The sequence below is a fragment of the Vibrio sp. 10N.261.55.F4 genome (assembly GCF_041470465.1).
Classification (GTDB): Bacteria; Pseudomonadota; Gammaproteobacteria; order Enterobacterales; family Vibrionaceae; genus Vibrio; species Vibrio crassostreae_C.
This window is the reverse complement of record NZ_JBFRMM010000020.1, coordinates 57,672-173,014: the sequence shown is the minus strand read 5'-3', so window position 1 is coordinate 173,014 and position 115,343 is coordinate 57,672. Positions and strand designations below refer to the sequence as shown.

Below are 115,343 nucleotides of genomic sequence, written 5' to 3'. Positions count from 1 at the left end.
CAGCAGCTGCAACAAACCCTTTTTCAATACCAAGAGTCGCAGTCGAAGTTGAAACAGACAGAACAAGAGCTGACACAAACCGCGAAACTAGCGGTACTCGGTGAGCTGTCAGCCAGCATTAACCACGAAATCAACCAACCGCTTGCAGCACTGCGAACCTACAGTGAAAACAGCTTAAAGCTACTGGAAATGGAACGAACCGATTTAGTGAAAAGCAATCTTGAGAAAATGATTGGCCTCAACAACACCATTACCGACATCATCGCGCGACTCAAAGTCTTTACTCGCAAGGTCACCAAACAAGAACATCATGTGGCGAACCTGCATCAAGCGGTCAATAACGCCACTAGCATTCTCAGTGCGCTGATGATCAAGCAAGGCATTACGCTAAGGCTAAGCACGGTGCCAGATGACATCAATATTGCGATTCATCCAACCGAACTCGAGCAAGTACTAGTGAACCTGATTCACAACGCGACTCAAGCGCTGCAACAACAAGTTCTTGAACACAAAATCTTGCAGGAGCAACAAAACCTGGAAAGCGTTGACCAACAGGCTAGCCCACAGATAGGCATCGAATGGCAACTGCATCATGACTCTTGTCAGCTGATCATTTGGGATAACGGAATTGGCATGCCGAACGATAAGCTAGAACAGCTGTTCGACCCGTTTTTTACCACCAAACCGGAAGGTTTAGGGCTAGGGCTTTCAATATCGAAACGGATTATTGAAGCGTATCACGGCACGATCAGCGCGAACCGGTTAGAGCCTTCAGGCATGGTATTCTCGCTAAACATCCCGTTATATAACGATAAGCGCTAACACGCCGTTGTTATTGTTAACGGAAAACGAATTTCACATTACTGCTAATCTCACCTACAGCTAAGGAATCGGCTTTTGCACTCTATGCCTAAACTCTATTTTGTCGACGATGAACCCGCCATTCGAGACTCGGTAGAACAAGCCATGCTCATTGAAGGTATCGATATCGTCGGCTTTCCCAATGCTATTGAGGCATTAAAGAAAATAGATACCACGCAAGCCGGAATTGTCATCACCGATATTCACATGCCGGTAATGGATGGCATTCAATTAACGCAAAAGTTGCTGAGCCAAAATCCTCATTTTCAGGTCATCGTACTTACCGGACATGGTGACGTGCAAACCGCGGTATCAGCGATGAAAGCCGGTGCTTACGATTTTCTGGAAAAGCCATTTGTGGTCGATGCCCTACTCACTGCCGTTAAAAAAGCCGCAGATAAGCTCGCACTGGTTGAAGAGAACAACCTATTGCGTAAAGAGTTGGCAATGCAAAATCAGGTTGGCCCGAAACTGATTGGTCAATCGCCATCGATGCAGGCATTACGCCGAGAATTGATCACCCTAGATACCAAAACCAACCCACTTCTATTGTTTGTTGGTGATTTAGGGACGGGGAAAAGGGTCACTGCACAATACACCCATGATTTACACAGTCATCAAACCGCAGAGCTTTGCCCTGTCGCGGCGTTTAATTTGCCACGCAGTGACGAAGCGACATTCCATCAGTTTATTTTGCAACTGTTCTTGAAGCATCAAGGTGGAACACTCTATATCCATGAAACAGAAGCGTTAACTTCGCAGCAATGGCTATGGTTAGCCGCTCTAAAACCCACTCTACTTCGTGAAAACTCATGCAAGACCAATGCAACTTGTATCATTATCGCAACTACAGTAGTTCCTACTACAATTACAGGTGAACTGCGCCGATTTAATTTACTACCCTTGGCGCAAAGAACGGAAGATATTGGCTCTTTGTTCAAACACTTTGCTCGTGGTGCAGCCAGTCGCTATCAACTGCCGCCACCCGTCATTACAGAAAAAGAGATTCAGCGACTCATTGCAACGCATTGGACGGAGAACATTCGTCAGCTTCGCCAACATGCTGAACTCAGAGTGCTGACTCAAATTAAGCAGCCGTCGCTCGACAGCGATACTGATGAGCAAAATGAACTCGATATGAGCATTGAAGAGCAACAACAGTCGTTAAACCAACGCACCGATAGCTTTGAACAAATTATCTTGATTGAGGCACTACATCGCCATCAAGGTCGTTTAAAAGAGGTACAACAAGAGCTGCAGGTATCGAGAAAAACACTGTATGACAAACTAAGAAAGCACCAACTCGATAAAACGGATTTCAAGAACCGATAGGTCTTAAAAAATATATAAATTCAAAGATTTAAATGAGCAAAATCTTAACATTTATCAAAAGTAAGAATACACTCAATAGGCTTGCACTTTTATTTAGCGAACAAGGACTGTTATGAGTCAGAAAAATTTCAGCAAATTGAACGAAACCGAGCTTGAGTATGTCGATGATAAAACAGCGGCACTACTCCTCAATACGCCCACCAGTGCGCGAATTATGTTGTGGGTGATCGTTCTGTTTTTTATTGCTGCTATTGGGTGGTCTGCATGGGCAGAGATCGACAAAGTTACCGTTGGCCAAGGCAAAGTGATCCCCTCCTCTCAGATCCAAGTGGTACAAAACCTTGAAGGTGGCTTGGTTAAAGAAATCTTAGTTAAAGAAGGCCAACGCGTTCAAAAAGGTCAACAACTGCTGTTAATCGATGACACACGATTCCGTTCTGACTTCCGCGAACGTGAACAACAAGTCGCGAACTTGACCGCCAACGTGTTAATGCTTTCCGCTTCCCTGACCAGTGTTGTCATCAATGAAGAATTCTCTGAAAAAGAATGGAAGAAAAGTGTCACTCTCGATTATGGCAAGCTTGCGTTCCCACCTAAATTCTATGAACTTCAACCTCAACTGGTTAATCGTCAAAAAGCAGAATACCGTCAAGATCTCAATAATCTGAGAAACCAGCTTTCCGTTTTTGATCAACAAGTTGAACAGAAACAGCAAGACCTAGTTGAGATTAAAGCGCGTGTTCGAAACCTAAAACAGAGCTACCAGTTTGCTCGCCAAGAACTGGATATCACCAAACCTCTCGCCGATGAAGGGGTGGTACCACGAATTGAATTACTTAAACTGCAAAGACAAGTGAACGACACTCGCCGAGAAATGACTTCGAGCGAGCTAAAAATTCCTCTTTTACGCTCAGCAATCAAAGAATCCATGCTCAGCCGTATTGACGCCGCACTGAACTTCCGCTCCGAACAACAAGAAAAACTCAATCAAGCCCAAGACAAGCTCTCTGCAATGACCGAATCTGCCGTTGGCCTAGAAGACAGAGTAAACCGTACCGTGGTGGTTTCTCCTGTAACAGGCACCGTTAAAACATTAGGTATTAATACTGTCGGCGGGGTTATCCAACCGGGTATGGACATCGTTGAGATTGTACCAACAGAAGACTCTCTATTGGTTGAAGCGAAAATCGCCCCGCAAGATATCGCGTTCCTACGCCCAGAATTGACTGCCATCGTTAAATTCAGTGCTTATGACTTCACTAAGTACGGTGGTCTAGAAGGCGTGTTAGAGCACATCAGTGCCGATACCACTCAAGATGAAGAAGGCAATAGCTTCTATATCGTGCGCGTGCGCACCGAAAAACACAATTTTGGACAGAACGAAGAGTTGCCAATCATTCCAGGTATGACCGCCTCTGTCGATATCATCACGGGTAAAAGAACCGTGCTTGAGTACATGTTGAAGCCACTATTAAGCGCTCAAAACAATGCACTAAAAGAGTAATGACGTTTGATGTTTGATAACGCCTTTCAATACACAGCAAATAGACAAGAGCAGAGGCTATGAAGTCTCGGATTTCGCTATTGCTGCTGGTCCTCACCTCTTTCACCTCTGTGGCGCTCAACAAGAGCGACCAACGGTGGATAGATGCAGTGACCAAAACCTACGGCGATAGAGCCGGAAAGCGAGTGGCAACATGGCGCTCAAATATGACGTCATACGACGGATTAAGTGAAAAAGAGAAGCTCAGGTCGGTGAACCAGTTCTTCAACCAGATGTACTTTGTCGATGACAACATACTGTGGGGAAAGAATGATTACTGGGCAACACCACTGGAATTTTTAGGCAGCAACGCCGGTGATTGTGAAGACTTCACAATCGCAAAATACTTCTCTTTGCTTGAACTGGGCGTCCCAGATAAGAAATTACGATTAGTGTACGTAAAAGCACTGGAACTAAACCAGTTCCACATGGTGTTAGCTTACTACTCAACACCGAGTGCAGAGCCATTAATTTTGGACAACTTAAACCCTGAAATTAAACGCGGTTCCAAACGCCCAGATCTACGACCAATTTACAGTTTTAACGGTAAAAACCTTTGGTTGATCAAGTCGGCAGCAGGCAGCGGCAAATTGGCAGGGAAATCTTCAAGATTGAGCTTATGGAACGACTTACGTTCACGTGAGCGCTCTCTAAAATTAAACAAACCCATTATCAATTACGATGAGTAGGTACAATGACTTTATATAAACAGCTTGTGGTCGGGATGGTTGCAGTGTTCATACTGCTGATGACGTCAGTTTTTATGATCGAATTCAATACCACCCGTGGATACTTAGAGGAGCAGCAACGCTCTGAGGTAAGTAATACCATTAATACTGTTGGACTGGCTCTCGCCCCTTACCTAGAAGAAAAGGACAAGGTGGCAGTGGAGTCTGTTATCAACGCCCTGTTTGATGGCAGTTCTTACTCAGTCGTTCGATTGATCTTTCTCGATAGCGGTGAAGACATTCTCCGCTCATACCCTGTAAAGCCAACTGGCGTACCAGAGTGGTTTACCAACCTAAACCTGTTCGAGCCTGTTCATGACCGCCGCGTGATCACCAGTGGCTGGATGCAATTGGCCGAGGTCGAGATCGTAAGTCACCCAGGCCCTGCCTACGATCAACTTTGGCAAGCATTCATCCGCTTACTGAGCATATTTGGCACGATCTTCTTGCTCGGTTTGGTGTCTATCTCTTGGATCCTTAAGCGCGCTTTACGCCCGCTCTCGTTGATCATTACCAAGATGGATCAGATCGCCAAGAATCAGTTTGGCGAACCTCTGGCTCGTCCAAAGACAAAAGATCTCACCTTGGTTGTCGATGGTATCAACCACATGTCGACTCAAGTTGAACTGGCATTTAAAAACCAAGCGAAAGAAGCTCAGAAGTTACGTGAAAGAGCATATATCGACCCTGTATCTCAGCTAGGTAACCGTGCTTACTACATGTCTCAGTTAACTCAATGGTTAGAGGAGTCGAGCTTAGGTGGTTTAGCGGTACTTAAAGCGGAGTTTATCAGTGAAGAGTACGATGAAAAAGGCTATCAAGAAGGTGATGCCTTGGTTCATCAACTGGCTGAACAGCTGCAAGCTTCAATTTCATCTCCAGATATCACCATCGCTCGTATTTCTAGTGACGAGTTCGGTTTCATCATGCCAAACATTGATGAGAGCGAACTGAAACTTGTCGCGAGCAGCATCGTAAACTGTATCCAGAGCCTAGGTTCAGACCCAACAGGCACTGCGAATCCACATATTGCTCTTGGTGTGACCTACAGCAACAAGCGTAAAACCAGTACTGAAATCATGTCGCTGGTGGATAACGCACTCTCAAGTGCCAAGGCGAATCGAGAACTTGCTTACGGCTACGTAACCGCAGACGATCACGGCGCAGTGATGGGCAAACAACAATGGCGTATGTTGGTTGAAGAAGCGATCATCAACGACCTCATTACCTTCCGTTTGCAGGCTGCAAACAATGCCTTTGGTAAAACGTATCACCAAGAGGTGTTCTCTGCGATTGAAAAAGATGGCGTGCGTTACGGTGCTAACCAGTATCTATACGCGCTAGAACAGCTTGAAATGAGCCACATTCTCGACCAATACGTTATTGAGAAGATGGTTGAAAAGCTCAATGCAAAAGAAGTAACCAGCCCAGTCGCTATTAATCTCTCGCCAAGCAGTATATCTCAACCAAGCTTCATCCGTTGGATCGGTAAGACGCTTGAACAGAATGCTTCAATCGCTCACCTGTTGCACTTTGAGATTCCAGAAAACTGCTTCATCAACGTTCCGCACTACACGGCACTTTTGTGTAACACCATTCGCAACGCTGAAGCGGTGTTTGGTGTCGATAACTACGGACGTAACTTCCAATCACTGGATTACATCAACGAATACCGTCCAAGCTATGTGAAGCTAGATTACCTGTTCACACATAACCTTGATGACGAAAAACAGAAGTTTACCTTAACGTCGATCTCTAGAACCGCTCACAACCTAGGCGTCACCACCATCGCGTCTCGAATAGAAACTCAGACTCAGCTAGATATTCTGTCTGATAACTACGTAGAAGTGTTCCAAGGCTTCATTGTTGATAAATAGTTGTAAGGGTTATATCACATGCAAGATCCACTATTGAACTCACTGATCTACGTTAGCCGGTATTACGGGTTAGCTAACTCGCCCGAAGCGTTGATCAATGGGCTACCACTATCCGATGGAAAGCTAACCCCTTTCCTATTCCCACGCTCTGCTGAACGAGCAGGATTAGTGGCAAAAGAAAACCGTTCCGACTTAGAAAAGATTCCTCACCTGATACTGCCTGCGGTCTTACTACTTAAACAAGGTGAGGCGTGCGTTCTCAACAGTATCGATTTAGAGAAGCAAGAAGCGGAAATCATTACTGCGGAAAGCGGAATGGTGCCAATCATCATTCCTGTCGAAGAGCTGAAAGAACAATTCATCGGCCGCTACTTCTTGGTAAAGAAACAGTTCCGTTATGATGAACGTTCACCAGAAGTTCTAAAAACACGTAAAGGGCATTGGTTTTGGAGCACGATTTGGGAATCTAAAAACATCTACCGAGATGTGTTGATTGCCTCCATTCTTATCAACATCTTCGCGATTGCCGCGCCGATGTTTACACGCTTGGTGTACGACAAGGTAGTTCCCAACCTCGCCTTTGAAACTTTGTGGGTGCTGGCAAGTGGTATCTTTGTCGTGTTCCTATTCGATTTGCTGCTCAAATTGATGCGCAGCTACTTCATTGACGTTGCCGGTAAGAAATCCGATATTCTCATTTCCTCCAAACTGTTCAGTAAAGTACTGGGGATTCGTATGGAAGCGAAGCCTGCTTCTGTCGGTGCTTTCGCTAAAAACTTGCAAGAGTTCGAATCCATTCGTGAATTCTTTACCTCTGCAACCATTGGCTCGTTAATCGACCTCCCCTTCGCACTGATGTTCTTAGCGCTAATTTGGTTAATGGCTGGAAACCTTGTGTTTGTTCCCGTTGCTGGCGTGGTCATTTTGATCGTCTATGCATTGCTAATCCAAGGTCCACTGCGCCGTACCATTGAGGAAGGCTCTCGTCTTGCTTCGCAGAAGTACGCGAACTTAATCGAGAGTTTGGCAGGGTTAGAGACGGTTAAGCTGTTCAGTGCGCAAAGCCAATTCCAATTCCGTTGGGAAGAAGCCGTTGCTCACATGGCGAATTGGAATATCAAAAGTCGACGCATCACTGACAGCATCCAAAACACCGCCGGCTTTGTTCAGCAAAGTACTAACGTTGGTATGATCATCTTTGGCGTGTATCTAATTGCAGAAGGTGAACTTACGATGGGTGGCTTGATCGCTGCAACCATGTTGAGCGGCCGAGCGATTGGCCCGCTTGTTCAGCTGTCTTTGCTTTCGACTCGTTACAACCAAGCAAAGTCATCAATGACTCTGATTGAGCAAGTGATGTCGATGCCTGATGAACAAGAAGAAGGTAAACGCTACATTCACCGTCCGATTATTCAGGGCCATATCGCGCTAGATAAAGTGACGTTCCACTACCCAGATTCACCAGTGGCTTCAATTAGAGACTTAACCCTCAATATTAGTCCTGGTGAGAAAGTAGCAATCATTGGTCGTATTGGTTCAGGTAAAACCACACTAGAACGTCTGATTATGGGCCTGTACAAGCCCACAGAAGGCCATGTACGTATTGATGACACGGATATGGAGCAACTGCATCATGTCGACGTACGACGCAATATAGGTTGTGTTCCGCAAGACAGTAACCTGTTCTACGGTTCAGTAAGAGACAACATTACTTTAGGTCGTCCTTTGGTGGATGACCGTGACGTGATGGATGCAGCAAACCGTGCAGGGGTAACCGCGTTTACTCAACAAGATCCTGCAGGTTTGGAACGCCAAGTGGGTGAAGGTGGTGCCTTGCTGTCTGGTGGACAACGTCAGTCAATTGCCATTGCTAGAGCCTTCCTTGGCCGTCCGCCAGTGTTGTTGATGGATGAGCCGACCAGTGCTATGGATAACCGTTCAGAGATGCACATCAAACACCAACTTAACCAATTGCTACCAAGCGAGACGTTAATTCTGATTACACACAAAACGTCGATGTTGGACATTGTCGATCGAGTGATCGTAATGGAGAAAGGCTGCATCATTGCAGATGGTCCTAAAGCACAGGTTCTTTCAGACCTTAAACAAGGCCGAGTGAGAGCCGTTAGTTAGAGCGCTCAAGCCACCTAAATAATTATCAGTAGAAACCAAAAGGGGAGCATCAGCTCCCCTTTTTCTATTTGTCAGTATCATCACCTAAGCCAAGCATCACTTATGTTCAACACAAAGCCTACAAAGCAATATCCTCTTGCTCCATCTTGAATGAACATTGGATCTCGTATTGGTTGAATGAGAAAACACTTCCGCCGTGAGTTCGCTTGGTTGTGACTGTCTCATCACCAAATTGAATCGTCACTCGGGTATACACTTTTTCGTGTACCTCTACAGTACATTCAGCAAGGTTGGTTTCAAACTCTGCTTCGAGTGTATCTAACTGCGACTTTGTGTTTTCAATTGCGAGATTATTCTTCTCACGTTGCTGCTCAATTTCTAGGGCTTGCTCTTCGCTTCTCTCGGTTTTAGGGCGCTTCTTAAATTCTAACTCTTGGCGAATCACACCCATGGTTTGCTCTTGAGTGTGTTTATAAGCTTCCTTCAGCTCGGCTAGCTTTTGTCGGTAACCATCGTAGCGCGCAAAGCCATGTACTTTAGTTGCGGTGTCTCCCTCAACACCTAAGAAGACACATTCTACTTTCCCGCCGACTTTGGCTTCACCACCGCTGAGCGTGCCGTGTTTTTTCAAACTGTCCATCACGATAAGGTTGTTACCACAGCGAATGTCATTACTCATACTGTGCACACCAAGTCTAAGGTCGTTGGCCGTTTGTAGCTCAGCATTCTGTGCGTAGCTTGCTGTGATAGAGCCTTTACTGAATACCTTACAACTTTTTGGCTCCCCCTCTTTAGTCGTATGGCCGATAATGCCTTTGGCGACTTTGATATCCCCCTGGGCTTGAACTTCGGCCGATTCGATAAAGCCACCAACCGTAACACTTCCGGTCGCCTTGACGATCATCCCCGGCTCGATGTTGCCAGAGACGAAGACATTACCTTTAAATTTAACATGCCCAGTTGAGACATCGACGTTGCTGACACATAAGGCGTCATCCACTTCGATGGTTCGATCTTTAATGATGGGCAATCCAGGGTGTGAGGCGAGTAGTAAATTGGGATCTTCAGGGGAGATGTAGGTGCCCTTTCCTGGCTTGATTAAACTGTCTTGCCCAGGAAGCGGTGGGATAATTCGGCCTTGAACGGTAAAGCCAGCGATACCTTTGGTAGCGGGGGTACGTTTCATTAAGTGATCATTTTGACCAACGGTAATGGTTTGTCCCAAGTCTCGCATATCAATCTTGCCTTCGTCTTTGCTGCGAGGCTTCAAGACTTGGCGAGTAATATCTTCAACCAAAGCGGCAAACTTAGCATCCTTACCTTTTACTGGTTGTGTCCCTTTAGCGACGGGCTGAGTAAACTTTTCCCCGGGCTTAAGTTTGCTACTCATCATCAGAACTTTTCTGAGCGCTAACTTATTTATTCCTTTTGTTATTTGAGCTAGAGATAAGCACTGAATGATGTCGCTACCACGCAGTGGGTGTCCATTGTAGGGACCAGTGACCACGAGACTCGCCAACATCTCATCATCAGACAGTTCGACCGCAACAGTGGCATTTCGAACTTCAGCAATCAAGATTCCTTCATAAGCTTCACCCTTACCTTCTTTAGCAAGAGTAACGAAACGCAACACCTCTTCTTCGAAAAGAAAATAGTTTGATGCATTCAAAGCTTCCAAGGTTGGTGGCAGCGTCTTGTTATCAAAGCTTGCGTCAACCACAATCCCGGTTGGCAGACATGCCATTACTTGTTGCTTGTCTTCCGACAATGTAACGATGTTATCCCACATTCGAATTGAGTATCCCTAATGACTCAGTTGTTATTCAGTCTATATAATTCATTCTGCGCTGAGTATCACATTATTAGAATAATCAGCGTCACATCACTTACTTTCGATTCTGCAAACATGACTCATAAATAAGACTTACACATTTTATGATCTGCTTCGCCTTTACAAATACATAGGAAGATTTTTTCAGAATATTTCGTGTGATTGAATGTCGATTCGATATTGGTGCAAGATAGTAAAGGCGAATAGCTTTAGAAGATTAAAGGCTGTCATGGAGAGATGAAACAGAAGTGATGTAACAGATAGTCAGGGTAAAAACGGATTTCAATATGGAGCTTCAGTTTACAGTGTAAATCCAAGATTCTAATTTACACTGTAAATCTAATTTGTAGCGGTCAGTCTATTTAAATGATGGCTAGCCTATTTACACTGTAAATTTGCTAACAGAGCATCGACATCTTTACGAAACTGAATCTCTGCTTGTTTACGACCAACCAGATTAAACTGTTCGACACAAGCCTCCCACTCTTTCTGCTGAACAACCTTTGCGATGAGTAAGTCAGAAATACCTATGTTTCGATCGTTACTGAGTAGAATCAAGTTCAGTACGCTGAAGCTGATCGCATCATAACTGTTGCCACCGTTCACGTAATTTCTAACTAACTGAGTTTCAAACTCACTAACGGTGTGAACACTCTTTGGCAGCAGTGCTCGCACCATATCGGTTTCAAGTGAAACCAAAGAACCTGAAACAAGAAAACAGTAGCTACGCTCGAAGTGATTTTGAACTTGGTTTATCCAGCCTTGAGAGTTTGAGTTAAGCGCCTTAACCATCAGAACCGAGTGACAGCCACTGGCCTGATCTCGCTGGTGGCCGATGTGCACAGCTTCAAATTCACTACCACGCCAAAAAGAAATCAATTCGCTGGTCGCGCCAAAGCTTGTCGCCAGATAATCTGCTTGGCTGGTTTGCTGTGATAACTGAGCCAACATCCAACGGCCAATACCCAAACCTTGATGACGTGCTGAAACAGCAATGCGCATAACTCGAAGGCACCGACTGGTCGCCGCCTGAGTACAGCCAAATTGGTTTGCCAGTAATACAGGGGCAAGGTGACCTTGAGGCCTGCGTTTTCCAAGTTGAACTTGAGCAATCAACTCGCTGTCCAAACCACCCTCTTCCGTCACTAACATACAACCTAAACATTTATCTTGCTGCCAAGCGGCGTATAAACGGATTGCTGGATTGTTGAGAAATTGCATTAAGTCATTTGGCGAGGTCTGATAGTGCGCATCCACGAGAAGAGAAAAACATTGTTGTAGCTGCTCAGGATTAGACAAGCATTCTGATTTTGATAACTCGCCCAAGTTTAATTGGTTGATTGCGTCAGCAGAAAAGCCTTCGATTTCATCAACCGCCGATTCAGTGACTGATGCGTCATTACCAAGTAGGAAGCAATCAAACAACCAAGCTTCTAGCGGATCGTTGCTATTCCAACGAATCGGTTGTTCGAGCTTAAAGCCTTTCCACCCCGGACGATGCTCAGAAAGCCAAGACTCAAACTTAATACCGAACCCTCGCCCACTGCCTTCGTAACCATGTACCGTGGTTGAAAAGACCATACGGTGATAGATGTCGACCATGGATTTAAGCATCGGAATTGGAATTGCAGCTGCTTCGTCAACCAATAACAGATCGCAATCAGGCTTAGATTTAAGTAATTCATCTGCTGCGACGAATCTTAAACTGCCACCTTGATGACGAATGTGAGTAGCGTTAACCACTTCGCAAGATTCTAACCCTTGGCTAGCATGAGAAAATACCGGCATTACCGCTTTCACTGAAGGCGCGGTAACAATAATATTAAACCCGTGACGCTCAACTAACAGCTGCGCTGCGGCAATACCCAATGTCGAGCTTTTACCACGCCCTCTATCCGCAGTGAGAATCAAAGGACGTTTACGATGTCCAGACACAACTTTTTTAACTAATTCAACAGCCGTATTTTGCTGTTCAAATTTATCCAATCCGTTTTGGGCACTTTGCATCTGAGGAAGAGCGTGAGTCGCTTGAACTACATCGCCGGCTTCATTGTGTTGTGAAACAGAAATCAGTTTATCGAAATGACATTTTAACCAACGTTGACCAAAGCTTTCGCTATCTTCAGAGGCATCAACTTTTGGCGGCAACACCAACAACAGCCCACCACCGACTAACGAACCCAGCGCAGCACTAAAACCATTCGCATCAAACTGCTCTCTAAAGTCACAAACAAGAACTTGGCACTCACGACCAAGCAGTTGTTGGCCTTTTTTTACTGGAGCATGAATCACACCTTCAAATGACGTACCGCCAATCTGGAAGATGCTCGGAGTGTGTGAGTCTTGAAGGAAGGTAAAAACAGCTGAGTTTTGCCAATCAAAATCGCCATCAAAGACCACACCGTAACGGTGATCGTTATGTTGAGCAATATTAGAAAGTGTCTGCAGAAAAGTGTTGGTTGGGTTTGTCATAGTTAGCGTCCAGATTCATCTAAACACAGTTTATCACAGCCAAATAAAAAGCCGCATTAAGCGGCTTTAGAGGAGTAATGAAAAGTCGTCGACTTAGTCGAGCTTCGATTGAACGAAGGCGAGGATTTCTTCCATTGTTGCATCATCAACTTTCTTAAGGTTCAACGCCAAGTTTGAACCCTTGCGGCTGTATGATGCGCGGCCCTTAATAAGCTCAACTTTTGGAGAAGCTTTTTTCGCTGGCGCTGGCGACAATTCAAGAATCCAACCTTCCAAAGTTTCTGTCACGTCTTTGGTTAGACGAGTTACGCCTTGAGCTTCACTACGCTGCCATACGAAACCTTCAGAAGCATCACACTTAGTCAGCAGTGTTTGCTGCTGTTCACTCGTCAATCCACCAAACTGCTTGTGTAGCTTAACAATAGTTGGACGACCAAGGTCGCTCACATTTGGGTAAGCTTGTAGCAATTCAAGTGGTAAAGCGGCTGCTTTCAATGCACCACTCACCAAAGCTTCACTGCACTGGAACATTTTCGCCAGTGCTTTCTGGTCTTCAGCTTCGCCTTTATCTAGCTTCGCTTGCATCTCTTTGCCCTTCTCATAAAGAGAAAGCGGTTTATGAGCGTTAGCTACGTCTGATAGGAACTTAGCGTGTTCGCCGTTAATGTTTTCAGCAACATAGATTAGGAACTCTTTGTCAGCCAAAATACATGACATACGACGACGGCTACCATCAAGAACTTCAATCTTACCGTCTTTGTTCTTACGACCAACCGCTGGGTATTGCTGACCACGTTCTTTCAATGTTGTAAGAACATCAGAAAGCGCGTGCTCGTTTAAGAAAGATTGCTCACGAGCGTTCTCTTCAAAAACAACCGTTCGAGTAGCCACTTCAGCCGCAGGAATTCGAACCAATTCAAATGAAACCAAATCTTCGCCAGCAACAGAAAGCTCAATCACTTGAGCCTGCTCTTTTGCCGCTGTTTGCGCTTCTTGTGGTGTTGCTACGCGACGTTTGTTTGCTTTACCAAATAGCTTTGCATTTAAGTCAGATGTTTTAATTGCCATTGTTGTTATCCCTGATTAAGTGAAGGCCAGTTGCTATGTAATACGCGCTCTAATTCTAGAGCACTTTTTTGTACTGCGTCTTGAGCAACAGCTAGAGTTTTCTTACCGCCCTCAAAGTCGCTCACCGTTAGATCGAAAACCGTGCTGTAAGTGTCGGCACAGGTTTCAAAAGCACGGCTTCTTGGAATGGTTGCCATCATTACTTGGTCATTCAACAGGTAGTTCATTTCAGTCAGAACTGACACCTGTTTCTTGTTGTCGTCTTCAAACATGGTTGGCATTAGACGAACAAATTCGAGCCCTTTCCAGTCATCCGGGAACATTTCGTAAACCGTTGGTAAGTGCTGGAAGAAGTTAACCGTTGAAGCCCAATCCAAACGCTTAGCTGCACATGGAATCAGAAGTGCGTTCGACGCGTACATTGCATTCCATACTAGAGGGTCAACGTGCGGGCCGGTATCAATCATAATCACATCGAAGTCATCGGCGATTTTGTCGATAAGCTTCTCTTTTAACAGACGAACAATATCAAGTGACTGATCTTGTGAAAGGCTTTGCCACGCTTCAGCGTTAAACATCGCATCTTCTGGGAAAGCAGAAATTGTCTTCAGGTTTGGATACTGAGTTGGCAATAGTACGTTCTTACGAAGAAACTCTAGATCGACATCTTGGCCTTCAGGCACGTTGTCCAACATGATATCGACGGCAGAATAGATGCTGTCGTGCTCTGCCCCACTAATTTGTGGATTTAGGAACAGACGCAAAGAGCCCTGTGGGTCCAAGTCAATCAGACAGATACGGTAGCGCTTATCCAAATTCAGAGACAAACAAGCGGCTAAGTGAACTGCTGTCATTGATTTACCCGTACCACCCTTCTGGTTTTGTACGTTGATAATCCATGGCTTATTATCAGCGTGCTGCTTACGTTCATGGAACTTCGGCACTTCTGCCGCGTCCATCAACATGTGAGCTTCTGTCAATGAAATCGAGTAATGATTAGCGTTGTTCTTTGTGAACTGATGGCCATCAGCTTCAAGTTTAGTGATCGCTTCATCGAGCTTACGACGCGTTAAACCAGAACGAGTCTCCATCATAGCTTTAGACATTGGAGGGAAATGTTCATCACTTCGCTCTTCCAAAATAATCTCAATTCGGTCAGCCTGAACTTGTTGAGTTTGTTCGGCTAGCTGATAGAGCTTATCAATCGTTTGTTCTCTTTTCATTGCCAGTTTCCGTAATGATTAACTAAGTACAAATTGTACAGCGATCAACAACAAACACAACAAAAACATGAACATACATTTATGAGTAAAATCACATAAAATAGACCGCGTTTTTACAATTTGATGAAACATCGCCTTAGACAAACACAAAAATGACTGTTTCTATCATGTATAACCATGCTATTTCTAGACTACATTTTAAATGTTACAGCATCACTTATTTACAATGTAAATGGAATTTCAACGAAAAACCTTCGGAACGATTGAAATACAACCGTAGATTACGGTTGGTGTGATTTGCATTCGAATTTATAGATTTTCAATACAATAAAAATTAAAAAACGCTCAATGAACAATAAGATTCAAAACAGAAGAGAAGACGGGGTGTCAAAAAACAGCAGAGGATTGGAGCCTAACCGGAAGAATGATCATGGACCACATCCAGTGTAAGATAATTGATAACGCCAAATTATGAAGCATGATCAAGGCGTAAACTGAGCAATATTGATCCGAGCAACTGTACATTGAAAATGATCAACCTCCGGAAAAATGATCAAGTAAACATAGTTCCGGAAGCATGTAATTTATGAACTAAGTTACGGACAAATGCTTTTGGAATGGGGATTCAACGCCTATAAGGGCTCAATGATTGAAAATTCAATCGACACAGACCAAGAATACACAAACATGACAATTTCATGATCATGCTTCCTAGTTAAGACCCACCCGCTCTAAATACATCAAAGCAATCCATTTCCAGCGGATACAGACTAAATTTTGCACTCAATAGGGTAGGAACGATAAAAAAGTATGCTCTCTTGATCATTGTTCCGATAGATTGCCACCACAAGTGTCCACTTAGACAACTCAAAAGCGACTTAGAAACCGATGTTGAATTCCGATCTGTGGATAAGCTGTATAAGTATAATGATCATGCTTTCGAACCAATAATGATCATGCTTACAATGACTTAATGATCATCGTTCTGATGTTCTGTGATCATGCTTTCTTAAGTTTAATGATCATAGTTTCGGAACCTTTATGATCATGCTTTCCAAGGCGATTTATTTTAATGCTTTAAATTCAGCCACTTATAAGCAAGGTTACGTCCAGATCATTAGATCACTTAATCATTTAAGATCATATTAATCAAAAAGATCAGTTATTTAAAAGCCAATAAATTCTCTTTATTTATGATCATTCTTTCTTTATCATTCAGGAACTATAGTGTAATTACGGTTAGTGTGATACGGATCAAAAATGAAACCAGAAGAGAAATTGTTAATTAAGGCACGAAGCCACAAAGATGGTCATTTATTTGAGGTATCTGAAACAGCCGTTGAATGGATAGAACAATATCAACACTTCAAAGGTGTCACTAAAAGCATAGTTGAGCTTCTTAACCTAATTTCACTTCGTGGGTTTAGCAGTAAAGACGGGTACGTTTCCACCACTGAGATTATTGAATCAACCGATGGTCAAGTCACTCGCGCAGCCTTACAGCAAAGGCTGAGAGCTGCAGTTAATATCGGATTGTTCAAACAAATCCCCGTTCGCTTTGAAGAAGGCCTTGCTGGTAAAACCATGTTGCATCGCTTTGTGAACCCAAACCAATTGATATCGGTGCTGGGTGCCACCAGCTTAGTGACAGAAAGCGTGAAGCAAAATGAAAAGCAAAAGCGCTCTAAAGCCCTAGCTCAAACCAAAGTAAACAAGCGCTTACTGAATGAACATGGGTTGAATACCCCACCAACGATGAAAGATGAAGCGGATCAATTCATTGTTTCGCCAACCAATTGGGCGGGGATTATTGATCAAGCGTTAGCGCCACCTAGAACTCGTAAGAGCTACCAGAAATCCATGGTTTCGATCTCTGGCACTCGCGCTGTGATCGAGACACGATCTTCTAAAAATATCATGACCGTTGACGATCTGATGACGCTATTCGCGTTATTCACTCTCACCGTTCAATATCATGATCATCACCAAGATGATTACCATCTAGACGCGAAACACACGCCAAACAAAACACCACTCTACATCACTGATATTTTGTCTTTACGTGGCAAGAAAGACAGCGGCCCTGCACGTGATTCTATCCGCGACAGTATTGATCGTATCGAATTCACGGATTTCCAACTGCACGAGCTTACAGGTCGTTGGCTTAGTGAGAACATGCCAGAAGGCTTTAAGAGTGATCGTTTCCGATTCTTAGCTAGAACCATTACCGCATCGGAAGAAGCGCCTACAGAAGGCTCTGACGGCGAAATTCGCATTAAACCGAACCTATACATCCTGGTTTGGGAACCTTCGTTCTACGAAGAGCTGCTGACGCGTGACTATTTCTTCCTATTTCCGCCAGAAATCCTGAAGCAACATACCTTGGTTTTCCAAGTGTATTCGTACTTTAGAAGCCGCATGGCACGTCGCCATTCAGATAGCATGTTGCTCAGTGAGCTCAACCAGAAATTGGCGCGTAACATCGATTGGCGTCGTTTCTCGATGGATCTGATCCGCGAGCTCAGAAAATTGGGTGAAGCCGGGGATCAAGAAGATACCTTCCTGGTTAATCTATGGGGTTATCACTTGACGATCACCGCGTTGATCGAAAAAGGGAAAACGACCGATTATCAGGTAGATATCAAATGTAATGTGGAAGAAGTATTACGTTACTCAAGAGCGCGTACCACTAACGCAGGTAAGCGTAATATGGCACCAACGCTGCCGAACCCACTTCGTAACGAAATGGTGTCTAAGCAGAAACTGGAAGAGCTGTCTGAGATTATCGACGGTGAGTTTGAACCCATTCAGCGTAAAGCACCGTCGCCAAGAGGCAAATTGGGACGTCGAGTTAAGCAGCGTAAACACTCTGTTGAGATCAACGCTGACGAGATCATGATTACTCTCTCTAAATATACCTCTGCAGAGGCTCTAGAACGCAGCATAACGGCTTTATCTGCTATGACAGGGCACTCACATGCCTCAATCAAAGAAGAGTGCTCAGAGCTCATTGAGAAGCTTGATTGGTTGAGAGTAGGGGAGGACGTTATCCCATACGAAACACTGAGTCGCTTGATTGAGCTATATAACGACCGAGATAGCACCAGCAATCGACATCTGTCCATTGAACGTTTGATCTCTGGTTTAGCGGTGCGTCGTAAAGTGTGTAAACAAGTTCATGAAGGTCATTTAGACGAAAACGTGTTCCTTGCGCTCGATGAAATGGCGATTGGCCACTAGTCATTATCCTATCGCGATAAGCCTGTTTTACCGTCGCTGAATGGATAGTTTTGAACACATTAGGTGCTGATTAAAATCGCACCTAACGCTGACAAAGTGATGACAAAGTAGCGCATTTAGTTGATTATTATTTATCCCGAATAGACAACCTTTGTCCTTTCTTGTGATTAATAGATTGGCTCATATTTTGTTACATCATACTGAATAGATTTTTGCGAGTTCCCAAGGGACTCGCTTTTTTTTGCCTAAAATTCAGTCAATCATTAAAATTCAATAGCTTACAGAGTTAAACGCCGAAGCATGATCAAGGCTCGATCATGCTTTCTACGGATCTAGCTCTGGTGAGATTCTGATTTGATGCTTGATCGAGAAGGGCTTGATCAGTGGAGATGGCGTTGAATAATTCCTTGATCATCGTTTCGGGGATGGGTTGCCATAAAGCGTACATGCGACTCGATCAATTTTTCAGACTCTGCTTTCCAACGTGGTTCTTGCTGTTGGTTCGTAAACTCCAAAGCCAATACACACAAGTGTTGTAGCCGCTGTGTACACCACTCTTGCAATCTTGCTTCTGATTTTGGGTCACATGACACCGCTTGCAGCTTACTGTAGGCAAACATTAGGTATTGGTAGGCTTTATCTTGATGGCTTGAGCTGTTGGCCTCCTGCGAAGCCAAGTCCGGATTCGATGAATCCGCGAGGTGGCGATAGAAAGTAAAGATTCTCAGGCATCCGTCTAGCCAACATGCGATGCCTTTGCTCTGCTCATCCGTGATCAATGGCCCCCAGAGCGCATCTGGAGGCGTTAAGATCAAAGGTTCTAACCGGTCCACTTGATCATGCTTTCGGTCTTTGTACCAATCTCCGATCCGCTCTAACCAAGTGTCTAGTTCATTCATGCAACGTTATCCCACTGTTTTACAAAGTGATTATCAGAAACTTGTTTGATTTCATGCTGTATTTCACTGCTCTGCTCTCGAATACGATCAGCGTCTATTGAATAGTTTGGCTCATTTTTGACGAGTTTGCCAAATGGCAGATCGGGATCTGGTACCGCAGAGATCAACAACTTAGTGTACGGGTGTTGTGGATTGGTCAAGATCGACTGGGTTGATCCCCACTCGACGATCTGCCCTTTGTACATCACCGCCGTCTCTTCAGCGATGTAATGTGCCGTGGCAAGGTCGTGGGTTATGTACAAAAAGCCTATGCCTAACTCTTGCTTCATTTTTTGCATCAAGTTCAACACGCCAAGTCGAATCGAAACGTCCAACATCGAGGTGGGTTCGTCAGCAAGAATAACCTCAGCGCCAACGGCCAGTGCTCTGGCTAGGTTAACCCTCTGTCTTTGGCCCCCACTGAGCTCGTGCGGGTATTTGGCTAGCGTTTCGATGGATAACTCCACCAGCGTTAATAACTCTTTGAGGCGCTCTGTGAGAGCCTGTTTAGTGGCTACCTGTTTATGGAGCTTAAGTGGGCGCGTTAAATGGTGATCAATAGTGTGAGTGGGATTGAGTGAACCAAAGGGGTCTTGAAAAACCATTTGCACACGGCTGCGATAATCCAAGATATCTTTACGGCTTTTCAGAGTAGAGATGTCTCTGCCTTTGAACAGTATCTCTCCCTCTGTCGCAGGGTAAACCTTGGTCATCAATCGTGCGCAGGTGCTTTTCCCGCAGCCTTATTCTCCGGCTAAGCCGAAAATCTCGCCTTAGCCTATGTGAAAGCTAACGGATTTGATTGCATTGAAAGAGGGGAAAATGAGAGTTGGATCAAACCACATTTCTTATGGGGAATCTTTTAAATATAATTGCAGAAAATGGCTTTGGCAAAGTTTAAATGAGGCATTTATTAATTAGCTTTGTGAAGCGTCGGAATCATCACACTTCAGTACAGAATTTCTTAACAAGCGAAAAAGCATTTGCTACAGATTACCTGTCCATTACATGGTGCTTTTCGGAGGAAAACATGTCCATTAATTCTATCAACCATGATGAAATGACAAATATTGCAAACAAGTGGGATGCTGAAGAAGAAGTATCTTTCAAACCAGAAAAGAAAATGAAGTCTGCTGAAGCTCGTCGTCGTATCGAGACTCTAAGAGAAATTAGAGAAAGCGGTTTGAGTCTGGAAGAAGCGAGGGAGCTAGGTCTTATTCACTAATAATCCCCATTGCATTTAGAAGGGTGGCACAACGCCACCCTTTGATTTATAAGTGTTTCCTATCCAGATTTAATCAACTCCTTGATTCTTTGGCTCACTGTTCCGTTTAGCCTATCCCTTGTGATATTACGCTTTTCAGATGAAAAACACGCACATGGCATACTCTTGAACTAAGTTGTTTGACAGTCATATTCAACGCCACTAATTTTAAAGTTAAAGCAAAAATATGCGATGTCGTTGGTAAGGAGAAGGCTATGTCTAATTCTGTGGCTCAAGTTAAAGAAGTGCTGTTTTACGAACCCGAAGATCCGAACGGATACCTGTCAAATTTTGCCGCTTGTCCTATCAAGGTAGGTGATCAAGTTTGGGCAACCAGCGAACATTATTATCAAGCGATGAAGTTTGCCTCCGAAGCGCTACGTAATACCATTTTGGAAGCCAGTACACCTGCTGAAGCGTTCTCTTTAAGTCGTGACTACGAAGACCAAGTTCGCGAAGATTGGTATGACATTCGTGTTGAAGTGATGCAGTTTATTGTGACGGAGAAGTTCAGACAGAATCCACAGTTTGCGCTGTTTCTTACCAATACCGGAGATTCGGTGATCAAAGAACATTCGCACAAAGACCACTTCTGGGGCGATGGCGGCGATGGAACCGGCGAGAACCATTTGGGTAAGATTCTGATGGCAGTGCGTCACCAGCTTCGCACTCAGCAACTGCATTTGATTGCTTCGCACTGATTCGTCGATTCAGATAGCGGCATGCTTATGATTACCCCTTAGACGCATTTAAAAGGCCGCCCTGCTATCTAGTATGAAGCAGGGCGGCCTTTTCGGTTTTAGAGAGTCAGGCATCAACGAGAGTTAACGTACGTGACTAAGCTATCCGTTGCTAAGTTCTAAGTTACGCTGGTGCTATAAGTAACTCTGTACGATGTCGTCAAGCTGTCCATCGTCTTTCATTTGGTCTAGGCGTTGGTTGATGAAGCTTTGCAGCTTAGGATCCATCTCAGGGTCAAACGCCAAATGGATAGGGTAGTTATTGATGACAGAACCAAACTCATGCATCTGGTAATCATCAATACTCAGTTTTTGCTCGTTTAGGTTGTATTTGATTCGTGATTCCATTTCCACAAACACGGTGTCGCCAGGTGCTCGGTTCAGGACACGAAACGCAGCAGTGTAATCTTTTACTCGAATCTCGTTGAGCTTGCCCTGTTGGATATAAGATTCCAAGTTCGGATACTCAAATCCTTTCAGCAATACCACGGCTTTCCCATCGAGATCATCGATTGTATTGAACTCAAATGGCTTTTTACCGCTGCTGAGTAATACGTGTTTTACATTGTAAATCGGGTCTTCAGATAGGTTCGCAGATTGAATATTCCCCCAACTAGGGCTGCCATAGGTAACCCAGTTTGGATTCTCTCTCGCATCGAGCTTGTCGATCATTCGATTAAAAGGGTAGGTGTGGTAGTTGATCTCATATTGGCTGTCATCAAACACGGCTTCCACAATATCTGAAACAATTCCTCTGTGAGATGACCCGTCAGTTTCGATTTGAAAAGGTTGCGCTTGGCTCGCAATAATGTAGTAGTGAAGAGGTTCGTTTGCAGAAGCATAACTGCTTGAAAACAAACTGACTATGGATGCAACGATAAGATGTTTTTTCATAACCTTCCCTAGTTATTTGATGAATGACTACTATTATACTAGTTGAGTAATTGTAGTTTGCTAGGATAACAATAATGGTAATTTGTGTATGGTGACAAAAGGAAAACGCTACGTTGGACTCTCCCGACAGTTGATCGGGATGATAATAGCGATCAGTACCTTATTCACAGTTATAGTGACAGGTCTCGGGTTGTATGTAGAGTACCAAAGTCGAGTTTCTTTTATCAGCTCTCAGATCGAGCAGGTCAAGGCTGGCTACCTTTCTGGTTTAACGGCAAGTTTGTGGGTTGAAGATCGAGAGCAATTGTTTGTGCAAGCCGAAGGCATCTCTCGCCTCCCTTCGGTCAGTTACCTTCTTATCGAAAGTCCCGATGAAAAAATTCTAGAGTTAGGTCAAAAGACCGAAGGCCAATCTTATTCTCAGTCTTGGGAAATGGTGCACCAGATGGGCGGCACAGACTTCCCGTTGGCGACGCTCACGGTGCAATCAGACTTGAGCATGATCCTAGATGACTTTGAAGAACGAGTGTTATTGTTGCTCGCCTTCGAAGCCGTTAAAATCTTCTTGTTGTCTCTCGTATGTTTAACCATCGTCTATCGTCTTGTCGTAAAACGTTTGATGACTATGTCTTCCCAAATCAACCAACAACAGGTCGAAGACAACAAACCGCGCTTTATAACGCCAACTCACTCTACTTACAAAGATGAGATATCGACTCTAGAGAGTAGCTATAACCGATCGGTAGAACGTATTCGTCAACAATATCAAGAGCTGGAAAAAGCTAAAGATGTTGCTGAGGTGGCCAACCGCAATAAAAGTGAATTTCTTGCCAATATGAGTCACGAAATCCGTACACCAATGAATGGGATTATCGGGTTGTCGTCTTTGCTCTCTGAAATGGATATGCCGAAAGAGCAAAAAGAGTACATCAACATGCTCAACACCTCTTCGCTTACGTTGCTCGACTTAATCAACGACATTCTCGATTACTCGAAGATCGAAGCGGGGCGACTAGAGCTTCAGCAAGAGCCGATGAAAATGATGGGCATTGCGGCCGACGTTGAATCAACCTTTCGAGTGAAAGCTGAACAGAAAGGGCTTCGATTCCAATTAGCGATCGACCCTAAGATCCCAACCATAGTGATTGGCGACGGTACTCAACTAAGACAAGTCCTAAATAACTTAGTAGGTAACGCGATTAAATTTACCGAGCATGGCCACGTCACGCTCTCGCTTCGTTTGGAAGAGGCGGTTGAGCCTGAGCAAAAACTCAGAGTGAGGTTCGAGGTTGTCGACAGCGGTATCGGTATTGCAGAAGACAAACAGAAATCGGTGTTCGATAAGTTTCAACAAGCCGACGGCAGTACCACACGTATTTATGGAGGCACAGGGCTTGGTCTAACAATATGCGAGAAGATAGTGACATTGATGGGCAGCAAGCTTGAACTCACCAGTGTTGAAGGTAAAGGCAGTACCTTCTATTTTACGGCTGACTTTGACCCGTGTTTAGAAGCCGATGAAAGCAATATCGATTTCAATAAGGTTTCGGTTCTGCTTGTGGATGATAGCCAGCTGAACATGCGTATAACGTCTACACAGCTTCAATCCTTTGGCGTTAAGTCTGAGTGCTGTGAAACGGCAAACCAAGCGTTAGAGTTGGTTTCAGAGTCTGTGGCTAAGTCATCACCTTATGATCTCGTTCTGATAGACAAAGTAATGCCGTCCGTTGATGGCTTTCAACTGGCGAGAAGCTTAGTTGAACGCTTTGGTAGCGAGTGTCCCAAGTTAGTGATGATCTCTGCTGACCCTAGAAAGCAAGATGAAGCTCGTGCTAAACAAGTCGGTTTTGTTGCCTACATTGCGCGTCCTTACCAAGATAATCAGCTTAAATGGACCATCAGTGAGGTACTCGCGAGAGCGGCTGATACTTCAGTCTTTACCTATCCGAACAGAGGAGAGGTTGCGTTTAAAGATAATGAACCTGTGCCGTTAAGTAAACCTGCAGCGGTTGTTAAAGATGCTCCCATTGTCTCTGTAAACGCCACACCAGCCGATAAACAAGCTCCAATTCAAGCAGAGTCAAAACCTGTCGCAGTTGCCGGAGAATTTAGTGGTACAGTTTTAGTTGTTGAAGACTCGCGAGTAAACCAACAAGTCGCCAAGATGATGCTCAAGAAGCTTGGCTTTGAGGTTGATATTGCCGACAACGGTGAAATTGGTGTCGAGAAATTCAAAGCCAACGAATACGAGATGATTTTTATGGATTGTCAGATGCCGGTTCTCGATGGCTTCGAAGCGACCAAGCAGATCCGAGCGCTCGAAGAAGGGGCTGCAAAGCATATTCCAATCATTGCGCTGACGGCCAACGTCGTGCAGCGAGACAAGCATTTGTGCTTCGATGTAGGCATGGATGAGTTTTTACCTAAACCGGTTAACCAAGGCAAACTGAGAGAGATCGTAGCGAGTTTCTTGTCGAAAGAGACGGAATCAAACAAAGAACATGAGCAGCAAATTGTTTAGTTGAGTATCTCTAATCTTACTTTCATTAAAAGAGTAATGAGGCGAATTAGACATAGTCTTTTATGCCGTTGGTTATATTTGAAGTATCGTGTGAAAGAAATGATAAAGGTGGCCTGAAAAGACCACCTTTTTTGTATGTGTCGGTTTGAACTTAATCTCTATCGATTGCGAACGCAGACCATGCTTGACGTGTCGGCATCACTTCGACTCGGTTAATGTTGATGTGATCTGGCAAGGTTGCGATATAAAACATCTGCTCGGCAATATCCTCTGCTGACAACGGTGTAGTGCCTTGGTAAAGGTTGTCTGAAGCCGTCTGGTTACCTTTAGTTCTTACAAGAGTAAATTCCGTTTCTGCAATACCAGGGGAGAGGTCAGTCACTCGTACCCCTGTGCCTTGTAAGTCACAACGTAGGTTGTAACTGAACTGCTTTACGAACGCTTTGCTGGCACCATACACATGGCTTCCTGGGTAAGGCCACTGTCCGGCGATTGACCCAACATTGATGATTGAGCTTCCTGCGCCTTTTTTAATTAACGTAGGCAACAGCGCATGAGTAACATTAACCAAGCCTGTGACATTGGTATCGATCATAGTGTGCCAGTCTTTCAAGTCCACATCAGGCGCGCCTTCTGGTGCCAAAGCTAACCCAGCATTATTGACCAATGCGGTAATCGATGAAAATTCAGCGGGTAATGAATCAATGGCTTGTTTTACGGCGTCTGCGTCTCGAACGTCGAGTTGAATTACATGCACAGGCACCGTTAATTCTTCCTTTAGGTCGAGTAGCCTTTCGATTCGACGACCAGACAGCACTAACGACCAGTTATCTTCTGCGAAACGTTTTGCTGCCGCTTTGCCGAAACCAGAGGTTGCCCCTGTAATGAACGCTATCTTATCCATAAATACATCCTTCTAATTTGAAATTAACATAAGTAGTGCCATGCCGATCAAAATCGGCGCGGTCGTTGTTTTTGCAGACAAGTTCGGTACTGATAGATACAGTTTTTGCCCCAGTACATTGCCAATCAAAGCTGCCGGTAATAGCCATAAACCTGTGATGAACGATTCTTGGTTAAATGCGCCAATCCATATGAAGCCGATCAGTGAAATCGCTGAACTCAGCAGAAAAAACACAATCGCGGTGGCTCTCTGTTCACTGGTTTTAATGGTCAGGTTCATCAAATACGTCACTAATGGCGGACCTCCTGAAGAAGCGGTGGTCATGCTAAACCCCGAAATGGCTCCCGCCCAAAACGCGTGTCGTTGGTGCAACCAAGTGAGGCGTAAGTCCAAAATAATCAGCGTGCCAGCGACCAAAGACATCATCGCGATAAAGGCCTTCAAGCCTGATTCCGATATCGTGCTAATGAAATACAGCGAGAAAGGCACCGCAACCAACATGCCAATACACAGCGGCGCAATAAGCCGGATATTGATGGTGGTTTTACTTCGCTTGAGCAGAGGAAAGGCACTTAAAAAGTCCAACAAGATAGCGATGGTTACCGCTTGCAATGGTGGAACAATAAAGCTGAGGGAAAGCGCTACGATAATCGCAAACCCAAATCCTGAATAGCCTCGAACTACTCCTGCAAACAGAATCAATGTCATCGCTAATCCTAATTCCACTCTTGCTCACCTCTTTGCTTTTGATATTGCTGCTGCGTTAATTAGCGTTCGATGAGACCTGTCTCGTCTGCCTTTCAATCTATTCACACCTAAGAGTTTTGAATAGAGCCAGATCGACGATTGGATTGGGTCAGGCTGTTTGTTGGATCGGGGATGAGACTTGGGCTGATGTACTGGCCCAATGTTTTGTTGAAACTGACACTATGACCTCCGCCCTGTTTGGGATGAAGATTATTCCATCCGATAGCGCAGCCTTTTCAATGTCGTGTTTTGTGTCTTTCATTCTCGAAGACGAGCCAAGCACGAGCGGCTGTGAATCTAGTGTTGTTAATGGAGACGATGAAATGGAAGTATCAACAGAACAGCTTGTGAACCAAGATATTATCGACCTCGACAAGAGCGTATTTCATTCTTGGTCGATTCAAGAAGCAGCGGAGCCTATCGCCATTGCGGGTGGGCAAGGATGCAAAATGTGGGACTACGAAGGTAAAGAATACCTTGATTTTAGTAGCCAACTGGTTAACACCAACATTGGTCATCAGCATCCACAAGTGATCAAAGCGATTAAAGATCAGGCTGATTCATTAGTGACCGTTGCCCCTGCGACCGCCAACCTCACTCGTGGTTTGGCGGCTAAGCGTATCTTGTCGAAAGCGCCAAGCTCGTTTAAGAAGGTGTTCTTTACCAATGCAGGGGCAGATGCCAACGAAAATGCGATTCGCATGGCGCGACAATTCACAGGGCGCGACAAGGTGCTATCTGCTTACCGTTCTTACCATGGCAATACAGGTACTGCTATTGCTGCGACGGGGGATTTTCGTCGAATTCCAAACGAGTATAGCCGTGGGCACGTTCACTTCTTCAATCCATTTCTCTATCGAAGCGAATTCAACGCGGCGACTGAGGCAGAAGAGAGTGAGCGTGCCCTGCAGCATTTAGAGCGAGTGATTGAATGCGAAGGACCAACGGCGATTGCGGCGATTATCCTAGAGACGATTCCGGGAACGGCTGGTTTTCTCATTCCGCCCAAAGATTACCTTATCGGCGTGCGTGAGCTGGCAACCAAACATGGCATTCAGTTGATATTCGATGAAGTCATGGTCGGCTTTGGCCGCACGGGTAAGTGGTTTGCGTTTGAGCACTTTAATGTAGTGCCGGATCTGATTACTTTCGCGAAAGGGGTGAACTCGGGTTATGTGCCGGCTGGTGGCGTGGTGGTCAGCGAACCGATCGTTGAGCACTTTAAGTCAAACTTCTTTATGGGCGGCTTAACGTACTCTGGTCACCCTTTGGCGATGGCTTCTATCGTTGCAACGCTCGATGTGATGGAGCAAGAGGGCATTGTCACACATGCTGATAACGTCGGTAACAGCGTTTTAGGGCCGCTTCTACTGAGCCTTCAAGAGTTGCACCCTATGATTGGTGATGTGCGCGGCAAAGGGATGTTCTGGGCTGTAGAGCTGGTGGAAGATCGTGAAAGTAAAACACCTTTGAGCAATGAAAAAATGGGGCAATTGAAAGCGCAATTGACCAAGCGAGGCCTGTTGACCTTCATTGTGAATAACCGCATTCACGTTGCGCCACCTTTGGTTATTCAGCCAAGCGAGATAAAGAAAGGCGTTAAGATCATTGATGAAGTGTTGTTTGAACTTGCTTCTTAATTCTTCAATAAGATAGCTAGCACAGCAACCAAGGCACTTTGACAAAGAATTCCCCGTTCTTTTCAACGTGCCAAACCTAACCTTCAGAAACGACAAAAGAGCATCGATTGATGCTCTTTTTACGTTCTTTCACTAAATCAGTCTGGTCAAACTGCTCTTAAGTGATGCTAGATCTTCATCACCTCTGACAGCTCTTTGATACCGGGTGCGATCAGATCTTTGTCGATGGCGTGAAAGCCCAATCGAAAATAGGAATTGGGGTCATATTCTGACAATGCTTCACAGCCCGATTCCGTTTCGGTATTCGTCATAAAGTGTGAATAGCCTGTCTCAATCAATATGCCCTTTTGGGCGGCTCGTGAAGCTAAACGCTGGCTATTGATGTGGCTGGGCGTTTGTAGCCACAGAGAGTTGGCCTGCTCGCTTTGAGCCAGTCGCTTGCAGTCAGGTAAGTACTTCAAGACAGCATCGTTGATCAGCTTCCAGCGCTGGCGAGTGTTTTCTCTAAAGCGCCTCACAAAGCTGTCGTAGTAGCCTTGTTCAATAAAGTGCGCTACTTCCATCTGAACACGGCTTGGCGCATGTCGGTACATCAAGCGACGCAGTATTCTAAGGTCGTAGATTAACTCTTCAGGTGCCACGATGTAGCCTAACCTCAAGCCGGGTGCCAGTAGCTTAGAGAAGCTGCTGACGTAGATGACTCTCCCTTCCTTGTCATTGGCTTTTAGCGCGGGTTTAGGATTCCACTCCACGTTGCACTCGGCGTCATAGTCATCTTCGATAATTACCGCGTCATTGGCTTTGGCCATTTCAAGTAACTGAGTTCGACGCTCATCACTCATGGTGACGCCGGTTGGAGCTTGATGGCTAGGCGTGACATAGAAGTGATCACACAGTGAAGAGTGCTCATTGAATCTCAATCCTTGTTCATCCACTTGATGCGGGTGTAACTGCGCGCCAGAGAGATTGAAGATGTGATTCGCTTCTTTGTAGCCGGGGTTCTCGACTCCGACTCGACTCTGATGGTTCATGAGCAAAGTCGAAATCAAATACAGCGCATTCTGCGAACCTAAGGTTATGAGGATCTCATCACTTTGGGCATGAATACCGCGCTGTGGGAGCACCCTTGTGCGTATCTGTTCGACCAGCATGTCGACGTCTTTATCGACCTTGTCGCAAAGCCAGCGGTGATCATGTGGGTCTGAGGTGACCTTTCTTGTCGCTTCTCGCCATTGAGCTAATGGGAAGTCATTGATAGAGGGTTGGCCAAAAATAAATGGGTATTGGTAACAACTCCAATGCGAGGGTTTGACGATGCGTGGGTATTGGCCCAATTGCAGCTTAACGCGTTTGCTCCAATCCGGTGCATTGTCGCTGTCGGCTGATTCAAAATGATCCAAACTCGCGTCGATAGTATCACTCGGGTTTTCATACTTTTCTGAAAGGTAATAACCACTGCGAGGCTTACTGATGAGGTAGCCATCGTCGAGCAAACTGTCGTACACCAACGAGACAGTATTGCGTGAAACACCCAATTGGCTAGACAGCTTACGACAAGACGGAAGCGCTTGTTCAGCCGGAAAAATACCATTCAATATCGCCGTCACCAAATAGCTACGTACTTGTTCTTGCAGGCTTCTTTTGGAATCAAACTCGATGAAACAATTGTGATTTATCGCCATGAGATACAGTCCTTATTCTCAGTGAACCTCAGTCCAATTTGTATAAAAGAGCAAGAAATGCGCCAGAGTTCATATTGATGTTTTAAGAGTGTGTTTTGCTCTCTCTCAACCCCGAAAATTACGTTGTCCCAAACTAGAAAATCGTTCTGTCCCAACCTGAAAATTAAATTGGCTCTACGTCTCCGATGCATTCCGTTCATAAAGTAAAGGCAGGCAAATAATCTCGATAAGGAAAGCGTATGAAACAGGGAATGACGATGAAGGCATGGGTTTCAACAGCGGCAGCGACAGTTGTACTGGGTTGTTTTGGAGTCGCACAAGCATCGGAGCTTGCAGCCATCGAAAAGCAAGGCTTCATGAAAGTGGCGACAGAAGACAACTACTCTCCATTCAACTATATCGACCGCGGTAAGCCTGCGGGGATTAACAAAGATTTGCTTGATGAGTTACGTGAATATTCGAAGTTCGATATCGAACAAGAGATCTTACCTTGGACAGGACTACTCGCTTCGGTATCTGCGGGTCAATATGATGTGGCGTTAACTGGCGCGATCATTACCGATGCTCGCTTGAAGGCCTTTGATTTCACTCCACCTATCGCTTCAGCGCAGCATTACTTCTTAACCAGAGCTGACGCGGAAGATATTAATACGGTAGCCGATTTAGATGGAAAAACAGTGGGCTTACAAGCGGGCAGTGCTTTGCTAGAAAGGCTTCCAGAGCTCGAAGTGATGCTCGAAGCACAAGGCAAATCTTTGGGTAAAGTGGTGCAGTATCAATCCTACCCAGAAGCGTATTCCGACTTGGCAATCGGCCGAATAGACTATGTGATCAACAGTGTGGTTTCAGTTAACGAGGTAGTGAAGTCGAAGTCAAAGGTATTCAAAAAAGGCGAAGCAGTCTCTGGCCCAGGTTTCGTTAGCTGGCCAGTTCCTAAAGATAATCCTGAGCTTTTGGCTTACCTAACGGAATTCTTCCTACACCTTGAGCAAACAGGAAAAATGGCAGAGTTGCAGAAGAAGTGGTTCGGTGAGTCGTTCGACCAACTCCCTTCAGAAGCCATCACTTCGGTTGAGCAGTATCACAAGCTAACAGCCGTTCAATAGATGAATAAGCATGCGCCGACACAAACAGTTAGCGGCTGTTTGTGTCCATGCCAATGGGTTCAAAGCGGTTTAACCCATGAGTCTTTGGCGCACAATCTATCGAAAGAAGTCGCTGATCAAAGAGGTCGTTTATGGATTATTACGCTTGGGAACAGTTACTACAGGGCGCGTGGGCAACGGCATGGATATCGGCAGTATCGATTGTATTAGGTGTCGTCATCGGCCTAATGATTGCCTTAGTTAGAATGATGAAAATCCCGTTTGTGGATCAAATGTTGGGTATCTATGTCAGCTGGGCACGAGCAACGCCTTTGGTGACACTGGCTCTGTTTATTTTCCTTTCTTTTCCGTCATTTGGCATCAATTTAGATAAACACGTTTCTGCTATTTTAGCTCTCACACTCAATACATCGGCATTCAATGCAGAGATTTGGCGCAATGCCTTTCTTAACTTTTCAAAAGGACAAATGGAAGCGGCAGAAGCCATTGGTATGAGACGTATCACTTATTTTCGCCGCATCATGTTCCCGCAAATGGTGATCATGAGCCTACCAGCGCTAGTCAATGAGATGTCGTTCTTAATCAAAGGCAGCCCAGCGATTGCGGTGATCGGCATCGTCGACCTAACTCGTGTCACCAATCGAATCTCTGCGGTTACCTATGAACCACTTGGGCCGATTCTATGTGCCGGTGCCATTTACATGTTGATTATTGGCGTGTTGGTGAAGTTGCAAGCGGTGGCTGAAAACCGAGCTACTTATCTGCAGTAGTAAGTGTGGCTATCAGTAATCTACCTCAGTCACAGCTATCAACAACAACCACAGTTTAGCCGTCATGGCTACTTGGTCAGAAACACCATTTACCTGCTTGTGATGCGTTATTGAGCGGGTAAGTTTAAGGAGTAAATATGGAAGAATGGAATATTATCTGGCAACAAAAAGAGCTGTTTGCTTCAGGGTTTGTGACCACATTTTATCTTTTTGTTTCGTCTTCAATCTTGAGTTTCATCATTGGCATCGGTTTGTTGTATTGCCTCGAAAACTCAAAACTTGGTGTGAAGTACACCATCAATAGTTTGATAGGCATGATGCGCACCTTGCCGTTTCTTATCTTAGCGTACCTGCTCTATTACGGGTTGCCGCAGGTTGGTATTCGACTCGATGCGATTACAGCGGGAATCATCGCGCTAAGTCTCTATCACGGTACCTATTTTTGTGAGATTTTCCGAGGTGTTCGTAAAGGATTAGAGCCAGGTTACATCGAAGCGGCGCACGCTTATGGCTTCTCTAAATTCAAAACATTTACCCGAGTTATTACCCCAAATGTGTTGTTTAAGTCGGTTCCACTGATCACGAACCAACTCATCATCTGCTTAAAAGACACTGCGTTTCTTAGCATCATCACCGTCGCAGAAATTACCGCGGCCGCCAACAGCATTCAATCAACGTACTTCATCCCATTGAATGCGTTCATCATTGCTATCGCGCTCTACTGGGCCGTGAGTATTGCACTTGAAACCATCACCAAACGAATCCAAACCAAAGTTGAACTTAGAGGACTTAGCCATGCTTAAACAATCAGAGATTATTGAAACAGAAGCACCGATTAACCCCTCTTTGGGAGTGAGTTTGGAAGTGATTGAGTGCGAGCCACTGTTGGAAGAGCGCGAGACGATCATCAACATTGAAAACTTGTCGAAACAGTTTGATGGCATCGAAGTGCTACGTGATATCAACCTCACCATCAACAAAGGCGATGTGGTGAGTATTCTCGGTTCGTCTGGGTCGGGTAAATCGACGCTATTACGCTGCATGAACTGGTTAGAACAACCGGAACGCGGCACGATCTTCATGGGTGATGAGCGTATTGGTATCAACTCTGAAACGGGTAAACCACTCAAATATAAAGAGCTGGCGAAACTCAGAGAGCGCCTTGGTATGGTTTTCCAAAGCTTCAACTTGTGGCCGCATTTAACCGTGTTGCAAAACGTTATGGAAGCGCTCGTTCACGTTAAGAAGATAGCGAAATCAGACGCCGAAGAGATGGCACGTAAGCAACTCGACAAGGTTGGGATGTCGCACAAACTAGAGAACTACCCAAGCATGTTATCGGGTGGGCAAAAGCAACGTGTCGCTATTGCCAGAGCTCTCGCGATGGAGCCGGATGTGTTGCTGTTTGATGAACCAACGTCAGCACTCGATCCTGAATTGGTCGAAGAGGTGTTGTTGGTGATGAAGAAACTGTCGCAAGAGGGCTACACCATGGTGGTTGTGACACATGAGATGGAGTTTGCGCGTCAGGTATCGGATCAGGTGGTGTTTCTTGAAAAAGGCATATTGATTGAAAAATCCAACCCAGAGAAGTTTTTCACTAACCCAGATTCATCAAGGGTAAGACAGTTCCTCAAGCTTGATTCATGAGTTAGATAGCTTGCACAGCTTCAAGGTTCGATCGTTAAAAAACTCCGTCAGAATTTGTCGGAGTTTTTGTATGTTAGCTTTTTCTTCCCAAACCTAAACTTAAGCCTAAAACTATACAAATGGCCATGTGGCGCTAACCAATACTATCAATATGAATCACCACAGAGTCCGGTCGCCAGTACTCCAACTCGCAGTCCATTAGCTCACCGTCTTGTTTGTAGTTCACTCGGCAGATCTTCAAAACAGGCTGGCCCTCTGCCAAATTCAGCGCCTTGGCGACATGAGCAGGGGCAGAAGTGGGAATCACATCAAAACGCGAGCGTTGGGTCTCGTAGCCGTATTTTTCTCGGTAGATTCCTGTTAGTGACATGGTGAGGTTTTCCGACAATACACCATCAAATAAGGGCGCTTTCAGTACATTTTCAACAAACAGCACTGCTCTACCATCAATAAAACGCAAGCGCTCAATCACGTGTATTGGCGTTATCTGCTCTATCTCTAATGCTTTGGCGTAATCGCCTGCCGCCATCTCTGTACGGGTGCTGAGCAGTCTGGTTTCTGCTATGCGGTGTTGTTCACGAATCATTTGATGAAAGTGAGAACGTGATAATGGGTTATAGCGAACACGTTCGGGTGACACATACCAGCCTCGGCGCTCTTCTCGGTATATCAAACCTTCGGTTTCTAATGAGACCAACGCATCTTTGAGCGTAATTCGTGTGGTTGAAAACAGCTCGCTGAGCTCTCTTTCGGATGGCAGTTTTTGCCCTTCAATGAAGATACCTGATTGAAGCTGCTCTCGAATACTCGCCTTAATTCTTCCTAACTGTGTCCCTGATTGCCCGGTGCCCAATGTTCTCATTACTGATCTAGTCCATAAGTTCGTGTGCTTAATAAGGTAAACCATGGAGTTAACAGGAATGTGACAGTAAACAATGGCTTATTGTCATATGAGTGAAATATAACTGCCACGTAAATGCACTCGAACTGTCAAATAACTTACGGCAAACCGTCACATTCCGGCTATAGCATACAAAACGAACTTACTGACCTAGTCCAGAAGGATAGAGACAATGAAAACTTTGCTTAGCCGTTCAACTGTATCGCCAGCTAAATTAATCGGTTCACCTGCAAAATTAATCGGCGCAACGCTAATAACGGCAACACTTTCAATGCCAGCGATGGCGAAGGATGCTGATCTTGAGTCACTGATTGAAGCCGCTCAAAAAGAGGGTGCAGTTTACAGTGTGGGTATGCCAGACAGTTGGGCAAACTGGAAAGGCACATGGACTGACCTGAAAGCAAACTACGGTTTGAAGCATCAGGATACCGATATGAGCTCGGCTCAGGAGATCTCGAAATTTGAAGCAGAGAAGAAAAACGCAACCGCTGATATTGGTGATGTGGGTTTCGCATTTGCACGTGTGGCAGTGAAGAAAAACGTCACTCAGCCATACAAACCAACCACTTGGAATGACATTCCAGACTGGGCAAAAGACAAAGATGGTCACTGGGCTCTGGCTTACACTGGCACCATCTCTTTCATTTCCAACAACAACCTTGTTGAAGATGCGCCGAAAACTTGGAGTGACTTACTAGAAGGTGACTACAAAGTCACAGTCGGTGACGTAGGCGTAGCAGCGCAAGCAAACAACGCGATTTTAGCGGCTGCATTTGCTAATGGCGGTGACGAGTCGAACCTAAAACCAGCGATTAAATTCTTTGGTGAATTAGCGAAGCAAGGCCGTCTGTCTTACACCGACCCAAGCATCGCGAATCTTGAAAAAGGCGAAGTGGAAGTGGCAATCATGTGGGACTTCAACGCACTGAACTACCGCGACAAGATCGACCGTGAGCGCTTTACGGTCAGCATTCCACAAGATGGCTCAGTGATTTCTGGTTACACCACCATCATTAATAAATACGCACAAAACCCGAACGCGGCGAAGTTGGCTCGTGAATACATCTTCAGCGACCAAGGCCAAATCAACCTAGCAGAAGGTTACGCACGTCCAATCCGTAGCAACATTACGCTACCTCAATCAGTTCAAGACAAGCTGATCTCAAACGAGCAATACAGCAATGTTCACCCAGTGACTGACTTCTCAGCATGGGAAAAATCAGCACGTCGCCTGCCACGTCAATGGCAAGAAAGCGTATTGATTCACCAGCAATAACCCCGCTTAACACGCCACCTTCAGTAGGTGGCTTTTAGAAACAAGCAATAGAGAATAGACCATGAGCAATAAGGTTATCCTTGTTGTTCTAGATGGACTGAACTATCAGGTAGCCCGTGATTGCATGGGCTACCTGAACGGTCTTCTAGAGCAAAGTGATATGTATGAGAAACAGGGCGATTTGCAGACAAAACAGGGCGATTCGTACAATAACCAAGGCGATTTGCGTAATAAACAGAGCACTTCGCAGAGCACGCAAAAAAACAAGCTGCGCGCCACGCTTTACCCTGTGCAGTGTGAGCTGCCATCTATGTCACGTCCACTGTATGAGTGCATCCTGACCGGTGTTCGCCCTGTTGAGAGTGGCATCGTCAACAACCAAATCGTGCGTTTGTCGAATCACGAGTCGGTATTTAGCTTGGCGAAGTCGCAGAACAAAGTGACGGCAGCTGCGGCTTACCATTGGGTGAGCGAGTTATATAACCGAGCGCCATTTGATGCAGTACGTGACCGTTTCACCAACGATGAAACCATGAACATCCAACACGGTTGTTTCTACCACTGGGACCACTACCCAGATGAAGCCTTGTTCTTGGATGCTGAGCACCTGCGCGTCACTCATCAGCCTGATTTTTTGCTGATTCACCCAATGAACATTGACGACATGGGACATAAGCATGGGTTGGATTCTCGCCAGTACCGCAATAGTGCACGTGGCGCGGATATCTACCTATCAAACTATCTTGAGAAATGGGTAGACGATGGTTATCAGGTGATCATCACCAGTGACCACGGTATGAACAATGACTTGTCTCATGGTGGCATTCTGCCTGAAGAGCGTGAAGTGCCTTTCTTTGTGATTGGCGATAAGTTTACACACCAAGAATGTTCAGTGAAACAGACCGATATCTGCGGCAGCGTGTGTCAGTTACTCAACCTTGAACACGATAAATCTTACACTCAGGAATTGTTGGCCCTATGAGCAGTTCTGTAATCACGCAGAGCGATGGCTCTGCGCTTAAACCCAAAACCAAATCTTTGTTTCAACGCTTCAAGCCCGCTTTGTGGCTTGCGCCTTTCGCGCTGTTCTTCTACCTGTTCCAACTGGCACCTATGGTTTGGGTGCTGATCAACAGCTTCTTCTATGACGACGAACTCTCTCTCGAAAACTATTCTGAAATATTCGATTCTGCTTTCATGATGCAGGCTTTTGGCAACAGTTTATGGTTGTCGATTTGGTCGAGCATTGTTGGCTTGGCGATTGCAACTCTGTTGGTCTCTTCATTGCGCCGTGTTGATTCTAAAATCCGCGATGCGGTGATCGCGTTTACCAATATGAGCAGCAACTTCTCTGGTGTGCCTCTGTCGTTCGCATTCATCATCATCTTGGGCACCAATGGTGCGATTACCTTATTGCTCAAGCAGTATGGATTGCTGGGTGATTTCGACCTTTACGGCAAGTGGGGCCTGCTGGCGATTTACATCTACTTCCAGATCCCATTGGCGGTGTTGTTGCTCTATCCAGCGTTTGATGCATTGAGTGACGACTGGCAAGCAGCTTCGGCACTGCTTGGCGCGAAAACTTGGCAATACTGGACCAAAATCGCGCTGCCTGTGTTATCTCCGGCTTTGTTCGGTACCTTCATCATCTTGATTGCCAATGCGATTGGCGCCTACGCGAGTGTGTATGCGTTGACCTCGGGCAACTACAACGTGATTACGATTCGAATCGCGAGCTTGGTATCGGGCGACCTGTTCCTAGAACCAAACCTAGCCGCGGCAATTTCTGTGATTCTGATGGCGATGCTGGCCTTCATCACCGTGATTAACCAATGGCTAATCAGCAAAAGCTACGCAGGGAAGAGAAAGTAATGAACACCGTCAATACTCGCTTTCATAAAACGGTTGTCTATTCGATTGTCGGCATCATGATGATTCCGATCTTAGCGACCTTTATCTACTCGATCTCCTCGCGTTGGGGCGCCACGATATTGCCGGATGGCTTCACGTTGGATTGGTACATCAACCTGCTGACCGATCCTCGCTTCTTACAAGCCTTTGGTCGCTCACTGTTTATCTGTGTGGCGGCGCTGTCACTGAGTGTGGTGTTGGTTCTACCTGCGATTTTTGTGGTGTTTTATTATTTCCCGAAGCTCGACAAAGTAATGAATATCCTGATCTTATTGCCGTTCGCGGTGCCGCCTGTGGTGTCATCGGTTGGCTTGCTTCAACTGTATGCTGATAGTGAAATTTCCTTGATAGGCACGCCGTGGATTTTGATTGGCACCTACTTCACCATCGCGTTGCCATTTATGTACCGCGCGATTGCCAACAGCTTTGAAGCGATTAACTTGCATGACTTGATGGACGCAGCACACCTGCTCGGCGCAAGTACCACCAAGGCGTTCTTATTGATTATTCTGCCAAACCTTAAGAAAGGCTTAATGGCGTCACTGTTCTTGTCGTTCTCGTTCCTATTGGGTGAGTTCGTGTTCGCCAACATCTTGGTAGGAACACGCTACGAGACACTGCAAATCTACCTATACAACATGCGTCAAACCAGTGGTCACTTCACGTCTGCCCTTGTGATGACGTACTTCCTGTTTATTTTCTTACTGACTTGGTTGGCAAGTCGTTTCAGCCAGGGAACAAAATAATGAGTTATGTAAATGCGAAAAACCTCACCAAGAGCTTTGGTGACAATACAGTGTTTGAAGACATTCAATTTTCCATCGAGAAGGGTGAATTCATTACTCTGCTTGGCCCTAGTGGCTGTGGTAAATCGACTCTGCTGCGCAGCTTGGCTGGCCTGAATCCTGTCGATGGTGGCGAGATCTGGGTCAACGGCGAAGAGATTACTCACCAAGTGCCACAACAGCGTGGCATCGGCATGGTGTTTCAATCTTATGCGCTTTTCCCGAACATGACGGTTGAAGGAAATATTGCGTTTGGCCTGAAAATGAAAAAGCTTGCTGCTGACGAGATTAAGCACGAAGTAGCGAAAGTGATTGGGCTGGTGGACTTAACGGGCAAAGAGAAGTTCTACCCGCATCAGTTATCGGGCGGTCAACGCCAGCGTGTGGCCTTGGCAAGAGCTTTGGTGGTCAAGCCGCGTATTTTGTTATTAGATGAGCCGCTTTCGGCGTTGGATGCGAAGATCCGAAAGCACCTACGCCAACAGATCCGAGATATTCAAAAAGAGATGAACCTGACCACGATCTTCGTGACCCACGATCAAGAAGAGGCGATGATCATGTCTGACCGCATCTTCTTGATGAACAAAGGCGAGATCGTACAAGCGGGGACACCCGAAGAGATCTACACTCAACCTGCCAATGAATTTGTGGCTGGGTTCATGGGGCACTATAATCTGGTGCAAGCGAACAAAGCCAAGCAACTCTTCAATATTGAAACAGAATGGAAAGTGGCGATTCGACCTGAATCTATCTACGTGAAAGAGCAAGGCCGACAATATGGCGAACATATCTCTGCGCCGAAAACCGGCACGATTCGTAACCACCAGCTTTTGGGCAACGTGATTCGCTACCAAGTGGACGTTGATGAGTGTGAATTAACGGTCGACCTACTTAACCGTTCTTCTGAACGACTGTTGGCAAACGGCAGCCAACTTGAACTCCTGTTTAACCTTAACGAAATTCAACCTGTGAGAGCCTAAGATGTTCAAACCTTTGTATGTATTTGATATGGACGAAACGCTGATCAATGCTGATGCAGCAATGCTTTGGAATGAGTTCTTGGTTGAAAAGGGCATTGCCACTGCGCCCAACTTTATTGAAGAAGATAAGCGCTTAATGGGCCTGTATTCGGAAGGTAAATTGAATATGGAAGATTACCTCACGTTTTCCATGCAGCCATTGGGCGATATGCCAACAGAGCAAGTGACTGCGTTGGTGGAAGAGTGTGTTGAACAGCATATTTTGCCTAAACAGTTCAAGCAGTCGAAACCTTTGATTGAGCAGCTTGAGAATGATGATATTGATATGCTGATCATCTCTGCCAGCGTGACTTTCTTAGTGGAAGCGGTGGGTCGTAAGATTGGTATCGAGAATGCACTTGGTATTGATTTGATTGAAAACCAAGGTCGTTTCACGTCTCAGATCTCTGGTGTGCCAAGCTACCGTGAAGGCAAAGTGACGCGTTTAAAAGAATGGTTAGACAATCAAGAAACCAACTATTCAGATATACACTTTTATACGGATTCAATCAACGACTTACCTTTGTGTGAACACGCTGATTTTGCTTACCTGGTGAATCCATGCCCGCGTTTGAAAGCGTTAGCCGATCAACCGAACTGGTCGATCCTCAACTGGGATTAACGCTGATCCCATCTTTGAATTATGTTCGCTTTAGAACGAAAAAAGCCGCTGATGAAAGCGGCTTTTTGATTCGTATTATTCTATTTCTAGTTTGTAACCTATCCCGTAAATGGATTTGATGTAGTCACATTTTTCATTTATCGAGACCATTTTTTTGCGTAAGTTTTTGATATGGCTATCGATAGTGCGATCACTGACCACTCTTCTATCGTCGTAGATTTTATCAATCAATTGATCGCGACTATAAATGCGGCCAACATTTTGATAGAGAAGGTGCAAAAGCCGAAACTCAGCTGGCGTTAAACTTAGCTTAATACCACATAGGACAGCGGTCATACTCAATTCATCAATATCAATGGCGTTCGTTGGTGACGTGGCTTGGGGCTTGTTGGAACGGCGCAAAATATTTTTCACCCTCACAACCACTTCTCTCGGGCTGTACGGCTTACATATATAATCATCTGCACCCAGTTCAAGCCCAACGAGTCGATCAATCTCTTCGACCTTGGCTGTCGCCATAACCACTGGGATGTCACTGAACGTTCTCAGCTCTCGATAAATATCCAACCCGTCTCGATTGGGTAGCATGAGGTCGAGAATAATGAGTTTAGGCGATGCTTGCTTTACCCAGTCAATGACAAGGTTACCATCGATAATATGATGACTTTCAAGGCCAGAGTGCTCTAAGTACTCACACAGTACACTTGCTAATGCAGGCTCATCTTCGACGACTAAAATCACGATTTTATTTCCTTTGGTAACGCTATGATGATTCGTAGTCCACCCAATTCTGAGTGGTCGGCAGTAATGTGTCCTTGGTGCGCTTCAACGATATTTTTACAGATAGATAAGCCAAGTCCAGAACCGCCACTTGAGCGACTGCGCGATTTATCAACGCGGTAAAGCCTCTCAAATAAACGTGGAAGTGATGCATCAGGTACACCTGGATCACTGTCTTCAACGTTGATAATAATACTATCACTAATGTCGGTAACATCTATCGATACATGCCCATTATCGCTAGTGTATCGTGCGCTATTTTCCAACAGATTCACAAACAGTTGTGTCAGTAATCTCTCATCACACGAGGTAAACAGTGGGGCTGAATGGTCATAGTGCTTTGTTAATGTGATTCTTTTCTGTTCTAAACGGATCGAGTTTTGAACGATCACAGAATCAATCAGTTTATGTATATCAACGTTGTTTTTAACATTGAGGTTAAATCCGATGTCATACAGGGAGAGTTGATGAAGATCCTCAACGAGTTGACCCAGTGTGATGATTTGTTGATGTAACGAGTCGATATATTTTGGCTCAGGAGATCGGATACCGTCTTGTAGCGCTTCTAGTTCACTTCTTAGCACGGTGATAGGCGTTCTAAGTTCATGTGAAATATCCGATAACCACTGTTCTCTAAGTGTTTTTTGTTTTCTTAGTGTTTCGACTACACCGTTGAATATTCCGATGAGATCGGACAATTCATCATTGCCGCTTTTTTCAATGTAGAAATCGAGATCGCCATTTTCGATAGATTTGGCACCTTTCGACAAAGCACGCAATGGTTTCAAAAATCGCCTAACAAGAAATAAAGCGATAAGGAATGAAAGCAACACGGTAATCGAAGCGATAGTGCTTACATGCGTCGTTTGTTGTTTGAAAAAGCTTTCTGCCAAAGGCCCTGATATTTCATCCATCTGGACGATGGAGATATACCCAATCACTTGATCATCCCGTGTTATTTCGACTAGTGCTTGATGCTGACCATCTTCAAGGTGATGTAGGTTTTCAGGAGGTCCAATTATAGCTCGCCCGTTTTGATCTAAAATGTTGAGTCGTTGCCAAATAGGTTGAAGATCTGGCGCTTCCGGCTCTCTTAATGGTGGTGGCGATGGGTGTCTGTCACGAGCATGTGGTCGTGAGGGGCCACCAATGCTACTGGCGATTAAATGTGGTTCACGTTCTAGCCGCCTCCACTTTTCGGAAGGTGAGTAATATTGCTTTAAGTTATTGGCGAGTTCTTGAGCTAGGGCAATCTCATTATTATTTGTGAAATCTTGGAGCCCTCTTTGAAAACTGGAGTTAATAAAATAGGTCAGTACAAAGAGCATGGTCACGCACACCATTAGTATTGAAACAAACAGTTTAGTGAAAATTGATATGCGCACGTTCTCTCCAGAAGTTAAAGTGAATTAGGACAGTAAAATGAATTAAGACAAAAGTGAGTTAAACCAATATTAGTCACCAATCGTGTGGGAAATGTGGACATTGATTTCTTTATTCATCTTAGGCCATGTATAAGCATCTTTTTGTTAGAAACGAATAGCGAGCTGACAGGGTGCTATACCCCATCAGCTCGCATTGAATTATCACTATTTTTGGATAACCCTCTAACAATTATTGACGTCTTGGTGGTGGCGGCGGAACTTCCTCTTCCGATAGACCACCGCTTCCATCTGCGTCTAGTTTGTCAAAGTCATCGGCGAGTGGACCTCTGAGCTCTTCTAATTGTAACTCGCCATCACCGTTTGCATCCATTTCTTCAAAACTTGGCATTTCTCTTGGACCTTCACGGCTTTCAGCACACGCTTGAAGCGCGAATGTCGATGTCAGTAAAAGTAATGCTGTCGTGATTTTTTTCATAATTTAATTCCTATTCGTAACCAAATATAAGTGTATTTCTTTGACGCAAATAGGTTAGCGATCAAATTAGCAGAGAAAATGGATAAATCTAGGAGATGAAAGTTAGCGTTTAACTTTAATAGGGCATCAGTTCATCAGCCCATCAAGTCAGGTTGTTTAAACCTCCATTGTTTCTACATAGTTTCCACATTTTCTATTTTTATCCTAGTCCATTATTGAACTCATGAATTTAATGCCTTTAGCAATAAAGGCAGAAAGCTATCGTTGGTATTGAAATGGATTATTTTTTAGGAGCCGTAGAATGAAGGCAATGGTAAAAAAATCAGTCGTTGTCTCTTCTACGTTGTTGGTTGCTTCTTATAGTAACGCTGCTCTTTATAGGGTGGTTTTGGAGGAATCACCAGTAGAAACGGAATCGGTGTATGGGGTTGCAGTTGAACCAGAGCTTGGTACAACGGATTGCTTTAGTACCAGTTGTGGTGACACCGATTACGCATTCGCAGGGGAAGCTCAAAATGCAGAACCAGGTTTTTCCTTTAAAGAGGAGGTCCCTTTTGGTATCGATAACACGTTCTACTATTTGGATTATGACGATATCTATAGCTACTGCACAAGTGAACTTGGCTACGCGACTTGTGAAGCTTGGAGTTCTTTGTTGTGGTATGGCGATGAGGATGCAGGCATTGGAGGCTTGAAAAATGAGCGTGATGCGTATTACGGGCTGAGCTATCAGACCAATTCCACGGCTTTTTATGATTCTTCTTCGCTAAGCGAGATCCCAGATGTTGGCAGCAACCCACCTGATGTGAGCAGTTATAGTTATTCCTTTGTTGATGGAACAGAGGAGAAGGTCATCACTAAAGTTGACGAGAATGGTTTTGTTCTTGGTAACACCAGCAGTGGTTACTACAGTTATAACAACCAATATATTCAGTTGTATAGGCAGCGTGGTTACTACGATACAGGCACTGAATTTACGGTTCTCCAACCTGAAGCCGATACCAGCATTACGATCAGCGATGCTGACGGCGAAGCGAATATAATCTCCCAAATGGGAAGAACGATGGCTTTTGACTCTTTCAGTTATGGAGGGGAAAGCTATGTGGTCGGAAGCGCGTCCGTTGCGACTTTTTATTACAGTGATGAGTATAAAGATTATGACTCTCCGTACACATCCGACAGTGATGCAGAGGATCTAGATAATTGTATCGATGAAGATATTGAGCCTGCTTTATATCCAGAGTGTCAGAACTTTGCTTTTGCTAATCGAGCTTTTGTCTGGAATATAACCGATGCGAATGGCCCCAATGATGATGGAAACCGTTTCTCAGTATCTGATTGGGAAACCAGTTCGACCTATTACTCTTACAACGATGATGAAGCTTCAGCACAGGCGAGTGTGAGGGCTGCAACGATTTCATCTAGAGGGACATATAGCTCTTATCCTGTTTTAGTTGGTTACAATACAGAGCTAGATGATTCTGATAACTTTCTTATGCAGGCTGCTGTGTTTAGGCCAAGCAGTACGTCAAATTTCAGCGTTTCGGAAAATGCTTGGACGACGACATTTATCGCTAATGCGACGGTAGAAGTGAGTGATTCATACATTCACAGTAATTCTGTCGCAACAGATATTAATGAAAACATGATGGTTATTGGTTATGCAAAACGAGATGGTGATTATCCGTCGGATCGTGTGTCTGACAATCGTATGTTTGTCGCTGATGCGAATGACACAACGCCAACAGCTACATTCTTCGCAAGTTTAGGTGAAGACATTTTCTTTGATAGTGCAGAAGGAAAAGCAAGTGAGATCAATAATTACAATGAAATTGTTGGCTATGTTGACGCAGAAACTCACTCTGAAGTAGACGGCCATGAAAGGAGGCATCGCGGCTTCATTTTCCCTTACAACGACATTGGTACCGATGCTGATAGACGTGCAAGATATAATGATCAAGCTTGGTGGTTAGACGACCTAACTAACGGTGGTGACTACAGTGATGCCAACAACCACTTTAGAATATTGGACGCAACCGACATTAATGATGCGGGTGTTATCTCAGGGACGGCAATACAATGTTTTGCGAGTGAAAGTAGCTCCTCTTCTATGGCTTATGATTCAACCGCGCACTTTGCATATTGTAATGATGGAGTAGGTGACGAGAGGGTGGTGGCTGTGAAACTTATCCCGATATCTGGAGCAACAAGTGAAGACATTGCTGAAAGAAGTGATGATAGCGCTGAAGATGTTGAACGTAGTGGTGCCGGTACCGGGTTATTGGTGCTTATCAGTTTGATGTCCGTGCTTTCAGTTCGCTTGAAAAAATCTCGTTCTGTGATTACCTAAATTGATGACGTGCTCACGAGATAAACAACCTCTATTTGACCATCAACCATCAACCATCAACCATCAACCATCAATCATCAACCATTAAAGTAATGGGTTAGAGTTGATGGCTCACCCTATGAGAATACCATTGGGGTATGAAGCTTTTTAAAGGAGCATCACCTGTTTTGTGATGCTCTTTTTACGTTCAACATACACTTATCTCTTTCTGCTTTAGCCCATAAAGCTCAAATGTAACAATTCAATAACATTCCTTCTTCTTCTGTAAATCAAACCACCACCTTTCAATCCCTTGATAGCACTCACTTTCTTGTCTCGATGGTTTGTGTGTAACAAATATTTTACAAGCTGACAGGGTTTCATCGAAATTGCCCATTTTTCTCCACCCATTCCATTATCTCGGCTTGTGGGCCAAATTTAATTAAGGACAAAAAATACACAACACAAAACCAATAGGTACAAGGAGAAAGTTCATGGTGGATACATACAACCCGCTTGGCACGGATGGATTCGAGTTTGTTGAATACACGGCCGTTGACCACAAGGGAATAGAGCAACTTAAAGCGCTGTTTGTGTCACTTGGTTTTGCTGAGATAGCCAAGCACCGCTCAAAAGAAGCTTGGCTGTATCGACAAGGTGATATCAATTTTATCGTCAATGAACAGCCTCACAGCCAAGCGGAAGCGTTCGCTAAAGTCCACGGCCCATCGGTGTGTGGCATGGCGTTTCGTGTCAACGAAGCAACAGCTGCAATGGAGCAAGCGTTTAAGGGTGGCGGTGAAGAGTACAAGACAGAAATAGGGCCGATGGAGCTTAGCATTCCTGCCATTTACGGCATCGGTGAAAGCCTGCTCTATTTTGTGGATCGCTACGGCAAGCAGAGCATCTACGACGTTGATTTCCGATTCTATGATGACGCGCAAGAGCGCATGGCGAAAGCCGACGTAGGCCTTTATGAGATCGATCACCTCACGCACAACGTGAAACAAGGCAATATGGATCTGTGGTCTGGTTTTTATGAGCGTATCGGTAACTTTCGTGAGATTCGCTACTTCGACATTGAAGGTAAGCTGACAGGCCTTGTGAGCCGTGCCATGACCTCACCATGTGGCAAGATCCGTATTCCAATCAATGAGTCTTCAGATGACAAATCACAAATTGAAGAGTTCATTCGTGAATACAACGGCGAAGGTATCCAACACATCGCGCTTGCTACGGATGACATCTACAAAACGGTGAAAACCCTGCGTGATCGCGGCATGGACTTTATGCCAACCCCAGATACCTACTATGAGAAAGTTGACGATCGTGTAAAAGGCCACCGGGAAGATACCGATCTGTTGCGTGACCTACGCGTTCTGATTGATGGTGCGCCGACCAAAGACGGCATCTTGCTGCAAATTTTCACACAGACGGTAATCGGGCCTGTGTTCTTTGAAATCATTCAGCGTAAAGGCAACGAAGGTTTTGGCGAAGGCAACTTCAAGGCGCTGTTTGAATCGATTGAAGAGGACCAGATTCGTCGAGGAGTATTAGACGATGCATAAATGGATCTCGTTTCCTCATCGGGAGGGGGTGTGTTCTAAACAAGCGCATGCCGACTTCCCTGAAGAGGCAATCTATGAGCGAGAGGCGGGTCGAAGTGGTTTCTTCGGCCCTGCCGCTCACTTCCATCACCAACATGCCCCAACAGGTTGGTCGGAGTGGGAAGGTGATTTACGCCCTCGCGCTTTTGATTTTACGCTGGTGGAAAAAGCCAGCCAGATAACCCCTTGGGCGGTGCCTCATCTTTTGCACAACGCTGACTGCAAAATCCGAGTGTGGCGCATGGACGAGAAGATGGATTTCTTGGTGCGTAATTCCGATGGTGATGAGCTGTTGTTTATTCACCAAGGCAGTGCAAATCTCTATTGCGACTATGGTCATTTAGAAGTGAGTGAAGGGGATTACGTGATGATCCCGCGCTCAACCAACTGGCGCTTGGAGCCAAGCGAGCCGATGTTTATCTTGATGATTGAGAACACAGACGCCGCTTACTCATTGCCAGAGAAAGGCATGGTCGGCAATCACGCGGTGTTTGATCCTGCTGTGCTCGACATCCCTTCTATCAATGATCAATTTCGCGCTCAGTATTCAGAAAACCAGACTCAGGTTCAGGTAAAACGTCACGACAAAGTCAGCGTGATCACCTATCCGTTCAATCCATTGGATGCGATTGGCTGGCATGGCGACTTAGCGGTGGTGAAAGTGAATTGGCGCGATATCAGACCGCTGATGTCACATCGCTACCACTTGCCCCCTTCTGCGCATACCACCTTTGTGGGTGCAGGCTTTGTGGTGTGTACTTTTGTGCCGCGTCCGATTGAGAGCGACCCCGGTGCATTGAAAGTGCCTTTCTACCACAACAATGATGATTACGACGAAGTGTTGTTCTATCACGCTGGTGACTTTTTTAGCCGCGACAACATTGAAGCGGGCATGGTGACCTTTCACCCGGCGGGGTTTACGCACGGGCCTCATCCAAAGGCTTTTAAAACGGGTCAGGCGCATAAGAAGAAATTCACCGACGAAGTGGCGGTGATGATTGATACTCGCCACGCGCTGCAGTTCTCTGACGAACTCGATAACGTTGAGAACAAAGAATATGTCTACAGTTGGCAAGAGAAGTAAGGGGCAAGGATGAAATTAGCAACCAAGAAAAATGGCACTCGCGACGGTCTATTGATGGTCGTAAGTAAAGATCTTAAACAATGTGTAGCTGCCACCGAAATTTTCCATGCGATGCATCTAGCGCCAACCATGCAGGTAGCATTGGATAACTGGGACAGCGTTGCACCTCAGTTAGAAGAGTTATACACCTCGTTAAACAACGGACATGTCACAGGCAGTGAAGTGTTTGCACCTCAGTATTGTGAATCGCCTCTTCCACGCGCTTATCAATGGGCAGACGGCAGCGCTTATGTAAACCACGTTGAACTGGTGCGTAAGGCTCGTGGTGCTGAAATGCCAGAAAGCTTCTGGGTTGATCCACTCATGTACCAAGGCGGCTCAGATGCGTTTATCGGGCCGCGTGACAATATTGAGTTTGCCAGCGACGAATGGGGTATTGATTTCGAGGGTGAAGTTGCGGTTGTTACCGGAGATGTGCCAATGGGAGCCAGCGCCAAGCAAGCGCATGATTCGATTCGTTTACTGATGTTGGTGAACGATGTGTCACTGCGTGGCTTGATTCCAGCAGAGCTCGCGAAAGGCTTTGGCTTTTTCCAGTCTAAGCCTTCTTCGGCGTTCTCCCCGGTCGCAGTCACACCTGACGAGCTTGGCGAACAGTGGAAAGGCAGCAAGGTACATTTACCGCTGATATCGACCTACAACGACCAGCCTTTTGGTTGTCCGAATGCCGGTATAGATATGACTTTCAATTTTGCAGAGTTGGTTGTGCATGCAGCTAAAACTCGACCATTATCGGCGGGCGCGATCATAGGTTCAGGCACGGTTTCTAATAAACAAGGCACTGACCATGGCACCTCGATTTCTGAAGGTGGTGTGGGATATTCATGTATTGCTGAAGTACGCATGATAGAGACGATTCGCGATGGCAAACCTTCGACTCAATTCATGTCGTTTGGCGACTCGATTCGCCTAGAGATGTTTGATACGGCGGGTGATTCCATTTTTGGTGCGATTGACCAAAAAGTTAGCCAATATCGAGCGTTATAGCCCATATTATAAAGATTCAGCTCGAGCGAGATCATTGTATGAATCAGAACATGACACTTTATGGTTACTGGCGCTCTTCGGCCGCCTATCGGGTGCGTATTGGATTGAACCTAAAGCAACTCAACTATGAGTCTAAATCGGTGCATTTGGTGCGTAATGGCGGCGAGCAGCATGATCCACAATATCGCGAGCTCAATGCCAGTGAATTAGTGCCAGTGCTGGTGGATGGTGACGTTCAACTCAATCAGTCGCTGACGATTCTGCAATATTTGGACGAAAACTATTTGTGTGAGAGCAGCCCAGACTCCTTGTTGATTCCAGAGCAAACACCATTGCGCTATCAAGCGTTGGCAATGGCTCAGGATATTGCGATAGAAATTCACCCTCTGAATAACCTGCGTGTGTTGCAGTATTTGGAGCGAGAGTTGTCGTGTGAGCAAGAGGCGAAAATAGACTGGCTTCACTATTGGATGAGCCAAGGTTTTTCGGCATTAGAAGAGAAGCTTTCTAAGCATCGTCAAACATACGCTGATTCAGTTTATAGCCTCACCGATTCACCATGCATTGTCGATATTTGCTTGGTGCCACAGGTGTATAATGCGCTGCGCTTTGGCGTTGATATGTCGCCTTATCCGCTGATTAACTCAATTGTCGAAGCGTGTAATCAGTTACCCGCTTTTATCGACGCGATGCCAGAGAACCAAGCGGATGCGAATGAGTCCATGTAGATTCACTGATGTAAATGCAAATACTCTTCCCTTGCGCTGCCAAAACCGCTTCTTGAAAGAAGCGGTTTCCAACATTAAATATATTAAATACAGTTAGTGTGTGAATATTTATCTCGTTTAGAACTAATATGGATTTAATAAAAAGCCTTGTTATTAATTAAAAGGCTTTACCCCAAGGTTTTATATTAGTGGTTTTTATCACTCGATAATATTAGTAATAAACAACACCTTCGCCTTTCGTTATCAGAGTGCCAGCTTCATTGGTGATTATTTTATCTAAATCAAATAATGAACCAATCGCCGCATTACCCAAGCCAGCTTCAACGAATTTACAAACGGCATCAATTTTTGGCCCCATAGAACCAGCAGGGAATGAAAACTCTGCTAAACCAGCAGGCGTTGCTTGCTTCATTTCTGCTTGGTCTTCTTTACCATAGTTACGGAAAATCGAACCATCGGTTAAGATAATAAACAAGTCGGCATGGATTTTTTCAGCCAGTAATTCAGCCGTAAGATCTTTGTCAATTACGCACTCTACGCCAGTACTCTTACCCTGTTCAATACTCACGGGAACGCCGCCGCCGCCACAAGCAATAACAAGGTTTTCTGTATCTAGAAGAGTTTCAATTTGCTGAATTTCAACAATGCTTTTTGGCATAGGAGAAGGCACAACGCGACGGTAGTACTCGCCATCAGCTTTAAATTGCATTGTGCTTTGAGCCATTAACTCTTTAGCTCGTTGCTCTGTATATACAGGGCCAACAAATTTAGTCGGGTTAGCAAACGCAGGGTCTTTTTTGCATACTTCAGTTTGCGTGACTAGCGTCGCTACGTCTAATTCAGGGTCAATGTTTCTTAGCTCTTGTTGTAACATGTAGCCCACCATGCCACAGGTTTGAGAGCCGAGTACATCCATTGGGTATGGGGTAGTCTCTGGCGAATATTCGCTATAAGCCGCGTTTTGTTCCATCAACAAACCTACTTGTGGGCCATTACCATGAACGATAACAATCTCATGCTCGCGTGCGATTGCAGCAATACTCGCCGCTGATTTGATTATATTTTCACGTTGGTTCTCAGCCGTTAATGCTTGGCCTCTTGCTAAAAGAGCGTTACCGCCTAAAGCTAATACTATGCGCATGATAATGTCTCCGATCATTTAATAATGATTTTATTTATTTTACGTAGGGATTAACCGCTTGTTTCTAATTAAATTCAAGATTATTAATAACAATGACTAGGTTTTTTAATTACTCTTAAGTAATTAACATGCCGAGATAGTATGGGAAAATAACTGTTCTAAATGTGATAGCTATCAAATTATCATTTCACTAGAAATAGAGCTGTGGGAGCGGGAATTATTATAATTCGATTAAATATCCATAAGCTGGGATACAATCCAGTGGTGGACTCTTTTTTTGTATAAATGATTCGTCTTTAGTGAATATTATCTCAGCCCAAAAAATGAATAATTTAACATTTTTGTTTTAAATATGACGTTCAGATCTCATTAAGAACTTTAGAAAAGATACGGAGCCAAATTGAAGCGGGGAGGACACTAGCTTAAATAGTGGCTTTGATTCGGTTTTCAGTCGGCTGCCTTTACTCCAGATGTTATCTGACAGCCAAGTGAAAAGTGGAGATAGCTTGCTACGTTCTAGGCCTAATCGCTAAAGCGAAACAACGCGCTTTATCTCTTCCAAAACCTCGGCGTTAGCGATGGCCCCGAGGTTTTCTACACTCTTGCCATTAATCACCTGTTTTACTGCCAACTCCACCAATTTGCCAGAGCGCGTTTTTGGCACATCGCTGATCGCAAATATCTGGCTTGGCACATGCCTTGGTGAACAAGAAGATTTGAGTTTGCTTTTGATGGCTGCCAGTAGCCCATCATCTAGATCCACACCTTGCTGCAGTTGAACAAACAGCCATATCTGCTCATTTCGGTCGACATCTTTACCGACGGCGATGGAATCGATGATGCCGTCAATGGTGTTCACTTGCTGGTAGATCTCGGCAGTCCCAATTCTTACCCCACCGGGGTTGAGGGTGGTGTCGCCTCGACCGTAGAACAGGTAGCCACCATGCACGCTCTGTGCGACTTCATCACCGTGATGCCACACATTGTCGAACCTATCCCAATAGGTGCTGTGATAGCGCTCTCCGGTGTCATTCCAAAAGCCAGCGGGGAAGTTGGGTAGGGAGTTGGTGCATACTAATTCGCCACGTTCGTGATCGACCTTTTGACCAGACGAATTGAACACCTTGATGTCGACGCCGAGCCCGGCCTGTTGGCACTCACCGCGATACACAGGCGAGATTGGGTTACCCAAAACAAAGCAGCCACAAATATCCGTGCCGCCAGAAATCGACGCTAAATGCAGGTCTTGCTTGATGTGCTTGTAAACGTAATCGAACTGCTCTGGGTAAAGCACAGAACCCGTCGAGCACAGTGTTCTTAATTGAGGCAGAGAGTGGCTGTCGATTGGTGAGAGTTCGGCTTTCTCAATCGCTTCTATGTACTTGGCTGAGGTGCCAAATGTCGATACGTCAGCACGCTGCGCTAAATCCCATAGAACGTTAGGTTGCGGGTAAACCGGGCTACCATCAAAGATAACCAAACAAGCACCGCTGGCGAGCGCAGATACGTGCCAGTTCCACATCATCCAACCACAAGTGGTGTAGTAGAACACGCGATCTCTTGGTTTAATATCGCAATGAAGCTGATGCTCTTTTAGGTGGTTGATGGTAGTGCCACCGACAGAATGCACTATACATTTGGGTTTGCCTGTGGTGCCGGAAGAGTAGAGTACAAACAACGGTTCATTGAAGCCGACACGAGTAAATCGAAGAGGTTTTGTCTGATAGTGATTAATGATGCTGTGCCAGCTTTGGGGTGACACATCATGTTTAACTTTGTTTTTCTTTAATTCGTTCTTCTCTAAATCGCTCTTCTCTAAGTCATTACTCGGTTTCAAATAACCGATCTCACACACCTGTTTTAATTCGTTTAAGTGTTCGATGATTTCACGGTTCTTGCCCGCCATATCGAACGTTTTGCCATTGAAGGTGTAACCGTCACAGGTGAACAGCACCTTAGGTTTCACCTGTCCGAATCGCTCAATCACACTCTCTACTCCAAAATCAGGCGAGGTCGATGTCCAAATCGCGCCTAAGCTGGTGGCGGCTAGCATGGCTATCACGGTTTGTGGCAGATAGGGAGTATACGCAGCAACTATATCACCTTGTTTCACTCCGCTATCGACAAGCCATTGCTGAACACTAGAGACAGCTTCACACAGGGTTTCCCATGTATAACTCTGTTGTTCGCCACGTTCATTCTCAAACCAAATCGCAAGCTCATCAGGCATGGTGTGTGCCAAACGCAGCAAGTTCTCGGCGTAGTTTACTTGTGCATTGGGAAACCAAACCGCATCACGGTTCGATTTAGGCTGCTGCCAGCGGCTCCCACCTTGAGCTTTGATGGTCTCGCTTTCTGCCTTGTTAATAGAGTCTTGTGAGCCGACTACTCCACAAAACTGCCACACGTTTTGCCAAAACGATTCCGGCTGAACTACAGACCATTGGTGGAGTTCGGCATAGTTTTTTACGTCCCTATCTAGGTTTAACCAAGACTGTTCAAGGCTATCGATGAATCGGGTTAAGTTGGCATTGGCGATACGCTGCTCGCTTGGCTGCCAAATGGGCTTATTGCTTTCGTGCATTCCTTTACCTTTAACAAAAAGTTAACGTTTTCAGTCTGGTCTTTAGGTTTTACAAAGTCAAAAGTTCAGCAAAATAAGCGCTTGGTGGAATTGTGTAAATAAAATGTTACACGATCGCTTGTTTCGAAAAATCGCGCAAATTGGCGCTTATAAGGAGTGGAGATAGGCTTAAAGTGAGACATTCGAAAGGAGGTGTGTAATGACTCAATATCATTCTAAGCCCGTGAGCCAAGAGGGATGGGTTGAGTGGAGCCTCGAAGAAGATGCCATTTGGCACGACTTGGTGAAAAGGCAACTGGACGTCATTAGTGACCGCGCATGCGATGCTTATTTGCACGGTTTGACCTTGCTGGATCTACCATTAGACAGAGTTCCCCAGCTGCCAGAGATAAATAAAGTGCTAATGGAAACAACCGGTTGGCAAGTTCAGCCTGTGCCTGCATTGATCGATTTCGACCGATTCTTTGATTTGCTCGCCAATAAGAAATTCCCAGTTGCGACATTTCTGAGAACGCGAGACGAGTTCGATTACTTACAAGAACCTGATTTCTTTCATGAAATTTTCGGCCATTGTGCCATGCTCACTAATGCCGATTTCGCGGCTTTCACTGAGCATTATGGAAAACTAGGCCAAGCCGCCACATCTAAACAGCGCGCTTATCTTGCCCGTTTGTATTGGTTTACGGTTGAGTTCGGTTTAGTAAAAGAAGGCCAACAACTGAAAATCTATGGCGGTGGCATTCTTTCGTCTCCAGCGGAAACTATGTATGCGTTGGGAGGGGATTTGGCCGTTCGCGAGCGGTTCGATCTGCAAACGGTTTTAAGAACGCCTTATCGTATCGACATCATGCAGCCGAAATATTACGTGATCGACGAGCTATCTGAGCTCTTTAAAATCAGTCAGGAAAACCTATTACAGCAAGCTGATCTCGCCATCGATGCGGGGTTACTACCACCACTTTTTGAACCCAAGGAACCAACACATGTTGAATGAACAAAAATGCGAAGCCTGCAGTATCGACGCGATTGCCCTAAGTGAAGATGAACAACAATCTTTACTGTTGGAGTTGTCAGACTGGCAGATCATCGAAAGAGACGGCATCCCGCAGCTTGAGAAAGTGTTTAAGTTTAAGAACTACAAACAAGCGTGGGCATTCAGCAACAAAGTGTCAGAATTGGCAGAAGAAGAGTTCCATCATCCTTCGATCTTATTGGAGTGGGGCAAAGTCACCGTCACTTGGTGGAGCCACTCAATCAAAGGCCTGCACAAGAATGATTTCATCTGCGCCTCACGCTGCGATGTGTTCGCGGTGAGTGAATAGTTTTGTAGGTTAGAAGTTACTCTTGCAACCTCTGTGATGCGATTAACTCATTATTCGGCTCATAATGTGAGTTGAATAATTGCCTTAAACAGCTCATAGTATGAGTTGAATAAGTGATACTTTCGCATCATGGGGCGTAATATGTGGATTTGGCAGCAAGATAATTGGCCAAACTTTGTTTGGGATAATCAGAAAATAGGCGTGAGGTTAAGAGAAGTACGGCTTAATCAGGGCATTCTATTGGGCAAGATTACCTCACAGTCGGCAGATCAATCCCAAACCATGCTCGACACCTTATTAGCGAACATAGTCCATTCCAGTGCGATTGAGGGAGAAAAGCTTAATGCTTTCTCGGTCCGGTCTTCTTTAGCCAATAAACTCGGTGTCAGTGAAGATCGACCTTTTCCAACGACAGAACAAACCGATGGCCTAGCTGAAATTATGTTGGATGCGGTGCAGAACCTAACAGAGCCACTAGCGCTTGATAGGATCTTACATTGGCACGATAGACTGTTTCCTCAAGGCTACACCATGTTTAACCCTGTAGTTGGAGGTCAGCTAAGAGGTGACGCTCCGATGCAAGTGGTATCAGGAAGAATTGACCGCCCAACCGTGCACTTTGAAGCGCCTAGCCGAGACATTCTTGATGCTGAGCTAGATACATTTATCAAATGGTTTAATGATTCACTTACCGACGCCACACTCGATCCTCTATTGCGAGCCGCAATCACTCACCTTTGGTTTATCACCTTACACCCGTTAGATGATGGTAATGGTCGTATTACTCGATTGTTGACCGACTTGGCATTAGCACAGGCCGAGCAGCAGTCGGTACGCTTCTATGCGATGTCGGTGGGAATTCTCGCTAACCGCAAGCATTACTACGAGATATTGGAGCGAACCCAGAAAGGGGGACTCGATATTAGCGAATGGTTGATGTGGTTCTTAGATACGTTAGACGAGACGTTTACAGGGGTTTTCGCTGAGGTCGACCAAACTGTATATAAGACCAACTATTGGCGCAGCATCGACCAAACCAAGCTTACAGCAGAGCAAGTAAAAGTGCTGAATAGGATGCTCGATGGTGATTTTTCAGAAGGTATCAATGCCAGCCAATATCAGAAAGTAGCAAAGGTGAGTAGTGCCACAGCAACACGTCATTTGAACGCTTTGATTGAGCATGGCTGCTTAGTTAAATCTGGTTCTGGTGGTAGAAGCACGCGCTATCTGTTGCCGGAATAGGAGTGATACGCTCATACTTCAACTTACTATGCCTCTAGTGACCGGATTTCAGTGGTATTCTAAGCTTCAATTACAAATCAATATTCAGTCAACTAAACATACATGAATCGAGACAGTAGGACTTTGATGAAAGCACCTTTAAAATCGAGTGGCGAAAAAGGGATCTTCAATAAATTTGATTGGGTTAAAGAGGCAGATAGCAAACTCATTAGTGCGAAATTACTTAGAGAAAACGGCAATCAGAAAACACTAGAACTTGAATCATTAATGACTACTACCTCTTACACATCAAGTGATGTTTTTGAGGTCTTAACTATCAAAGATGCTGCTTACAAATCGAGTGTTTTGATGTTGGGCTATGCACTTGAGTTGTTACTTAAATCAGGGGTTGTGTCATTACTCATATCTGCGCCTAAAGATTTACTTGAAAAAAAGGTCAGAGCTTATAGCCATAACCTAGTAAGTGTTGCTTTGGACTTAGGTATGAAACTGTCTAAGAGCGAGACTGAGCTGTTAAAAACTTTAAGTAGTTACATTATTAATGAGACTCGGTATCCAGTTACCCCTGAATCCGTTGAGGATTATTGTAATAAAACTAACGAAATCAATGGTTTTATTGCTAATGACAAATGTTTTTGTGATGGATTAGAGTTTTATAGCAAGCTTAAGAAGATTATAAATGATATTGATGGAACTCCTGACAATATGAAAATCTACTCTCGTATGGAATTGGAACGAGATGGATACATCATATTTCGAGTTGGTGGCTCTCTTCCTCCTGTCATTATTGTTAAATACTGTCAGACTCAGATTGATGCCAACACAAACACATTGGGCACGATTAAAGAGTTACTTATAAATAAGAATAAACAAAATATGTCTATCTATTCTCATTTGATGGAGTCTTCGTGGGATGCTGCTTTGTTTTTCAATGTGAGTAATAAGCAGGGCTTAACGCGAGTTCCCACTGATAGTGAGAAATAAACAGGATCACAGTTATTGACGCTCCGTGTTCTTCTTATTTATTTTATATGAGATCTGGCTTATATCGTGCAAACTTATTGGTGCTTTGAGCTAAACGCACTTTCCCAAACTAGCTTGACCTGCATCAGTGACTTGCTTGGTTTCGGGTCTCATAAACCCTTTCTGTTACTCATAGTATTGGTTTTATGAGGCTGCTCTATGATATATTTCTCGGCCAAGTGTATTACAGACGAAGGCTAGCAATGTCTATCAACCTTTCACTCCTTCCACCCAGCGAGAAAAATAAAATCGAACTGGATAAGCAAGCATCGTTTCTTGTATGGAAACTGAAGCAAGCGAAATGTGGCCCTGAAGCCATTGTTGAAGAAGCAATGAAGCTAGGTGACCCAGAAGAAAAGGCCTGGTTTGATCAGTCTGTAGAAAAATACAAACGGGTAATGGGTGTCGCATAAACGCAGACAAACCTTGCCCAGCAGTGCTGTAGAATTGAAATGACACAGTAATTTGCTAGAATTTGCACCGTTAATTGAATCAGAGAGAAGATCCCGATGGGAAGAAGTTTTGAAGTGCGCAAGGCCTCAATGGCGAAAACTGCAGGCGCAAAAATTAAAGTTTATTCTAAATACGGTAAAGAGATTTACGTACTGGCTAAGAACGGCAGCTCTGACCCAGACATGAACCTACCTCTTAAGCACCTGATTGCTAAAGCGAAGAAAGACCAAGTACCAGCACACGTTATCGAAAAAGCGATCGATAAAGCGAACGGCGGCGGCGGTGAAGACTTCCAACCAGCTCGCTACGAAGGTTTTGGCCCAGGTGGCACAAGCGTAATCGTTGACTGTCTAACTGACAACGGCAACCGTACTTTCCAAGACGTTCGCCAATGTTTCGTTAAGACTGGCGCGAAAATCGGTGTTGAAGGTACTGTTTCTCACATGTTCGCTCACCAAGCTGTATTCCAGTTCAAAGGCGAAGATGACGAGATCATCCTAGAAACGCTTATGATGGAAGACGTAGACGTGACTGACGTTGAGCTAGAAGACGGTGTAATCACTGTATTCGCTCCAACGACTGAGTTCTTCAAAACGAAGACTGCACTAAACACTGCGTTCCCAGAGCTAACGCTAGACGTTGAGGAAATCACTTTCGTTCCTCAAACAACTACGCCAGTAGCTGAAGAAGATTCTGAGAAATTCCAGAAGTTCTTAGACATGCTTGACGACTGTGATGACGTTCAGCAGGTTTACCACAACGCTGAGCTGTAATCTTTACAGTAACAAAAGTTATTAAAAAACCGAGCCTAGTGCTCGGTTTTTTTATGAACGTTATACCTGATTTTCCTTGATCATCGTTCCATAATGTACGGCTGACAAAGCGTTCTCTGGTCGCGATTTATCGCTGAACTTCATTATATTGTTCGTCTTATCCCGACATGAATCTGATTTAAGTACTCCCTGAGTATCATCGGGGTGATCGCCAAGCGTATTTAGTGTACAAAGAAAGAAAATATCAGCCAAAGGCTTTGACCCTGCTTATTGATGCATTGATTGAGAGTGTTCGATCTTTTCATAGCGATGGTTTGGTCAAATAAAAGGAGAAAGAAATGAAAGTAAGTTTTATCGGGCTAGGCGTTATGGGTTTCCCAATGGCAGGCCATCTAGTCAAAGCCGGTTTTGAAGTAACGGTATTTAACCGCACTCACAGCAAAGCGCTAGGCTGGGCTGATAAACACCAAGGTAAAGCGGCTGAATCTGTGGCTGAGTGTGTAGCGGAAGCTGACGTGGTATTGGTTTGTGTGGGTAACGATGACGACGTACGCAGCATGACAACCAGCGAAACAGGCGCATTGGCAGCGATGAAGCCAAACGCGATTCTTGTCGATCACACTACAACGTCTGCAGTTCTGTCTGAAGAGCTTGAAGTGGCAGCGAAGCAAGCCGGTATTCGCTTTATGGATGCACCTGTATCTGGTGGCCAAGCGGGCGCAGAAAATGGCGTGCTAACCATCATGTGTGGTGGCGAACAAGCGCTTTTCAACGACCTTCAACCTGTGTTCGAAGCTTACGGTAAGTCGTCAGTTCTTATGGGTAAAGTCGGCCAAGGCCAACGCGCGAAAATGGTTAACCAGATCTGCATTGCAGGAGTGTTGAATGGCTTATCTGAAGGCTTAGTGCTTGCTGAAAAATCAGGTTTGGATATCCCAACTCTGGTTGATTGCCTTAAAAACGGCGCTGCTGGCTCATGGCAGATGGAAAACCGTGCTACCACAATGGCACAAGACAAGTTCGATTTTGGCTTTGCAATTGATTGGATGATCAAAGACTTAGGTTTCTGTCTAGATGAAGCTGAGCGCCAAGGCATCCAGCTTCCACTGACTGAAAAGACCAACAACGCCTACAAGGCACTGTCTGCCGAAGGACAAGGCCGCATGGATACATCAGTATTGATGAAAGCCGTGGTTGAAGAGACAAAGAAGTAGAAAGATCGAAGTAATAGGAACTTCGTTTAGATAACTAAAAATAGCCGCGGATTAGCGGCTATTTTTTTGGTTTGAGCTCTGCCGAATGCGTTAATCCAAAATAAATCCCCTCCTAGCCTCCCCTTGATTCATATGTAGATCCCTTGCTGATCGTGGAGAGGGGAGGAATAGAACATCGATCGTTAAAAGTGTCGATATATGTTCAGTGCTAAAGAAAGTTCTCCCCCTCTGCTAAAGATCTAGAGATATTGATGAACCCAGATTGAGGGGGAGTTAGAGGGGGAGGTAACTATGGCTAATTATGCGAATAGTGTTCGTCTAGTTCCTATAAGGTTGAGACCCCACTCACACCGCCTCTCAACCATTCACTCCTTATAATTACCATTCGTCGCATTGGTAAAACTGCACGACAAATTCTAGTTAACCTTTCAACGTCAACATTTGAAAGGGATTAGAAATCATGACTACTTCACACTCATTTAATTCAGGCTCTACAACTTCTGTGCTTAAGCGTTCATTGCTGATTGCTCTTGTTTCGTTTGCACCGTCGTTAGCTTTAGCGAACCCGAGTTCAGACGTGCTCGATATCTATAACCAAGCCGCGCAAGGCAATGAAGACTTGGTTGAGGTGGCTTATGAACGCCTTAATGACACGCTGCAACAAGACGGCGCTACGCCACTGACTTTAGTTTATTTAGGAAGCACAGAAACCCTGATGGGGCGTGATGCGTTCTTACCTTGGAACAAGATGAAGTATGTGGAGAGAGGCTTATCAACCATTGATAAATCACTGGTGCTGCTGAAAGACGAAGACCAACCAATTCATGAACAACCCCGTGTTCAAGGGCTGCCAGATTCTTACCTAACTCGCGCAATGGCCGCCGTTACTTACACCTCTCTGCCAGACATGTTTAATCATTTCGATCGTGGTTATGACCTGTTCCTCTCGCTATTGGCTGAAGATGCTTTCCAGCAACAGCATTTCGCTGTGACATCGTGGATTTACCGTTATGCGATTGAGGCATCGATTCGTGCTGAAGACCTAACGCAAGCACAAGCGTGGCTAGAGCAAATGGAAACGGCCGATGCCGACAACATCGAAACGATGACTGCGAAGGCCCTAATAGCGAAAGCGAAATAAAGGGCATGGAAGCTAAACAGTTGGTTAGTAATCAGAGGAAAACGGGATGATTGAATTTAAAGATATCGGCAAAGCATATGTCACAGGCGGTCAACGTGTTGATGCATTAAACGGGGTCGATGGCCATATCCAGCGCGGTGAAATGGTGGCGTTGTGTGGCCCGTCGGGTTCTGGAAAAAGCACACTTTTGAATATTCTTGGTTTGTTGGATATGAGCTATCGAGGACAGATCAATATTGATGGCCAACCGTATCCGACAGAGCAAATCGCCGCTGCACGCTTTCGCCGTCAGTCGTTGGGTTTTGTATTTCAGCGCTTCAATCTGGTTCCAGTGATGACGGCACTTGAGAACGTGGCCTACCCATTGATGTTGAACCAGTGTTCGAAACAAGAACAGCAGACCAGAGCACAAGAGATGTTGGAGCGTGTTGGGCTAGGCGAATATGTACATCATCGCCCAGACAATCTTTCAGGCGGCCAGCAGCAACGTGTCGCGATAGCCAGAGCGCTGATCCACAACCCAAGCTTAGTCATTGCCGATGAGCCGACCGCTAGCTTAGACAGTCACACCGCCAACCTTGTGATCGACATTATGAAAGAGCTCGGCCATGAAATGGGCACCACCTTTATTGTCGCAACGCATGACCCAAGAATGGCGCAGCGTTGTGACCGAGTCATTGAACTTATCGATGGTCAACTGGCACTACAAGCCACAGCAATGGAGGCAATCTCATGGGCAAGTTAACACAAAGAATGAGCACTTTTTTGCTTCCTACCTCGGTGCGTTTGGCGTGGCTTAATTTATTGAGAAACGGTCGCCGTAGTCTGCTTTCGGTATTGATCATCGCAATTGCCGTATTTGCGCTGACCTCGGCTGGAGGTTATGGGCTTTATACCTATGAATCTCTGCGTGAATCGACCGCGCGCGATACTGGTCATCTTACTTTGAGTACGCCGGGATATTTTGAGCAAGATGAAGACATGCCGCTGAGCAATGGTCTAGACAATGTTCAAGCCCTAACCAAGAGCATTATTGGCGACAGCAATGTGCGTGGGGTGCAGCCGCGAGTCTATTTTAGTGGTTTGGTGTCTAACGGAAGCAAGTCGAGCATCTTTATGGGAACAGGCGTTAATGAGCGCGAGTTCGACATGAAAGGACCTTTCCTTGACGTGCGCAGCGGTCAAACTCTCTCTGATGTGAAATCTCCCAGATACGACAGCCAAGAGCCACAAGTGATGCTGGGAACCGACCTTGCTCGCAACCTCAAAGTTGCGGTTGATGATTGGGTGACACTGCTCGCCACCACCAGTGACGGCGCATTGAACGCTTTTGATTTTAAGGTGCAGGGTATTTACTCGACAGGAGTGCCTGAGCTGGATAAGCGTCAGTTATACGTACACATCACCACTGCCCAAGAGCTTTTAGCGTCAGATAAAGTCAGCACCTTGTCGGTCTTTCTTTTTGAAACCAACAAGACTTCGACGGTTCAACAGCGCATCCAATTGGCTTTGGACAAGCAAGTTGGTCAACAGGGCTCAGATATTGAGCTCACCCCATGGCAAGGTCGCGCGTTCTTCTACACCAAGGTTAAAGACCTTTACGACCGTATCTTCGGCATCATGGGCGCGGTGATGGCATTGGTAGTGTTTGTGTCGTTGTTTAACACCATGACCATGTCGGTGACGGAGCGAACTCGTGAGATTGGCACTTTGTCGGCACTTGGCAGTTACCCTTCTGAAATCGTGGCGGGTTTTCTAAAAGAGGCGGGCTTACTGGCGGTAATTGGCAGTGCGATAGGCGCACTAGTGAGCGGTTTAGTGTCGGTGTTATTGCTGGTGGTGGATATCCAAATGCCACCACCTCCCGGCAGAACCGAGGGTTACCCACTCAACATTTACTTCTCATTGGAATTAGTTGGTTACGCCACTTTAGGTGTGTTGACGATATGTTTGCTAGCCGCTTATTTCTCTGCTCGCAAAGGCGTAAATAAGCCAATCACGGAGGCGCTGGTTTATGTATAAATTTACTCGTTCACTCACTGTTTTAGGTTCTGTATTGGTTTTGGTTCTAGCATCGACACCAAGCTGGGCAGTCGATTCACAACAAGTCACAGAGATGATCGCCAAGGCGGATAGCTATCGCTTGAACAGCGAACAGGCATCAAAAGTGGTATCTCTGGTCGCGCTATATCAAGACGAGCAACTAGACAAAACCCGCGAATACAACGTCTACACAAGACCAAACCGAGAGTCGCTGGTCGTGTTCAAGTCGGCGGTCGAGGCGGGTCAAAAGATGCTGATGATAGAGGACAACTATTGGTTACTGATGCCGAAATCGCGCCGACCTATCCGAATCACACCAATGCAGAAACTCTTGGGTGAAGCTTCGGTAGGGGACATTTCGACGCTCACTTGGAGCGAAGATTACCAAGGTAAGTGGGTTGCCGAGCAACAGGTTGAGAGGTCGACTGGCGAGACACTCGATACTTATCATCTAAAGCTAACGGCGAAAACCAAGGGTGCCAGCTATCAATCGATTGATCTGTGGTTAACGGCAGACCGAGCGTTTCCTGTTAAAGCGGATCTGTATCTGCGTTCAGGTAAGTTAGCCAAGCAAGCTTGGTTTACTGAAGGCGTGCGAGATGGCTTGCCAAGTGTAGTTTCGATGACTTTGCTCGATAAGATTCAACCAAGTAAGAAAACCGTGATTGAGTACCGCGAGGTAAGCGAACAAGCTTTAGCGGACAAATACTACAACCCTGCTTACTTATCACGTAATAGCGTGTCTGGGCTTTAGGTGGGTGCCATGAAAGCTTCTAGTCGTCGATTCCACATCAAGCCTTTAATCGTTACTTTCCTTGTGCTGCCTTGTATGAGTAATACGACTCAAGCGGACGATCTGAACCTAGCCTGGGACTGGCAACTCAGCGCTGAGTCGGTTGAATCACGAGAGTCGCCATTCAGCCCTTTAGCATCTGATAATCGTCAGTCATTCAATGGCTTGCTGGATCTTGAGGTTGGATATGATAATTGGCTTGGTCTGTTCGCAGTGAAAGCCAACGATATTCTAAGCAACAACCCTCAAGAACAGGACGCGAGCTTTGAGTCTGAATTTATTGTGCGTGAGTTGTTTTGGCAAGGTGGTGTTGAGCTGTCGAATTCCGTAATCGGTGACCATTATTTTGATGTCACGCTTGGCAAGGTTCTTTTGGATTGGGGCGTGGGTTATGGCTACCGACCGTTAGACATCATCAAGCCGTATCGTCAGAACCCAGTAGGTATTGTCGCAGAGGAGGGCGCGGGTGTGGCATCGGTGTCACTGTTCGATATGACGGGCGAATGGACACTGCTTTACAGCGATTCATCATGGGCTTCGCAAGATGTGAATGAATTCGAAAAGCAGAATCAGCAACAAGGCTTTGGCTTACGTCGTTACAATCTTGTAGGTGATCACGAGTATCAATGGGTCGCTTATTATGACGATGTACGCCACGGCTTGCTTGGGGCGAGTTTAGTGTCGGTGTTGAACCTCGCTTGGGAGTTTCATGGTTCGATGGTTTATCAGCGACAAAGCCTTGGCTACAGCCAGCCTGATTCAATACTTAAACCTGTTTACCTCGAAGAGCAGGGCGAGGCCTATCAAGCGTTAGCAGGACTCACATGGGCCAATGACACTGGCCACAATGTGGTGTTGGAATACTGGTTTGATAGCCGAGCGTGGAGTGATTCTGAGTGGCAAAGCGCAATAGAAAGTGCCGAGTCTTTGTCAGTTAATCCGATGACAGCATCACTGGCTAGTTCTTACGCTCAAGGGTACCAACACGCCAATTTGGTTCAGCACAACATCATGTTTCACTGGTCTCTGGATTCGACACATGGCTGGCTTGAAGATATCACGCCAACGTTTGATATCATGTTGTCTCCACAAGATGGCGGTTTTATTGCAACCCAGTGGCTCAACTATCAGGCTTTAGATAATGGCAATTCATCGTTGGATTTGGAACTTGCTGCACGCTTTCTAGGTGGTAAAAGTGATTCTGCTTACGCCAACTTACCCGATAGTCATATGATTCTTTTAAATATCAAAGGACGATTTTAATGAACACTTCTCCAAACCGTCAGGCTTCATGGATCAAAAGCTTTACGCTGACCACTCTGTTTTGTTTCGTTATTGCCGTCACTACACAAACGATTTGGGGCGGCGACTTTGTGGTCAATCTCGCGATAAGTTTTGGTTTTGGTTATAGCGCAGTAGGTTCCTCTTTTATTCTGGTTAAGTTGTTTAAAACAGAATCCAGGGTATTTGAGGTGGGTATCTCAATGGTGACCGCGATGACCTTTGGTACCTTGAATGCGCACTACTGGTTAAACGGATATTTCGGAACCAATATTTCTGACCTTAAATCCGTAGTCTTGCTCGGTGTGATCTTCTGTTCGGTTTGTTATTACTATTTCTATACCCGAGAGCAACAACTGCGCGCTGATAACGAATTGGAAGTGGCCAAGCGTCGTCAGGCCGATCAAGAAAAGGTGGTGGTGCTGAGTCAGCTTAAGCAACTGCAAAGCCAAATTGAACCGCACTTCTTGTTCAACACACTTGCGACCATCAATGTGTTGATAGAGAGTGATAGCGCGAAAGCCAAGTTGATGCTCGAAAAACTCACCGACTTGTTGCGTGTGACTTTGAAAAACAGCCGCACTGAGCAATCGACCATCGCACAAGAGGTCGACTTGTTAGACGCTTATCTTAATATCCAAAAGATACGTTTGGGTGAGCGCTTAGCGTTCTCGATTGAAACACACGAGATTAGGGATTTGCAGGTGATTCCCCCGTTCTTGATTCAACCCTTGGTCGAGAATGCACTCACGCACGGTATCGAACCCAAAGCGGCGGGTGGCCAAGTGAATATCCGTATTACTCAACAAGCCGAGCAGTTGAAGATTGAAGTGTCAGACAGTGGTGCAGGGTTGAAAACACCTTCTGCGAATACGGGGCATGGTGTTGGGTTGAGCAATATTCGTCAAAGAATCGAAACCCTGTATGGTGATCAGGCAAGCCTAACGATTACTGAACACGCTGAAGGCGGGGTAGTCTCTACGATCTTGTTACCGCTGACTGACGCAGTCGCCTAGAATTACAGATCAGAAAGCACAGAACAGTGATGAAAAGTAGACGATTTACAGTGTGAATTTAAAGGACTAACCATGAGCAACCCAGCAATACAGCCGAGCGTAACGGCGATTATCGCAGACGATGAAGCACTGTTAAGGCACCACCTAGACAAGAGTTTGGCTGAGGTTTGGCCGGAGTTAGAGATCGTCGGTAAGGCACAAAACGGTTTGGAGGCGATGCAGAGTATTCAGCAGCTTAAGCCCGACGTGGCTTTTCTCGATATTCGTATGCCTGAGCTGGATGGAATATCACTAGCGAAACAACTCAACAAGCTAGATTCGCCGCCATTGATTGTGTTTATTACGGCATATGACGAATACGCAGTTAAAGCCTTTGAACACAATGCGATGGATTACCTGCTGAAGCCAATCAACGAAGAGCGTCTACTCGCTACCTGTCAGAAGGTGCAAGCACGTCTGTCGAGCAATCAAACACAATCCGGTATTACGCCTGAGCAGCCTGATATTGCGGCGCTAATGAACCAGCTTCAACAGTTATCCCAGTCAACCTCGCAGCAACCTCAATATCTCACATGGCTCAAAGCCAGTATCGGGGAAGATATCCACCTGATTGCCGTCGATGATGTCGCTTACTTCAAAGCAGAAGACAAGTACGTCTCGATATTCAAAAAAGGCCAAGGCAGTTCTCTAGAGGAGTTTATTCTTCGTGTGTCACTAAAAGAGTTGATAGCGCAGCTCAATCCTGATGAATTTTGGCAGATCCACCGCTCGGTGGTGGTGAAAGTCTCGGCCATTGATAAGGTGAAGAAAGGGCTCTCAGGCCAGATGTCGGCGTATGTGTCAGGGGAAAAGCTACCGATCAGCCGTGCCTCGCAAGCGTTGTTTAAGGGTATGTAGCGTACGAGCAAAAGGCGCGACATATCACCTTTATAATTGATTCGTGTAATTTATAAATTAAACACTTTCATATTTATATCGAGTGACTCTAAAATTTTAGTCGTTTGATTTAATGGCGAATTATTACACTTTGGCGATCGGATATATTGAAGCAAAGCCCTTCAAAGAGATCGTTATGAAAGCATACTATTTAGTCGTCGTATTGAGCTCCACATTGCTAGGTTGCAGTTCTACTCCTCATCAACAAACGTTATTGAAATCCGATCCATATTGGGTCACAGGTGAATTAGATAACGGTTTAACCTACCACGTTTACCCTGACCGAGAACAACCAGTATCGGTACGCTTACTTGTGCATGCCGGCTCTTTTCAAGAGAGCGATCAACAAAAAGGTTATGCCCATTTTGTTGAGCACATGGCGTTTAATGGCAGCAACAATTTTTCAGGGAATGATGTAGTAGAGTTATTTGAGCAATCTGGTGCTAGCTTTGGCGCTGACTTAAATGCTTATACCTCTTATCAAGAAACCCTCTATAAGTTAGATCTACCCGACAACAAGAATCTAGATAAAGCGTTGGCATGGTTTAGAGATATTGGCGATGGTTTACTGCTGTCCGGCGCTGAGATCGAAAAAGAGAAAGGGGTGATATTAGGAGAATTTCGACACACACGAGTTGAAAATAAGCCTCTCTCATTTAAATTCTACGATCATATGGTTGAAGGCACGAATTACCAAACCAACGATCCCATTGGCAATAAAGAATCCGTTTCTAATGCGAATGTTCAAGAGTTAAATAACTATTACCAAACCTGGTATCAACCTCAGTTAGCCGAGGTGATTGTCTCTGGTGATATCACTCTGGCAGAAGTGATCCCTTTGATTGAAGAAACTTTCTCTGATTGGCAAAGAGGCACAACACCGGTTCCCGTGAAGAACACGTCAGCGGATTACAATACTCAAGATTTTGTGGCGTATGGAGCTGGGAGCGAGCCACCGAGCATCGGGATAGTGATTGAGCGTGGGCAAAGAGTGACACAGAGCCATGAGCAACAACATCAGCTTTGGCTAGATGATATTGCTCAACAACTCATCCAACAAAGGTTGAATTCAGATTTTGTTGACGCTGCATTGCCAGTGCAATGGGTTGCTTCGACTCCCTATTTCTTAGAGTACCAAAGGTATTCCATTACTACGGTTGGCTTTCCTATCGATAGTCGAGAGCAAAGCCAGCAGCAGTTTATTTCTACTCTCGCCTCATTGCGTGATTATGGTGTGAGCGAATATGAATTCACGAGTGTGATACAGCAATACCAAGCTAACCTTGATGACATTCAAGCTAACTGGGAGAGAATGGACGCAGTAGCTCATGCTGACGGTAAGTCGACGGCGCTGGTGATTAACCAAACGGTTCAATCACAGCTTGATTATAAGTCGAGCTTGAAAGAGTTTCTTTCGAGTACGGATCTAGAAGCCGTAAATGATAATTTAGATGATTTACTTTCTAGTCCATATATTTTGGGATTAGGTTTATCGTCTAAAGAAGACTTGCAGGCAATGAATAACGAGCTAAAAGATGTCAGAAAAGCCTATAAAAAGACAGGTAACAGACCATTGCTCGTTACTGCAAGCTCGGCGTTTAGTGTACCAGCGTCTCAAGGTGAAATTGTAAAACAAGTTCAGGTGAGTGACGATCCTAATTTGAAGCAATGGACACTAAGCAACGGCATTGAAGTTTTGTATCTCCGTAACTCTGAGGCTGGTAATAGTGTTGGGGTTTACTATGCAAGTGAGGGGGGAAAAGCGGCGCTGAGTCCTTCGCTGTTTCCTGCTGTAGAGATTGCTCTGCCAGCTTCGATTCGTAGTGGTGTTGGTAAATTTAGTGGTTCGGAGTTCACCGCTCACTTGAGACGCGAAGACATTGAAATCTACCCCTTTATCAACTTTACTCATCATGGTTTAGAAATAAGCGCCAAGAAAAAGACGCTTGCAGAGGGTTTAGCTGCGCTCCATACCATTGTAACCGAACCTAAAATAGACAGTGCCCAGCTTGAGGCTGTGAAGTCTGAATTTGCTCAAGATCGTACAGCATATTTAGAAACACCAGTTGGTCAGTTTATTCAGATGGTTAATCGCAATAGCTATCAAACAAGCAGCCGTCACATGATGCTTGAAAGTGACGATATTAAAGCTGTCACGTCGCAAGATATACTAGACGTACAGCATCAACTCTTTCAAAAATTAAGAGACAATACATTGGTTATTGTTGCTGATATTAACCCCGCTGAAATTAAGCCTCTTGTGCGTCAATACGTTGCATCGTTGCCATTAGAAGCCGCTGTGTCTCCTGATTATCAGGTGGCTTATAGTCCTGATTCGAAAGAACGAATGGATATATCCGTCAATAATGAAGACAGCAGTCAGTATTTATTGCGTGTGATTTCCCAGCAAGCTCGGGATCAAACCGCAAAAGATGTGTTTATGGACGATATGCTTCAGCGCGTGTTGTCGAGCCGTTTAACGGCTTATGTTCGTGAAGAGTTAGGTTTGGATTATGCGCCTTATGTGTACTCGGTTGCACAAGACAGTGAGCCGAGTCATGACTGGTTAATCGGCTCTTTAACGGCTCCAGAAAACTCAGATAAAATTGAACAGGCGATTGATAAGGTCATTGCTGAAGCGGCAAAAGGGATTTCTGAAGATGAGACTCGGACGGCCGCTAAGCAGCTTGTAGCGGACCTTACTCCACTTAAATATAAGCCTACCGAACAAGCTTGGTTTATTTCTCGTTATTTGATTCATGACTATGGTTTTGAGGTGTTGTTCGACCTGCAGGGGACGGCAGACTCAATTTCTAGTCAAGACATGACAGAGTATGCGAAAGAAATTTTTGGTGATAACAGCTATCAGCTGAAGAATTTGTTAAGCCCACAAGGTTAGGTCTAGTTAGGTGAGTGGTTTTCTTGAAAGCCGCTTCTACTTTTTATATGTGGATTCACTTACAAGCCAAATGTTCAAGCATTTGGCTTTTTTTTATTGCACTGACAAGCGAGTCTAAAATCGATGTATTAGGCTCTTATCAAAACACCACTTTAAATGAGCACAGCGATCTTACATAACGATTTATGATTTATAAAATAAAGATCTAGATCACAAAGATACTCATCAGGTTCAATATTAAATAATAATCGTTAGCTCAATCTGTATATTGTCGATGAATGACATTAAGAGGTTGTTATGAAAACATATTATTTAGCGATGGCTCTATGCCTCACCTTAGTTGGCTGTAGCTCAACATCAAAAACTACCGAAACGCCAATCCAGCCGGATCCGGCATGGACTTCAGGCCAACTAGAAAATGGCCTTACTTATCATGTTTATCCAGATCATGAAGAATCCGTATCTGTTCGTTTAGTCGTGCACGCCGGTTCGATTCAAGAGACTTCTCAACAAGAAGGCTACGCGCACTTCTTGGAACACATGGCATTCAATGGCAGTAAAAACTTCTCTCAGAACGATGTGATTCGTCTATTCGAAGACGCAGGCGCTAGCTTTGGTGCTGATATTAATGCCTACACCTCTTATGAAGAGACGGTCTACCAGTTAGATTTGCCAGATAACATCCAATTGCAGTCTGCTTTGACGTGGATGCGTGACATTGGTGATGGCCTGGATCTATCAAGTTCAGAAGTCGAAAAAGAAAAAGGCGTGGTTCTTGGCGAGTTTCGTATGGCTCGCCTCGATGATAAGTCATTCGGAGATATATATTATGATCACTTCATTGAAGGCGGCCCTTACGAATCGCAAGATGCACTAGGGACTAAATCGTCTATTGTGAATGCCACTCCTCAAGGTATCACCAACTTTTATCAGACTTGGTATCAACCTCAAATAGTTGAGCTGGTCGTTTCTGGTGATGTGGACATCAAAACCGTGATTCCACTCATTGAAGAAAAGTTTTCTAGCTGGGAACGTGGCGACACGCCGAGACCAGAGAAACAGAAAGTGACCTCATTCAATGAAGATGATTATGTTGAGTACGCAGGAAGAGAAGCGCCAAGTATCACTCTGACGTTTAACCGAGGTTTAAATAGAGTTGAAAATCATGCTCAGCAGAACCAACGCAGGTTAGATGAAACCTCTCAACAATTGATTCGACAGCGATTAGAAGCGGTGTTCAATGATGCCGCGCTGCCGACTCAATGGATAGCGTCTGATAGCTATCGAATGGGTTCTCTGTACTATTCGTCAATAAGTGTTGGGTTTCCGACTGGAGGCCGCGAAGTTATCCAAAAAGATCTGCTTTCTACATTGGCATCACTGCGTGATTTTGGTGTTTCGGAAACGGATATTGTTGGTGAACTGCACTACTACCAAGACTTGCTGGATAACATTGAGCATGACTGGGATAAAATGGACAGCGTTGAACACGCGAATTACAAAGTGAGCAGGTTAGTCACTGATCGAATTGTCCAATCACAGAAAGACTATCAAGTCAGCTTGGAAGCTTTCATTGATAACTTGAGCCTTGAAGTGATTAACGACAACATCAAGAATCTACTTTCTGATGATTACTTTATTGTTATTGGGATGGATGACTCCGAAGACAGAACCGCGATCATCAACTCTCTCGATAGTTTAAAAGCCACGTATAGCGAGGCGGGAGTTGCGCCGCTTGCGATTGGAACAGCCAGCGCTTTTGCTGTACCTAGCTCGCAAGGCGAGGTTGTACTTGCTGAACAAATGTCTATTGACCCATACATCCAAAAGTGGACGTTAAGCAATGGCATCGACATGTGGTACCTGCGTGATTATGAGGCAGGTGATGATGTTGGGGTGATGTACATGAGCCTCGGCGGAAAAGCCGCTTTGGATCCGAGCTTGTACCCAGCTGTTGAGGTTGCGTTACCTACCTTCGCTCGAAGTGGTGTCGGTGAGTTTACGGGCTCTGAGCTTTTAGCGTACTTTGATCGTGAAAATATTAGCGCCGATTCTTTCATTGGTAATACTCGTCATGGTATTGAATTTAATATCAATAAAGACGGACTTAAAGATACGTTTGCTGCGCTTTATACCTTCATAACTGCGCCTAAAATTGTTCCCGAGCAGTTAGAGGCAGTGAAACAGGAGTTTGTACAAGGTCAAGAATCTTTCTTGAGCAGCCCTGTCGGTCAGTTTGAGCGCGCAAGAAACCAGAATATCTATCGTCAAGACAGTGGCCACCTCTTTGTTGATAAAGAACGTGTTGAAGCGGTTTCTGTGGAAGACGTCGCTAATCTTCATCAGCAATTGTTTGGTCAAATGAGGCATAACCAATTGGTGATCGTGGGTGACATCGACCCAAGTGAATTAAAGCCTTTGGTTGAGCAATACTTGGCTTCGATTCCATTAGAAAAAGCTGAGGTTCCTGAATTTAAGGTGGCTTACAAGCAGCCATCTGAATCACGCATTGATTTAGCGATCAACAATGTGAATAGTGCAGAGTACATCCTACGAGTTATCTCTGAGCCTAGCGTTGAAGTTAAAATGTCGGCAAAAGATGTTTTCATGGAAGACTTGCTGCAGCGCTTGCTGGCGACTCGTTTAGATACCTATATTCGTGAAGAGTTGAGCTTAGATTACTCGCCATATGCGTATTCAGCATCCGCAGATAGTGAGCTGAGTGGTGAGTGGGTTATCGGGGCGATGGTAGCGCCGGAGAACGTTGACCAAGTTGAAGTGGCGATCGATAAAGTGATTGCAGACCTTTTACAAGGCGTCTCTGAAAAGGAAATGCACGCAGTCGTGAAACAGTTTGAAGCGGACTTCACGCCTCTCGAGACGAGCTCTATTGACCAAGCATGGTATCTGTCTCGTTATTTACTTCATGGTTACGATATCGAAGCTTTGTCTCAAGTTGAGCGAGTGGCGAGGTCGATTACTGCGGAAGACATGAATCAACTTGTCCAACGCATCTTTGGTGAAGATAGCCGTAAGGTTAAGAACATCATGCGTCCTAAAGCCTAAAGCCTAAAGCCTAAAGCCTAAAGCTTGAAACCAACAGAAAGAGACAACTCAAAGCCAAGCGAGCACCGCTTGGCTTTCTTGTTTTCCCACCATTCATAACGTCTATGCCTCACCTGTTGTTAAGCCGTTTTAGATCTATGTAAATCTAAATTTTGAGATCGCTTAATCGGTTGCATCGTATCATTTTCTAAAAAAATGTTTTAAATCAAGACAGCGTTTCATTTGTATTGTAGATTGACGATCTACGAGAATGTTGTTTGGATATTAGATTGCTTAAACTGGGTACCCGATTAGTCTTAATGTTGTTTTTACTGAGCTTTGGCTTAGTGAATTCTAACGGCTATTCGTTTCCTTCTAAGCCATTTCAAATATACTCGGCTCAAGAGCAATCTTCACAGAATGATCTTTGTAAACAAGCTGATACGGATAATCCGTCGAGCTACTTAGAGTGCGATAAGGCTCAGTTTGGCACCGTGCCTTCTGGTGACAGTTCTAACTATCACGACACCGAATCAAGCCTTCAAGCAGCAAACTTCAGACGTATGCTCAGTAACGAGCAAGAAAGCGTGGCCGATCTTGAGCCTGCTTATCATCTACTGATTGACTTCTCTCCCCCCTCAATACTGGCTTCCCTGCTCTTCAACACGCCGTTGTTGGATTCCAAGCTGCACTGGACCAGTATTGTGAGTTCTCCGTCTTCCCGGCTTTCGGGGTGGAAAGAGGGCAACATCCAATACTCGCATTTCCGAGAACTTCTTAGCTAATCGTTTGACCCTAAATTGGTCGTATCGATGGTCGCCTAGTGCCCATTGAACTCGCCAGTTAACCAAGACAAACATAGCGACATCAGCTTTAGCATCACTATCTTTCAATCAGCTTGTTCTGGTCGTGATTAGCCATCGCTCGTGTTCGCAAAATATTAGACATACCAATCGTAGTAAATAACTGGTCACCCTAGCTGGTTAAAATGCTCGATCACTGCTTTTTTCTGGTGCTATTTTTGAGCACGTATTTACGGTGATTGGTAGAAAGAAGAGATCTTGACTGTGAAAAAACGCATTCAAAGAAAACAAATTAACCACTACTCAAAGTGGAAATACGCGGTGCTTATCGCCACCATTATCATCATGGTTCTGAGTGCTTTACCTTCTTGGTATGGCGAGAATGCGTCGGTTCAAATTAACAACCGTTCTGAACAGACCATCGATGCTAGCCAAATTACCCAATACCTTGCGAGCGAAGGCATTCAAGCCAAATCGGCATTTCAAAAAGACCAACGTTTAGTCGTAATCTTGGAAGACGCAGAACAACAAGCGAAGGCTAAAGAGGTGCTGAATGAGCGCCTATTGGACAACGCGACGGTTGCGCTAGCGATGGAGCCAGCAGCTCCGAAATGGCTGACTGACATGGGCTTCGCACCGATTCAGCTAGGCCTTGATTTACGTGGTGGTGTGCAGTTCCTGTTAGAAGTAGACATGGAACCGGTTTACCACGCACAAGCGCAATCTGTAGTCGATGAAATCACCAGCCAAGTGCGTTATGCACGCGGTAAAGTGGTGAACAACCAAGTTGAGTTTAACTTCCGTACTGATGCCGATTTCGAGAAAGCACAGAAACTGATTCGCGAAGAGTTCCCACAATGGCAACGTGACCGTTCAGATAAATCGCTAACGTTAACTCAGTCTGAAGAAGAGCAAAGAACGCTACGTAATCTAACGGTTCAACAAAACCTGCAGATCATGCGCAGCCGTATTGAAGAGCTAGGCATCACTGAGGCATCGATTCAACGCCAAGGTGAAAGCCGTATCCGTATCGAATTACCGGGTGTACAAGACCCTGCAGCTGCGAAAGACGTGATTGGTGCTACGGCTTCATTAGCGTTCTACTCTGTGTACGACAACGCAACGCGCAATACTCAAACTCTGAAAGATTCAGATGGTAATCGCGTAGTGGTTGCTCGCAAAGCAGTGCTGAGCGGTGAATACATTATCGATGCACGCAGTGGCATTGGTGAAATGGGCAGTGCAGAAGTAAACATCACGCTTGATTCTTCTGGTGGTAAGAAAATGTCTGAGTTTTCTCGCCATAACATCGGCAAGCCAATGGCGACCGTTTACAGCGAATACAGCCGTGACAGAGCCGGTAACAGCGAAAAAACCAGCGAAGTAATCAGTGTGGCGAACATCCAATCTCAACTGGGTAGCCGCTTCAGAATCACTGGTGCAGGCAGCATGGCAGAAGCACAAGAGCTTGCTCTATTGCTACGTGCCGGTTCATTAACAGCGCCTGTTACCATCATTGAAGAGCGTACTATTGGCCCATCTCTGGGTGCTGAAAACGTAACGAATGGCTTTGCTGCTTTGGCTCTTGGCCTTGGTCTGACTCTCACGTTTATGGCGCTATGGTACCGCCGCCTTGGTTGGGTCGCGAACTGTGCATTGGTGGTTAACATGACCACATTATTTGGTTTGATTGCGCTGCTACCGGGTGCGGTGTTAACTCTGCCGGGTATTGCGGGTCTAGTACTGACCGTTGGTATGGCGGTGGACACCAACGTGCTGATCTTCGAGCGTATTCGAGACAAGATGAAAGAAGGGCGCAGCTTTGCTAGCTCTATCGACCGTGGTTTCGATAGCGCATTCTCGTCAATTTTCGATGCTAACGTCACTACCATGATCGTTGCTGTGGCTCTATATACCATTGGTAATGGACCGATTCAGGGCTTCGCTCTGACACTGGGCTTAGGTCTTCTAACCAGTATGTTTACGGGCATTTTTGCTTCACGAGCGATCATCAATTTGGTTTGGGGGCGTGACCAACGCCACGATGTAAGGATTTAAGCATGAGTACTTCAAAAATGACTATTTCAGACCGCTATTTTTCAAATAGCTATATTTCGGATAAGAATATGACTCGCCTTCGTAAGGTGATGTCTGCGATATCTATTGTGCTGTTCATGAGCTCTGTGATGCTGGTGGCGGTGAAAGGTTTTAACTGGGGCTTGGACTTCACAGGTGGTGTGGTTGCCGAGGTTCAGCTCTCTGATCAAGTCACCAAAGATGCGTTAAAAACAAAACTTGATACAGCTTTCCAACAAGACGTGCAAGTGGTTGGTATGGCAGAACAGGATCGCTGGACAATCCGTTATAGCCAACTGACAGATGCTCCACAGCCAAACTTAGTGGATGCTTTGTCTTCTGTCAGCGACCAAGTAAAAGTGCTTAACAGCAGCGTGGTTGGCCCTCAAGTCGGTCAAGACATGGTTGACCAAGGTGGCTTAGCGGTATTGGTGTGTTTCCTAATGATCATGCTGTACCTGAGTGTACGTTTTGAATGGCGTTTAGCACTCGGCGCCCTAGCCGCAATCATCTATGACGTGACGCTTATCTTGGGTCTGTTCGCTTTTACTCAGTTCGAGTTCAACCTGACTGTGTTAGCGGCTGTGTTGGCGATTTTGGGTTATTCATTGAATGACTCGATCATCATTGCCGACCGTGTCCGTGAGATGCTGCGTGGTAATCCAAATGGTGACACTGACAACCTGCTTAACGAATCGGTTAAAGCGACCTTCTCACGCACCATGGTGACCTCAGGTACAACGCTAATCACCGTATCTGCACTTTGGCTACTTGGTGGCGCTGCGCTGCAAGGTTTCGCGATTGCACTGGTTGTAGGTATTGTCAGTGGTACGTGGTCTTCAGTTTCAGTAGGTATCACACTGCCTAAGTTACTTGGTCTACAGCCTTGTCACTACCAAGTGAAAGCGCCGGTAGAAGTTGAGGGTGAGTACCCTTAGGTTATCTATTGGTTAACAGTACAACTTAGTCAGTAACGTCAACAAAGCCCTTCGTTTATAGTAAAACGAGGGGCTTTATTTTTTATAAGAGTCAAACAGTTACAGAAAAGAGAGCCTATTTCAAAAAACGATGGATTGAGCAGGCAAGCCCTCATGATATGAAGTATGTTTAGATGACGTTCGTAGAAATGAGGCAAGGGAATGGAATATCGACATCAATGTCATGTAGGCGACCATGGTGATGCGCTAAAGCATCCAGTATTGAGTGCACTTGTTCGGTCATTAATGCAGCAACATTCACGCCTCAATGTTATCGACACGCACTCTGGTACAGGGTGTTATGACCTCAACACTGCACCAAGTAATCATGCTGGTGAGTTTGCTGAAGGGGTTGGGTACTTGTGGCGCAATAAGGCTTATCTTCCTCCGGCATTCGCTTCTTTTATGTCGGTGCTGGAATACTACAATCCGAACCAACTTATCTCTTTGTATCCGGGTTCTGCCGCCATCACTTACCAACAAGGTCGCAGCCAAGATAGCTTCTATTTTTCAGACATTCAGCAAGATGAAGCTGATTTACTGCAAACTAATATCGATAAGTTACAGTGTGACTTGGGTATTTCAAGCAAGCTTACGATTAGCGCAGGTGATGGGCTTAAAGCGTTACCTGATGACGTAGCTAAACATGACAATCATCATCTGATTGTTATCGACCCACCCTATGAAACCGATTCAGAATATCTCGCGGTGATTGATGCCTTAGTTAAGGCATATCAGCAGTCGGAGAAAGTATCTGCACTAATTTGGTACCCGCTCTACACGGATGATAAGAGCTCACTGATTCTGAATCACTGCGTGACAGCGGTAAAAGATGGCTTGCTACCAAGTCCGATCAAGTCGGAACTTCGCCTTAGAGAGCCCAAGGGTGATGATCGCCTGATCGGCAGTGGTTTGCTGTTGTTCAATCCACCACAAGGCATTGCGGGAACGGTCGCGGATACGCTTGATTATTTACACAGCCAACTCGCCACTAATGGTGAAGGCTACTGGCAAATGAGAAGCTTATAGATCTGATTTTTATGGGTTTTATGATGGTTTTCTAGACATCACTCACTAAACCACTGTTATCTATGTGGTTTAAATTGACCAAACGCTAACTTTTATCGATTGATTAATTGCAGTGAATCATTTAAAAATAGAATATCAATGCGCACAAGTGCATAATGGCTCATAAGTTAAATAATTACCCCTAATTAATATCAGATTGTGGTTTACCCCCTAAACTGCATAAGGCTCGCACTAGTCACGCGAGCCTTTCTTTTGCCTGAAGGAAAATCTAAGGCAGTTCTATCAATTTAAGATTCACTACAACACTGGATAATCGATGTAGCCTTTTTCGTTGCCGCCGAACAGAGTGGCGCCATCAAGTTCTGATAGTTCGCTGCCGTTTTGTAGGCGTGAAACTAGATCTGGGTTAGCAACGAATGGGCGACCAAATGCGACGAGATCGGCGTAGCCTTTGCTTAGTACTTCTTCGGCGCGTTGTGGTGTGTAGCTGCCGGCAACGATGATGGTGTTAGAGAACAAGGCTCTTAGTTCGACACGGAAGCTTTCAGGGATAACTGGAGCATCATCCCAGTCGGCTTCTGATAGGTGCAGGTAAGCGATGTCTCGATCTTGAAGTGCCTTCGATGCCTCTAAAATCGTTGGTACGATATCTGGGCAGTTCATGTCTTTGAAGGTGATGAACGGCGCCAAGCGCACACCTACTTTATCGGCACCTATCTCTTCAATCACAGCATCAACCACTTCGATTAGGAAGCGAAGTCGGTTCTCGCGGCTACCGCCGTAGTTGTCGGTGCGTTTGTTTGAGTTGGTTCTTAGGAACTGATCAATCAGGTAGCCATTGCCACCGTGTATTTCCACTCCGTTGAACCCTGCCTCGACTGCTTTTTTCGCTGAGTTAGCAAAATCTTGAACAACACGATCGATATCGGCTTGGGTCATCTCTCTTGGTTGGATGCAATCCACCATGTTGCCGTTACCATTCTCATCAGAGATCCAAACCTGCGTTTCTATTGGAGCTAATGCAGAAGGTGCAATCGGTAACTCGCCTTTTTGAAAGGTAGGGTGTGATACTCGGCCTACATGCCATAGCTGGCAGAATATCGCGGCACCTTGTGCTTTTGCTGCTGTTGTTACTGACTTCCAACCTTCGATTTGTGCATCGGTATAAACGCCGGGTGTGAATGAGTAACCTTGAGAGTCATCAGAGATCTGCGTTGCTTCCGTGATGATCAGCCCTGCACTTGCGCGTTGTTGGTAATAGGTTGCCATCATGTCGTTTGGCACGTTTCCAGGTTGGCTAGTACGAGCGCGTGTCATGGGTGCCATAACCACGCGGTTTTGTAGTGCTAGGCCTTTCAGTTCTGATGCTTCGAATAACTTGTTCATGGTCTCTACCTTTATGAATTTTTAGTGCTGTGCCAATTCCAGTTTGATAATGAATTGGCACTTTGAAGTTACGGAGTTCTTAAATTATTTAGCTTCTGTTGGTGCAAATATTGAGTTGCTTTGTGGTTTCTCGTTTCGGTTAGCTTTAGCGATTAAGAATAATCCGACGATAGGAACCACAACGGCTGCGAACGGAATCATGCCTGCGCCTAGTTGGCTGTCGAGTACCATGCCGCCAAGGAATCCACCAAAGGCATTGGCTAAGTTAAACGCTGAGATATTCGCAGTTGCTGCTAGCTCTTGCCCTTCGCCACCGTGGTTCATTACTCGAAGTTGCATGGCAGGGACGTTCGCAAATGATGCAATACCAAAGACAAATGCAGCTGCAACGAAGAGGATTTTGTTGTCTACCACAAGGCCAACCACCACCAATGACACGATCATTGCGACAGCCCAAAACATTGAAGCTTTGCCTAGGTTTTTATCTGAAGAGCGTCCGCCCAAGGTGTTACCGATGATTAAGCCAACACCTACAATCACTAAGATCCAAGTCACTGATTCTTGACTGTAACCCGTGATGTGCATGGCGATTGGCGCAAGGTAACCGTAAAGCGTCATGAAGCCAGACCAAGCAAAAGCGGTGATCGCCAAGCTGATGAGAAGCATTGGATTTTTGAATGCCAACAGCTGAGTTTTGATGTCTTTCGCTTCGCTGTGACCTGAAGATTTTATTGACGTTAAGATTGAAATCATGGCGATGGTGCCAAGTGCTGCCACGGTAAAGAAAGTGGTGTGCCAACCGAATTGCAAGCTCACCCAAGTTCCTGCGGGAACCCCAAGAACGTTAGCGAGCGTTAAGCCAGCGAACATCTGACCAACAGCACGACCTGCCATTTTCTCAGACACTAAATTGGTCGCGACAACTGCACCTATGCCATAGAAAGGACCTTGCACTAAACCTGCGATAACGCGGCTTGCAAGTAGAAGTGGGTAGCTAGGAGCTAAGGCTGACAAGATATTGCCGATGATGAACAAAGCCATTAAGCCAATCAGTACCATCTTCTTGTTAAAACGTGCGAGGTAGATGGTTAAGATCGGGCCACCAATAACGATAGCCAATGCGTAAGCACTAATTAGGTAGCCGGCTTGACCTTCGGTGATCGAAAGGGATGTGGCAATTTGTGGAAGGATGCCTGCGATAACAAACTCAGCGGTGCCGATGGCAAAAGCTGCGAGTGTCAGTATCCAAACTTGGAATGGGATCTTTTCTTTATGGATCGCTTCTGATTTCATAGTGAAGTACCTGTGTTAATTCTTGTTTGTTAGGACGTGAGATACACGCCCTAACGATTGTTCTTTATGTCTTTGCTTCTTTGCGGAGTGTTAGCCGAGTAGAGCGCCGCCATCGATATCGATGATTGACCCAGTGACGTATGGGTTATTAATTGCGAACAGGTAACCCATGGCTATCTCTGAAGGCTCGCCAACCTTACCTGCGGGTAGGTTGTTTTTGGCGTTGTCGTACATGTTTGCACGAGCGGAATCGTCCATGTTTTTGTAGGCTTCCGTCATGGTTAAACCCGGGCTAACGGCATTGACTCGAATGGGTGATAGCTCTTTCGCCAGTATTTTGGTTACGCTTTCTAGTGCGGCGTTGATGGCGGTTTTTACGTAAGTACCAGCAACAACTTTGCGTGACAACATACCAGTTGTGAAGGTGATAGAGCCGTTTGGCGTCATGTAGCGTGCGGCATGTTTGGCTACGTTTAAGCTGCCCCAAAACTTAGTGTCAAAAGCTGTCTTAGCGTTTGCGGTTGCTACGTCTGTTACTTTTCCTGCGGGAGCGGATGAGCCAGCCGTTACGATTAAGTGGTCAAACACGCCAATCGATTCGAAGTATTCACAAATCGACTTTTCATCGGTGATATCAACGCCTGTGTGTCGGCTGGCAATATGTACCGTGTTGTTCTCGTTTCTTAGTTGCATCGCTAGTGCTTTGCCGATACCTGATGTGCCACCAATGATGACGAAAGTGCGTTGCTCTTGTTTAGTCGATTCGTTAGTCATTCTCTGAATTCCTGCGTTGTTCTGTTGATGTTTGCCATTATATTTATTCGACTAAATTTGATAATTGGTTAAAATATAAATTCATTATTCGGTTAAGCTGAATAGTGTGACTGAGTATTCAAATCGAGCATTAAGATCGAGAAGTAAGACGAAGAGGTGGAAGCGAGAATCGTATGGATAAGTTTTCAGATATGGCGATGTTCGTCAGTATTGTTAAGCATCACGGGTTAGCGGCGGCGGGGCGCGAACTGGGTTTATCGCCTGCGACCATGACAGCAAGGCTGCAGGCGCTTGAAGAACGATATGGTGTGAAGTTGTTGAATCGAAGTACGCGTCATGTGTCTTTGACCGACTCTGGAGATCTGTATCACAAGGCATGTTTGGAGATTTTAGACAACGTCAGTGAGGCCGAAAACCTGATTCAAAATGGCGTAAAAGAAGTCAAAGGCTCGCTAAAAATCGCCGCGCCAAAAGACATCGGAAAGCAGTACATTCTTCCTATTTTGTCGGAGTTTTGCCAGCAGTATCCGGACGTTATTCCTTACCTGTATTTGAACGATAACCTCTCGAACATTGCTGAATCTGGCATGGATATCGTGGTCCGTTATGGTGAACTGGTCGACAGCAGTTTGATATCCAGACGCTTATCGCCAAGCCGACGTGTGTTGTGCGCTTCTCCTGAATACCTCGCTAAACACGGGACGCCGTTGACGCCGCAAGACTTGGTTGAACACGACTGTTTGGCGATGCTGCGGAGTAATGAAGAGCTCAAGACATGGCACTTCCAAGATCATGATATGAAGAAGGCTGTGACGGTTGTGCCGAAGCGATTTTCAGATGATGGTGAAGTGATTCGGTACTGGGCATTAAAAGGTGAGGGCATTGCGCTTAAATCGGTGCTGGATGTGCAAGACGACATCAATAACCAACGCCTTGTGACTCTGCTTAATGGCTACATGAAAAACTTCAATACCGCGATGTCGGTGTCGAGCGCCGATTTGAATGTGGTGTACATCAGCAAGAAATATCAGCCCAAGCGTATCCGGTTGTTTCTTGATTTCTTGTTTGAGCGGTTTGGCGATTTGGTTGAAAAGTCTAGTTAGATTAGCCGAGAAGCAGCGCATGACAGATCTCTCGAACTCAACACCCGGGTACGGACAGAGAACATTGAACTGGTTATGATACGACCAACATAAGGATGTGATTGGAGAGAAAAATGAAAGTCGTCGGAGATACGGTTATCCAACCTTTTCACAAGGCAACCTGCCATTGCGGTGCGGTTGAACTAGAGTTCAGCTTACCTAACGGGATAGAAAAACCACGTCGCTGCGATTGCTCTATCTGTCGTCGAAAAGGCGCGATTGTTGGTTCTGTTGCGTTGGATGGTATCAAGATCCTCAAAGGTGCCGAGCATCTCAAGTTATATCAATTCAATACCAACACCGCGAAGCACTACTTTTGCTCAAACTGCGGTATCTATACCCACCATCAACGTCGCTCTAGCCCAAATGAATACGGGTTCAATATTGGTTGTTTGGAAGGGGTGAACCCTTTTGATATTGGTGATGTGGTGACCAACGATGGTGTCAATCATCCAGCTGATCGTTAATTTATTGAGCATAAAAAAGGAAGGAATTATGTCTGAATACGGAGCGATCATTCGCTGGAAAAAAGCAGAAGATGAAGTCTTTAGCGACAATCAATACAGTCGAGGTCATACGTGGGAGTTCGATGGTGGTGTCACTGTGCCTGCTTCGTCCTCTCCACATGTTGTGCCACTGCCGTTTTCGGTGGAAGCGAATGTTGATCCAGAAGAAGCGTTTATCGCGGCACTTTCTAGCTGCCATATGCTGACGTTTTTGGGCATTGCCGCAAAGCAGAAGTACGTGATCGACTCCTATGTCGATGATGCGATTGGTGTGCTGGAAGAAGATGAATCTGGCCGCTCATCGGTCACTAAGGTGACTCTGCGCCCTAAAATTGTGTTTTTAGGTACCAAAAAGCCCACCGCCAAGCAGCTCGACAAACTGCACCACTTGGCGCACAAAAACTGCTTTATCGCGAACTCGGTAAAAACGGACATTGTGGTAGAAACTAAAGCGTAAACCACACACGTTAACATCCAAAAACCGCGAGGTTGCTTAGTGCATCACTGGCGGTTTTTTTGTGTCTGTGTAATCCTACGTACGGTTTTAATTGAGTGACAGTTAGAAAGTTTTGAGAGATAGGTAGAGAGCTCTTGAATGGTAGGAATAGATTGATTAGCAGAGAGTTATGTTTAGCGTCCCATTGAATAGTTTTGTACATCGTGTGAGTGATAAAAGCCAAGTGATGGTGAATGCTGCGGAATGTGGATGTCAGTTGAAACGAGTTCGTCGTTCGCGTAATTGGCTGTTGGTCGCTCAAGAGTATCAACTCGTTGAATTTAAAACGATGTTAACCCATGAAAAAGACGGTTGGATAGCAATTGCAATCGACAAAGTGCTGCCTAAACCCGTGGTGTGTTTGGCATCTCTGTTGGCCGCTACACCTTCAATGACTGTGGCTCAGCTGGTGATGGAATCTGGATGTTCAATGGCCGAAGCAAGACGTGCTATTGATGAACATGAAGGTCTGTAGGCGTATTCAAATCGTGTGAAAAGAGAATTGCGAGCAGCAAAAAGCCCGTAACGATATTGCGCTGGAAAACGTCATATCGTTACGGGCTTTATCATCTGTGCTGCTGTTAAGCTAAGCCATGCGGCTTATGAAGCATTGAATCGATTAAGAGTTCGCTACTTTTACACGAATCGTGTTTTTGCCAAGCTTTGACAAGTTCAGCTTGTTTAGTGCCGCTTTAGCTTCTTCTTGCTCTGGCATTTCAACAAAAGCGAAGCCTTTTGAGTCGCCAGTTTCTTGGTCTAAAACTAGGCTGCACTCTTTTACTGAGCCAAACTCAGAAAATAGCACACGGATGTCTTGCTCAGAGGTAGAGCGCGATAGGTTACGAACTAGAAGTTTCATAATAAACCTTGAATATGAATTTACGCCGAGCATTGTCGCACACTTTCATGCTCACCCTCACAAATAATTACTCTAATCATTTCTTTGGTAATGTGTCGCTCTATTTACCGATTAAGCGAGCTGTTTACCTGCTAGCCGCGGTTTATCGTGATATCTGACACGAATCCATGCTCTGTGCTGGTCAACGCCTGTTGTAGCATCTGAGCGGCTTCTTGCGCGGTCATAAAGCTCGAGGTATCCATGCCTTTACCGCTTGTATTCCAAAACTCGGTCGCCATTCCTCCAGGGTAAACCGCCACGATTTTCATCGGGTGACCTTTTAGCTCCAACCTCACCGATTCGATAAAGCCTTTCACGGCCCATTTTGCCGCGCAGTAGGTGGACTCTTCCGCTTTAGCACCTTGTGCCGCCGTCGACATCACCACAGCGATGGTGACCGATTGATCTTTGTAGCGCTGTACAAGCTCGCGAATCAAAAAGATCGAAGACTCAATATTGTTCTTCAGCATGTCGCTGATGATGGTTGGATCTTGCTGTTCTATCTTACCGAAGTACCCACTGCCAGCGCTGTGGATCACCAGCTTCGGCATTTCAGGTAACGCATCCAATAACTCGCTCACTGAGTGCGGGTCACAGAGATCACACGCTTGGCTAATGGTATTCGCAGGTAGGCCTTGCGCCACTTCTGCTAAACGTTGTGCATTGCGACCTGTAATGGCTACGCGCTGAGCGTCGGCGTTAGCATATTGTTTCGCGAGAGCTGCGCCTAAACCGCTGCTTGATCCGGTAATTAAAATCATACTGTCTTCAATTTGTAGAGTTGATTCGAGATAGTAAGGGGCTAGGCTAAGATTTTCTGAGATCTATGGCTAAAGTTGATCGATAGCCTGGTTGATAGGTTGATAGGTTGATAGGTTGATAGGTTGATAGGTTGATAGGTTAATAGCTTGGGTGATCGGTCGAGCGGTAAGGCTGAGCTAAGAGAGTGGGGGAAAGCCGTTAAGAATCGACGGGTTTAGCAAGAAATAACAGCGTTAAAAAACAACGAACTAACAAGTAAAAGCGCCGGCATAGAGCCAGCGCTTTTGAGTAATCATAAGTGATTATTCGTCGTCGAACTGTTTGATCGTGAACGCGTCTTCGATTCGGTTAAGCTCTTCTTGTTCTTTCACTCGCTTCTCTTCTTGCAGAGTCGCTCTCGTTTCGTTGAAACGTTTTTTCTCTGACTTAGTCAGGAATTTTACAGCTTTTTTGTTGGTCAGTGCGTAAGCAACTACGTCTTCACCTTTTTCTCTGCGGTCGTTTACGCGTTGTGAGAAACGTTCATTGTCGCGAGCTTTACGCTCCGCTGAGGTCAACTTGCTCATGCTTTAAAGCCTTTTCAATTATTCATGGTAGGGAATCTACGCTTAGCGAAACAAATGGGGACTGCTTAGTGTCAGTCTAGTCCATTTGTATGCTGGTGGCGCATCTTAGCACAATGGCTTGAGCATGCAGGTATGCTATTCGAGGGATCAAACAAAACAGCCCACAATTTTCGTTGTGGGCTGTTTTGTTACGTACTGGAGATGTAGTCATCGATTTGAAACTAAGAATCAGAAACGGCAGCTAAATCAAATCTTCTCTATGTATAAGATGACCTCTCCGACTTTAAAGCCAAACTTGGACATCTCAGTCTTGTTGAATAAGCGCTTGTCGTCCATCAAGAACATCCAATCATCGAGCACCACTTCATAGGTGCTGCCGTCTACTTCAATTTCTAGATCATATTTCCAATACAGCGCTGAACCTTGGGTCTCACCATAAGCGGTTCCAACGACATCGTTGGCAGTCCCAGAATAGGTGTTTTCGCCCGTTTTGATCAGATTCCAAACGCGAGTTGAGCGCTCGCCATCAGCAAAAGAGAACCACTCTTTTATTTCTCCGTTGTCACCGTCCCAAGTCGCGATCAGTTTGGCATCAAAGCGGCGCAGTAAGTTACCAGAGCGGTCTAGCACCATGCCGTAGGCCATTAGCTCGCCATTAAAAAAGGTTTCAAGCTTGAGCTCTGGCGTTGTGTCGACATGGTCTTCTAAACTTGCAGAGCCACAGCCCACTAGCCAAGTGAGTGAAAAAAATGCCAGAGCAAATTTTATTATTGTTGTTTTTGGATTCATTTGTTCAAACCTAAAAGTTGTTTACGAAGACCGGGTTCAGAGGTGTTTTCAGACAACCAAATCGCTAGAAAGGCTTCACCAAATTGCTTGTCTTGGATGGTGCCGATCGGTTGTTCATCGAAATAAAAACGACTTACGTTATCTTCAGCGACACGAATCGTGAGTGTGCTTCCTTCTTCCACGTTCGGCCACATCGCGTACAAGGGTTTCAACCAACGTTGAATGTTGCTGTCAGAGTAGCCAAGCTTGTTCCACTGATCTTCGGTAGCGTCTACGAGGTCTTTGCTATCGATAGAGCGGTAATACTCAAGCTTCAAAGCTCGTTCGGAGTTGGTTGGAGTCGCGTAGAATTCTGCCGAGTAGAGAGTCCAAAACAGGTAACTCATTTCACCCTCACCACGTTTGTTCAGATCATCGACAGCAGAGGCTCTAGCGTGTCCGGCAAATAACAGCGCAGCAAAGATTAACGGGAGAGTAATAAAGCTTAGAAGTGTGTTTTTTGCTTGCTGATGAGCGCGAACAATACCTCGCTCAGGTTTGAACGTTTGTGTCGGGTTGCGTGGATAAGCCATAAGTCACCTCGTTATTGCCATTTTAGGTTGTATTAAGTTGGAGTAGGCGGCCACCAGTAAGGGCAACAAAATCCCCCAACTTATTGCAAGGGCAGCAACTACCGATGCATCTGGCCAAGTAGTAAGAAGAGCACCTGCTTTGATGCCTCCCCAATAACTACTAGTACCTGCTACGAACCCTATGACAAACAAGATCACTTTCGAGCATTTTAAAAGCCAATTTAGGCTGTGGTTAAAACTGATTAAGAACATGATCCACAGGCAGACAAGCCACACCGGGAACCACGATTGATTCGCAATTTCAGAGTCGACGGCAAACACGCCGAAGTGGAGTAAGAGGCTATCAAGCAATAGCCCCAATGGTAATAAAATGAGTATCTTCAAATCGCTACTGCGAGTCGGTGATAGAAGGAAGTGAACCACTACAATCAGTGGTGTGACGAACGGGGCTTGCGCGGTAAAGAAAGCACTGCAAACCCAGGTCGCTTGAAACAGTACGAGATTAATAATCCAAAACCGCTTCATCTTTTTCTCCAAAGTAACGAGGTTTTCTTGCGACTACATGGTGAGTGCTGATCACGCGCTCTTTGAATGCGCCTTCACAGTAGCAGAAGTAGAAGGTCCATAAGCGTTTAAACTCTTCTGAATAGCCGAGAGACTCTAGCTCTTCCCAACTATTTTCAAAGGCGATGTTCCAATCATTCAGCGTTCGAGCGTAGTGCAGGCCAATGTCATCAATTTCTTGAACCACAAGGTCGGTGCTGGTCGCAAGGTGTTGGGTCATCACTGAAACAGAAGGTAGGCAACCGCCGGGGAAGATGTACTTCTGAATAAAGTCGACACCTTTGCGGTATTTGTCGTAACGGCTGTCAGCAATAGTAATTGCTTGAATCAGCATCTTGCCTGAGGGCTTAAGTAGCGAGGAACATTTTTCAAAGAAGGTTTGTAGATACTCATGTCCGACCGCCTCTATCATCTCGATCGAAACCAACTTGTCATACTCACCAGTGAGATTGCGATAATCCTCTTTGAGCAGGGTGATTTTGTCGGTTAAACCAAGCGCTTTTACTCTCTGTTCAGCAAGTGCATGTTGGGCATCTGAGATCGTGGTAGTGGTGACGTGGCAACCGTAGTGTTGCGCCATGAAGATGGCTAAGCCGCCCCACCCTGTGCCTATCTCGACCACGCTATCTTTCTCAGACAGTTCTAGTCGCTCACAGATGGTTTTCATTTTGTTTTGTTGAGCCTTCGACAAGGTTTCTGCGTCTTCGCTGTAGATTGCGGAAGAGTACTGCATCGAGCTATCTAAGAAGCGCTCATACAGCTCGTTGCCAATATCGTAGTGGGCGAGAATATTTCGCTTAGAGCCTTGCTCGGTGTTGGCATTCTTACGTCGCAGCAATAGGTTTTTGATGCGAGAAATCCATTGTGTCTTGTCATCAAGCTCATCCAATTGGGCTTGGTTACGAGCCATGATTTGAATCACACGCGTGAGGTTTGGGCTGGTCCATTTACCATCGATGTACGCTTCAGATGCCCCAATGCTGCCATTGATGACCACATCTCTAAAAAAGGTCGCATCATGAATCACGATTCGACCTTTCAATTCAGCTTCTCGATCACCAAATACTGAATGCTGGTCGCGCTCAATGATTTCAAGCGTTGCGAATTGCAGGCTTTCTAACACCTTGAAGATTAAAGCTCGATATTTACAGTTGCTTGAAACAGCAACGGCTTTAGCTTGTTGTTCAATATTGTTGTTTTGTTTGGCAAGCTGTTCCATGTAAACCTCGCTGATAACTCATTCTAATATTTTGTGCCAACTAAGCTGAGTTCAGCTCCTTGATTGGAGCGAACCCAAGCTAGAAATGATTTCTGTTTTAAGCGCTTAAGATGTTGAGTCTGGATGCGCCACAAACGGTACTTTTTTCAGGAATAATTTGAGAGCCTGATAATAAATTCCCATCACGACTTTTATCGTCATCGCCGGAATCTTGAATACCGTTCGTCTAATGTTTGTCTTGGTTACTGACTGCTTCGTCAGGGCTAGTGTCGCATCGAAAAGCTTGTCGTCTCGGCGGCTTTCGATGTGAACTAACGTGCGTTTCGCTGGTGGCTTAATCTTCCAAAAATAAGTCATGTTCAAATCCATGAACGGCGAAACGTGAAACTCTTTTTTTACCTTCAATTCTTGGTGCATGTCGATGAGATAGTAGTGTCTTTCTCGCCAAGGCGTGTTACTCACCTCAGCCAACATGTACTTACAATCTCCAGTCTCGTCATAACAGAAGAAACAGTTGATTGGGCTGAAGTAGATGCCTAAACAGCGGCACTGAGCAAGCATCGTCACACGGTTTGAATCAGACCAAACCCCACCAAGTTGTTGCACTTTGGAAGTTATACGTTGCTTAAGTGATTTTGGTTCATCCGTGGTGACATTTTCTTTTTTTTCAGCGAGATAATCCGATTCGACAAAGCGAATCGGGTTGTACCAACGAGTTCCGAACAGCGCACTGCGCGCTGTGGTTTGGGGCAGCTCATCAAGATCTAACCCCATCATATACAGCTGATAGCTGAACTCATGAGTGATGTCGCCAAAGCGGCGATGTCTGACGTTACCCCAATAGATACCGCTGAGCTCTTCACTCTTTTCGGATGCGATCCCCATCTCGGGTGTCAGGGTTTGACTGTTCATAACGCGGAACTCGTACTCAAATCTAAACCGAAGCGTTTGGTCACATCGAGTGCACTGTGGACACCGTCTTCATGGAAGCCGTTATACCAATAAGCGCCAGCAAAGTGCGTCTGGTTTTTGCCACAGATTTGCTCACGCTTGTGCTGAGCTTCGACCGTGTTCGAATTAAGTACCGGGTGATGATAAACAAAGCTGCGAATAATTTTTTCTGGGTCGATGGCTTCGCTTTGATTCAAGGTGACACAGAAGGTGTCTTGGCTTTCGATGCCTTGCAGAATGTTCATGTTGTACGTGACACAAGCAGGTCGTTTACTGTCGCCATCCAACATGTAGTTCCAACTTGCCCAAGCCAGTTTTCTGTCTGGTAACAAGCGAGTATCGGTGTGCAGAACCACTTCATTGCGGCTGTATGGGATCTCGCCCAGTACCTGTTGCTCTTGTTCTGTTGCATCACCAAGCAAGCGTAAGGCTTGGTCTGAGTGGCAAGCAAAGATTACTTCGTCGAAACCTTGTGCGCTGCCATCTTCAAATTCAATCGTGACGCCTGTTTCTTGGCGAGTCACTTGTTTAATCGATGTATTCAGTGCAACAGTCTTACTTAGGCGTGAAAGGATGATTTCAACATAAGAACGCGATCCCTTTGGTATCACATACCACTGAGGACGGTTCGCGATATCGAGCAATCCATGGTTGTAGAAAAACTGAATGAAGAACTTGAGCTCAAACTCTTCCATTTCTTCCAAGCTTGTCGACCAAATCGCCGCGCCCATCGGTAAGATGTAGTGCTGGCTGAAAAAGTCGGAAAATTGATTATCTCGTAGGAAACTGCCAAGGGTAACGTCTGGTGTGAATTCATTGCTTTCAAACTGAGCCTTACACAGCTTGTTGAACTTGAGAATGTCAGACACTAAAGACCAGAACTGAGGTTTGAAGATGTTGCTCCTCTGCGCGAATAACGAATTAATGCTGTGGCCGTTGTATTCAAACTTGGTCGTCGTGTTGTGGACGCTGAAGCTCATCTCAGTCGGTTGCCTTTCGACATCGAGTTGTTCTAGAAGCTGATTGAAATTCGGGTAGGTTCGATCGTTGAATACGATGAAACCTGTATCTATCGAAAACGCCGAGCCTTGATGTTCAATATCAACGGTCGCGGTGTGCCCCCCAACGTAATCATTCTTTTCGAATACTGTTACGTCGTGGTGCTTATCTAATATATGCGCGCAAGTGAGTCCAGAGATACCTGAACCAATAATGGCGATTTTCTTCATTGTTATACCATCCTTGAAGCGAGTTTTTGCCAAACTGGAGTTGGAAGCATTCTTAGTAGCTTCATCAACATGATGAATCGTCTTGGGAAATCAATTTCACTCTTTCCTTGAGCGATACCATTTACGATTCGCTGAGTTGCGGCCTCACTACTAATAATCATAGGCATAGAGAACGTATTTCGCTCGGTTAATGGCGTTTCAACAAAGCCAGGGTGCACAATTGAGACATGAATGTTGTGCGTTGCCAGATCAACCGAAAGTGTTCTGCCTAAGTAGGTGAGGGCTGCCTTTGAAGCGCCATAAGCCTCGGCTCTTGGCAAAGGTAAAAAGCTGGCGCTGGAGCTGACTAAAACCAAACGGCCGCCGGGCTTGATGTTTTTTAACCAAGCTTTAAGGGCGTAGCCAATTGAAATTAGGTTTATGTTGATGACGCGCTCGAATAGCTCGGCATCAAAGTTCACTGGGTCGTCGATGTACTCACAATCACCTGCATTTAAAATCAGCAGGTCGAGCGGCTTGTCTTGGTCGAGTTCTGGAAAGTTGTGGTAATCAGTCAGATCGAAACAGAGCGGTGTAATTGATGAATGCGCGATGTCTGTATCGTGAGAATCAACTAAGGCTTGCAGTTTGTCTGGATTGCGGCCACAAGCAATCACCTGATGCCCTTGCTGAGCGTAATCTTTAGCTAGGGATTGGCCGATACCTGAGGTCGCGCCTGTAATCATAATATGCATTATCGACTCGCTCTCTTTTTGATGGATTTTATCGCGCAGCCCAGTACTGGAATGTGTTCATACAACATAGAACCGACGTCGAGGTAGTCTCTGTGGTAAATCACTTGACCGTCGAGCATCTTGAGATGGCTGTGTCCTTGTACTTCGATTGGCTTTTGCCCATTTAATTGCTTGTGAGCAAACTGCATCGTCCAGTAAACGGAAGCTTCGTCGTTCGCTTCGAAAGTGTGTTCGATATGAAAGTAACAGCTGGTTACTTGGGTGTAGAGGTTCTCGAAGTAGTGCGTAAGCGCCGAAATACCGCTGACATGATGCAGCGGATCTTGGAATTCAATATCAGGGTGATAAACCGTCTTAAGCACGTCGAAATTGTCGGTTCCGAGTTCTCGATACATGTTGAGAAAGTTATCAAGCCATAGAGAGTTATCCATAATATTCACTCTAATTATTTGAAGAAGGCTAAGGCTCTCAATCGTGCTTCTTTATGCTCAACGATGGGTTGCCAGTATTCGCTGTCTATTCCGTTTTTAGCGATAAAGTCATGTGGGAAATGTACATGCTTATCTGGGATATTTTGCAGCTCTGGTATGTACTTACGAATAAAAATTCCTTTTGGATCAAACTTTTCACTCTGAGTGATTGGATTGAAAATTCGGAAGTAAGGTTGAGCATCACAGCCAGTACTTGAAGCCCACTGCCAGCCACCATTGTTGGCACTAAAGTCTCCGTCGATAAGGTGTGACATAAAGAAACGTTCGCCCCAACGCCAGTCAATAAGCAGGTGCTTGGTTAGGAAGCTTGCCACCACCATTCTTAGCCTGTTGTGCATCCAGCCCGTTTCAACCAGTTGACGCATTGCTGCATCAACCAATGGATATCCTGTTTTTCCTTCGCACCAAGCTTTGAAGCTAGGATGATCGTGATACCAATCTAAACCATTGTATTTTTGCTGAAAGTTAGCGCCTTTAACCAGTTTAGGATGGTGAAACATCAAATGCTTATAAAAATCTCGCCAAATCAATTCGTTGAGCCAACAAAAGGCCGGTAATTGCGTATCAAATAACAGATCGGGTTGTTGCTGAATCAATTGAATCGCTAACCAACGTGGGCTCACGGCGCCAATCGCTAAATAAGGCGATAGCCCCGATGTTCCTTTAACTGAGGGAATATCTCTCAGGCGCGCATAGTCGTTGACTTTATTGCCTAAGAAATTGGGGATCACATTGCCCAATACATCTTGGCTTAATGGCCAGCGACTCGAATCAACACGCGGAAAATCGAAATCATAGTCAGCGGAGAGGGTTAAGGCTTGTAAGTCGTCAGGAAGCTGTGTTTGTGAACGTTCAGCTGACTCGACAGGAGCTGGACTGCAGATGATGCCTTTCACCTGAACTTCTTTTAACCAAGCGTTCTTAAAGGGCGTAAAGACTTTGAACATCTCGCCTTGTTTGTTGAGAACGCTACCGAGTGGCAGCATAACGTCACAATCGCTTATCTTGAGGTTTAGGCCGCTTGAAATCAGCTTTTTATCGCGAGCTTGTTCATCGACCTCTGGTTCAGAGTTAGCGTAGACGCACTTGGCATCAAGCTGCTGGCATAGATCGATGAGTTGATTGGATTGGTCGTCAAAATCGGTCGCTTTTAGGTGAAGCAACGTTATCCCGAATTCAGCGAGCTGGGAATCGAGTTGTTTTAGATGACGATAGATGAAATCAGCTTTGATTGGCGCAAGGTGGTGCTGCTGCCACGCTTGAGGAGTTGAAATGAAAACGGCGATTGTTACGCCGTTTTCAACTGCCGAGACGAGCGCTGGGTTATCGTGAATCCGCAGGTCTCGTCGTATCCATAGTATGTCGCTCAATATCCGTATCTCAGTTTAAGTTCTTGAGGGTGCGGGTTTAGGTAAACCTGTGATTCTAGGTATTCGTTCGGGTATTCCATCAGGTAGTGATTTATCAGTGTCAGCGGCACTAACAGTGGGATAACACCTTCTCGAAAAGCTGCAATTTGGTTGGTCAACTCTTGTTTGTGGGCGCTACTCAGTTGTTTCTTAAAGTAACCCTGCAAATGATGCAGCGTATTGGCGTGACTCCCTCGATTCGCGTGATGTGACAATGCTGTCATCAAGCCCTCGATGTATTGAGCCGCCAATTCGTCGATTTCTAAGTCATTACCCGCTAGCAGTTTGCCTAAGCTTTTGTAACCCTCAACGTGGTGACACATGACGAGGTACTTGTGGGCGCTGTGGAACTGAATCAGTTTGTGCTTGGTCACACCTTCATCCACAAGATCGAGCCATTTTTGGTAAGTGAACACTCGAGTCATGAAGTTTTCACGCAAAATGGGATCGTTAAGGCGGCCGTTTTCTTCAACGGGAAGTAACGGGTTGCCGTCCATAATTTGTTGGGTGAACATGCCTATGCCTGTCGATTCAGAGCCGCGACCATGGTGGTGGTACACCTTCACGCGCTCCATGCCGCAGGTTGGGCTTTTTTGACACACAATAAAGCCAGCAATGTGTTGGTTTTTCTTTGAGTAGTTTTGACCGAACTCGATCAGTTCGTTGGTCACATCACCTGAGCCATCAGGGCGAGAAACATGGATGATGTCATCTAGCATTCTTGTTTGACGAATGGTTGGACGAGGGGTTGGAAGACCAACAGCCATCTCTGGGCAAACAGGTTCCAATTCCACGTAGTCTGCTAGGTCGTCTGTACAAAAACGAGAGCGTTTATGACCTGTGTCGAAACGTACTTTGTGTCCAGCAACACATGCACTGATACCGATTTTGATTTTCTTTTCCATTGGCCAACTCCTTTGCTCTTGCTCTGAGCTTTTTCTTATAGTTCAACATTGCTAATCGTACTTACAGAGCTGGGTGTGTTTTTAATTTGACACCGTAGTTGTTTTTATTCAGATGTATTGACGATATACAGGATAGCTTCATGCCATCCTGTATATTTATAGCCTGCAACTGGGTTAATAGATATATTTTCCAAGAGGATTGAATAGTTGGCTCACACCTTTTGTGAAGTAAAGCGCATCACTTGAAACGGTTAAACAGACACAACCTTCTTTTGTTGCAGGTTGGTGAGTGTGATTGCCATCCAACCAGATGAAGTCACCTTTGTTGTAAACGCCCATTTCGTCTTCGAAACTACCTTCTAGAAGAAGCGTGATCTCGAAGCCTTTGTGGGTGTGGCAAGGCACTTGTCCATCTTTGTCGATGTGCAACAAGCTAGTGTGGTGTGCTTCGTCAGCAAAATCGAGTCTTGCTCGTGAAATTTTGCCTAGGTTCATCCAGTCCTTTCTCGCGACTGAGTTTAGAGCGCGAGGGATTGTGAATGTCGTGTCAGCAACAGTTACTTTCTGAACCTCTGGAGTCACTTCAACAGACTGAGAAGTATCAGCTGTGATTTGCTCTATCGCGTCAAAATCAAAGTCCATGTCGTCCATTGAGAAACTGTCTAGGTCTTCATTTGAGAATACTGGCTCTGCGTCAAATGCATTATTCGCTGCCTCAGCTGTAAGCTGCTTGACTTGTTGTTGGCAGTGTTCACACAGCTCGACATGGCTAGAAACAATCAAAGAAACTGAATCAGCCAACGTGCCATCGACGAAGTCTTTCAAGATTGCCGCGTTTGGGTGATGTTTAATCATGGTCTTGTTCCCCCATGTGAACTTTTAATTTGGCTAAAGCGAGTCTCAGACGTGATTTCACCGTTCCAAGTGGGACGCCAAGTTGCTGAGCGAGTTGCTCTTGAGAGAGCTCTTGAAAATAGACGCCTTTGACGATGGTTTTCTGAGCAAGAGGCAATTTCTCTATCTGAGTCATTACGTGTCGGCTCATCAAATGATCACCGAATGGCAAATCTTCACTTTGAGATTCGGCTACCATCGCATCGATTGGCCAGATATCGTCGGCTATCGTTTGTTCGGCTTTCGCTTTCACTTTGCGCAACATATCGAACGCTGCATTACGCATTACCGTGTAGACCCAAGTGGTCGCAGCGCCTTTGTCTACATTGTAGAGATGCGCTTTCTTCCAAACGTTAGTCATCGTGTCTTGAACTAGCTCGTTGGCAGCAGCTTCGCCACCCAACTTACTAACACCAAAACGCTTAATCTTAGGAGCGAAGAACTTGAACAAACAGGTGAACGCCTGCTTGTCTCGGTCTGTACCAACCAACACCAACCAGCTTGAGAGCTCTGTCGGTACTTTGTTGTCTGTAAGTACTTTGTTATCGGGAATAATGACATGCTCCTTGCCGTTCCCTGAACTTCTGCTTTCCACTTGCATAGTAACTAACCATCATGCGAATTTGATAGGCACTACGTGAAAGGAGAAAGTCGGGATCACTTTAATTTAAATTAATTTCTACTATACAAAATTATAGTGAAGAAAAGTGCTTATTGCCCCGTAATGATTTGATTCAAAAAAGGAACTAGAGACGGAAAACTGGCTGGCTCAGTAAATTCTGTTTTCTTTTCCAGTGGGATAGGCATCATTTCGAGCAATCGCGCACAGATCCATTGTGGGCTCTCGAAATCTGGAGTGGGATAGAGTGTTCTTATTGAATCGTGGTCGCGAAACAACTGAACCAAAAATGCGGTAAACACGTTAGGCACTTTATATTCATGGGTAGGCCAGTGAGGCAACGAGCTGAACTTACTTTTAATCAGGTCATCGTCGTCTCGAAACGAACCATGTAACTGCACCAACTTTTCCCCTTCGACATCAATTTCTAATATCTGGTCGTCCGACATATTGAAGTCGACGATGGCCACCTTTGTTCCCCAAGAACTGAGATGACCAGAGTTAGAGTTATCTTGAGTGGCGATAATGAAACCATCGCCCTGCGCTGCGTAAGCGACCATCGCAAGATACTTTGGCTCAAAAATGCGCAGTCTTTGTCTGCCTCCCGGTAGAAGGAAGATGGGTAGGGGAAACACTGCGAGCTCCAGAGAAGACTCTACGGGTGTTTCTGGTTCGGCGTCTGTCCGTGTGGTCTTCCTAGGTGAATTCGGCACATAGCACTCCTTAGTTCAAATGTGATTTGAGAAGATATACGTGGGGAGGGTGGTGTTCGATCAATTCGCTTCGGCTTATGTTGGCAAAGGGATAGGTATTTTGTTGCACCTGTTCATAAATTCATTGTTTTTACCTTTTCTCGTACGCGTCATTAGGTAATATATGAACAAATAGTAAGCGAATGGGTAGTCGCCAGACGATGCTTCTATCTGACGTTCTTCTATACCTAACATCGCATCAAAGGAATGGTCATGATTGTTATTTATGGTATCAAAGAGTGCTTAAATCCAATTAAGTTGCAGCTCTCTAATGTGTTGCAGCAGTGCTTGAACAGTGAAATGGGTTTACCCGATGACAAGCGAGCACATCGGTTTGTGCCATTAGAACGAGATGATTTCTTTTACCCAGAAGGGCGAACGCAGGCTTATACCGTTATCGAGATTAATATGATGGAAGGACGCGCTGTTAACACCAAAAAGCGCTTAATTAAGAAGATTTTTTCTGAGATTGAAAAGCAGCTCTCTATCTCTCCAATTGATATTGAAATCACCATTAAGGAACAGCCATCGCACTGCTGGGGATTTCGAGGCATGACCGGCGATGAAGCTCAAGATCTTAAGTACAAAGTGAAGGTGTAGGGCTAATGCTCTTAACACATAAGACTTAAGCCTACCTATCAAGTGACGGCTTTGGAATTTGATGCCAAAGCCGTTTTGTCTCGTTCTCGACACTAACCTTTAAGCATCGTCACTATCTTTTAAATACTGATGCCAATTTTCATTGATCACGTCAAAGTGCTCAACGCAGAACTCTTTTCTGTCTTTCAAATAGTCGTTTTCCACTTCATCGAGCAAGTTCTTATAGGCATCGGGATCGCTGCCATACACCAAGCATAACGTGGAGAAGTAACGCTGCAGGTCGAAACTGTGCTCGTCGATGTATTCCCCCAAGTCGTAATACTCTGGGCGGTCTTCTGACTCGAAAGCGAACATGTCTGCAGCGCTGATAGCAGCGTCGGCCCCATGCTCTACGTAGTTAAGCAGTAGCACGGTTGCTAGGTTATCAACCGCATCTTCTTCTTTACCCAATATGGCAATGTTCTGATCTTCGATATACGCATGCCCAGTCTCGTGTAGCAGGGTGTGCAGCAAGGTATCAATAGCGCCGGTTTGCGCAGATTTCCCATACTCTTTTTCGTATTGGTTCTTCTCAAAGTAATTGAGTGACTCAGCGTAAAAACTGTAAGGGATCAGTACTTGATGGGTTTGTGGATCGTAGAGTGGTCCTTCTTCCCCGCCATATTGAATGGTTAATGGCTTCTCAAACATGAAGAGTTGGTTTGATAGGTCGACCACGGTGTCATTAACGCCACTGCTTTGAATCTCTCGTTTGAGCTGCTCTTCTTCGGTATTTTGCGGTGTAGAGTACTCGACGATTAGGTTACTTTGGGTGGCTTGTTCACTAGATGCATAAGTTGTGGCAAACATTGCACTCAGGGCTAGGCTGCAGGTCAATGTTCGTTTCAATAATGTCATCGGCTATCCTTGTGATTACGTTGCGATTCAGAGTCGTGCTGGGGGTAACAACTCCAAGCTGTGTACCCTGATTTAGTTATTGCGTTAGAGTATAAGTTTAGACGGAATTTTGATGCATCGAGGACTGCAATTTTTGAAGTAGGCGCTATCCTATCAATGAATAATCCGCTTAGAGATTCGCCACAAAGAATAAGTAAGCTGAATGAGCGGTGTCGTTGTGATTCGTTTCTATTGGTAATTAACAGATAAATTTCGGTTCAACACAACCCTTGTGCTATACTCCGCGCCCCAATCCGAATTGGCTTGTTTAATCTTAGGAAATTATTATGAGTGTTAAAAACGAACTTCAACAAATTAACAACCGTCTAGACAAGTGTCGCCACAAGTTAGATGCTGCTAAAACTCGTAATGATCGTCCTGTTGTTCGTCAGTTCGAGGAAGAGATTAAGAAGCTAACTAAGAAAATTGCCCAGCTTAAACACAAAGAAAGCTATGATGTGAACCAAGAGCGTAAGTCTCTGGTTGATATGCCATTTAGCCGTGAGATCACTAAGGCTGAGCAAGCGGATATGGGTAAACTTAAAAAGTCTGTTAAAGGACTCGTAATTGTTCATCCAATGACGAAGATCGGTAAAGAACTTCGCATTGAGGTTATGACTGGTTACGCACCGAAAAAATTCTAATTACCAGCGATGGTGATGAAAGAGGAGCTAGAAATAGCTCCTTTTTGCTTTTTTAGGTATTAAGAAAGCAGAGTCAGCGGCATAGATACTCACGCCGTTTTCAACTTTTAGGAGGTGATTGTTGTCACAAATCCTTTTATCTCCTATAAAAGTTAACGTGCTACTAACATGGTACTAAGCGATCGCAGTAATGTGTTCGCTTTTCGAATCCACACTTTCTCTCCAGTTTGTATAAATATAGGTAGAGCAGCACAAATAATTACAGATAAAACTAGACTCATTAGGGAAGATGAGAACGTAAAAAAATAGAGGTTATATGAATCAATTAATTTCAATTGGACCACTAGAATCCTTCCTAATCGCGATTAGTGTTTTGTTTCTAGGTCATTTCGTCAATGCAAAGCTTCCGATTCTCAAAAAGTACAACATTCCAGAGCCCATTGTCGGCGGCTTGATTGTCGCTTTTGCTATTACAGCCCTGCACTTTAACGGCCTTGATCTTGAGTTTTCCTTGCCCCTGCAGAACACGTTTATGTTGATGTTCTTTGCAACGGTCGGTCTTGCGGCGAACTACACGCAGCTGATAAAAGGTGGTGCTAAGGTATTCCTATTCTTAGGGGTAGCGTCGGTTTACATCATTATCCAAAACGGTGTAGGCGTAACCTTAGCTACGGCACTAGGCCTTGAACCCTTGATGGGTTTGATTGCTGGCTCTATCACCCTTTCGGGCGGTCACGGCACAGGCGCGGCTTGGTCTCAAACTTTTGCAGACACGTTTGGCATTGCAAATACGCTAGAAATCGCGATGGCTTCAGCGACCTTTGGTTTGATCATCGGTGGTATTATCGGTAGCCCAGTGGCGCAAAAGCTGATTGATAAAAACCAGCTTGAATCTGAGTACGGCACTGGCACGCAAACACATGAGCGCTTCCCTGAACTTGTTACTTACAACGAGTATGAAGAAGACAAAGTGACGGCGAAGAAGGTGATTGAAGTGTTGTTCATCCTTCTTATCTGTATCACGGGTGCGAAGTACCTAGAGCAGTGGGTGGCGACTTTTGAAATTTCTTGGTTGATGATTCCTGACTTCGTTTACGCGTTGTTTATCGGTGTGTTCATCACTAACGTGTTTGAAGTGACTAAGCTGCATAAGACTGACAGCGAAACGGTCGATATTCTTGGTACGGTGTCATTGTCACTGTTCCTAGCAATGGCGCTAATGAGCCTTAAGCTTTGGAACATATTTGACCTTGCGATTCCGTTCTTGGTTATCCTGGCGGTTCAGGCGGTTGTGTTAGGTATCTTCTCTTACTTTGTGACGTTCAAAGTAATGGGTTCTAACTACGACGCAGCGGTTATGGCAGGTGGTCACTGTGGTTTCGGCCTAGGTGCAACACCAACAGCGGTAATGAACATGGGCTCTTTGGTGAACCGTTTTGGTCCTTCACCACAGGCGTTCATGGTGGTGCCAATTGTTGGTGCCTTCTTTATCGATATCGTTAACCTGATTATCCTTCAGGGTTACATCTCGTTTATCGGTTAATGTTCGCCTTTACTTAAACGCAATGTGCTTATCGCACTAAGATGAATACAAGAAAGCCAGTCTGTTGACTGGCTTTTTTTGTTCTTGTTTATCGAGGTTTTCTTGCCTGATACCCCTGCGGTTAGGGCTCTGTCACATCAATAACTAGGGCGTGTTGATCTTTCGAGCTGATTTTTGCAGTGAGTTGCTGGGTATTTATACAAGGCAGAGGCATCGATGTGTAGCTAGCCTACATTAGAAGCCGATAACGCAGTAGAAATGACCAGCAAACGCTGCCCGAAGGGTTCGAGCTGGGCGCCACCGCAAAAAGCGTTTTACTCTTTGTTGAGGGAGGTTTGCTTAGAATGACTAGGCTACTTCTCCCTCACCGCGATTAAAACGCTTTTGACTAGGCGTCCCCATCCGAACAAAATTTAACCACGAAAGGTCAACACGCCCTAAAGTGTTGTAACGACTTCATCAAGAGCTAGGCGCGCTTTTGGTTTGCCGTAGTTGTAGTCTTCGCCGTCTTTGTGGTAGCCGATAGCTAGAGCTACATCAACAACGTGACCTTCTAGTTCGTCAGCAAACTCTTCGCTGATCATAGCTGCATCTACACCTTCCATAGGTGTTGAAGCGATACCTAGACGAGCTAGTGTGTGCAGTGTGTTACCTAGTGCGATGTAAACTTGAGACTTAGTCCAGTTACCGTTGAAACCTGTTTCGTCTGTGTTCATTTCTGCGAATGCGTAAGCACCTAAGAATTGCTCGTACATTTCAGCTGGTAAGTGACCAGAGCTTACTTCTGTATCAGCACGCTTCGCGAATTTCTCTTTAGTGTACTTAGGATCGTGAGCAAACAGGATCGTGTGTGACGCTTCTTTCGCATGTGGTTGGTTAAACTGGAACATGTTTTCGAAAGTATTGTGGAAGCGTTGTTTTGCTGCGTCACTCTCAATGATGATGAATTTCCAAGGCTGAGAGTTGATAGAAGAAGCTGACAAGCGAAGTGCTTCTTTGATTACTTCCATGTCTTCCGCAGAGATGCGCTTTTCTGCATCGTATTTTTTAGCTGTGTAACGAGTGTTTAGATCAGTAATGATTGGATGAGTCATGTTGAATCCTAATATCTATCAATAATAAATGTTGTAGGGTTTTATGTTCAGTTACGTCAACAATAAACGGATAACCAATTTAAACGAATCTCAATAGATTGAACGTCTAAATAGTTATCGAACATGCCCCAATAAATCGAGTATCTGCGGTAGCTCAAGTCGATGGGTGTAAGATAATAGAAGAATGACTCGGGAAAAATAGCGAACATATCAAATCACTATGGTTAATAATGTCCATAATGATTCAATAAGTGTGATCTTAATGGAGGTGGAATCTCTAGATTCAGTAGCTTAGTACGCTTTGATACCATATTGGCGCAATAATGGCGGAAGTACGCTGTCTAGGTTGGGGATATCTTCTGGCGTGATTTCGATTAAACCAAAACCATGCTCTTCATAGATTTTTCTCGTAGCTTCACGTTTATTTTCGGCGATTGGCGCAGAATCAGTTCCCCAGAACTGGATGTATACTTTGCCACTTGGTAGATAAAAATCGCTGATCACTTCTTTTGATATCGGAAGCGGACGCTCGTACGCATGGACCACTCCTGCCATATAAAGCCAGTTATCAATGATCAGCTCTCCCTTTGATCGAACATAATGCCCGTCTAAGCTTCGGTGCTTCGCCTCAAATTTCTGACGAAAACTGGAGAATGACACATCGGTCGAGTGGCTTTCAGCATCATGCCCTAGGAATTCAACAACAGACTGCTTTAAACGTTTATTGCGAACCAATGAGTCGTGCCATACCACGAATAAGTTTTGAGTCGCTTTGTCTTCTCTTTGTTCACCTCCGGCTTTTAAGCCTGTAGAGGTGACATGCCAACCGTCTTCTTCTTTTGTTATCCAACCAAGCTCGTTGAGCAGTAAGTTGATTTTCTTTGCGCTGAGTTGAAAGGCACTGCCAAGCTGGGTGGCGGTGAGTGTTTTTCCTGAGAATGAATCCAAATCGATAAGAAGTTTCTCTGGCCAGACAATAAAGATACCGAACTTCTTATGTTCGACATATTCCCCACCAAAGCTTTCTCCTCGTTCTGTAAGAACCCAGCGCTCTTGTGAGCGCACGATATAACCCGCTGTTTTTAGATCGCTAAATAAAGTTTTAGCTTCTATGCCTTTTTGTTTAGCGAGTGCGGATGTGGAAATTTTGTCTGACATAGTCTTTTCTCAAATAGCAGAGTGATCCGCTGATGGGTTTTGGTGAGATACATGATGTGATAGCACAGGCGAGTACCATATCACATCTACTAATGCCAACTGCTGCTCACTGGTCTATGTTTTTAGTAGAAAGTCATGTCTGATTTTGATTTTGTGGGAAATGTGGCTCTTTCTGTAATTAAATTACATGATTAGCGATTCTGCTCATCTGGATGCATATTTTCTATACGTGACACGATGTTCTTTTATACGGTTTATATAGATCTTAGATGCTATATTTTATTAAGTGTGATTTTGATCACTATTTATTTTTAAGTATTACAAAATAAAGTGTGATCTATATCTTGTGTTAATGATATTTATTCTCATTAATTTGGCTTTGTAATTTAAATTCATGGTGTTTTTGTGATCTAAAGTGCTCTTGTTAACCCTAAAGTGTTTTTCGTATGTGATGGTTGTCACGAAAGTTGGGCTAAGGTGCATTTTGGAAATGTTGTGATACATTTTAATCGACTTTTGAGTACACACTTTCGGTCATTTGACCAACCAATACATTACGGGGTTCTACCTATGTTATCACCAGAAGCAAAGATTAAGGTTCAAAACTTTGGTCGTTTCTTATCCAATATGGTAATGCCAAACATCGGCGCATTTATTGCGTGGGGTTTCATTACTGCACTATTCATCCCAACCGGTTGGTGGCCTAACGAAACGTTAGCATCAATGGTTGGCCCTATGATTACATACCTATTGCCACTATTGATTGGTTACACCGGTGGTAAAATGGTTGGTGGTGACCGCGGTGCGGTAGTAGGTGCCATCACGACAATGGGTGTTATCGTTGGTACTGATATCCCAATGTTCATGGGTGCAATGATTGTGGGTCCACTAGGTGGTATCGCAATTAAGAAATTCGATGAAGCTGTTCACGGTAAAGTGAAGAGTGGTTTCGAAATGCTAGTGAATAACTTCTCTGCGGGTATCATCGGCATGATCTGTGCGATCATCGCGTTCATCGTGATTGGTCCTGCGGTTAAGATTCTATCTGGCGGACTTGCTGCTGGCGTAAACGCAATGGTAGAAGCAGGTGCATTACCTCTAGCATCTATTTTTGTTGAACCTGCGAAAATTCTATTCCTAAATAACGCAATCAACCACGGTATCTTCTCTCCACTAGGTATCCAGCAATCTGAAGAGATTGGTCGTTCAATCTTCTTCTTAATCGAAGCAAACCCAGGTCCTGGTTTTGGTCTTCTACTTGCTTACATGGTGTTTGGTAAAGGTAGCGCGAAGCAATCTGCTGCTGGTGCATCTATCATCCACTTCCTAGGTGGTATCCACGAAATTTACTTCCCTTACGTTCTAATGAACCCACGTCTAATTCTTGCGGTAATCGCAGGTGGTATGGCGGGTGTATTCACTAACGTAGTGTTCGATTCTGGCCTTATCTCTCCAGCATCTCCAGGTTCTATCTTCGCAGTCTTACTGATGACGCCAAAAGGCTCTTACATCGGCGTGATTCTATCGGTTATCGCAGCAACGGCAGTATCGTTTGTTGTAGCGTCAATCCTCCTTAAAACATCAGCGCAAGATGATGAGGAAGATTCACTAGAGAAAGCTTCTGCACAAATGAAAGACATGAAAGCGTCTTCTAAAGGTGCAGCATCAGAAGCAAACGTAAACCTAGCGGATGTAAAAGCAGTTTATGTAGCGTGTGATGCGGGTATGGGTTCAAGTGCAATGGGTGCGGGTCTACTACGTAAGAAAGTAGCAACAGCTGGCCTAGACATTGAAGTGACCAACTACGCAATCAACAATCTACCGGCTGATTCGCAAATCGTTATTACGCATAAAGACCTAACAGACCGTGCTCGTAGCACTGTGCCAGGTGCGATGCATATGTCTCTAAGCAACTTCCTAGACGGCGGTGTATACGACCAACTAGTTGCTGAACTTGTCGATGCTCAAAGTGGTGAAGCGAAAGTAGAAGCTCCGGCGCCTGCTGCAGCTCCAGCACAAGAAGGCAACAAGCTTGCACTGACAGACGACAGCATCTTCCTTGGCCTTAAAGCGACTCAAAAAGAAGACGCAATCAAGTTTGCTGGCGAACAATTAGTAAAACTTGGCAACGTATCACCAGAATACGTAGATGGCATGTTTGCTCGTGAAGAGCTTGTGTCTACTTACCTAGGTGAGTCTATCGCAGTACCACACGGCACAATCGAAGCGAAACAGTACGTACAAAAAACCGGCATCGTTTTCTGTCAGTACCCTGAAGGTATTCAGTGGGGCGAAGATGAAGATGATATCGCGAAGATGGTTATCGGTATTGCCGCACAAGGCGATGAGCACAACATGGTGCTGATGGCTATTACCAATTCACTCGATGATGAAGAAGCTGTGGAATGCCTACAGAACACAACAAACCCTGCTGATGTTCTACGTATTCTCAACGGAAACTAAAAAGCTCTAGTCAAGCTCCTGAGTGAAGGAGGCCGGTATCCCCCTACTGGCCTCATTTTCGGTCTTAATCTTTCTAACAAGATTCAGTCTGAATAGCTTACTGCTTAATGCCTAGGGCACATCGTCAAGGCATGTTGTTGAGCAGTTAGCTATCTAGATTCAAATATTTATAAGGTCAAAATTATGAAAGCGTTACATTTTGGTGCAGGTAATATCGGTCGTGGTTTCATTGGTAAGCTTCTTTCTGATGCTGGTATGAAGGTTACGTTTGCTGACGTAAATGAAACGGTTGTAAATGCGTTAATTGAACGCCAAGAATACCCAGTTAAGATTGTTGGCGAAGAGTGTGTTGTCGAAGTTGTTAAGAACGTGACAGCAGTAAACTCAGCGACAAGCGCAGTAGTAGATTGCATTGCTGAGTCTGATCTTGTGACGACTGCAGTGGGCCCTACGGTTCTTAAAATCATCTCTAAGTCTATCGCTCAAGGCATTGAAAAGCGTGCAGCAGCAAACAACACTGCACCAATGAACATCATCGCGGCAGAGAACATGGTTCGCGGTACTAGCCAATTAAAAGCAGCCGTGTTAGAGCACCTTTCTGATGAAATGAAAGCGTTCACTGAAGAGCACATTGGCTTTGTTGATTCTGCGGTTGACCGTATTGTTCCACCGGCAGAAGCGGGCGAAACAGATCCTCTAGCGGTAACGGTTGAAACGTTCAGCGAGTGGATCGTAGATCAAACACAATTCAAAGGTGAGATTCCAAACATCCCAGGAATGGAATGCACTGATAACCTAATGGCTTTCGTTGAGCGTAAACTGTTCACGCTAAACACAGGTCACTTGGTAACGGCATACCTTGGTGTGCTTGCAGGTCATGAGACTATTAAAGACTCTATCGAAGATGACGTAATCCGCGCTGAAGTAACAGCGACGATGGAAGAGAGTGGTGCGGTTCTGATTAAGCGTTACGGCTTTGATCCAGAAGCACACGCTGCCTACATCCAAAAGATTCTAGGTCGTTTTGCTAACCCGTTCCTACGTGATGAAGTAGACCGCGTTGGTCGTCAGCCAATTCGTAAACTGAGCCCGCAAGACCGCCTAGTTAAGCCTCTAAACGGTACATTAGAGTACGGCCTACCGAATGCTCACCTAGTAAAAGCAATCGCTGCTGCGTTCCATTACAAGAACGAAGACGACCCACAAGCGGTTGAACTTCAAGCAATGTTCGCAGAAAAAGGCTTTGCTGAGACATTAGCGCATTATTCTGAGCTGAATAGTGACTCAGAAGTTGTTAAACTAGCGGAAGAAGCTTATCTAGCATTGAAATGATAAACCATCAAAGTGCCACACCAGTGGCACTTTCTTATTGTCGAGCCGTTATGCCAATACAAACAAGCCATGAAACTGAATTACTCGAAGCCCTTTCGGAAGCTGAGAGTGCTGGCGCCTGCCTAATGGCTGCTTATGATGCATTGGACGACACGGTAGATGCCGTATTAAAAAACATCTTTAAGAAAGACGACACTGCAATTAAGTTCGTTGTCGAGCCACTTCTCAACAGTGGTGGGCCGTTAGGCGAGATCATGATTCGTGCTAAGTTGCTACTCGGGCTTGGCGTGATCAGTAAAGAACTCTACGACGATCTCGAGGTTTTCGTTACCTTGAAAGAGTGGGCGAAAATACAGGGTGAAGACACCAGCTTCACAGAAGTTGATGTGATATTTGAGCTCAACAAGGTGCACGCGATTCAGCGTATTATGCCTATCGAATATGACGCGGAGATGGTGGAAACCATGTCTGGCCCAATGCTTGAAATGTTCTTGGGGCGACATAATCAAAAGGTGAAGTCGACGATCGTATTAGCTATCACTGACATTATCACTACCTTGTGCCGAGATAACGCGCTGAGCTCTTAGCTCTAGTTTGCAGCCCTGCTTATCTTGTTTCACACCCTACATATCTTGTAGTTGTTGGTTCGTTTCAATACAAAGATTAAAATGATGGCGGTTTCTCTCGTTGGAGAAATCGCTTTGTTGTTTTTGTGCTTCTAAAAAATATCCGAAATATCTTCCCATTAAATACAAAAGCAGCAGGCACAAAAAAAGCCACATTCAGTGGCTTTTTCTATTCAAGACGCTCTCTTTATAAAAACGCCCTGCTATTCAAGACTATAGGAATTATAGGTCTTGGATGTTCTCAGCTTCTAGCTCTTGGAAGTAGCGTAGAGTCTTAACTTTTAGCTCTTGTTGAGCTGGCTCATCAGCAACGATGATAGCTTTACGGTGCATCTGTAGAGCTGTAACAGTCCACATGTGGTTTACAGAACCTTCGATAGCCATTTGAAGCGCTTGAGCTTTGTTGTGGCCTAGAGAAAGGATCATCACTTCTTCAGCATCTAGAAGAGTAGCAACACCGATAGTTAGTGCGTATTTAGGAACTTGGTTGATGTCGCCATCGAAGAAACGAGAGTTCGCGATACGAGTGTCTTCAGTCAACGTTTTGATACGAGTGCGTGAAGATAGAGAAGAACCTGGTTCGTTGAATGCGATGTGACCGTCGATGCCTACGCCGCCCATGAATAGGTTGATTTTGCCGTATGAACGGATTTTCTCTTCGTATGCTGCACAGTGAGCATCGATATCTTCAGCTTTGCCGTCTAGCAGGTTGATGTTTTCTGCTTGGATATCAACGTGGTTGAAGAAGTTCTCGTGCATGAATGTGCGGTAAGACTCTGGGTGGTTAGGGTCGATGCCAACGTACTCATCCATGTTGAATGTTACAACGTGCTTGAAGCTAACTTCGCCAGCTTTGTAAAGTTCAATTAGCTCAGCGTAAGTAGTTAGAGGTGTGCTACCAGTAGGAAGACCTAGTACAAATGGACGCTCAGCCGTTGGAGCGAACTTGTTGATTGAATCTGCGATATGACGAGCAGCCCATTTACCTACTTTAGCTTTGTTGCTTAATGGAATAAGTCTCATTGATTTTGCCCCTAGAAATAAAATTTTATAGTGTTCTGAAACATTAATTCGCATTATAAAATAAGTTATCCAGTTCCGCTATTGTTTTAGGTCAAGTTTTTGCTTTTTTCGTCGTAACTGTGACTGGAACTCTCAAAATTGCACAATTATTGTATGGATATTTGGTGGCGTTAAACAAGATTAATACGTTTGTCATATACAGCAATGTTGATCTAATTCAGCACCTGAAAGGGTTGGTGTGTTTCTATGCCTTGATACGATTATTGCAATAATGGCATCGCTCGAACCATTGACGAATTTTGGTGCATTAACGTGTTTCGAGTATAAATAAGCGTTGAGCGTATAGTTGAAACTAGAAAAATAATGATGGCAATGGAGCGCTATCGTGATAAAAGACAGGGGCAGGATGAAGAACGATGAATCTCAGTGGGATGAATACCCATAAGATTGAACGAGAGCTGTGTTTTAGTCACGCTATCGCTATGAATTGTATATAAATATTGGTAAAAATGGATAGGTTGGCTAAACTTACCAATTACAAAGAAGATGTGTGTTTGAAGGCAAAAAAAAGCCCAAAGTGATGAGGTATCACTTTGAGCGATTTTACTAATCTTCTAACACTAACTCACTTTCGTATTCTTCCCTAGATACGTCGCCGCGTTTGCAGCCGTTTAGGGTGTGAAAGCGACGGCGTCCACGAGCCAGTTGAATGTACTTCAACCAAACACGCTCTAACTTGGACTTTGCCTTATGAGGGTGAGACAACACTTTAATGAAGTGTTTTTCTTCTGCATTGATTGGTGCTAGTTCACCAGTTTCAAGTGCAAGCATAGTGTCACCAAACAAGGTTAGGATTTCCTCTTCTGAAAGAGTAAAATCACCCGACTTAGCGAACCCTCTCGGGAATTTAATGGTGTCATAAAAACGTTTTTTTCCGTGTCGGAATTCGGTCTCAGACATATCAGCCTCAGTAATGTGGTTAGATAGAAATTAGTGTTTATTGCTCACGCGAAAATATTGTTAAAAGGCTAAAATAGGAAACAAAATGTTTTTGCCTTTACGATAAACAATCCTAGATCGGCTAGTTAGCAGATTTATTACAGAGATGTATTTGATGGATGTGAAAGTATTTAGAACCTTTCTTGAGGTTGCAAGGGTGCGCCATTTTGGGCGTGCAGCTGAAAACTTGTATTTAACACAAGCGGCGGTGAGTGCGCGGATCAAACAGCTTGAAGGCTATTTTGATACTCAGCTCTTCATTCGTGACCGCAATAACATCAAACTCACATCTTCCGGTGAACGTTTGATTGGTTATGCCGAAGTGATGGTGTCCACCCTACAACAAGCCAAATTTGAGCTGTCGTTAGAGAGTGGTAAAGCCTTGCAGTTAACGCTGGGCGGCACGCCGAATATTTGGGATGCGTATCTGCAAAACTGTTTAAGTGTGGTAACCGACTCTTTTGGTGGTTACGGCTTTATGGCAGAGGTGATGGGGCGCGAGCAACTGAACCGTAATTTGTTAGAACGAACCTTAGATATGGCTTTCGCGTTCGATCAGATCAAAGCAGAAGAGCTGAACTGTAAAAAAGTCGCTGACTTGGTTTTGGTGTTGGTATCAACGCAGCAAGATGATCTGGAATCTGTATTTCAACATAAGTATGTTTATGTGGATTGGGGAACGCGCTTTGGTTCTGAACACGCAGAACGTCACCCTAAAGTGCCAGCACCGTACCTACGTACCTCTACAGCCCGTATCGCCCTCGATTTCATTTTAGAGAAAGGCGGCAGTGCGTATCTTCCGGTGTCTCTAGTCGAACCTTTTATCGATTCGGGTCAGCTGCACAAGGTGAAAGGGGTTGAAGACTGGTATCTCCCAATTTATCTGAGCTACCGTAAAAGCAGTACCTCGGTTGATGCGATCATGCAGGTTGAGAAGTTGGTTAATGAGATTGACCCATCGACGGCTTACACATTGCAGCAAGCCGCTGAACAAGCACCTGAGTAACGGCATTCGCGGTAAGCAGTGGCTTTGCTGATTAGATTCAATAAAAAATGGCTCCCAACTAATTGTATAGTTGGGAGCCATTTTTGTTTTAAACCAGAAATGTACTTCTTTTCGGAACTAGAGATCGTTTCTAATTCCATAAATATCGTTTAGGCCTGGTATGTGTAGCCTTTATTAAAAGCCCTATAGGTTCATTAGATTCTCAATAGACTCTTCAAGAGAGTGTGACATGTACGAATGGATTTGATTGCCATCCGTTGCGTCAATCTCGATCATAGAAATCCCGTTGTCCGCTTTGTCTTCAAGAAAGCTTAGAGACTGCTCGACTGATTGACTGGTGAGAACCTGTTGATTTGATAAAACAATACGACATGTGTGTAGAACCATAGCCTTTTCCTTTTTATATTCGATAGGTCTCTGCATCTTGGCGTGCTAAGTACCGATCGTTGACGTTGTGAGAAGAATGCCCTCTCTAGGTTAAATTTAGTCGAATTGAACAAAATTAAAACCCTTTTTTGTGATTTATCTGACCTTCGCTTCCGAAAGTGGCTAGCGACAATGGTGGTTCACGGTAAACTTTTAGGTATCGGATCAAACGCTATGGTAAGTGGGAAGAGTACGGCATGTCGAAAAAGATCAATCACAACAGCAGCTTAACCAGTGAGCAGTGCCATTTGGCTCGATATGCACGAGATGCTCGCTTTGATGGGATGTTTTTTACAGCGGTGAAAACGACAGGAATTTTTTGTCGCCCGATTTGCCCAGCCACACCACCCAAAGAAGAAAACGTCGAATATTTTTCCCATCAAGCTCAAGCATTGAAAGCGGGATATCGTCCTTGTTTACGTTGTCGACCAGACAGCGCACCTTTTTCGCCGGCTTGGAAGGGCGTCGAAACCACTTTCTTACGTGCGATGCAGTTGATTGATAATGGCGCTCTGAATTCAGGATCTATCGTCGACCTTGCAACGCGGTTAGGTATTTCAGATCGTTATTTACGAACCTTATTCGACAATTACATCGGCGTGTCACCCAAGCAATATAGTCTGTACAGTCAATTGATGTTTGCCAAGCAGTTGCTGCACAACAGTAGCATGAGCATTACTGATGTCGGCTTTGCTAGTGGCTTCAATAGTACGCGCCGTTTTAATGATGCCTTTCAAAAAGAGCTGCAGCTTTCGCCAAGCCAAATTAGGCGAGCGAAGCCAAGTGACACTCAGAGTAATCATATTCAGCTTGGTTTTCATGGACCCTTAGATTGGAACCACTTGTTGAGGTTTTATCGACGAAGAATGATTGAGGGCTTAGAAGGCGTTGGCGAAGATTATTATAAGCGCACGGTAAATGTGAACGGGTCAAAGGGTTGGTTCAAGGCGACTTTAGCCAAAGATAACCGCTTGGATATTGAATTCGAGTTGGATGATATAAGCCAATTAAGAAGCTTGATTGCGAATATCCGCCGTATGTTTGATCTTGATGTCGATATTGCCAAGGTTGAGACGTTCTTTACGACTATCGATCCTAACTTGGTGGCTAAGAGTGGTATCCGTATTCCTGGCGTGTGGAGTGCTTGGGAGGCAGGCGTGAGAGCGATTCTAGGACAGCAAGTTTCGGTAACCGCGGCGATTGGTCAGCTTAACTTATTGGTCAAAGAGCTTTCTGATGAACATGAGAAAGCCAGCTTCCCAACACCAAAACAGATAGCGGACGCTGATGTTAGCTTCTTGAGAATGCCGGGAAGCCGCAAAGAGACCCTAAAGCGTTTTGCCGAATACATGGTCGACAATGAAGCTGAGCATCCTTCCAAATGGATTGAGCTAAAAGGGATTGGGCCTTGGACTATTCAATATGCACTGCTTCGCGGGTTAAGCGAACCTAATCATCTGTTGGTTGGTGACTTGGTGGTGAAGAAGTTTATTGAGCATCGCCCCGCCATCAACACGGAGAGTGTTTCGCCTTGGGGTAGTTACGCCACGTTCCACTGTTGGAATCAGTCTTAATCGGAATACTAAGCTAGGAGATATCATGGACAACCGTTTTACTTACTATGAGAGCCCATTGGGAACCGTGACGTTACAGGCGAACGATGAAGGCTTGCTCGGCCTTTGGTTCGAGACACATACCACCAAGCCGGAACCGTTGGGTGTTCAAGATGATAGCTTTCCGATCTTTGCATTGGCTATCGAGCAGCTTAATCGCTATTTCTCGGGCGAAGCTATTCAGTTTTCTGTGCCGATTGCAGCCAAGGGCACGCCATTTCAGCAGTCGGTTTGGCAGGCGCTGACGACCATTCCTTATGGAGAGACTTGGAGCTATGCACAACTGGCCGATGCGATAGGCAATCCGAAAGCCGTTCGTGCTGTGGGTTTGGCGAATGGCAAAAATCCGGTTTCAGTGATTGTGCCGTGTCACCGTGTGATTGGTAAAAACGGCAAACTGACGGGTTATGCAGGTGGCGTAGAACGTAAACAGCACTTATTGGTGATAGAGGGAAGAGAGCAAGACTAGCAAGCGATTTAGCCATGAGCCTGTCGAGATGCTGGCTGAATATCTCGTACTACTTAATGGTGAAGGCGAGTGGTTCTTAAAATATGACTTTGCATTAAAATCAACGCTTTCTGGGAAATATCGATTTGGTTGCATATTCTTTGACTATGTTCTCTAGGCAAGGATGCCCAAATGAATAGATTCCCCTTACTAATATCTGGCTGCAGCTCTGCATTATTGCTGACAGGTTGTTTAACTGATACCAGCCGACCTTTCGAGGTTCCACAGCTTGCTCTGTTCAAAGGTATGTATGAGAACGCAGATAATGACAGTTATCTACTTTTTGAATCCGGGCAAGTGACTTATCAAACAACGGATAATTCCGTGACTCGAACCTATCGTGTTGATGATGACTTGATCACCATTGAATTCAATTCTGGAAGCAGCCGAACTGACTCTAGACTAGTGATGCGCATTCAACAGAAGGGCGAGATGCTAACTTGCAACCAATGTCCAGCGATACAATTGAGTAACGTCTGGACACTTGTAGATAAGCCTGTGAAAGACAGTTCGAACTAGAAAAGATCTCCGAATTAGAAAAGATCGCCATTAAGCCATAGGTGTGCAGCGATACTGACGGCATAGCCAATCATGATCACTGGCATCCATTTCAAGTGGCCAAAGAAGGTGTATTTGCCATGCGCCGCGCCCATTAACGCCACACCTGCCGCACTACCAATAGATAACAAGCTGCCGCCAACGCCTGCGGTTAAGGTGATCAGTAGCCAGTTACCCATCGACATTTGAGGTTCCATCGATAACACGGCAAACATCACCGGAATGTTATCGACAATCGCAGATAAGATCCCCACCATGATGTTGGCCCAAATTGGATCCCATTGGCTATACATCACGCCAGAGGCAAGCTCCAAGTATCCCAGTAGACTCAAGCCACCTACACACATTACCACGCCGTAGAAGAACAGCAGAGTGTCCCATTCGGCATGGGACACTCTTCGAAATACATCAAAGGGCACGACTGAACCGAGTCGCTTCAATGCCCCCCCATCATTGTTGGCAATCGCCACCGCTTTTTTCTTCGCCAGTGAATTTGGTAAGGTCTTACGCAAGAAATAACCAAAGAACTGTAGATACGCCAGCCCCATCATCATGCCCATTACTGGAGGGAAGTGGAGTACGGCATGGAAAGCAACCGCAGTGCCGATGGTCATGATGAACAACAACACGATGCGTCTTGCACCGCGTTTTAATTCAACGTGCTGATGCACCGTGTCGGGTTGGGTTGTGGGAACAAAGTAAGACATGATCATTGCAGGGACGAGGTAATTCATCACTGAAGGAATAAATAAGGGAATGAATTCACTGAAGCTCACATAACCAGCCTGCCACACCATCAACGTTGTGATGTCACCGAATGGGCTGAACGCGCCGCCAGCGTTAGCGGCTATCACGATATTCACACAGGCTAGGTTAACGAATTTAGGGTTAGATCCTGCGACTTTCAGAACCACGGCGCACATCAATAGAGCTGTGGTGAGGTTGTCGGCGATCGGTGAGATAAAGAAGGCCAGAATACCGGTTAGCCAGAACAGAGAGCGGAAATTAAAGCCTTTGCCCACCATCCACGCTTGCAGCGCATCAAACAGTCTTCTCTCTTCCATGGCGCTGATGTAGGTCATGGCGACGAGTAGGAAAAGTAACAGCTCAGCGTATTCCAGTAAGTTGTGTTCGAGTGCTTGCTTAGCGACTTCAACAAGGTTGTGTTCTTGGTAGATAAAACCAATGATTATCCAGATCAGTCCTGCTGCAAGTAACACTGGCTTAGATTTTCGGAGCTTTAGGTACTCTTCCATCATCACCACGATGTAGGCGACAACGAAAATGGTCAGGGATAGGTAGCCAGCGAATGAGTTGGTGAGCTTGAGTGGTTCTCCCAACTGAGAAGTGGCAGCACCTGCTACCGAAGAAAAGAGTAACAAAGAGAGAACAGCAGAAAGCTGGATACCTAACATGGATTACGCTCCGAAGTTAATAAGTTATTAACACGGGTAAAAGAGTAGACCTAAATAACCATGTGCAGTGTGATAGATATCTTAATAATTCAATAGATTATAATGAAAGGAATAGACTGTGATGTGAACGAAATACGGTCTTACATACTCAAAATTACTGTCTTCCACACTTAAGTTAAAGACTAAAGACCAAAGACCAAAGAAAAAGCCCTACCGGACTCAGTGCCGATAGAGCTTATTCGAAATTGCCAACATTATGCAGCATTGAGATCAAACGTCAGTGTTTGTTCTGCTGCACATACTTCAACAGGCCAGCCATAGGATTGGTATTCAAGCGCAAGTTTGTCCGCTACTACGCGAGATACTGTTGCAGTGATCCACATGCCTTTGCCCATTACTTGATATTTAAGCGTTCTCATTTCCATAGTCATCACCGTTCTCCTTCTATATTGGCTGCGCGAAGTCTATAGCACCTCTGAGGGCTGAAATTTCGAATTAAGCTCAAATTCTTTATAAAATGGCTCACTGTTTGCGCTTGGCTCAAAACTCAATCAACTAAGGGAAAACGGTTGCGTTCTGGAAGCAAAATCACCTTTTAAGTCTCTGTATTATAATCGAATTAAAATTGACCAGAAAAACAATGTAAGAGATCTCTTACAGCATTATCAGAGATCGCACTAGGTAAAAACTTCTCACTAGAAGCCAGACTTGTGTGGTGATTGTGTGCGTTTTTGGTTGCGCTGTTGAAGCAATATTTGTTTAGTTTTGTATGTTAAATATTCTAATTTACTTAGTGTATGGTTCTGCTTATAAATCTAAATCACAGTTTTATATGTTGCGGTGTTTCTTTTATTTAAACCGATACGCTATTTGATTTTGGTCATTAACCTTTCGAACATTAGTTTGCACTATCTATACGTGTTCTGTTCCATATAAGCGAGATGTATAGAGGTCCTTATGACTAATCCAACCAAAACCGATCGTAAAGTCACGATCGGCAGCTATATCGCACTCGCGTTCGCGATTGTGTTCTTTTCAGGCTTAATGCAGTCCAATGAATGGTATGGAGTGTTCGATTTTACAACGCTCAACGGTTCATTCGGTAAGGTCGCTTACGATGTGAGTGAAACGGCCGATGGTATTCAAGCGGCAACGACGTCACTGCGTGGTAAAGGCGGTAGTGGTGCTCGCGACGGTTTCATTTTTGCTTTGACACTTATTCCGACCGTGATGTTTGCACTGGGTATGATCAACGTACTTGAGCACTACGGTGCACTGGATGCGGCTCGTAAACTACTGACACCTCTGCTTCGCCCTCTGATGGGTATTCCGGGTAACTCAGGCTTGGCACTGATCGCTTCTTTGCAAAGTACCGATGCTGGCGCAGCGATGACACGTCAGCTGAAAGACGAAGGACATCTGACTAAGCGTGAAACCGATGTGTTCACCATGTTCCAGTTTACGGCGGGTGCGGCGATCGTTAACTTTTTCTCTTCAGGTGCGGTGCTGTTCACTCTAACCGCGATGGACGGCTCTTTAGCGGT

Annotated in this window: 103 protein-coding genes and 2 pseudogenes (2 of these 105 cut by a window edge); 62 read left to right on the top strand and 43 right to left on the bottom strand. The window is 45.1% G+C overall.

The features are described from left to right. The 6 genes from AB4249_RS10955 to AB4249_RS10930 all read left to right on the top strand — a co-directional run. Window positions 1–822 carry the 3' portion of an ATP-binding protein gene (locus AB4249_RS10955; protein WP_372103080.1) on the top strand. 1,086 nt of this gene lie to the left of the window's left edge, so the window shows 822 of its 1,908 coding nt (coding positions 1,087–1,908); the start codon falls outside the window, past its left edge; the stop codon is at window positions 820–822. A gap of 84 nt (window positions 823–906) precedes the next feature. Continuing rightward, complete coding sequence (locus AB4249_RS10950) at window positions 907–2,193, top strand: sigma-54-dependent transcriptional regulator (protein ID WP_372103203.1); 1,287 nt, start codon at window positions 907–909, stop codon at window positions 2,191–2,193. A gap of 112 nt (window positions 2,194–2,305) precedes the next feature. Then, entirely contained in the window at window positions 2,306–3,697 is a 1,392-nt protein-coding gene (locus tag AB4249_RS10945) for an HlyD family type I secretion periplasmic adaptor subunit (protein WP_017061206.1), read from the top strand. A 59-nt stretch (window positions 3,698–3,756) separates the two neighbouring features. Then, the gene (locus tag AB4249_RS10940; protein WP_019823329.1) at window positions 3,757–4,425 is read left to right on the top strand and encodes a transglutaminase-like cysteine peptidase; all 669 of its coding nucleotides are present in this window, start codon (window positions 3,757–3,759) and stop codon (window positions 4,423–4,425) included. 5 nt (window positions 4,426–4,430) lie between these two features. Then, window positions 4,431–6,341, top strand: a complete 1,911-nt coding sequence (locus AB4249_RS10935) for a LapD/MoxY N-terminal periplasmic domain-containing protein (RefSeq protein ID WP_017061208.1) — start codon at window positions 4,431–4,433, stop codon at window positions 6,339–6,341. Window positions 6,342–6,359: 18 nt separating this feature from the next. Then, window positions 6,360–8,474 carry a type I secretion system permease/ATPase gene (locus AB4249_RS10930; protein WP_017061209.1) on the top strand — a complete coding sequence of 705 codons (2,115 nt, stop codon included), beginning with the start codon at window positions 6,360–6,362 and terminating at the stop codon, window positions 8,472–8,474. 118 nt (window positions 8,475–8,592) lie between these two features. Here AB4249_RS10930 and AB4249_RS10925 read toward each other — a convergent pair whose 3' ends face one another. The 4 genes from AB4249_RS10925 to AB4249_RS10910 form a co-directional block, all read right to left on the bottom strand. After that, window positions 8,593–10,263 carry a DUF342 domain-containing protein gene (locus tag AB4249_RS10925; protein WP_372073590.1) on the bottom strand — a complete coding sequence of 557 codons (1,671 nt, stop codon included), beginning with the start codon at window positions 10,261–10,263 and terminating at the stop codon, window positions 8,593–8,595. A 420-nt stretch (window positions 10,264–10,683) separates the two neighbouring features. Beyond that, window positions 10,684–12,777: a GNAT family N-acetyltransferase gene (locus AB4249_RS10920; RefSeq protein WP_372103077.1), complete on the bottom strand. Its 2,094-nt coding sequence runs from the start codon at window positions 12,775–12,777 to the stop codon at window positions 10,684–10,686. 93 nt (window positions 12,778–12,870) lie between these two features. Then, the gene (locus AB4249_RS10915) at window positions 12,871–13,845 is read right to left on the bottom strand and encodes a ParB/RepB/Spo0J family partition protein (RefSeq protein WP_229647585.1); all 975 of its coding nucleotides are present in this window, start codon (window positions 13,843–13,845) and stop codon (window positions 12,871–12,873) included. A 5-nt stretch (window positions 13,846–13,850) separates the two neighbouring features. Further along, complete coding sequence (locus AB4249_RS10910; RefSeq protein ID WP_017061213.1) at window positions 13,851–15,068, bottom strand: ParA family protein; 1,218 nt, start codon at window positions 15,066–15,068, stop codon at window positions 13,851–13,853. 1,260 nt (window positions 15,069–16,328) lie between these two features. Here AB4249_RS10910 and AB4249_RS10905 point away from each other — a divergent pair. Continuing rightward, complete coding sequence (locus AB4249_RS10905; protein WP_017065140.1) at window positions 16,329–18,308, top strand: replication initiator protein RctB domain-containing protein; 1,980 nt, start codon at window positions 16,329–16,331, stop codon at window positions 18,306–18,308. Between the two features lie 380 nt (window positions 18,309–18,688). On the opposite strand, the gene AB4249_RS10900 is transcribed toward AB4249_RS10905, so the two are convergent. Together AB4249_RS10900 and AB4249_RS10895 are read right to left on the bottom strand one after the other, a co-directional pair. Further along, entirely contained in the window at window positions 18,689–19,207 is a 519-nt protein-coding gene (locus tag AB4249_RS10900) for a hypothetical protein (protein ID WP_017066347.1), read from the bottom strand. Further along, window positions 19,204–19,989: pseudogene (locus AB4249_RS10895) on the bottom strand (ABC transporter ATP-binding protein); the annotation flags it as partial. The gene AB4249_RS10900 and the pseudogene AB4249_RS10895, both read right to left, overlap by 4 nt. 287 nt (window positions 19,990–20,276) lie before the next feature. On the opposite strand from AB4249_RS10895, the gene AB4249_RS10890 reads away from it, so the two are divergent. Continuing rightward, the gene (locus AB4249_RS10890; protein WP_017061218.1) at window positions 20,277–20,471 is read left to right on the top strand and encodes a hypothetical protein; all 195 of its coding nucleotides are present in this window, start codon (window positions 20,277–20,279) and stop codon (window positions 20,469–20,471) included. Between the two features lie 179 nt (window positions 20,472–20,650). Continuing rightward, complete coding sequence (locus AB4249_RS10885; protein WP_032547138.1) at window positions 20,651–21,211, top strand: NADAR family protein; 561 nt, start codon at window positions 20,651–20,653, stop codon at window positions 21,209–21,211. 174 nt (window positions 21,212–21,385) lie between these two features. On the opposite strand, the gene AB4249_RS10880 is transcribed toward AB4249_RS10885, so the two are convergent. Then, window positions 21,386–22,144, bottom strand: a complete 759-nt coding sequence (locus AB4249_RS10880; RefSeq protein ID WP_102332335.1) for an ABC transporter substrate-binding protein — start codon at window positions 22,142–22,144, stop codon at window positions 21,386–21,388. 88 nt (window positions 22,145–22,232) lie between these two features. On the opposite strand from AB4249_RS10880, the gene AB4249_RS10875 reads away from it, so the two are divergent. Beyond that, the gene (locus AB4249_RS10875) at window positions 22,233–24,665 is read left to right on the top strand and encodes a response regulator (RefSeq protein ID WP_372057679.1); all 2,433 of its coding nucleotides are present in this window, start codon (window positions 22,233–22,235) and stop codon (window positions 24,663–24,665) included. Window positions 24,666–24,816: 151 nt separating this feature from the next. On the opposite strand, the gene AB4249_RS10870 is transcribed toward AB4249_RS10875, so the two are convergent. Beyond that, a complete protein-coding gene (locus AB4249_RS10870; protein WP_017061222.1) occupies window positions 24,817–25,569 on the bottom strand; it encodes an SDR family NAD(P)-dependent oxidoreductase in 753 nt (250 codons plus the stop codon). 12 nt (window positions 25,570–25,581) lie between these two features. Then, window positions 25,582–26,277 (bottom strand): sulfite exporter TauE/SafE family protein, encoded by a 696-nt coding sequence (locus AB4249_RS10865; RefSeq protein WP_017061223.1) that lies wholly within the window; start codon window positions 26,275–26,277, stop codon window positions 25,582–25,584. A gap of 362 nt (window positions 26,278–26,639) precedes the next feature. On the opposite strand from AB4249_RS10865, the gene AB4249_RS10860 reads away from it, so the two are divergent. Continuing rightward, the gene (locus tag AB4249_RS10860; protein WP_069595314.1) at window positions 26,640–27,956 is read left to right on the top strand and encodes an aspartate aminotransferase family protein; all 1,317 of its coding nucleotides are present in this window, start codon (window positions 26,640–26,642) and stop codon (window positions 27,954–27,956) included. A 167-nt stretch (window positions 27,957–28,123) separates the two neighbouring features. Here the strand turns inward: AB4249_RS10860 and AB4249_RS10855 are convergent, their stop codons facing one another. Next, window positions 28,124–29,638, bottom strand: a complete 1,515-nt coding sequence (locus AB4249_RS10855) for a PLP-dependent aminotransferase family protein (protein ID WP_017066354.1) — start codon at window positions 29,636–29,638, stop codon at window positions 28,124–28,126. A gap of 239 nt (window positions 29,639–29,877) precedes the next feature. On the opposite strand from AB4249_RS10855, the gene AB4249_RS10850 reads away from it, so the two are divergent. The 4 genes from AB4249_RS10850 (at window position 29,878) to AB4249_RS10835 (ending at window position 33,164) form a co-directional block, all read left to right on the top strand. Beyond that, complete coding sequence (locus tag AB4249_RS10850; RefSeq protein WP_065584482.1) at window positions 29,878–30,744, top strand: transporter substrate-binding domain-containing protein; 867 nt, start codon at window positions 29,878–29,880, stop codon at window positions 30,742–30,744. Between the two features lie 131 nt (window positions 30,745–30,875). Beyond that, window positions 30,876–31,514, top strand: coding sequence for an amino acid ABC transporter permease (locus AB4249_RS10845; protein ID WP_017061227.1), 639 nt, complete (start codon window positions 30,876–30,878; stop codon window positions 31,512–31,514). A gap of 137 nt (window positions 31,515–31,651) precedes the next feature. After that, entirely contained in the window at window positions 31,652–32,317 is a 666-nt protein-coding gene (locus tag AB4249_RS10840; RefSeq protein ID WP_017061228.1) for an amino acid ABC transporter permease, read from the top strand. Continuing rightward, window positions 32,310–33,164 carry an amino acid ABC transporter ATP-binding protein gene (locus tag AB4249_RS10835; RefSeq protein WP_372103072.1) on the top strand — a complete coding sequence of 285 codons (855 nt, stop codon included), beginning with the start codon at window positions 32,310–32,312 and terminating at the stop codon, window positions 33,162–33,164. The genes AB4249_RS10840 and AB4249_RS10835 overlap by 8 nt, the downstream gene beginning before the upstream one ends. A 133-nt stretch (window positions 33,165–33,297) precedes the next feature. Here AB4249_RS10835 and AB4249_RS10830 read toward each other — a convergent pair whose 3' ends face one another. Beyond that, a complete protein-coding gene (locus tag AB4249_RS10830) occupies window positions 33,298–34,026 on the bottom strand; it encodes a UTRA domain-containing protein (protein ID WP_372103070.1) in 729 nt (242 codons plus the stop codon). Window positions 34,027–34,237: 211 nt separating this feature from the next. Between AB4249_RS10830 and AB4249_RS10825 the strand changes: the two genes are divergently transcribed. The 6 genes from AB4249_RS10825 (at window position 34,238) to AB4249_RS10800 (ending at window position 39,678) form a co-directional block, all read left to right on the top strand. Further along, window positions 34,238–35,341 (top strand): ABC transporter substrate-binding protein, encoded by a 1,104-nt coding sequence (locus AB4249_RS10825; RefSeq protein WP_371690469.1) that lies wholly within the window; start codon window positions 34,238–34,240, stop codon window positions 35,339–35,341. A 61-nt stretch (window positions 35,342–35,402) separates the two neighbouring features. Beyond that, a complete protein-coding gene (locus AB4249_RS10820) occupies window positions 35,403–36,323 on the top strand; it encodes an alkaline phosphatase family protein (protein ID WP_372103067.1) in 921 nt (306 codons plus the stop codon). Continuing rightward, the gene (locus AB4249_RS10815; protein WP_004732590.1) at window positions 36,320–37,213 is read left to right on the top strand and encodes an ABC transporter permease subunit; all 894 of its coding nucleotides are present in this window, start codon (window positions 36,320–36,322) and stop codon (window positions 37,211–37,213) included. The genes AB4249_RS10820 and AB4249_RS10815 overlap by 4 nt, the downstream gene beginning before the upstream one ends. Further along, window positions 37,213–37,998 carry an ABC transporter permease gene (locus AB4249_RS10810; RefSeq protein WP_004732591.1) on the top strand — a complete coding sequence of 262 codons (786 nt, stop codon included), beginning with the start codon at window positions 37,213–37,215 and terminating at the stop codon, window positions 37,996–37,998. The genes AB4249_RS10815 and AB4249_RS10810 overlap by 1 nt, the downstream gene beginning before the upstream one ends. After that, entirely contained in the window at window positions 37,998–39,017 is a 1,020-nt protein-coding gene (locus AB4249_RS10805; protein WP_102393377.1) for an ABC transporter ATP-binding protein, read from the top strand. The genes AB4249_RS10810 and AB4249_RS10805 overlap by 1 nt, the downstream gene beginning before the upstream one ends. A 1-nt stretch (window position 39,018) precedes the next feature. Further along, on the top strand, window positions 39,019–39,678 hold the full coding sequence (locus AB4249_RS10800) for an HAD family hydrolase (RefSeq protein ID WP_372103064.1): 660 nt from the start codon (window positions 39,019–39,021) through the stop codon (window positions 39,676–39,678). A gap of 75 nt (window positions 39,679–39,753) precedes the next feature. Here the strand turns inward: AB4249_RS10800 and AB4249_RS10795 are convergent, their stop codons facing one another. From AB4249_RS10795 to AB4249_RS10785, 3 genes are all read right to left on the bottom strand, one after another. Then, on the bottom strand, window positions 39,754–40,419 hold the full coding sequence (locus AB4249_RS10795; RefSeq protein ID WP_136974564.1) for a response regulator: 666 nt from the start codon (window positions 40,417–40,419) through the stop codon (window positions 39,754–39,756). Then, window positions 40,416–41,786, bottom strand: coding sequence for an ATP-binding protein (locus AB4249_RS10790; protein ID WP_016767944.1), 1,371 nt, complete (start codon window positions 41,784–41,786; stop codon window positions 40,416–40,418). The genes AB4249_RS10795 and AB4249_RS10790 overlap by 4 nt, the downstream gene beginning before the upstream one ends. Before the next feature lie 286 nt (window positions 41,787–42,072). Beyond that, a complete protein-coding gene (locus tag AB4249_RS10785; protein ID WP_010432281.1) occupies window positions 42,073–42,318 on the bottom strand; it encodes a hypothetical protein in 246 nt (81 codons plus the stop codon). 301 nt (window positions 42,319–42,619) lie between these two features. Between AB4249_RS10785 and AB4249_RS10780 the strand changes: the two genes are divergently transcribed. From AB4249_RS10780 to maiA, 5 genes are all read left to right on the top strand, one after another. Beyond that, entirely contained in the window at window positions 42,620–44,668 is a 2,049-nt protein-coding gene (locus tag AB4249_RS10780; RefSeq protein ID WP_372103061.1) for a DUF3466 family protein, read from the top strand. A 473-nt stretch (window positions 44,669–45,141) separates the two neighbouring features. After that, a complete protein-coding gene (gene hppD, locus AB4249_RS10775; RefSeq protein ID WP_102393374.1) occupies window positions 45,142–46,215 on the top strand; it encodes a 4-hydroxyphenylpyruvate dioxygenase in 1,074 nt (357 codons plus the stop codon). Further along, entirely contained in the window at window positions 46,208–47,338 is a 1,131-nt protein-coding gene (locus tag AB4249_RS10770; RefSeq protein ID WP_102428108.1) for a homogentisate 1,2-dioxygenase, read from the top strand. Before hppD ends, AB4249_RS10770 begins: the two co-directional genes overlap by 8 nt. Before the next feature lie 9 nt (window positions 47,339–47,347). Beyond that, window positions 47,348–48,385 (top strand): fumarylacetoacetate hydrolase family protein, encoded by a 1,038-nt coding sequence (locus AB4249_RS10765; RefSeq protein ID WP_372103057.1) that lies wholly within the window; start codon window positions 47,348–47,350, stop codon window positions 48,383–48,385. A 38-nt stretch (window positions 48,386–48,423) separates the two neighbouring features. After that, window positions 48,424–49,113 (top strand): maleylacetoacetate isomerase, encoded by a 690-nt coding sequence (maiA, locus tag AB4249_RS10760; RefSeq protein ID WP_372103055.1) that lies wholly within the window; start codon window positions 48,424–48,426, stop codon window positions 49,111–49,113. 211 nt (window positions 49,114–49,324) lie between these two features. On the opposite strand, the gene AB4249_RS10755 is transcribed toward maiA, so the two are convergent. Both AB4249_RS10755 and AB4249_RS10750 read right to left on the bottom strand, forming a co-directional pair. Next, on the bottom strand, window positions 49,325–50,254 hold the full coding sequence (locus tag AB4249_RS10755) for a carbamate kinase (protein WP_102332320.1): 930 nt from the start codon (window positions 50,252–50,254) through the stop codon (window positions 49,325–49,327). Between the two features lie 529 nt (window positions 50,255–50,783). Beyond that, a complete protein-coding gene (locus tag AB4249_RS10750) occupies window positions 50,784–52,838 on the bottom strand; it encodes an acetoacetate--CoA ligase (protein WP_372103053.1) in 2,055 nt (684 codons plus the stop codon). Window positions 52,839–53,037: 199 nt separating this feature from the next. On the opposite strand from AB4249_RS10750, the gene phhA reads away from it, so the two are divergent. The 21 genes and pseudogenes from phhA to rlmJ all read left to right on the top strand — a co-directional run bounded on the left by phhA (window position 53,038) and on the right by rlmJ (window position 76,904). Then, window positions 53,038–53,832 carry a phenylalanine 4-monooxygenase gene (phhA, locus tag AB4249_RS10745; protein WP_017066732.1) on the top strand — a complete coding sequence of 265 codons (795 nt, stop codon included), beginning with the start codon at window positions 53,038–53,040 and terminating at the stop codon, window positions 53,830–53,832. After that, window positions 53,822–54,160, top strand: a complete 339-nt coding sequence (locus tag AB4249_RS10740) for a 4a-hydroxytetrahydrobiopterin dehydratase (RefSeq protein WP_017066731.1) — start codon at window positions 53,822–53,824, stop codon at window positions 54,158–54,160. Before phhA ends, AB4249_RS10740 begins: the two co-directional genes overlap by 11 nt. Window positions 54,161–54,301: 141 nt before the next feature. Beyond that, a complete protein-coding gene (locus tag AB4249_RS10735) occupies window positions 54,302–55,402 on the top strand; it encodes a Fic family protein (protein ID WP_017065111.1) in 1,101 nt (366 codons plus the stop codon). A 126-nt stretch (window positions 55,403–55,528) separates the two neighbouring features. Further along, window positions 55,529–56,386: a hypothetical protein gene (locus AB4249_RS10730; RefSeq protein WP_136974001.1), complete on the top strand. Its 858-nt coding sequence runs from the start codon at window positions 55,529–55,531 to the stop codon at window positions 56,384–56,386. 242 nt (window positions 56,387–56,628) lie between these two features. Further along, entirely contained in the window at window positions 56,629–56,838 is a 210-nt protein-coding gene (locus AB4249_RS10725) for a DUF3283 family protein (RefSeq protein WP_004732615.1), read from the top strand. Window positions 56,839–56,934: 96 nt separating this feature from the next. Continuing rightward, window positions 56,935–57,651 (top strand): YebC/PmpR family DNA-binding transcriptional regulator, encoded by a 717-nt coding sequence (locus tag AB4249_RS10720; RefSeq protein WP_010432326.1) that lies wholly within the window; start codon window positions 56,935–56,937, stop codon window positions 57,649–57,651. A 161-nt stretch (window positions 57,652–57,812) separates the two neighbouring features. After that, a pseudogene (locus tag AB4249_RS10715) lies at window positions 57,813–57,977 on the top strand (LysR family transcriptional regulator); the annotation flags it as partial. Between the two features lie 12 nt (window positions 57,978–57,989). Further along, the gene (locus AB4249_RS10710) at window positions 57,990–58,865 is read left to right on the top strand and encodes an NAD(P)-dependent oxidoreductase (protein WP_102428112.1); all 876 of its coding nucleotides are present in this window, start codon (window positions 57,990–57,992) and stop codon (window positions 58,863–58,865) included. A gap of 460 nt (window positions 58,866–59,325) precedes the next feature. Further along, window positions 59,326–60,006, top strand: coding sequence for a hypothetical protein (locus AB4249_RS10705; RefSeq protein ID WP_017065104.1), 681 nt, complete (start codon window positions 59,326–59,328; stop codon window positions 60,004–60,006). Between the two features lie 46 nt (window positions 60,007–60,052). After that, window positions 60,053–60,751 carry an ABC transporter ATP-binding protein gene (locus AB4249_RS10700; RefSeq protein WP_017067011.1) on the top strand — a complete coding sequence of 233 codons (699 nt, stop codon included), beginning with the start codon at window positions 60,053–60,055 and terminating at the stop codon, window positions 60,749–60,751. Continuing rightward, window positions 60,739–62,028, top strand: coding sequence for an ABC transporter permease (locus AB4249_RS10695; RefSeq protein WP_372103049.1), 1,290 nt, complete (start codon window positions 60,739–60,741; stop codon window positions 62,026–62,028). The genes AB4249_RS10700 and AB4249_RS10695 overlap by 13 nt, the downstream gene beginning before the upstream one ends. Beyond that, window positions 62,021–62,803 carry an outer membrane lipoprotein-sorting protein gene (locus tag AB4249_RS10690; RefSeq protein ID WP_017065102.1) on the top strand — a complete coding sequence of 261 codons (783 nt, stop codon included), beginning with the start codon at window positions 62,021–62,023 and terminating at the stop codon, window positions 62,801–62,803. Before AB4249_RS10695 ends, AB4249_RS10690 begins: the two co-directional genes overlap by 8 nt. A gap of 9 nt (window positions 62,804–62,812) precedes the next feature. Continuing rightward, a complete protein-coding gene (locus AB4249_RS10685) occupies window positions 62,813–64,105 on the top strand; it encodes a hypothetical protein (RefSeq protein WP_372103047.1) in 1,293 nt (430 codons plus the stop codon). Next, window positions 64,105–65,139 (top strand): sensor histidine kinase, encoded by a 1,035-nt coding sequence (locus tag AB4249_RS10680; protein ID WP_372103045.1) that lies wholly within the window; start codon window positions 64,105–64,107, stop codon window positions 65,137–65,139. The genes AB4249_RS10685 and AB4249_RS10680 overlap by 1 nt, the downstream gene beginning before the upstream one ends. A gap of 72 nt (window positions 65,140–65,211) precedes the next feature. Continuing rightward, entirely contained in the window at window positions 65,212–66,036 is an 825-nt protein-coding gene (locus tag AB4249_RS10675; protein WP_372103043.1) for a LytR/AlgR family response regulator transcription factor, read from the top strand. A gap of 175 nt (window positions 66,037–66,211) precedes the next feature. Then, window positions 66,212–68,974: a pitrilysin family protein gene (locus AB4249_RS10670; protein ID WP_017066906.1), complete on the top strand. Its 2,763-nt coding sequence runs from the start codon at window positions 66,212–66,214 to the stop codon at window positions 68,972–68,974. 297 nt (window positions 68,975–69,271) lie between these two features. Beyond that, entirely contained in the window at window positions 69,272–72,040 is a 2,769-nt protein-coding gene (locus AB4249_RS10665; RefSeq protein WP_372103041.1) for a M16 family metallopeptidase, read from the top strand. A gap of 299 nt (window positions 72,041–72,339) precedes the next feature. Next, a complete protein-coding gene (locus AB4249_RS10660) occupies window positions 72,340–72,804 on the top strand; it encodes a hypothetical protein (protein ID WP_017072340.1) in 465 nt (154 codons plus the stop codon). Between the two features lie 276 nt (window positions 72,805–73,080). Beyond that, window positions 73,081–74,880, top strand: a complete 1,800-nt coding sequence (secD, locus tag AB4249_RS10655) for a protein translocase subunit SecD (protein ID WP_372103039.1) — start codon at window positions 73,081–73,083, stop codon at window positions 74,878–74,880. Between the two features lie 2 nt (window positions 74,881–74,882). Beyond that, the gene (secF, locus tag AB4249_RS10650) at window positions 74,883–75,836 is read left to right on the top strand and encodes a protein translocase subunit SecF (RefSeq protein WP_017061264.1); all 954 of its coding nucleotides are present in this window, start codon (window positions 74,883–74,885) and stop codon (window positions 75,834–75,836) included. 201 nt (window positions 75,837–76,037) lie between these two features. Next, window positions 76,038–76,904: a 23S rRNA (adenine(2030)-N(6))-methyltransferase RlmJ gene (gene rlmJ / locus AB4249_RS10645; RefSeq protein ID WP_372103037.1), complete on the top strand. Its 867-nt coding sequence runs from the start codon at window positions 76,038–76,040 to the stop codon at window positions 76,902–76,904. Between the two features lie 297 nt (window positions 76,905–77,201). On the opposite strand, the gene AB4249_RS10640 is transcribed toward rlmJ, so the two are convergent. The 3 genes from AB4249_RS10640 to AB4249_RS10630 all read right to left on the bottom strand — a co-directional run bounded on the left by AB4249_RS10640 (window position 77,202) and on the right by AB4249_RS10630 (window position 80,357). Continuing rightward, window positions 77,202–78,290 carry an alkene reductase gene (locus AB4249_RS10640; protein ID WP_136974008.1) on the bottom strand — a complete coding sequence of 363 codons (1,089 nt, stop codon included), beginning with the start codon at window positions 78,288–78,290 and terminating at the stop codon, window positions 77,202–77,204. A gap of 84 nt (window positions 78,291–78,374) precedes the next feature. After that, complete coding sequence (locus AB4249_RS10635) at window positions 78,375–79,583, bottom strand: MFS transporter (RefSeq protein ID WP_372103034.1); 1,209 nt, start codon at window positions 79,581–79,583, stop codon at window positions 78,375–78,377. A 90-nt stretch (window positions 79,584–79,673) separates the two neighbouring features. Continuing rightward, complete coding sequence (locus AB4249_RS10630; RefSeq protein ID WP_065583949.1) at window positions 79,674–80,357, bottom strand: SDR family oxidoreductase; 684 nt, start codon at window positions 80,355–80,357, stop codon at window positions 79,674–79,676. A gap of 173 nt (window positions 80,358–80,530) precedes the next feature. On the opposite strand from AB4249_RS10630, the gene AB4249_RS10625 reads away from it, so the two are divergent. The 4 genes from AB4249_RS10625 to AB4249_RS10610 all read left to right on the top strand — a co-directional run bounded on the left by AB4249_RS10625 (window position 80,531) and on the right by AB4249_RS10610 (window position 82,976). After that, a complete protein-coding gene (locus AB4249_RS10625) occupies window positions 80,531–81,460 on the top strand; it encodes a LysR family transcriptional regulator (protein ID WP_372103032.1) in 930 nt (309 codons plus the stop codon). Window positions 81,461–81,573: 113 nt separating this feature from the next. Continuing rightward, complete coding sequence (locus AB4249_RS10620; protein ID WP_102320400.1) at window positions 81,574–81,966, top strand: GFA family protein; 393 nt, start codon at window positions 81,574–81,576, stop codon at window positions 81,964–81,966. A gap of 28 nt (window positions 81,967–81,994) precedes the next feature. Next, the gene (locus tag AB4249_RS10615; protein WP_017065091.1) at window positions 81,995–82,462 is read left to right on the top strand and encodes an OsmC family protein; all 468 of its coding nucleotides are present in this window, start codon (window positions 81,995–81,997) and stop codon (window positions 82,460–82,462) included. A 169-nt stretch (window positions 82,463–82,631) separates the two neighbouring features. Further along, complete coding sequence (locus AB4249_RS10610) at window positions 82,632–82,976, top strand: ribosome recycling factor family protein (RefSeq protein WP_017061272.1); 345 nt, start codon at window positions 82,632–82,634, stop codon at window positions 82,974–82,976. A gap of 144 nt (window positions 82,977–83,120) precedes the next feature. Here AB4249_RS10610 and AB4249_RS10605 read toward each other — a convergent pair whose 3' ends face one another. The 16 genes from AB4249_RS10605 to AB4249_RS10530 form a co-directional block, all read right to left on the bottom strand. After that, a complete protein-coding gene (locus AB4249_RS10605) occupies window positions 83,121–83,360 on the bottom strand; it encodes an RNA-binding protein (RefSeq protein WP_017061273.1) in 240 nt (79 codons plus the stop codon). Between the two features lie 131 nt (window positions 83,361–83,491). Further along, window positions 83,492–84,160 (bottom strand): SDR family NAD(P)-dependent oxidoreductase, encoded by a 669-nt coding sequence (locus AB4249_RS10600; RefSeq protein ID WP_017065090.1) that lies wholly within the window; start codon window positions 84,158–84,160, stop codon window positions 83,492–83,494. Between the two features lie 303 nt (window positions 84,161–84,463). Further along, the gene (locus AB4249_RS10595) at window positions 84,464–84,727 is read right to left on the bottom strand and encodes a hypothetical protein (protein ID WP_017061275.1); all 264 of its coding nucleotides are present in this window, start codon (window positions 84,725–84,727) and stop codon (window positions 84,464–84,466) included. Window positions 84,728–84,973: 246 nt separating this feature from the next. Further along, on the bottom strand, window positions 84,974–85,516 hold the full coding sequence (locus tag AB4249_RS10590; protein WP_017061276.1) for a DUF3833 domain-containing protein: 543 nt from the start codon (window positions 85,514–85,516) through the stop codon (window positions 84,974–84,976). Continuing rightward, window positions 85,513–86,088 (bottom strand): chalcone isomerase family protein, encoded by a 576-nt coding sequence (locus AB4249_RS10585; protein ID WP_017061277.1) that lies wholly within the window; start codon window positions 86,086–86,088, stop codon window positions 85,513–85,515. The genes AB4249_RS10590 and AB4249_RS10585 overlap by 4 nt, the downstream gene beginning before the upstream one ends. A gap of 3 nt (window positions 86,089–86,091) precedes the next feature. Next, window positions 86,092–86,613 (bottom strand): DUF2878 domain-containing protein, encoded by a 522-nt coding sequence (locus AB4249_RS10580; protein ID WP_017061278.1) that lies wholly within the window; start codon window positions 86,611–86,613, stop codon window positions 86,092–86,094. Then, window positions 86,591–87,871: a cyclopropane-fatty-acyl-phospholipid synthase family protein gene (locus tag AB4249_RS10575; protein WP_017070213.1), complete on the bottom strand. Its 1,281-nt coding sequence runs from the start codon at window positions 87,869–87,871 to the stop codon at window positions 86,591–86,593. The genes AB4249_RS10580 and AB4249_RS10575 overlap by 23 nt, the downstream gene beginning before the upstream one ends. Before the next feature lie 105 nt (window positions 87,872–87,976). Beyond that, complete coding sequence (locus AB4249_RS10570; protein ID WP_372103030.1) at window positions 87,977–88,783, bottom strand: DUF1365 domain-containing protein; 807 nt, start codon at window positions 88,781–88,783, stop codon at window positions 87,977–87,979. Then, window positions 88,780–90,051 (bottom strand): NAD(P)/FAD-dependent oxidoreductase, encoded by a 1,272-nt coding sequence (locus AB4249_RS10565; protein ID WP_102428126.1) that lies wholly within the window; start codon window positions 90,049–90,051, stop codon window positions 88,780–88,782. The genes AB4249_RS10570 and AB4249_RS10565 overlap by 4 nt, the downstream gene beginning before the upstream one ends. Window positions 90,052–90,053: 2 nt before the next feature. Further along, entirely contained in the window at window positions 90,054–90,785 is a 732-nt protein-coding gene (locus AB4249_RS10560; protein WP_136974016.1) for an SDR family NAD(P)-dependent oxidoreductase, read from the bottom strand. After that, window positions 90,785–91,216 carry a nuclear transport factor 2 family protein gene (locus AB4249_RS10555; RefSeq protein ID WP_050647550.1) on the bottom strand — a complete coding sequence of 144 codons (432 nt, stop codon included), beginning with the start codon at window positions 91,214–91,216 and terminating at the stop codon, window positions 90,785–90,787. The genes AB4249_RS10560 and AB4249_RS10555 overlap by 1 nt, the downstream gene beginning before the upstream one ends. 14 nt (window positions 91,217–91,230) lie before the next feature. Beyond that, window positions 91,231–92,646, bottom strand: a complete 1,416-nt coding sequence (gene phrB, locus AB4249_RS10550; RefSeq protein WP_372103028.1) for a deoxyribodipyrimidine photo-lyase — start codon at window positions 92,644–92,646, stop codon at window positions 91,231–91,233. Next, window positions 92,643–93,590 carry a YbgA family protein gene (locus AB4249_RS10545; RefSeq protein ID WP_372083734.1) on the bottom strand — a complete coding sequence of 316 codons (948 nt, stop codon included), beginning with the start codon at window positions 93,588–93,590 and terminating at the stop codon, window positions 92,643–92,645. Before AB4249_RS10545 ends, phrB begins: the two co-directional genes overlap by 4 nt. Before the next feature lie 174 nt (window positions 93,591–93,764). Then, window positions 93,765–94,445 carry a ChrR family anti-sigma-E factor gene (locus AB4249_RS10540; protein ID WP_372103026.1) on the bottom strand — a complete coding sequence of 227 codons (681 nt, stop codon included), beginning with the start codon at window positions 94,443–94,445 and terminating at the stop codon, window positions 93,765–93,767. Beyond that, window positions 94,438–95,085 (bottom strand): sigma-70 family RNA polymerase sigma factor, encoded by a 648-nt coding sequence (locus tag AB4249_RS10535; protein ID WP_372103024.1) that lies wholly within the window; start codon window positions 95,083–95,085, stop codon window positions 94,438–94,440. The genes AB4249_RS10540 and AB4249_RS10535 overlap by 8 nt, the downstream gene beginning before the upstream one ends. A 110-nt stretch (window positions 95,086–95,195) precedes the next feature. Then, a complete protein-coding gene (locus AB4249_RS10530; protein WP_372103022.1) occupies window positions 95,196–95,816 on the bottom strand; it encodes an LON peptidase substrate-binding domain-containing protein in 621 nt (206 codons plus the stop codon). Between the two features lie 252 nt (window positions 95,817–96,068). On the opposite strand from AB4249_RS10530, the gene AB4249_RS10525 reads away from it, so the two are divergent. Beyond that, window positions 96,069–96,455, top strand: coding sequence for a tautomerase family protein (locus AB4249_RS10525; protein ID WP_372103020.1), 387 nt, complete (start codon window positions 96,069–96,071; stop codon window positions 96,453–96,455). A gap of 99 nt (window positions 96,456–96,554) precedes the next feature. Here the strand turns inward: AB4249_RS10525 and AB4249_RS10520 are convergent, their stop codons facing one another. After that, entirely contained in the window at window positions 96,555–97,352 is a 798-nt protein-coding gene (locus AB4249_RS10520) for a DUF4344 domain-containing metallopeptidase (protein ID WP_372103018.1), read from the bottom strand. 326 nt (window positions 97,353–97,678) lie between these two features. Between AB4249_RS10520 and AB4249_RS10515 the strand changes: the two genes are divergently transcribed. Continuing rightward, window positions 97,679–98,035, top strand: coding sequence for a YibL family ribosome-associated protein (locus AB4249_RS10515; RefSeq protein WP_017060971.1), 357 nt, complete (start codon window positions 97,679–97,681; stop codon window positions 98,033–98,035). Window positions 98,036–98,351: 316 nt separating this feature from the next. After that, the gene (gltS, locus tag AB4249_RS10510) at window positions 98,352–99,578 is read left to right on the top strand and encodes a sodium/glutamate symporter (RefSeq protein ID WP_017060972.1); all 1,227 of its coding nucleotides are present in this window, start codon (window positions 98,352–98,354) and stop codon (window positions 99,576–99,578) included. A gap of 437 nt (window positions 99,579–100,015) precedes the next feature. Here gltS and AB4249_RS10505 read toward each other — a convergent pair whose 3' ends face one another. Both AB4249_RS10505 and AB4249_RS10500 read right to left on the bottom strand, forming a co-directional pair. After that, complete coding sequence (locus AB4249_RS10505) at window positions 100,016–100,672, bottom strand: NAD(P)H-dependent oxidoreductase (protein WP_017061511.1); 657 nt, start codon at window positions 100,670–100,672, stop codon at window positions 100,016–100,018. Window positions 100,673–100,963: 291 nt separating this feature from the next. Then, on the bottom strand, window positions 100,964–101,830 hold the full coding sequence (locus tag AB4249_RS10500; protein ID WP_372103016.1) for a glycerol kinase: 867 nt from the start codon (window positions 101,828–101,830) through the stop codon (window positions 100,964–100,966). Between the two features lie 570 nt (window positions 101,831–102,400). On the opposite strand from AB4249_RS10500, the gene AB4249_RS10495 reads away from it, so the two are divergent. The 3 genes from AB4249_RS10495 (at window position 102,401) to AB4249_RS10485 (ending at window position 106,212) form a co-directional block, all read left to right on the top strand. Continuing rightward, window positions 102,401–104,293: a PTS mannitol transporter subunit IICBA gene (locus AB4249_RS10495; protein WP_017061513.1), complete on the top strand. Its 1,893-nt coding sequence runs from the start codon at window positions 102,401–102,403 to the stop codon at window positions 104,291–104,293. A gap of 183 nt (window positions 104,294–104,476) precedes the next feature. Then, window positions 104,477–105,625 (top strand): mannitol-1-phosphate 5-dehydrogenase, encoded by a 1,149-nt coding sequence (locus AB4249_RS10490; RefSeq protein WP_009846102.1) that lies wholly within the window; start codon window positions 104,477–104,479, stop codon window positions 105,623–105,625. Window positions 105,626–105,675: 50 nt separating this feature from the next. After that, window positions 105,676–106,212 carry an MltR family transcriptional regulator gene (locus AB4249_RS10485; protein WP_017065079.1) on the top strand — a complete coding sequence of 179 codons (537 nt, stop codon included), beginning with the start codon at window positions 105,676–105,678 and terminating at the stop codon, window positions 106,210–106,212. Window positions 106,213–106,473: 261 nt separating this feature from the next. Here AB4249_RS10485 and nagB read toward each other — a convergent pair whose 3' ends face one another. Then, the gene (gene nagB / locus AB4249_RS10480; protein ID WP_017057618.1) at window positions 106,474–107,274 is read right to left on the bottom strand and encodes a glucosamine-6-phosphate deaminase; all 801 of its coding nucleotides are present in this window, start codon (window positions 107,272–107,274) and stop codon (window positions 106,474–106,476) included. 606 nt (window positions 107,275–107,880) lie between these two features. Continuing rightward, window positions 107,881–108,234: a DUF413 domain-containing protein gene (locus AB4249_RS10475; RefSeq protein ID WP_017061517.1), complete on the bottom strand. Its 354-nt coding sequence runs from the start codon at window positions 108,232–108,234 to the stop codon at window positions 107,881–107,883. A 154-nt stretch (window positions 108,235–108,388) separates the two neighbouring features. Between AB4249_RS10475 and AB4249_RS10470 the strand changes: the two genes are divergently transcribed. After that, window positions 108,389–109,279: a LysR family transcriptional regulator gene (locus tag AB4249_RS10470; RefSeq protein WP_017061518.1), complete on the top strand. Its 891-nt coding sequence runs from the start codon at window positions 108,389–108,391 to the stop codon at window positions 109,277–109,279. 183 nt (window positions 109,280–109,462) lie between these two features. Here the strand turns inward: AB4249_RS10470 and AB4249_RS10465 are convergent, their stop codons facing one another. Then, entirely contained in the window at window positions 109,463–109,666 is a 204-nt protein-coding gene (locus AB4249_RS10465; RefSeq protein WP_017061519.1) for a hypothetical protein, read from the bottom strand. Window positions 109,667–109,902: 236 nt separating this feature from the next. Here AB4249_RS10465 and AB4249_RS10460 point away from each other — a divergent pair, with 236 nt between their 5' ends. The 3 genes from AB4249_RS10460 to AB4249_RS10450 all read left to right on the top strand — a co-directional run bounded on the left by AB4249_RS10460 (window position 109,903) and on the right by AB4249_RS10450 (window position 112,345). After that, on the top strand, window positions 109,903–111,279 hold the full coding sequence (locus tag AB4249_RS10460) for an AlkA N-terminal domain-containing protein (protein WP_372103014.1): 1,377 nt from the start codon (window positions 109,903–109,905) through the stop codon (window positions 111,277–111,279). 25 nt (window positions 111,280–111,304) lie between these two features. Then, on the top strand, window positions 111,305–111,787 hold the full coding sequence (locus tag AB4249_RS10455) for a methylated-DNA--[protein]-cysteine S-methyltransferase (protein ID WP_017061521.1): 483 nt from the start codon (window positions 111,305–111,307) through the stop codon (window positions 111,785–111,787). Window positions 111,788–111,958: 171 nt separating this feature from the next. Further along, window positions 111,959–112,345, top strand: coding sequence for a hypothetical protein (locus tag AB4249_RS10450; RefSeq protein WP_017061522.1), 387 nt, complete (start codon window positions 111,959–111,961; stop codon window positions 112,343–112,345). Between the two features lie 14 nt (window positions 112,346–112,359). Here the strand turns inward: AB4249_RS10450 and nhaD are convergent, their stop codons facing one another. Both nhaD and AB4249_RS10440 read right to left on the bottom strand, forming a co-directional pair. Beyond that, window positions 112,360–113,799, bottom strand: a complete 1,440-nt coding sequence (nhaD, locus tag AB4249_RS10445) for a sodium:proton antiporter NhaD (RefSeq protein ID WP_017061523.1) — start codon at window positions 113,797–113,799, stop codon at window positions 112,360–112,362. 254 nt (window positions 113,800–114,053) lie between these two features. Next, on the bottom strand, window positions 114,054–114,230 hold the full coding sequence (locus AB4249_RS10440; protein WP_017061524.1) for a hypothetical protein: 177 nt from the start codon (window positions 114,228–114,230) through the stop codon (window positions 114,054–114,056). A 526-nt stretch (window positions 114,231–114,756) separates the two neighbouring features. Between AB4249_RS10440 and AB4249_RS10435 the strand changes: the two genes are divergently transcribed. Next, window positions 114,757–115,343 carry the 5' portion of a nucleoside recognition domain-containing protein gene (locus AB4249_RS10435; protein WP_048610036.1) on the top strand. Its footprint extends 151 nt past the window's final position, so the window shows 587 of its 738 coding nt (coding positions 1–587); the start codon lies at window positions 114,757–114,759; its stop codon lies beyond the right edge, outside the window.

Excerpts from the sequence above, each read along its gene's own strand:
- phhA (WP_017066732.1), top strand. The coding sequence starts at position 53,038 with ATGACTCAATATCATTCTAAGCCCGTGAGCCAAGAGGGATGGGTTGAG.
- AB4249_RS10915 (WP_229647585.1), bottom strand. The coding sequence starts at position 13,845 with ATGGCAATTAAAACATCTGACTTAAATGCAAAGCTATTTGGTAAAGCA.
- AB4249_RS10850 (WP_065584482.1), top strand. The coding sequence starts at position 29,878 with ATGAAACAGGGAATGACGATGAAGGCATGGGTTTCAACAGCGGCAGCG.
- AB4249_RS10595 (WP_017061275.1), bottom strand. The coding sequence starts at position 84,727 with ATGAGCAAGTTGACCTCAGCGGAGCGTAAAGCTCGCGACAATGAACGT.
- AB4249_RS10930 (WP_017061209.1), top strand. The coding sequence starts at position 6,360 with ATGCAAGATCCACTATTGAACTCACTGATCTACGTTAGCCGGTATTAC.
- AB4249_RS10665 (WP_372103041.1), top strand. The coding sequence starts at position 69,272 with ATGAAAACATATTATTTAGCGATGGCTCTATGCCTCACCTTAGTTGGC.
- AB4249_RS10730 (WP_136974001.1), top strand. The coding sequence starts at position 55,529 with ATGAAAGCACCTTTAAAATCGAGTGGCGAAAAAGGGATCTTCAATAAA.
- AB4249_RS10625 (WP_372103032.1), top strand. The coding sequence starts at position 80,531 with ATGGATAAGTTTTCAGATATGGCGATGTTCGTCAGTATTGTTAAGCAT.
- AB4249_RS10780 (WP_372103061.1), top strand. The coding sequence starts at position 42,620 with ATGAAGGCAATGGTAAAAAAATCAGTCGTTGTCTCTTCTACGTTGTTG.
- hppD (WP_102393374.1), top strand. The coding sequence starts at position 45,142 with ATGGTGGATACATACAACCCGCTTGGCACGGATGGATTCGAGTTTGTT.
- AB4249_RS10835 (WP_372103072.1), top strand. The coding sequence starts at position 32,310 with ATGCTTAAACAATCAGAGATTATTGAAACAGAAGCACCGATTAACCCC.
- AB4249_RS10950 (WP_372103203.1), top strand. The coding sequence starts at position 907 with ATGCCTAAACTCTATTTTGTCGACGATGAACCCGCCATTCGAGACTCG.
- AB4249_RS10585 (WP_017061277.1), bottom strand. The coding sequence starts at position 86,088 with ATGGCTTATCCACGCAACCCGACACAAACGTTCAAACCTGAGCGAGGT.
- AB4249_RS10675 (WP_372103043.1), top strand. The coding sequence starts at position 65,212 with ATGAGCAACCCAGCAATACAGCCGAGCGTAACGGCGATTATCGCAGAC.
- AB4249_RS10635 (WP_372103034.1), bottom strand. The coding sequence starts at position 79,583 with ATGAAATCAGAAGCGATCCATAAAGAAAAGATCCCATTCCAAGTTTGG.
- AB4249_RS10755 (WP_102332320.1), bottom strand. The coding sequence starts at position 50,254 with ATGCGCATAGTATTAGCTTTAGGCGGTAACGCTCTTTTAGCAAGAGGC.
- AB4249_RS10785 (WP_010432281.1), bottom strand. The coding sequence starts at position 42,318 with ATGAAAAAAATCACGACAGCATTACTTTTACTGACATCGACATTCGCG.
- AB4249_RS10565 (WP_102428126.1), bottom strand. The coding sequence starts at position 90,051 with ATGAAGAAAATCGCCATTATTGGTTCAGGTATCTCTGGACTCACTTGC.
- AB4249_RS10495 (WP_017061513.1), top strand. The coding sequence starts at position 102,401 with ATGTTATCACCAGAAGCAAAGATTAAGGTTCAAAACTTTGGTCGTTTC.
- AB4249_RS10765 (WP_372103057.1), top strand. The coding sequence starts at position 47,348 with ATGAAATTAGCAACCAAGAAAAATGGCACTCGCGACGGTCTATTGATG.
- AB4249_RS10845 (WP_017061227.1), top strand. The coding sequence starts at position 30,876 with ATGGATTATTACGCTTGGGAACAGTTACTACAGGGCGCGTGGGCAACG.
- secF (WP_017061264.1), top strand. The coding sequence starts at position 74,883 with ATGAGTACTTCAAAAATGACTATTTCAGACCGCTATTTTTCAAATAGC.
- AB4249_RS10720 (WP_010432326.1), top strand. The coding sequence starts at position 56,935 with ATGGGAAGAAGTTTTGAAGTGCGCAAGGCCTCAATGGCGAAAACTGCA.
- AB4249_RS10640 (WP_136974008.1), bottom strand. The coding sequence starts at position 78,290 with ATGAACAAGTTATTCGAAGCATCAGAACTGAAAGGCCTAGCACTACAA.
- AB4249_RS10490 (WP_009846102.1), top strand. The coding sequence starts at position 104,477 with ATGAAAGCGTTACATTTTGGTGCAGGTAATATCGGTCGTGGTTTCATT.
- AB4249_RS10925 (WP_372073590.1), bottom strand. The coding sequence starts at position 10,263 with ATGTGGGATAACATCGTTACATTGTCGGAAGACAAGCAACAAGTAATG.
- AB4249_RS10525 (WP_372103020.1), top strand. The coding sequence starts at position 96,069 with ATGATTGTTATTTATGGTATCAAAGAGTGCTTAAATCCAATTAAGTTG.
- AB4249_RS10855 (WP_017066354.1), bottom strand. The coding sequence starts at position 29,638 with ATGGCGATAAATCACAATTGTTTCATCGAGTTTGATTCCAAAAGAAGC.
- AB4249_RS10900 (WP_017066347.1), bottom strand. The coding sequence starts at position 19,207 with ATGAATGAACTAGACACTTGGTTAGAGCGGATCGGAGATTGGTACAAA.
- AB4249_RS10465 (WP_017061519.1), bottom strand. The coding sequence starts at position 109,666 with ATGGTTCTACACACATGTCGTATTGTTTTATCAAATCAACAGGTTCTC.
- nagB (WP_017057618.1), bottom strand. The coding sequence starts at position 107,274 with ATGAGACTTATTCCATTAAGCAACAAAGCTAAAGTAGGTAAATGGGCT.
- AB4249_RS10750 (WP_372103053.1), bottom strand. The coding sequence starts at position 52,838 with ATGCACGAAAGCAATAAGCCCATTTGGCAGCCAAGCGAGCAGCGTATC.
- AB4249_RS10725 (WP_004732615.1), top strand. The coding sequence starts at position 56,629 with ATGTCTATCAACCTTTCACTCCTTCCACCCAGCGAGAAAAATAAAATC.
- AB4249_RS10875 (WP_372057679.1), top strand. The coding sequence starts at position 22,233 with ATGGTGACAAAAGGAAAACGCTACGTTGGACTCTCCCGACAGTTGATC.
- AB4249_RS10440 (WP_017061524.1), bottom strand. The coding sequence starts at position 114,230 with ATGACTATGGAAATGAGAACGCTTAAATATCAAGTAATGGGCAAAGGC.
- AB4249_RS10470 (WP_017061518.1), top strand. The coding sequence starts at position 108,389 with ATGGATGTGAAAGTATTTAGAACCTTTCTTGAGGTTGCAAGGGTGCGC.
- AB4249_RS10570 (WP_372103030.1), bottom strand. The coding sequence starts at position 88,783 with ATGAACAGTCAAACCCTGACACCCGAGATGGGGATCGCATCCGAAAAG.
- AB4249_RS10620 (WP_102320400.1), top strand. The coding sequence starts at position 81,574 with ATGAAAGTCGTCGGAGATACGGTTATCCAACCTTTTCACAAGGCAACC.
- AB4249_RS10685 (WP_372103047.1), top strand. The coding sequence starts at position 62,813 with ATGAAAGCTTCTAGTCGTCGATTCCACATCAAGCCTTTAATCGTTACT.
- AB4249_RS10820 (WP_372103067.1), top strand. The coding sequence starts at position 35,403 with ATGAGCAATAAGGTTATCCTTGTTGTTCTAGATGGACTGAACTATCAG.
- AB4249_RS10560 (WP_136974016.1), bottom strand. The coding sequence starts at position 90,785 with ATGCATATTATGATTACAGGCGCGACCTCAGGTATCGGCCAATCCCTA.
- AB4249_RS10945 (WP_017061206.1), top strand. The coding sequence starts at position 2,306 with ATGAGTCAGAAAAATTTCAGCAAATTGAACGAAACCGAGCTTGAGTAT.
- AB4249_RS10880 (WP_102332335.1), bottom strand. The coding sequence starts at position 22,144 with ATGAAAAAACATCTTATCGTTGCATCCATAGTCAGTTTGTTTTCAAGC.
- AB4249_RS10710 (WP_102428112.1), top strand. The coding sequence starts at position 57,990 with ATGAAAGTAAGTTTTATCGGGCTAGGCGTTATGGGTTTCCCAATGGCA.
- maiA (WP_372103055.1), top strand. The coding sequence starts at position 48,424 with ATGAATCAGAACATGACACTTTATGGTTACTGGCGCTCTTCGGCCGCC.
- AB4249_RS10540 (WP_372103026.1), bottom strand. The coding sequence starts at position 94,445 with ATGATTAAACATCACCCAAACGCGGCAATCTTGAAAGACTTCGTCGAT.
- AB4249_RS10690 (WP_017065102.1), top strand. The coding sequence starts at position 62,021 with ATGTATAAATTTACTCGTTCACTCACTGTTTTAGGTTCTGTATTGGTT.
- AB4249_RS10555 (WP_050647550.1), bottom strand. The coding sequence starts at position 91,216 with ATGGATAACTCTCTATGGCTTGATAACTTTCTCAACATGTATCGAGAA.
- AB4249_RS10865 (WP_017061223.1), bottom strand. The coding sequence starts at position 26,277 with ATGACATTGATTCTGTTTGCAGGAGTAGTTCGAGGCTATTCAGGATTT.
- AB4249_RS10700 (WP_017067011.1), top strand. The coding sequence starts at position 60,053 with ATGATTGAATTTAAAGATATCGGCAAAGCATATGTCACAGGCGGTCAA.
- AB4249_RS10920 (WP_372103077.1), bottom strand. The coding sequence starts at position 12,777 with ATGACAAACCCAACCAACACTTTTCTGCAGACACTTTCTAATATTGCT.
- AB4249_RS10790 (WP_016767944.1), bottom strand. The coding sequence starts at position 41,786 with ATGCTCTTTGTACTGACCTATTTTATTAACTCCAGTTTTCAAAGAGGG.
- AB4249_RS10455 (WP_017061521.1), top strand. The coding sequence starts at position 111,305 with ATGGACAACCGTTTTACTTACTATGAGAGCCCATTGGGAACCGTGACG.
- AB4249_RS10890 (WP_017061218.1), top strand. The coding sequence starts at position 20,277 with ATGTCCATTAATTCTATCAACCATGATGAAATGACAAATATTGCAAAC.
- AB4249_RS10660 (WP_017072340.1), top strand. The coding sequence starts at position 72,340 with ATGTTGTTTTTACTGAGCTTTGGCTTAGTGAATTCTAACGGCTATTCG.
- AB4249_RS10600 (WP_017065090.1), bottom strand. The coding sequence starts at position 84,160 with ATGATTTTAATTACCGGATCAAGCAGCGGTTTAGGCGCAGCTCTCGCG.
- AB4249_RS10860 (WP_069595314.1), top strand. The coding sequence starts at position 26,640 with ATGGAAGTATCAACAGAACAGCTTGTGAACCAAGATATTATCGACCTC.
- nhaD (WP_017061523.1), bottom strand. The coding sequence starts at position 113,799 with ATGTTAGGTATCCAGCTTTCTGCTGTTCTCTCTTTGTTACTCTTTTCT.
- AB4249_RS10825 (WP_371690469.1), top strand. The coding sequence starts at position 34,238 with ATGAAAACTTTGCTTAGCCGTTCAACTGTATCGCCAGCTAAATTAATC.
- AB4249_RS10935 (WP_017061208.1), top strand. The coding sequence starts at position 4,431 with ATGACTTTATATAAACAGCTTGTGGTCGGGATGGTTGCAGTGTTCATA.
- AB4249_RS10515 (WP_017060971.1), top strand. The coding sequence starts at position 97,679 with ATGAGTGTTAAAAACGAACTTCAACAAATTAACAACCGTCTAGACAAG.
- AB4249_RS10810 (WP_004732591.1), top strand. The coding sequence starts at position 37,213 with ATGAACACCGTCAATACTCGCTTTCATAAAACGGTTGTCTATTCGATT.
- AB4249_RS10450 (WP_017061522.1), top strand. The coding sequence starts at position 111,959 with ATGAATAGATTCCCCTTACTAATATCTGGCTGCAGCTCTGCATTATTG.
- AB4249_RS10475 (WP_017061517.1), bottom strand. The coding sequence starts at position 108,234 with ATGTCTGAGACCGAATTCCGACACGGAAAAAAACGTTTTTATGACACC.
- AB4249_RS10830 (WP_372103070.1), bottom strand. The coding sequence starts at position 34,026 with ATGAGAACATTGGGCACCGGGCAATCAGGGACACAGTTAGGAAGAATT.
- AB4249_RS10615 (WP_017065091.1), top strand. The coding sequence starts at position 81,995 with ATGTCTGAATACGGAGCGATCATTCGCTGGAAAAAAGCAGAAGATGAA.
- rlmJ (WP_372103037.1), top strand. The coding sequence starts at position 76,038 with ATGGAATATCGACATCAATGTCATGTAGGCGACCATGGTGATGCGCTA.
- gltS (WP_017060972.1), top strand. The coding sequence starts at position 98,352 with ATGAATCAATTAATTTCAATTGGACCACTAGAATCCTTCCTAATCGCG.
- AB4249_RS10535 (WP_372103024.1), bottom strand. The coding sequence starts at position 95,085 with ATGCAAGTGGAAAGCAGAAGTTCAGGGAACGGCAAGGAGCATGTCATT.
- AB4249_RS10575 (WP_017070213.1), bottom strand. The coding sequence starts at position 87,871 with ATGGAACAGCTTGCCAAACAAAACAACAATATTGAACAACAAGCTAAA.
- AB4249_RS10800 (WP_372103064.1), top strand. The coding sequence starts at position 39,019 with ATGTTCAAACCTTTGTATGTATTTGATATGGACGAAACGCTGATCAAT.
- AB4249_RS10630 (WP_065583949.1), bottom strand. The coding sequence starts at position 80,357 with ATGACTAACGAATCGACTAAACAAGAGCAACGCACTTTCGTCATCATT.
- AB4249_RS10940 (WP_019823329.1), top strand. The coding sequence starts at position 3,757 with ATGAAGTCTCGGATTTCGCTATTGCTGCTGGTCCTCACCTCTTTCACC.
- AB4249_RS10500 (WP_372103016.1), bottom strand. The coding sequence starts at position 101,830 with ATGTCAGACAAAATTTCCACATCCGCACTCGCTAAACAAAAAGGCATA.
- AB4249_RS10815 (WP_004732590.1), top strand. The coding sequence starts at position 36,320 with ATGAGCAGTTCTGTAATCACGCAGAGCGATGGCTCTGCGCTTAAACCC.
- AB4249_RS10605 (WP_017061273.1), bottom strand. The coding sequence starts at position 83,360 with ATGAAACTTCTAGTTCGTAACCTATCGCGCTCTACCTCTGAGCAAGAC.
- AB4249_RS10705 (WP_017065104.1), top strand. The coding sequence starts at position 59,326 with ATGACTACTTCACACTCATTTAATTCAGGCTCTACAACTTCTGTGCTT.
- AB4249_RS10805 (WP_102393377.1), top strand. The coding sequence starts at position 37,998 with ATGAGTTATGTAAATGCGAAAAACCTCACCAAGAGCTTTGGTGACAAT.
- AB4249_RS10520 (WP_372103018.1), bottom strand. The coding sequence starts at position 97,352 with ATGACATTATTGAAACGAACATTGACCTGCAGCCTAGCCCTGAGTGCA.
- AB4249_RS10485 (WP_017065079.1), top strand. The coding sequence starts at position 105,676 with ATGCCAATACAAACAAGCCATGAAACTGAATTACTCGAAGCCCTTTCG.
- AB4249_RS10545 (WP_372083734.1), bottom strand. The coding sequence starts at position 93,590 with ATGGAAAAGAAAATCAAAATCGGTATCAGTGCATGTGTTGCTGGACAC.
- AB4249_RS10870 (WP_017061222.1), bottom strand. The coding sequence starts at position 25,569 with ATGGATAAGATAGCGTTCATTACAGGGGCAACCTCTGGTTTCGGCAAA.
- AB4249_RS10840 (WP_017061228.1), top strand. The coding sequence starts at position 31,652 with ATGGAAGAATGGAATATTATCTGGCAACAAAAAGAGCTGTTTGCTTCA.
- AB4249_RS10695 (WP_372103049.1), top strand. The coding sequence starts at position 60,739 with ATGGGCAAGTTAACACAAAGAATGAGCACTTTTTTGCTTCCTACCTCG.
- AB4249_RS10740 (WP_017066731.1), top strand. The coding sequence starts at position 53,822 with ATGTTGAATGAACAAAAATGCGAAGCCTGCAGTATCGACGCGATTGCC.
- AB4249_RS10770 (WP_102428108.1), top strand. The coding sequence starts at position 46,208 with ATGCATAAATGGATCTCGTTTCCTCATCGGGAGGGGGTGTGTTCTAAA.
- AB4249_RS10670 (WP_017066906.1), top strand. The coding sequence starts at position 66,212 with ATGAAAGCATACTATTTAGTCGTCGTATTGAGCTCCACATTGCTAGGT.
- AB4249_RS10680 (WP_372103045.1), top strand. The coding sequence starts at position 64,105 with ATGAACACTTCTCCAAACCGTCAGGCTTCATGGATCAAAAGCTTTACG.
- AB4249_RS10505 (WP_017061511.1), bottom strand. The coding sequence starts at position 100,672 with ATGACTCATCCAATCATTACTGATCTAAACACTCGTTACACAGCTAAA.
- AB4249_RS10460 (WP_372103014.1), top strand. The coding sequence starts at position 109,903 with ATGTCGAAAAAGATCAATCACAACAGCAGCTTAACCAGTGAGCAGTGC.
- AB4249_RS10735 (WP_017065111.1), top strand. The coding sequence starts at position 54,302 with ATGTGGATTTGGCAGCAAGATAATTGGCCAAACTTTGTTTGGGATAAT.
- AB4249_RS10905 (WP_017065140.1), top strand. The coding sequence starts at position 16,329 with ATGAAACCAGAAGAGAAATTGTTAATTAAGGCACGAAGCCACAAAGAT.
- AB4249_RS10590 (WP_017061276.1), bottom strand. The coding sequence starts at position 85,516 with ATGAATCCAAAAACAACAATAATAAAATTTGCTCTGGCATTTTTTTCA.
- AB4249_RS10580 (WP_017061278.1), bottom strand. The coding sequence starts at position 86,613 with ATGAAGCGGTTTTGGATTATTAATCTCGTACTGTTTCAAGCGACCTGG.
- AB4249_RS10610 (WP_017061272.1), top strand. The coding sequence starts at position 82,632 with ATGTTTAGCGTCCCATTGAATAGTTTTGTACATCGTGTGAGTGATAAA.
- AB4249_RS10910 (WP_017061213.1), bottom strand. The coding sequence starts at position 15,068 with ATGAAAAGAGAACAAACGATTGATAAGCTCTATCAGCTAGCCGAACAA.